Origin of the sequence: Moraxella canis, from assembly GCF_002014965.1 — a bacterium.
Taxonomy (GTDB): domain Bacteria; phylum Pseudomonadota; class Gammaproteobacteria; order Pseudomonadales; family Moraxellaceae; genus Moraxella; species Moraxella canis.
In genome coordinates, this window is sequence record NZ_MUXT01000004.1 from 1 (window position 1) to 115,343 (window position 115,343).

General features: G+C 45.3%; 103 protein-coding genes, 6 tRNA genes and 1 pseudogene (1 of these 110 running past the window's edge). 75 read left to right on the top strand and 35 right to left on the bottom strand.

Annotated features, from left to right (window positions below; all coding sequences use genetic code 11):
• Positions 1–159: 159 nt before the first annotated feature.
• The 3 genes from B0180_RS02375 to B0180_RS02385 all read right to left on the bottom strand — a co-directional run bounded on the left by B0180_RS02375 (position 160) and on the right by B0180_RS02385 (position 3,817).
• Positions 160–405: a DUF2789 domain-containing protein gene (locus B0180_RS02375; protein ID WP_078255518.1), complete on the bottom strand. Its 246-nt coding sequence runs from the start codon at positions 403–405 to the stop codon at positions 160–162.
• A 166-nt stretch (positions 406–571) separates the two neighbouring features.
• On the bottom strand, positions 572–1,558 hold the full coding sequence (locus tag B0180_RS02380; protein ID WP_078255519.1) for a malate dehydrogenase: 987 nt from the start codon (positions 1,556–1,558) through the stop codon (positions 572–574).
• A 249-nt stretch (positions 1,559–1,807) separates the two neighbouring features.
• The gene (locus tag B0180_RS02385) at positions 1,808–3,817 is read right to left on the bottom strand and encodes a lytic transglycosylase domain-containing protein (protein WP_078255520.1); all 2,010 of its coding nucleotides are present in this window, start codon (positions 3,815–3,817) and stop codon (positions 1,808–1,810) included.
• Positions 3,818–4,105: 288 nt separating this feature from the next.
• On the opposite strand from B0180_RS02385, the gene miaB reads away from it, so the two are divergent.
• The 10 genes from miaB (at position 4,106) to gloA (ending at position 14,317) form a co-directional block, all read left to right on the top strand.
• Positions 4,106–5,578, top strand: a complete 1,473-nt coding sequence (miaB, locus tag B0180_RS02390) for a tRNA (N6-isopentenyl adenosine(37)-C2)-methylthiotransferase MiaB (RefSeq protein ID WP_078255521.1) — start codon at positions 4,106–4,108, stop codon at positions 5,576–5,578.
• 33 nt (positions 5,579–5,611) lie between these two features.
• On the top strand, positions 5,612–7,504 hold the full coding sequence (gene pilM, locus B0180_RS02395; RefSeq protein WP_078255742.1) for a pilus assembly protein PilM: 1,893 nt from the start codon (positions 5,612–5,614) through the stop codon (positions 7,502–7,504).
• Positions 7,497–8,135, top strand: coding sequence for a type IV pilus inner membrane component PilO (locus B0180_RS02400; RefSeq protein ID WP_078255522.1), 639 nt, complete (start codon positions 7,497–7,499; stop codon positions 8,133–8,135). The genes pilM and B0180_RS02400 overlap by 8 nt, the downstream gene beginning before the upstream one ends.
• On the top strand, positions 8,125–8,766 hold the full coding sequence (locus tag B0180_RS02405; RefSeq protein ID WP_078255523.1) for a pilus assembly protein PilP: 642 nt from the start codon (positions 8,125–8,127) through the stop codon (positions 8,764–8,766). The genes B0180_RS02400 and B0180_RS02405 overlap by 11 nt, the downstream gene beginning before the upstream one ends.
• A 6-nt stretch (positions 8,767–8,772) precedes the next feature.
• Positions 8,773–10,191 carry a type IV pilus secretin PilQ gene (locus tag B0180_RS02410; RefSeq protein ID WP_078255524.1) on the top strand — a complete coding sequence of 473 codons (1,419 nt, stop codon included), beginning with the start codon at positions 8,773–8,775 and terminating at the stop codon, positions 10,189–10,191.
• 238 nt (positions 10,192–10,429) lie between these two features.
• Complete coding sequence (locus B0180_RS02415) at positions 10,430–11,029, top strand: shikimate kinase (protein ID WP_049237447.1); 600 nt, start codon at positions 10,430–10,432, stop codon at positions 11,027–11,029.
• Positions 11,026–12,141, top strand: coding sequence for a 3-dehydroquinate synthase (gene aroB / locus B0180_RS02420; RefSeq protein ID WP_078255526.1), 1,116 nt, complete (start codon positions 11,026–11,028; stop codon positions 12,139–12,141). Before B0180_RS02415 ends, aroB begins: the two co-directional genes overlap by 4 nt.
• A 12-nt stretch (positions 12,142–12,153) precedes the next feature.
• On the top strand, positions 12,154–13,098 hold the full coding sequence (locus tag B0180_RS02425; protein WP_078255743.1) for a hypothetical protein: 945 nt from the start codon (positions 12,154–12,156) through the stop codon (positions 13,096–13,098).
• Between the two features lie 20 nt (positions 13,099–13,118).
• Positions 13,119–13,745 carry a carbonic anhydrase gene (locus B0180_RS02430; RefSeq protein ID WP_049237416.1) on the top strand — a complete coding sequence of 209 codons (627 nt, stop codon included), beginning with the start codon at positions 13,119–13,121 and terminating at the stop codon, positions 13,743–13,745.
• Positions 13,746–13,780: 35 nt separating this feature from the next.
• Positions 13,781–14,317 (top strand): lactoylglutathione lyase, encoded by a 537-nt coding sequence (gene gloA, locus B0180_RS02435; protein ID WP_049237417.1) that lies wholly within the window; start codon positions 13,781–13,783, stop codon positions 14,315–14,317.
• Between the two features lie 41 nt (positions 14,318–14,358).
• Here the strand turns inward: gloA and B0180_RS02440 are convergent.
• Positions 14,359–14,435: transfer RNA gene (locus tag B0180_RS02440), tRNA-Arg, on the bottom strand.
• Between the two features lie 244 nt (positions 14,436–14,679).
• Between B0180_RS02440 and B0180_RS02445 the strand changes: the two genes are divergently transcribed.
• From B0180_RS02445 to queF, 4 genes are all read left to right on the top strand, one after another.
• Positions 14,680–15,246: a c-type cytochrome gene (locus B0180_RS02445; protein ID WP_078255744.1), complete on the top strand. Its 567-nt coding sequence runs from the start codon at positions 14,680–14,682 to the stop codon at positions 15,244–15,246.
• A gap of 129 nt (positions 15,247–15,375) precedes the next feature.
• Positions 15,376–16,353 carry an ABC transporter ATP-binding protein gene (locus B0180_RS02450; RefSeq protein ID WP_078255527.1) on the top strand — a complete coding sequence of 326 codons (978 nt, stop codon included), beginning with the start codon at positions 15,376–15,378 and terminating at the stop codon, positions 16,351–16,353.
• Between the two features lie 29 nt (positions 16,354–16,382).
• Positions 16,383–17,156, top strand: coding sequence for an ABC transporter permease (locus B0180_RS02455; protein WP_078255528.1), 774 nt, complete (start codon positions 16,383–16,385; stop codon positions 17,154–17,156).
• A gap of 30 nt (positions 17,157–17,186) precedes the next feature.
• Entirely contained in the window at positions 17,187–18,029 is an 843-nt protein-coding gene (gene queF / locus B0180_RS02460) for an NADPH-dependent 7-cyano-7-deazaguanine reductase QueF (protein WP_078255529.1), read from the top strand.
• Positions 18,030–18,106: 77 nt separating this feature from the next.
• Here queF and B0180_RS02465 read toward each other — a convergent pair whose 3' ends face one another.
• A complete protein-coding gene (locus B0180_RS02465; RefSeq protein ID WP_078255530.1) occupies positions 18,107–19,825 on the bottom strand; it encodes a proline--tRNA ligase in 1,719 nt (572 codons plus the stop codon).
• Between the two features lie 191 nt (positions 19,826–20,016).
• Here B0180_RS02465 and B0180_RS02470 point away from each other — a divergent pair, with 191 nt between their 5' ends.
• The 10 genes from B0180_RS02470 to B0180_RS02515 all read left to right on the top strand — a co-directional run bounded on the left by B0180_RS02470 (position 20,017) and on the right by B0180_RS02515 (position 29,684).
• Positions 20,017–20,688: a DUF4230 domain-containing protein gene (locus tag B0180_RS02470; protein ID WP_078255531.1), complete on the top strand. Its 672-nt coding sequence runs from the start codon at positions 20,017–20,019 to the stop codon at positions 20,686–20,688.
• A gap of 45 nt (positions 20,689–20,733) precedes the next feature.
• Positions 20,734–21,366 (top strand): phosphoribosylanthranilate isomerase, encoded by a 633-nt coding sequence (locus B0180_RS02475; protein ID WP_078255745.1) that lies wholly within the window; start codon positions 20,734–20,736, stop codon positions 21,364–21,366.
• Positions 21,367–21,514: 148 nt separating this feature from the next.
• On the top strand, positions 21,515–22,258 hold the full coding sequence (locus B0180_RS02480) for an SDR family NAD(P)-dependent oxidoreductase (protein WP_078255746.1): 744 nt from the start codon (positions 21,515–21,517) through the stop codon (positions 22,256–22,258).
• Between the two features lie 44 nt (positions 22,259–22,302).
• On the top strand, positions 22,303–23,517 hold the full coding sequence (gene trpB / locus B0180_RS02485) for a tryptophan synthase subunit beta (RefSeq protein WP_078255532.1): 1,215 nt from the start codon (positions 22,303–22,305) through the stop codon (positions 23,515–23,517).
• A 43-nt stretch (positions 23,518–23,560) separates the two neighbouring features.
• Entirely contained in the window at positions 23,561–24,391 is an 831-nt protein-coding gene (gene trpA / locus B0180_RS02490; protein ID WP_078255533.1) for a tryptophan synthase subunit alpha, read from the top strand.
• 159 nt (positions 24,392–24,550) lie between these two features.
• Positions 24,551–25,432 (top strand): acetyl-CoA carboxylase, carboxyltransferase subunit beta, encoded by an 882-nt coding sequence (accD, locus tag B0180_RS02495; RefSeq protein WP_078255534.1) that lies wholly within the window; start codon positions 24,551–24,553, stop codon positions 25,430–25,432.
• Positions 25,433–25,575: 143 nt separating this feature from the next.
• Positions 25,576–26,889, top strand: coding sequence for a bifunctional tetrahydrofolate synthase/dihydrofolate synthase (gene folC, locus B0180_RS02500; RefSeq protein ID WP_078255535.1), 1,314 nt, complete (start codon positions 25,576–25,578; stop codon positions 26,887–26,889).
• A 159-nt stretch (positions 26,890–27,048) separates the two neighbouring features.
• Complete coding sequence (locus B0180_RS02505) at positions 27,049–28,158, top strand: SPOR and LysM peptidoglycan-binding domain-containing protein (RefSeq protein ID WP_078255536.1); 1,110 nt, start codon at positions 27,049–27,051, stop codon at positions 28,156–28,158.
• Positions 28,159–28,266: 108 nt separating this feature from the next.
• Positions 28,267–28,773 carry a DUF2726 domain-containing protein gene (locus B0180_RS02510; protein ID WP_233424900.1) on the top strand — a complete coding sequence of 169 codons (507 nt, stop codon included), beginning with the start codon at positions 28,267–28,269 and terminating at the stop codon, positions 28,771–28,773.
• 116 nt (positions 28,774–28,889) lie between these two features.
• Positions 28,890–29,684 (top strand): crotonase/enoyl-CoA hydratase family protein, encoded by a 795-nt coding sequence (locus tag B0180_RS02515; protein ID WP_078255537.1) that lies wholly within the window; start codon positions 28,890–28,892, stop codon positions 29,682–29,684.
• 64 nt (positions 29,685–29,748) lie between these two features.
• On the opposite strand, the gene B0180_RS02520 is transcribed toward B0180_RS02515, so the two are convergent.
• The 3 genes from B0180_RS02520 to ribA form a co-directional block, all read right to left on the bottom strand.
• Positions 29,749–30,204 (bottom strand): c-type cytochrome, encoded by a 456-nt coding sequence (locus B0180_RS02520; protein ID WP_049237436.1) that lies wholly within the window; start codon positions 30,202–30,204, stop codon positions 29,749–29,751.
• 210 nt (positions 30,205–30,414) lie between these two features.
• Entirely contained in the window at positions 30,415–31,365 is a 951-nt protein-coding gene (hemF, locus tag B0180_RS02525; protein WP_078255538.1) for an oxygen-dependent coproporphyrinogen oxidase, read from the bottom strand.
• A 42-nt stretch (positions 31,366–31,407) separates the two neighbouring features.
• Positions 31,408–32,022 carry a GTP cyclohydrolase II gene (gene ribA / locus B0180_RS02530; protein ID WP_167366916.1) on the bottom strand — a complete coding sequence of 205 codons (615 nt, stop codon included), beginning with the start codon at positions 32,020–32,022 and terminating at the stop codon, positions 31,408–31,410.
• Positions 32,023–32,335: 313 nt separating this feature from the next.
• Here ribA and dxs point away from each other — a divergent pair, with 313 nt between their 5' ends.
• The 3 genes from dxs to B0180_RS10130 all read left to right on the top strand — a co-directional run bounded on the left by dxs (position 32,336) and on the right by B0180_RS10130 (position 35,829).
• The gene (gene dxs, locus B0180_RS02535; RefSeq protein WP_078255540.1) at positions 32,336–34,432 is read left to right on the top strand and encodes a 1-deoxy-D-xylulose-5-phosphate synthase; all 2,097 of its coding nucleotides are present in this window, start codon (positions 32,336–32,338) and stop codon (positions 34,430–34,432) included.
• A 152-nt stretch (positions 34,433–34,584) separates the two neighbouring features.
• Positions 34,585–35,418, top strand: coding sequence for an inositol monophosphatase family protein (locus B0180_RS02540; protein WP_078255541.1), 834 nt, complete (start codon positions 34,585–34,587; stop codon positions 35,416–35,418).
• 270 nt (positions 35,419–35,688) lie between these two features.
• Positions 35,689–35,829 carry a hypothetical protein gene (locus B0180_RS10130; RefSeq protein ID WP_167366908.1) on the top strand — a complete coding sequence of 47 codons (141 nt, stop codon included), beginning with the start codon at positions 35,689–35,691 and terminating at the stop codon, positions 35,827–35,829.
• A 235-nt stretch (positions 35,830–36,064) separates the two neighbouring features.
• On the opposite strand, the gene B0180_RS02545 is transcribed toward B0180_RS10130, so the two are convergent.
• The 3 genes from B0180_RS02545 to B0180_RS02555 form a co-directional block, all read right to left on the bottom strand.
• Positions 36,065–36,141 (bottom strand) — tRNA-Ile (locus B0180_RS02545).
• 51 nt (positions 36,142–36,192) lie between these two features.
• Positions 36,193–36,277 (bottom strand) — tRNA-Leu (locus tag B0180_RS02550).
• A gap of 153 nt (positions 36,278–36,430) precedes the next feature.
• Positions 36,431–37,519, bottom strand: a complete 1,089-nt coding sequence (locus B0180_RS02555; protein ID WP_167366909.1) for a DUF4105 domain-containing protein — start codon at positions 37,517–37,519, stop codon at positions 36,431–36,433.
• 86 nt (positions 37,520–37,605) lie between these two features.
• On the opposite strand from B0180_RS02555, the gene B0180_RS02560 reads away from it, so the two are divergent.
• The 6 genes from B0180_RS02560 to B0180_RS02585 all read left to right on the top strand — a co-directional run bounded on the left by B0180_RS02560 (position 37,606) and on the right by B0180_RS02585 (position 40,877).
• Positions 37,606–37,917 carry a rhodanese-like domain-containing protein gene (locus B0180_RS02560; RefSeq protein ID WP_078255543.1) on the top strand — a complete coding sequence of 104 codons (312 nt, stop codon included), beginning with the start codon at positions 37,606–37,608 and terminating at the stop codon, positions 37,915–37,917.
• A 143-nt stretch (positions 37,918–38,060) separates the two neighbouring features.
• Positions 38,061–38,137 (top strand) — tRNA-Pro (locus B0180_RS02565).
• A gap of 55 nt (positions 38,138–38,192) precedes the next feature.
• Positions 38,193–38,269, top strand: a tRNA-Arg gene (locus B0180_RS02570).
• A gap of 18 nt (positions 38,270–38,287) precedes the next feature.
• Positions 38,288–38,363 (top strand) — tRNA-His (locus B0180_RS02575).
• Between the two features lie 180 nt (positions 38,364–38,543).
• Positions 38,544–39,326: a thiazole synthase gene (locus B0180_RS02580; protein ID WP_049237378.1), complete on the top strand. Its 783-nt coding sequence runs from the start codon at positions 38,544–38,546 to the stop codon at positions 39,324–39,326.
• Between the two features lie 144 nt (positions 39,327–39,470).
• Positions 39,471–40,877: a wax ester/triacylglycerol synthase family O-acyltransferase gene (locus B0180_RS02585; protein WP_078255544.1), complete on the top strand. Its 1,407-nt coding sequence runs from the start codon at positions 39,471–39,473 to the stop codon at positions 40,875–40,877.
• 76 nt (positions 40,878–40,953) lie between these two features.
• Here B0180_RS02585 and metG read toward each other — a convergent pair whose 3' ends face one another.
• Positions 40,954–43,008: a methionine--tRNA ligase gene (metG, locus tag B0180_RS02590; protein ID WP_078255748.1), complete on the bottom strand. Its 2,055-nt coding sequence runs from the start codon at positions 43,006–43,008 to the stop codon at positions 40,954–40,956.
• 327 nt (positions 43,009–43,335) lie between these two features.
• Here metG and cysS point away from each other — a divergent pair, with 327 nt between their 5' ends.
• From cysS to B0180_RS02615, 5 genes are all read left to right on the top strand, one after another.
• Positions 43,336–44,778: a cysteine--tRNA ligase gene (gene cysS / locus B0180_RS02595; RefSeq protein ID WP_078255545.1), complete on the top strand. Its 1,443-nt coding sequence runs from the start codon at positions 43,336–43,338 to the stop codon at positions 44,776–44,778.
• 124 nt (positions 44,779–44,902) lie between these two features.
• Positions 44,903–45,196: a c-type cytochrome gene (locus B0180_RS02600; RefSeq protein ID WP_078255546.1), complete on the top strand. Its 294-nt coding sequence runs from the start codon at positions 44,903–44,905 to the stop codon at positions 45,194–45,196.
• Between the two features lie 261 nt (positions 45,197–45,457).
• The gene (locus B0180_RS02605) at positions 45,458–46,147 is read left to right on the top strand and encodes a c-type cytochrome (RefSeq protein ID WP_049237371.1); all 690 of its coding nucleotides are present in this window, start codon (positions 45,458–45,460) and stop codon (positions 46,145–46,147) included.
• A gap of 117 nt (positions 46,148–46,264) precedes the next feature.
• A complete protein-coding gene (locus B0180_RS02610; protein ID WP_078255547.1) occupies positions 46,265–47,347 on the top strand; it encodes a hypothetical protein in 1,083 nt (360 codons plus the stop codon).
• Positions 47,335–47,673 (top strand): RnfH family protein, encoded by a 339-nt coding sequence (locus tag B0180_RS02615; protein WP_078255548.1) that lies wholly within the window; start codon positions 47,335–47,337, stop codon positions 47,671–47,673. Before B0180_RS02610 ends, B0180_RS02615 begins: the two co-directional genes overlap by 13 nt.
• A 131-nt stretch (positions 47,674–47,804) precedes the next feature.
• Here B0180_RS02615 and B0180_RS02620 read toward each other — a convergent pair whose 3' ends face one another.
• Both B0180_RS02620 and nhaA read right to left on the bottom strand, forming a co-directional pair.
• Positions 47,805–48,221 (bottom strand): MliC family protein, encoded by a 417-nt coding sequence (locus tag B0180_RS02620; RefSeq protein WP_078255549.1) that lies wholly within the window; start codon positions 48,219–48,221, stop codon positions 47,805–47,807.
• Positions 48,222–48,441: 220 nt separating this feature from the next.
• Positions 48,442–49,668: a Na+/H+ antiporter NhaA gene (nhaA, locus tag B0180_RS02625; RefSeq protein WP_078255550.1), complete on the bottom strand. Its 1,227-nt coding sequence runs from the start codon at positions 49,666–49,668 to the stop codon at positions 48,442–48,444.
• Positions 49,669–49,910: 242 nt separating this feature from the next.
• On the opposite strand from nhaA, the gene B0180_RS02630 reads away from it, so the two are divergent.
• The 6 genes from B0180_RS02630 to B0180_RS02655 all read left to right on the top strand — a co-directional run bounded on the left by B0180_RS02630 (position 49,911) and on the right by B0180_RS02655 (position 57,131).
• Complete coding sequence (locus B0180_RS02630; protein WP_143821258.1) at positions 49,911–50,660, top strand: TSUP family transporter; 750 nt, start codon at positions 49,911–49,913, stop codon at positions 50,658–50,660.
• Positions 50,661–50,721: 61 nt separating this feature from the next.
• Positions 50,722–51,963: a bifunctional phosphopantothenoylcysteine decarboxylase/phosphopantothenate--cysteine ligase CoaBC gene (coaBC, locus tag B0180_RS02635; protein ID WP_078255552.1), complete on the top strand. Its 1,242-nt coding sequence runs from the start codon at positions 50,722–50,724 to the stop codon at positions 51,961–51,963.
• A gap of 133 nt (positions 51,964–52,096) precedes the next feature.
• Positions 52,097–53,782 carry an AMP-binding protein gene (locus tag B0180_RS02640; RefSeq protein ID WP_078255553.1) on the top strand — a complete coding sequence of 562 codons (1,686 nt, stop codon included), beginning with the start codon at positions 52,097–52,099 and terminating at the stop codon, positions 53,780–53,782.
• Positions 53,783–54,117: 335 nt separating this feature from the next.
• Positions 54,118–55,824 carry an AMP-binding protein gene (locus B0180_RS02645; RefSeq protein WP_078255749.1) on the top strand — a complete coding sequence of 569 codons (1,707 nt, stop codon included), beginning with the start codon at positions 54,118–54,120 and terminating at the stop codon, positions 55,822–55,824.
• Between the two features lie 130 nt (positions 55,825–55,954).
• Positions 55,955–56,671 carry a ribonuclease PH gene (gene rph / locus B0180_RS02650; protein ID WP_049237357.1) on the top strand — a complete coding sequence of 239 codons (717 nt, stop codon included), beginning with the start codon at positions 55,955–55,957 and terminating at the stop codon, positions 56,669–56,671.
• A gap of 1 nt (position 56,672) precedes the next feature.
• Positions 56,673–57,131 (top strand): hypothetical protein, encoded by a 459-nt coding sequence (locus tag B0180_RS02655; protein WP_078255554.1) that lies wholly within the window; start codon positions 56,673–56,675, stop codon positions 57,129–57,131.
• Between the two features lie 20 nt (positions 57,132–57,151).
• Here the strand turns inward: B0180_RS02655 and B0180_RS02660 are convergent, their stop codons facing one another.
• On the bottom strand, positions 57,152–57,823 hold the full coding sequence (locus B0180_RS02660; protein ID WP_078255555.1) for a hypothetical protein: 672 nt from the start codon (positions 57,821–57,823) through the stop codon (positions 57,152–57,154).
• A gap of 347 nt (positions 57,824–58,170) precedes the next feature.
• Here B0180_RS02660 and B0180_RS02665 point away from each other — a divergent pair, with 347 nt between their 5' ends.
• The 10 genes from B0180_RS02665 (at position 58,171) to B0180_RS02710 (ending at position 69,810) form a co-directional block, all read left to right on the top strand.
• Complete coding sequence (locus tag B0180_RS02665; protein ID WP_078255556.1) at positions 58,171–59,991, top strand: TolC family protein; 1,821 nt, start codon at positions 58,171–58,173, stop codon at positions 59,989–59,991.
• A 46-nt stretch (positions 59,992–60,037) separates the two neighbouring features.
• The gene (locus tag B0180_RS02670) at positions 60,038–62,251 is read left to right on the top strand and encodes a type I secretion system permease/ATPase (RefSeq protein WP_078255557.1); all 2,214 of its coding nucleotides are present in this window, start codon (positions 60,038–60,040) and stop codon (positions 62,249–62,251) included.
• A gap of 90 nt (positions 62,252–62,341) precedes the next feature.
• The gene (locus B0180_RS02675) at positions 62,342–63,514 is read left to right on the top strand and encodes an HlyD family type I secretion periplasmic adaptor subunit (RefSeq protein ID WP_078255558.1); all 1,173 of its coding nucleotides are present in this window, start codon (positions 62,342–62,344) and stop codon (positions 63,512–63,514) included.
• Positions 63,511–64,014, top strand: coding sequence for a DUF3465 domain-containing protein (locus B0180_RS02680; RefSeq protein ID WP_233424902.1), 504 nt, complete (start codon positions 63,511–63,513; stop codon positions 64,012–64,014). The genes B0180_RS02675 and B0180_RS02680 overlap by 4 nt, the downstream gene beginning before the upstream one ends.
• 146 nt (positions 64,015–64,160) lie before the next feature.
• Entirely contained in the window at positions 64,161–65,534 is a 1,374-nt protein-coding gene (locus B0180_RS02685) for a phospholipase A (protein WP_078255559.1), read from the top strand.
• A 29-nt stretch (positions 65,535–65,563) separates the two neighbouring features.
• On the top strand, positions 65,564–66,391 hold the full coding sequence (locus tag B0180_RS02690; protein WP_233424903.1) for a ComF family protein: 828 nt from the start codon (positions 65,564–65,566) through the stop codon (positions 66,389–66,391).
• Positions 66,388–66,945, top strand: coding sequence for a prepilin-type N-terminal cleavage/methylation domain-containing protein (locus tag B0180_RS02695; RefSeq protein WP_078255561.1), 558 nt, complete (start codon positions 66,388–66,390; stop codon positions 66,943–66,945). Before B0180_RS02690 ends, B0180_RS02695 begins: the two co-directional genes overlap by 4 nt.
• A complete protein-coding gene (locus B0180_RS02700; protein WP_078255562.1) occupies positions 66,942–67,943 on the top strand; it encodes a PilW family protein in 1,002 nt (333 codons plus the stop codon). The genes B0180_RS02695 and B0180_RS02700 overlap by 4 nt, the downstream gene beginning before the upstream one ends.
• Positions 67,936–68,742 (top strand): hypothetical protein, encoded by an 807-nt coding sequence (locus B0180_RS02705; RefSeq protein WP_078255563.1) that lies wholly within the window; start codon positions 67,936–67,938, stop codon positions 68,740–68,742. Before B0180_RS02700 ends, B0180_RS02705 begins: the two co-directional genes overlap by 8 nt.
• Before the next feature lie 318 nt (positions 68,743–69,060).
• A complete protein-coding gene (locus B0180_RS02710; RefSeq protein WP_078255564.1) occupies positions 69,061–69,810 on the top strand; it encodes a hypothetical protein in 750 nt (249 codons plus the stop codon).
• Between the two features lie 59 nt (positions 69,811–69,869).
• On the opposite strand, the gene B0180_RS02715 is transcribed toward B0180_RS02710, so the two are convergent.
• Both B0180_RS02715 and pal read right to left on the bottom strand, forming a co-directional pair.
• Positions 69,870–70,448: a 4'-phosphopantetheinyl transferase family protein gene (locus tag B0180_RS02715; RefSeq protein ID WP_078255565.1), complete on the bottom strand. Its 579-nt coding sequence runs from the start codon at positions 70,446–70,448 to the stop codon at positions 69,870–69,872.
• A gap of 67 nt (positions 70,449–70,515) precedes the next feature.
• Complete coding sequence (gene pal / locus B0180_RS02720) at positions 70,516–71,031, bottom strand: peptidoglycan-associated lipoprotein Pal (RefSeq protein ID WP_078255566.1); 516 nt, start codon at positions 71,029–71,031, stop codon at positions 70,516–70,518.
• A 276-nt stretch (positions 71,032–71,307) separates the two neighbouring features.
• Here pal and pepN point away from each other — a divergent pair, with 276 nt between their 5' ends.
• The 4 genes from pepN (at position 71,308) to B0180_RS02740 (ending at position 77,258) form a co-directional block, all read left to right on the top strand.
• Positions 71,308–73,890, top strand: a complete 2,583-nt coding sequence (gene pepN / locus B0180_RS02725) for an aminopeptidase N (RefSeq protein WP_078255567.1) — start codon at positions 71,308–71,310, stop codon at positions 73,888–73,890.
• 137 nt (positions 73,891–74,027) lie between these two features.
• Positions 74,028–75,341, top strand: a complete 1,314-nt coding sequence (locus B0180_RS02730; protein WP_078255568.1) for a 3-deoxy-D-manno-octulosonic acid transferase — start codon at positions 74,028–74,030, stop codon at positions 75,339–75,341.
• A 172-nt stretch (positions 75,342–75,513) separates the two neighbouring features.
• Positions 75,514–76,419, top strand: coding sequence for a pirin family protein (locus tag B0180_RS02735; protein WP_078255569.1), 906 nt, complete (start codon positions 75,514–75,516; stop codon positions 76,417–76,419).
• 122 nt (positions 76,420–76,541) lie between these two features.
• The gene (locus B0180_RS02740; RefSeq protein WP_078255570.1) at positions 76,542–77,258 is read left to right on the top strand and encodes a 16S rRNA (uracil(1498)-N(3))-methyltransferase; all 717 of its coding nucleotides are present in this window, start codon (positions 76,542–76,544) and stop codon (positions 77,256–77,258) included.
• A gap of 7 nt (positions 77,259–77,265) precedes the next feature.
• Here B0180_RS02740 and B0180_RS02745 read toward each other — a convergent pair whose 3' ends face one another.
• The 5 genes and pseudogenes from B0180_RS02745 to B0180_RS02765 all read right to left on the bottom strand — a co-directional run bounded on the left by B0180_RS02745 (position 77,266) and on the right by B0180_RS02765 (position 83,072).
• Positions 77,266–78,165 (bottom strand): DMT family transporter, encoded by a 900-nt coding sequence (locus B0180_RS02745; RefSeq protein ID WP_078255571.1) that lies wholly within the window; start codon positions 78,163–78,165, stop codon positions 77,266–77,268.
• Between the two features lie 62 nt (positions 78,166–78,227).
• Positions 78,228–79,439 (bottom strand): GDSL-type esterase/lipase family protein, encoded by a 1,212-nt coding sequence (locus B0180_RS02750; protein WP_078255572.1) that lies wholly within the window; start codon positions 79,437–79,439, stop codon positions 78,228–78,230.
• Between the two features lie 18 nt (positions 79,440–79,457).
• On the bottom strand, positions 79,458–80,552 hold the full coding sequence (locus B0180_RS02755) for an SGNH/GDSL hydrolase family protein (RefSeq protein WP_078255573.1): 1,095 nt from the start codon (positions 80,550–80,552) through the stop codon (positions 79,458–79,460).
• Positions 80,539–82,035, bottom strand: a complete 1,497-nt coding sequence (locus B0180_RS02760; protein ID WP_276526505.1) for an MBOAT family O-acyltransferase — start codon at positions 82,033–82,035, stop codon at positions 80,539–80,541. The genes B0180_RS02755 and B0180_RS02760 overlap by 14 nt, the downstream gene beginning before the upstream one ends.
• Positions 82,036–82,131: 96 nt before the next feature.
• Positions 82,132–83,072: pseudogene (locus tag B0180_RS02765) on the bottom strand (methyltransferase domain-containing protein).
• A 4-nt stretch (positions 83,073–83,076) separates the two neighbouring features.
• On the opposite strand from B0180_RS02765, the gene B0180_RS02770 reads away from it, so the two are divergent.
• The 7 genes from B0180_RS02770 (at position 83,077) to clpB (ending at position 92,380) form a co-directional block, all read left to right on the top strand.
• Positions 83,077–84,051: a single stranded DNA-binding domain-containing protein gene (locus B0180_RS02770; protein ID WP_078255574.1), complete on the top strand. Its 975-nt coding sequence runs from the start codon at positions 83,077–83,079 to the stop codon at positions 84,049–84,051.
• A 177-nt stretch (positions 84,052–84,228) separates the two neighbouring features.
• Complete coding sequence (locus B0180_RS02775; protein ID WP_078255575.1) at positions 84,229–85,290, top strand: ABC transporter substrate-binding protein; 1,062 nt, start codon at positions 84,229–84,231, stop codon at positions 85,288–85,290.
• A 230-nt stretch (positions 85,291–85,520) separates the two neighbouring features.
• Positions 85,521–86,519, top strand: a complete 999-nt coding sequence (locus tag B0180_RS02780; protein ID WP_078255576.1) for an ABC transporter substrate-binding protein — start codon at positions 85,521–85,523, stop codon at positions 86,517–86,519.
• A gap of 197 nt (positions 86,520–86,716) precedes the next feature.
• Positions 86,717–87,610, top strand: a complete 894-nt coding sequence (locus B0180_RS02785) for an ABC transporter permease (RefSeq protein ID WP_049237327.1) — start codon at positions 86,717–86,719, stop codon at positions 87,608–87,610.
• A gap of 10 nt (positions 87,611–87,620) precedes the next feature.
• On the top strand, positions 87,621–88,415 hold the full coding sequence (locus tag B0180_RS02790) for an ABC transporter ATP-binding protein (RefSeq protein WP_078255577.1): 795 nt from the start codon (positions 87,621–87,623) through the stop codon (positions 88,413–88,415).
• 191 nt (positions 88,416–88,606) lie between these two features.
• Positions 88,607–89,488, top strand: a complete 882-nt coding sequence (gene purU / locus B0180_RS02795) for a formyltetrahydrofolate deformylase (RefSeq protein WP_078255578.1) — start codon at positions 88,607–88,609, stop codon at positions 89,486–89,488.
• A 315-nt stretch (positions 89,489–89,803) separates the two neighbouring features.
• Complete coding sequence (gene clpB, locus B0180_RS02800; RefSeq protein ID WP_078255579.1) at positions 89,804–92,380, top strand: ATP-dependent chaperone ClpB; 2,577 nt, start codon at positions 89,804–89,806, stop codon at positions 92,378–92,380.
• Positions 92,381–92,430: 50 nt separating this feature from the next.
• On the opposite strand, the gene B0180_RS02805 is transcribed toward clpB, so the two are convergent.
• From B0180_RS02805 to B0180_RS02845, 9 genes are all read right to left on the bottom strand, one after another.
• Positions 92,431–93,225 (bottom strand): NRDE family protein, encoded by a 795-nt coding sequence (locus B0180_RS02805; RefSeq protein ID WP_078255580.1) that lies wholly within the window; start codon positions 93,223–93,225, stop codon positions 92,431–92,433.
• A 3-nt stretch (positions 93,226–93,228) separates the two neighbouring features.
• Entirely contained in the window at positions 93,229–93,621 is a 393-nt protein-coding gene (locus B0180_RS02810) for a ClpXP protease specificity-enhancing factor (RefSeq protein ID WP_078255581.1), read from the bottom strand.
• 2 nt (positions 93,622–93,623) lie between these two features.
• Entirely contained in the window at positions 93,624–94,247 is a 624-nt protein-coding gene (locus tag B0180_RS02815) for a glutathione S-transferase N-terminal domain-containing protein (protein ID WP_078255582.1), read from the bottom strand.
• 140 nt (positions 94,248–94,387) lie between these two features.
• Complete coding sequence (locus B0180_RS02820; RefSeq protein WP_078255583.1) at positions 94,388–95,113, bottom strand: cytochrome c1; 726 nt, start codon at positions 95,111–95,113, stop codon at positions 94,388–94,390.
• Positions 95,113–96,318: a cytochrome b gene (locus B0180_RS02825; protein ID WP_192831309.1), complete on the bottom strand. Its 1,206-nt coding sequence runs from the start codon at positions 96,316–96,318 to the stop codon at positions 95,113–95,115. Before B0180_RS02825 ends, B0180_RS02820 begins: the two co-directional genes overlap by 1 nt.
• Before the next feature lie 23 nt (positions 96,319–96,341).
• Complete coding sequence (petA, locus tag B0180_RS02830) at positions 96,342–96,926, bottom strand: ubiquinol-cytochrome c reductase iron-sulfur subunit (protein WP_049237314.1); 585 nt, start codon at positions 96,924–96,926, stop codon at positions 96,342–96,344.
• Positions 96,927–97,445: 519 nt separating this feature from the next.
• Positions 97,446–97,832: a 30S ribosomal protein S9 gene (rpsI, locus tag B0180_RS02835; RefSeq protein WP_049237313.1), complete on the bottom strand. Its 387-nt coding sequence runs from the start codon at positions 97,830–97,832 to the stop codon at positions 97,446–97,448.
• A gap of 9 nt (positions 97,833–97,841) precedes the next feature.
• Entirely contained in the window at positions 97,842–98,273 is a 432-nt protein-coding gene (gene rplM, locus B0180_RS02840) for a 50S ribosomal protein L13 (protein ID WP_049237311.1), read from the bottom strand.
• 177 nt (positions 98,274–98,450) lie between these two features.
• Positions 98,451–98,639, bottom strand: a complete 189-nt coding sequence (locus B0180_RS02845; RefSeq protein WP_049237309.1) for an NF038104 family lipoprotein — start codon at positions 98,637–98,639, stop codon at positions 98,451–98,453.
• Between the two features lie 210 nt (positions 98,640–98,849).
• On the opposite strand from B0180_RS02845, the gene mnmG reads away from it, so the two are divergent.
• From mnmG to B0180_RS02860, 3 genes are all read left to right on the top strand, one after another.
• The gene (mnmG, locus tag B0180_RS02850) at positions 98,850–100,742 is read left to right on the top strand and encodes a tRNA uridine-5-carboxymethylaminomethyl(34) synthesis enzyme MnmG (RefSeq protein ID WP_078255584.1); all 1,893 of its coding nucleotides are present in this window, start codon (positions 98,850–98,852) and stop codon (positions 100,740–100,742) included.
• An 83-nt stretch (positions 100,743–100,825) separates the two neighbouring features.
• Positions 100,826–101,797, top strand: a complete 972-nt coding sequence (locus B0180_RS02855; protein WP_338065585.1) for an AEC family transporter — start codon at positions 100,826–100,828, stop codon at positions 101,795–101,797.
• A 213-nt stretch (positions 101,798–102,010) separates the two neighbouring features.
• Positions 102,011–102,469, top strand: coding sequence for a hemerythrin domain-containing protein (locus tag B0180_RS02860; protein ID WP_049237305.1), 459 nt, complete (start codon positions 102,011–102,013; stop codon positions 102,467–102,469).
• 72 nt (positions 102,470–102,541) lie between these two features.
• On the opposite strand, the gene B0180_RS02865 is transcribed toward B0180_RS02860, so the two are convergent.
• The 4 genes from B0180_RS02865 to B0180_RS02880 all read right to left on the bottom strand — a co-directional run bounded on the left by B0180_RS02865 (position 102,542) and on the right by B0180_RS02880 (position 109,054).
• Complete coding sequence (locus tag B0180_RS02865; RefSeq protein WP_078255585.1) at positions 102,542–106,432, bottom strand: AAA family ATPase; 3,891 nt, start codon at positions 106,430–106,432, stop codon at positions 102,542–102,544.
• Positions 106,433–106,451: 19 nt separating this feature from the next.
• Positions 106,452–107,834 carry an exonuclease SbcCD subunit D C-terminal domain-containing protein gene (locus B0180_RS02870; protein WP_233424904.1) on the bottom strand — a complete coding sequence of 461 codons (1,383 nt, stop codon included), beginning with the start codon at positions 107,832–107,834 and terminating at the stop codon, positions 106,452–106,454.
• Positions 107,835–107,881: 47 nt separating this feature from the next.
• The gene (locus tag B0180_RS02875; RefSeq protein ID WP_049237302.1) at positions 107,882–108,187 is read right to left on the bottom strand and encodes a YbeD family protein; all 306 of its coding nucleotides are present in this window, start codon (positions 108,185–108,187) and stop codon (positions 107,882–107,884) included.
• 75 nt (positions 108,188–108,262) lie between these two features.
• Positions 108,263–109,054: a cytochrome C assembly family protein gene (locus B0180_RS02880; protein WP_167366910.1), complete on the bottom strand. Its 792-nt coding sequence runs from the start codon at positions 109,052–109,054 to the stop codon at positions 108,263–108,265.
• A 226-nt stretch (positions 109,055–109,280) separates the two neighbouring features.
• On the opposite strand from B0180_RS02880, the gene ffh reads away from it, so the two are divergent.
• The 7 genes from ffh to B0180_RS02915 all read left to right on the top strand — a co-directional run.
• Complete coding sequence (gene ffh, locus B0180_RS02885; RefSeq protein WP_049237300.1) at positions 109,281–110,825, top strand: signal recognition particle protein; 1,545 nt, start codon at positions 109,281–109,283, stop codon at positions 110,823–110,825.
• Positions 110,826–110,837: 12 nt separating this feature from the next.
• On the top strand, positions 110,838–111,521 hold the full coding sequence (tsaB, locus tag B0180_RS02890) for a tRNA (adenosine(37)-N6)-threonylcarbamoyltransferase complex dimerization subunit type 1 TsaB (protein WP_078255586.1): 684 nt from the start codon (positions 110,838–110,840) through the stop codon (positions 111,519–111,521).
• Positions 111,522–111,675: 154 nt separating this feature from the next.
• The gene (locus B0180_RS02895; protein ID WP_078255587.1) at positions 111,676–112,518 is read left to right on the top strand and encodes an undecaprenyl-diphosphate phosphatase; all 843 of its coding nucleotides are present in this window, start codon (positions 111,676–111,678) and stop codon (positions 112,516–112,518) included.
• 43 nt (positions 112,519–112,561) lie between these two features.
• A complete protein-coding gene (locus B0180_RS02900; protein WP_078255588.1) occupies positions 112,562–113,365 on the top strand; it encodes a class I SAM-dependent methyltransferase in 804 nt (267 codons plus the stop codon).
• 75 nt (positions 113,366–113,440) lie between these two features.
• Complete coding sequence (locus B0180_RS02905; RefSeq protein WP_049237295.1) at positions 113,441–113,704, top strand: hypothetical protein; 264 nt, start codon at positions 113,441–113,443, stop codon at positions 113,702–113,704.
• Positions 113,701–114,615 carry a 4-hydroxybenzoate octaprenyltransferase gene (gene ubiA / locus B0180_RS02910; protein ID WP_078255589.1) on the top strand — a complete coding sequence of 305 codons (915 nt, stop codon included), beginning with the start codon at positions 113,701–113,703 and terminating at the stop codon, positions 114,613–114,615. Before B0180_RS02905 ends, ubiA begins: the two co-directional genes overlap by 4 nt.
• Before the next feature lie 197 nt (positions 114,616–114,812).
• Positions 114,813–115,343, top strand: partial view of an inorganic phosphate transporter gene (locus B0180_RS02915; RefSeq protein ID WP_078255590.1) — the beginning only. 1,059 nt of this gene lie beyond the right edge of the window; only the first 531 of its 1,590 coding nucleotides appear in the window; it begins with the start codon at positions 114,813–114,815; the stop codon falls past the right edge of the window.

Sequence of the window (115,343 nt, forward strand, 5' to 3'; positions counted from 1 at the left end):
CCCTTATTCAATCCCCCCCCTTGCATTGGAAGATGTGAGGGGGGTTTTGTTTGGGGGGGGTTTAAAGCAGAATAAGAATTATATCAATGACCAGTGGGAAACTAAAACACTTGCTGATTGGGCAAGTGTTTTGGTTTTTGGGGGGTAAAATAAATTTAATTATAGTTCCTGGTCTTCATGTAAACGAGCATTAAGCTCATCCAATACCAACGCCCAAACAGCATCTTTTTTCCACTCTTCTTGAATGAATGCTCTTTGTGAATCGCTCCAAAATGGCGCATTTTTTAGGTTGGTTTCTTCGTCTAGCTGGTTTTGTGCGATGAATTGCTCAATGGCTTCGTCGCTGCTCTCAAGACCTAACTGAGCAAACAGCTCATTCATCGTATATTCGATATCACCTAACATGGCTTTCTCCCTTTTGGCTGTGTTTGTCATTGATTTGATTGTAGCAACTTGTTGGTACTTGAGCAATGCAAGTGTGTATAGTTTATGTTTTTTTTGAGTTTTAATTGTCTAAAATAAAAAAATATCCAACCAAACATGGCTGGATATTTTGACTTATTCTCTAAAATTAAGAAAATAAATGATCGATGGCGGCACGCTCTTCTTCAAGTTCGTTCAGTGTGATGTTGATACGCTCTTGGCTGAAGTCATCAATTTCCAAACCTTGAACGATTTGGTATTCGCCATTTTCAGTAGTGACAGGGAAGCCAAACATAACACCTTCAGGGATGCCATACGAGCCATCAGATGGAATGCCCATGGTTACCCATTCGCCATTTGAGCCTAATGCCCAATCACGCATATGATCGATGGCTGCATTGGCGGCTGAAGCAGCTGATGACAGACCGCGTGCTTCGATAATTGCAGCGCCGCGCTTACCAACGGTAGGTAAGAATGTGTTAGCATTCCATTCTTGATCATTGATCATGTCTTTGACCGATGCGCCATCAATGGTAGCAAAACGATAATCAGCATACATGGTTGGGCTGTGGTTACCCCAGACAGTTAGCTTATTAATGTCTTTGACTGGCTTACCAGTTTTTTTGGCGACTTGGGTCAATGCACGGTTGTGGTCAAGACGTAGCATCGCAGTAAAGTTTTTGGCTGGTAAATCAGGCGCTGATTTCATAGCGATATAGGCGTTTGTGTTTGCAGGGTTGCCAACTACCAAAACTTTGACATCACGGCTGGCAACATCATTCAGAGCTTTACCTTGAACAGTAAAGATTTTAGCATTTTCTTGAAGTAAATCAGCACGCTCCATGCCTGGACCACGTGGACGCGCGCCAACCAATAGCGCATAATCAGCATCTTTAAAGGCGACGTTTGGATCATCGGTGCCGATTACATCAACCAAAAGTGGGAAAGCACAGTCATCAAGTTCCATGATAACGCCTTGTAGCGCTTGTTGTGCTTTTTCAACTGGAATTTCAAGCAGCTGTAAAATCACAGGCTGATCCTTGCCCAGCATTTCACCTGATGCAATACGGAATAGTAAGCTATAGCCAATTTGACCAGCGGCGCCAGTCACAGCAACACGTACAGGTTGTTTCATGAATAAAAATCCTTGTTTAAAGTATTAACAAATTTTAAAAATAGGTTGATTATACATTTTTAACAATAGCGTTATTGACAAAAATGTCAAATCGTTGTTAGTGTATCATTTTATAGATTTAAAGACAAACCTTTTTGATGGGCATAAGATGGCAAGTTTTGGATATGAATTCTTAAACATTCAGGCGTGGTAAGCAGGATATGGCTAAAAAGTCCAGTAGAGATACTGGACTTTTGATTTTCAAAATCATTAGCGGGGACTGACTGTGCCCATGCGCTGTGAGATCGGCGTGTACCGACCTAAAATGACACCATAAATTGTGGCATTTTCCATGACATGCTTGACATAGGCGCGCGTCTCAAAATACGGAATGGCTTCCACATACTGATCGGCGCTGATGGCGCTGTGCGTAGGCACCCATCGACGTGCAGCACCAGGACCGGCATTATAACCTGCCGTTGCGACAGCGATTTGTCCATCTGAACGGTTGGCTAAGTCACTTAAAAACCAAGTTCCATAGCGTATATTGGTATCAGGATTGCTCATGCTGCCTGTGGATTCGCCTAAGCTTCGCGCGATCTGAGCGGCGGTGCCGGGTATGATTTGCATCAAACCGCCTGCGCCTGCGCCTGACTGAGCAGATGGCTGAAAGCGGCTTTCTTGGCGCATGATGCCATATGCCCATGCAGGATCAATACCCACACTGCGGCTGTGTCTTAATGTGCTGTCTTGATAAGGGGTGGGATGTGATAGTGCGCCATTACGAACGCTATCGGTCGATTCGATCGCTTGGATGCTGCGGTGATAAAAGCCCAAATCATGCGCCTTTCGGGTGGCAGCAAGTAGCAAGGCGGTATTACCCAAATCTCGTGCTTTTTTGACCGCCCAGTTCCATTCTCGGTTGATGTGCTCAAGATTGGCATTGTTTTGCATGAGTAGTATCGCGCGCGCAAAATATTGATCAGCCATTACGCGGCTTTCATCTTGGGCGGTCAGTGGCGGCAAGGTATTTCCACCGATGTCAGTTAGGCTTAATCTTTGCCCAATACGATCTTTGGCAAGCAGCCCATAATAATCAATCCCTGTGGCAAGATTTTGATAAATTCGGCGCGCTTCTGCTTGCTTGCCTGTTTGTTCATAAGCTCTAGCTAGCCAATACTGCCAAATCCGCTCTTGCTGTTCAACCGCCGTCATCGCACCAATAGCTGTGATAACATCCGACCACTGACTAAAGTAAATCGCAGCTTGGGCATAGTCTTCTGCTTCTTCATAATTGAAAGGCTCGCCAAGACTATTTCTAAACCAATACACCGAATCCATGCTATAGCCATCATCGGTGTTCATATTCATGCGCTTGACGGCGATACTGCGCCATGCATATCGGCGCGCCATATCAGAGATGAGTTTTTGTGATCTGCGTTCATCTTGAGCGATGTCATAGTTGAGCTGCAAGGCGGCTTCAGAATATGAGCGATGCGCAAGCAAGCTGATGGCATACACATATAAATACTGATTGGCACTGCTGTAGTTTTCTTGAGAAAAACGCGTAAAAAATCCATTGGGATTGTTGCGAATCTCGCTAATGGTTTGGTAGCTTACGGGTGTATTAAGCTGCCCAAGCAGTGAGACGATATCGCCTGTTTTGTCCAAAGGCGCTTGGCGACTCGAAAGCTGACGCTTATCAATGCGCAGCATACGCACCAATTGTTCGTGCTTATCAACATTAGTGATGCGTGGATTATACGCCATTTCGGTTGCCAATTTATCACATAAAGATTGGCGGATTTGGGTATTTAGCCACACATTGGGTTTTTGATATAAAGCGCGCACAGAATCGCTGCTTTGATTGAATCCCAAAGCAATGGCGCAGGCTTCAGAATCATCAGGATTTTCGATGCTGTTGGCGACTGCTCGCACCGAAGCATAGTCACCTTGACGCGCCTTGACCTCGGCATAATCTGCGGCAAGCTTTTCGCTCATGACATTGCTTGGATATTGACGCACAAATTGATTGACCGCTTCGGGGGATTGACTGGATAAATTATAATTGAGCCGCCAATAGGTTGGGTACATGCCAAACAGTGTGCCTTGCATACTTTGTTCATATTGGCGCATCGCGTTGGGGCTGCTTTTTTGGCGTTCGGCATCAAAAAATTGATAGATGCTACCATCATTGGCATGACCTTGTGCATAGGCAGCTTGCGCAATACTGATTGCACCAAGTAGTGCTGTGATAGATAATTTATTTGCTTTTTTCATCATTGGATTGATTGAGTTAAATTTTTCTTATTCTACCAATCACTCATAAAAAAGTCCAAAATTATACAGTGTGCTCAACAAATTGGTACGAGTGTGTAGGGTTTTAGAGATGATTTGTTAAATAGTTGGCTTAGATAATCAAAGCTGAATATCCGATGACAACTCATGAAAAAAACCCGTTAAAACTTACGACAAACCCGCATTGAATTCATACTGATAAAATGACACTGACATCTTGGTGTGATATAATGGACAAATTTTTTATTTTGCAGACCCTTGGAGAAAACCATGACCGTTAGCACCTTTAATCCTAAATCCCAAAGTCAAGATAAAGCCTTAAATACGACCGATCGTCTGCACCACATTAGTGAGCCAAGTGCTGATTTGTCCACTTCAAAAAAAGTTTATATCGTCACCCAAGGCTGTCAGATGAATGAGTACGATAGCCAAAAGATGGGTGATGTGCTTGGTAGTAGTCATGGCATGGTGATGACGCAGGACATCAGTGAGGCGGACGTACTGATCATGAATACCTGCTCAATTCGTGAAAAAGCCCAAGAAAAAGTCTTTTCAGAGTTGGGTCGCTGGCGCAAATTAAAAGAAAAAAATCCAAATCTTATCATTGGTGTGGGCGGCTGTGTGGCATCGCAAGAGGGTGATAACATCCAAAAACGTGCGCCCTATGTGGATATGGTGTTCGGTCCACAGACGCTGCATCGCCTGCCTGAGCTGTATGAAAGCACAAAAAATCAAGCCAAAACCGACCTTGGTCAGATGCCCAAAAACCGTATCGGTGTGGTGGATGTGTCTTTTCCAAGTATCGAAAAATTTGACTTTTTGCCTGAGCCAAAAGTTGAAGGCTATACGGCATTTGTCTCTATCATGGAAGGCTGCTCAAAATATTGCTCGTTTTGTGTTGTGCCTTATACGCGCGGCGAAGAGCTGTCACGCCCTTTGGATGATGTTTTGGCAGAGATTGACAGCTTGGCTGAGCAAGGCGTGCGTGAGATTAATCTTTTGGGTCAAAATGTCAATGGCTATCGCGGCGAAAAAGATGATGGCGGTATTTGCCGATTCAGCGAACTTTTGCATTATGTCTCGCACATTGATGGCATCGAGCGTATTCGCTACACCACGAGCCATCCTTTGGAATTTACCGACGATATTATTGAGGCTTATAAGAGTATTGATAAATTGGTATCGCATCTGCATCTGCCCATCCAAAGCGGCTCAAACAATGTACTGGCAGCGATGAAACGCAATCACACTGTTGATGTGTACATCAATCAAATCGCCAAACTGCGCAAAATCCGCCCTGATTTGCATCTGTCTAGCGATTTTATTATTGGCTTTCCAGGCGAAACCGATGATGACTTTATGCAGACACTAAATCTGGCAAAAGATCTGGATTTTGATCATTCTTATAGCTTTATTTATTCTAAACGCCCTGGCACGCCAGCGTCTGATTTGCCTGATGATGTCAGCCTTGACACCAAAAAACAGCGCTTGGCTACTTTCCAAGAAGTCATCAAAGAATCCACTTTTGCCAAGACGCGTGCGATGGTCGGTCAGACATTGAGAGTATTGGTTGAGGAGCGAGCGAACCGCCGCAAGGGATATTTACATGGCACAGCGGATAATACGCGCTCGGTCATTTTTAAGGGTGGTGATGAGCTTTTGGGTAAATTTATCATGGTTCATATCACTCATGCCATCAGCATGCATTTGGTTGAGGGTGAAGTGGTTGAGGTGCTGGGCTAGTCTTGGCTCATGCAGACAGGCACGGAGTTGGATGTGAGAGTGAATAAGCTGCGTGCTTGGTTGGGCGGACAGCCTGATATCCCAATCATTGGCGTGCATTTTGGCGACGCGGCAGTGACAGCGGTCTGGCTGGATGAGCATGAGGGGCGCTATCATTGGCTGGGTTCGGCATGTGTTTTGTGCACCGATGCGGTCGTGTCTGGCGAAATTGTTGATAAATCAAAACTTGCCGAGGCGCTACTCCAAGTGATGCAAATGCTTGGGCTGAGCGAGGCGACTGCCATTACTTGCGTGCCTGATGAAGCAGTCATGCAGACAGTCATTGAGCTGCCAGCCGATTTATCAGATGATGACATCGAAGCGCACATTCTTATTGATGCTGAGCGCTACATCGGAAGAAATATTCAGGATGTTTATTTTGATTTTCAAGTGCTTGAGCGATCACAGACAGCAACTCAAATTATCCTGACAGTAGCGCACCAAAATAGTGTCCATGACCGCTGCGAAGTGCTTGCGATGGCAGGGATAGAGACATCAGCGGTTGATGTCTATACATCATGTTTGGTGCGCATGATGGCTAAAATGACAGATCAGGTCAGCGCTTTGGTGGAGATTACTGACCATGATATCAGCTGCCATATCACGCAAGGTGGTAAATTAGTCTATCAGCAAAATGAGCCGATACACACTTTCGCCAATCTCAGCGATCAGCCATCTCATGAGCGGTCAGAGGCTCATGAATTTTTCCAATTCGCTGATGATCTTAAGATAAGCAAAGATTCGTCCAATCAGTTGCCGTTAAAGGCGGCTTTGGATTTTGAAAATTTGGCAGATCGGTTGCCTGAAGTAAATTTATCAGCCCAAAATCACCTTCTGCAGCTCACTCAAGAAGACTTGCCCCAAAAAAAGACATTGGACACTCCCAAAAACGCTCAAACTGATAATTATCACATCCGTTTTGATGATTGGGTGGATGAAGTGGCGGCTGATAGGGAATCATTTGGCGCAGAGCTACCAAATGAGCCGCCTGCCAAGCCATCTGATCAGCCTGAATTGGCGATTGATCAGTTGACCCAAAAAATTGTCGCTCTCATCGAAGACTATCAAGCACAAACAGCTTTGCCGATTGAGCGGCTATACCTCAGCGGCATGACATTAGCAAAAGCATCCCAGCTGGCGCACGCTTTACAGGCGAAGCTTGATATTTCGTGCTTGCCCATGCATCCTAAATACGCCGTCGATCATCCCATTAAAGATGATGATATGCAGCTAGCTCCGATGCTGACGACGGCATTGGCGCTGGCTTTGACAAGGTCTCAAGGGGTGAATCTGCTGCCATGGCGTGAAGAGCGCCGCAGTCAAGCCGATGCCAAGTTTCGTCAAATGTTTGTGTCAGTGGTGGGGCTTGCTGTCTTAGGGGTGGTGCTGATATTTGGTGCTATTTATTATCAGCTGAATCAACAACAGGCGATCAATGATGAAATTAAATCACGCATCAGCACCCTAGATGATAAAATCCATCAAATGCAGCAGCTTAAAGAGCAGCTGGAGGATGCCCAAAAACACAGTGAGGCGCTCAATGCTCTGTCAGAAGATCGGCAAGTGGTGTATCGCTGGCAGCAACTATCAACCCTGATACCTGAAGGCGTGTATTTGGATGAGATGAAGCAGTCAGCAGATGTGCTTAGTCTGACAGGAAAGGCGGTATCTACTCAGGCGGTGTCTGCACTGGCGCATCGGCTTGAGCTATCTGGGCTATATACCGATGTGCTCGTGGTGTCCTTGCAGCAGTCAGGTCGGGCGATGAGCTTTACGCTCACCGCCACCCAGCTGCCGCTGGATGCCAAAGACATGATACAGCCCGTTGCCGAGATATCTATAAATCAAATCAAAAATGCTGATACGGGCGAGAATGGCTATGAATAATTTGACGCAGCAGCTACAAAGCTTTTGGCATGAGCTTAACCAAGTGAATCGCCATACCATCGCTCAAGCGCCCAAATACATACAACGGACGGTGCTTGGTTTGATTGTGATGATTATTGGCATTTTTGGTTGGTTAGTTGCTATTTTGCCAAGCATTCAAAAGCTTAGCGCAGCCCAAAGCCAAGAAACCGCCTTGATTGATGAATTTGCCACCAAATATCATGAAGCTCAGCAGTTTGATCATCTGAGCCATCAGGTCATGCAAAACAATGCCCAGCTTGAAAATCAGCTCAATGCTCTGCCGCGCACAGCACCGATGAGCGAGATTATCGGGATGATCAACACCAAAGCGCAAGCGGTCAATGTGAAAGTGGTGAGTGCGTCGGTTCAAGCGGGCAGCGAACAGGACTACTATACCGAGCGTCCCATCGCAGTGAGCGCAACGGGGGATTATCATGCTTTGGGTCGGTGGCTGCTTGGGTTGTCAGACTCTGGCTATTTGCTTACGGTGCATGATTATGATTTGCAAGCTGGCTTGGATCGTCAGCTGATGCTAATCGTTCAGATGAAAACTTATCAAGCCAATAAAAAACCAAAACCAGTCGCTCAGCAGGTGTCAGATGGTCAATAAGTATCGGTGGGGCATCTTGGGCGCATGGGCTTGGATCGGTCTTGGATGTGCTGATCATACCAGTCAAATTGTTGATGATAAGCTTGCGCATATTACCCAAGAAGAGCGCGTGGCGGTCAGTGCGCCAGTGCCAGTTTCTTTGCCTACGCCAATGACATATCAAGCAGGCAAAGATCCTTTTATCAACCCTTATCGAAGTTTGGGGGCTGATGATGATAATCCTGCCGATCGGGATAACGATGAGCCAAAGATGGAAGCCGCCAAACCGCCTATGATGGATGATGTACTGCTGCAGCCGCAGGATACTCATCAGCCGTCTGATACTTACACCAAACTCCCCAAAGGCGATCCGATAGCCATTGATACCAACCGCGTTCGAGAGCCCTTAGAAAGTTATGAGTTGTCAAGCCTGCGATATCATGGCAGCATCTCTGATGATGCTAGGCTTGTGGCGCTGATCATGAGTCCTGACGGCATGATTCATCGTGTGAGCGTTGGGCAATATCTTGGTAAACATCACGGAAAAGTCACCCACATTGACAGGCGCACGATACATCTGATCGAAGCGGTCGCTGACGCACAAGGTGGTCATTATCGCCGCGATGCCAGCATTCATTTTATTCATAAGTAACGACACATGTACACAAATTTTTTAAAACATGGCTTGATAGCCGCCTTGATATTTGGTGTAACTGACACAAAAGTGCTTGCTAACACTCAGGCTGATCACGATCATTTTACCCAAATGACAGAGCTGCATTATACAGGCAAGCCCATCAGCCTTGAGTTTGCTGACATTCCTGTGCGAGCGGTGTTTGATATTTTGGCAGGCTTTACTGGCATTAATATCATCACGGATGACAGCGTGACAGGCAGCATGACCATTCGCTTGACAAATATCCCTTGGGATCAAGCATTTGATGTGATTTTACAAACTCGCAATTTATCAGTGCTAAAGCATGGCAATGTGTGGCTCATCAGCTCAAAATCGATCCAATCCAATCAGCCTACGACAACCGAATATATCCGCCTACACTACGCGCTTGCCGATGACGTGGCGACGCTCATTATGGGCGAAAAAACCCAGCGCGGTAATGTCAATCGTACCAATCAACGTGAAGTCATTTATCCTGAAGTGCCGTTATCGCGTGTCTATGACACCCAAACAGATGACATCATTACCACCATTGAGCGTGGTACGCTGCTGTCTGAGCGTGGTACGGTGACGGTGGATAAGCGTACCAATACTTTGATCATCCAAGATGTGCCTGCAAGCGTCGCTAATATCAAGGCGCTGATTGAGCGCATTGATATCCCTGTTGAGCAGGTGATGATCGAAGCTAGGATTGTCTCTGCGAATGAAAATTTTGGCAAACAGCTTGGCGTCAGCTTTGGTGCGCGTGGTCAAATTGGCAAAGTGCATTATGGCGGCTCGCAGGCAAGCTTATGGACAATGCGCCAAGAAGGTGTGGCAGCAGGTTATCAAAAAAACCATTTGAATGTGGATTTGGGTGTGGATAACGCCATGGGGCGCATTGCTTTTGGGCTTTTAAATTTGCCTGATGTGATTTTGGACTTAGAATTATCTGCCATGCAAGCAGAAAATCAAGGTGAAGTCATCTCGACGCCAAAGGTCTTGACAGCCGATAAGCAAACCGCGCGTATCTCATCAGGACTACAAATTCCTTATCAAGAAACCACGCATTCAGGCGCAAGCACAACAAGATTCAAAGAAGCGTCTTTGATTTTGGAAGCCACGCCAAACATCACACCCGATGGTAAAATCGGTCTTAAGCTGAATATCAAAAATGGCAATCCAGTGGCAACACTTGGCAATATCGCCATCCAAGAAGACGCCATCGAAACCAATGTCATCGTCGAAGATGGGCAAACCGTCGTGCTCGGTGGCATCTATCGCACCAGCCAAAACGAAGGCGCAAATAAAGTCCCTGGACTGGGCGATGCGCCTGTGCTTGGGCGATTATTTCGACATGATTCTAAAGCACGCGAAAAGTCAGAGCTTTTGATTTTTATTACACCCAAACTGGTCAGATAGTTGGCATCATAATGACCACTCAGATGTATGACAGTTTTACCAAAGCAAGTAGCACCTGAGTGGTCAATACACAAAAATACTGGTAACAAATTGCCAAACATTGTATTATAAGATAATTTTCATTCATGTTATTGAGTCTTGTTGGCGCGTAAGCATCCATCATGGCGACGATGGCGATATTAATATTAATTGGAAAATCACAATGCTTGATGACGATTCGGCTTTCATTGAAGGGGTGATGGTCGAAAAAGCAGGTAACGCCTTATCCAAACAGCTGCCTGCGATTTTTTTGGTGGGACCTATGGGTGCAGGCAAGACAACGATAGGAAAGCTGCTTGCCAAACATTTGGGGCGTAATTTTATTGATTGCGATTGGTATATCGTTGATCAGACGGGTGCTGATATCCCATGGATTTTTGAAAAAGAAGGTGAAGAAGGCTTTCGGGATCGTGAAACGCGCGCGCTACAAGAGCTGACGGTATTGCCTAATATTGTCATGGCAACAGGTGGCGGAGCGGTTGGGCGCAGCGAAAATCGAGAATTGCTCAAAAAAGGCTTGGTGATTTATTTGGACGCCAGCGTCGATACGCAGCTGGCTCGCACCAAAAAAGACAAAAACCGACCACTGCTACAAGCACAAAATCCCCGAGCGGTGCTTGAATCTTTGTACCAAAAACGCCATCCGCTGTATCGTGAAGTGGCAGATATCGTCATGCCAACGGGTCGCGCATACCCTAAGCAAATGATCGGTGAGATTTTGGCAGTGCTTGAAAATTATGCTTTGGCTAATGCTTCTAACGAATTAAAGCTTGATCAACATACCAAGGAAAACCCATGACCCAAGAGCCGCTCATTGTCAAAACTCAAAGCCATGATTACCCCATTTTTATCCGAGCCAGTGATGATCAGATTGACTTGGTAAGCCAGATCATTCCATTTATCACCGCCAAGCAAGTACTCATTGTGACCAATGATGTGGTTGCACCTTTGTATTTATCACAGCTGCAAGAAAGTTTATTGTCTGCTGGATTTCATGTGGAAGTGTGCGTGCTGCCAGATGGTGAAGCGCACAAAACCCAAGACAGTATCAATGCAATCTATGATGCACTTCTTGGAGCGCATTTTGCGCGTGATTGCACCTTAATTGCGCTGGGCGGCGGTGTGATTGGTGATATGACGGGATTTGCAGCGGCAAGTTTTATGCGCGGTGTGAATTTTATCCAAGTGCCTACCACACTGCTTGCCCAAGTGGATTCAAGTGTCGGCGGCAAAACTGGCATCAATCATCCGCGTGGCAAAAATATGATCGGCGCATTTTGGCAGCCTAGCTGCGTTTTGGCGGATATGGCGACATTCCAAACCCTGCCTGAGCGAGAATTTGCAGCAGGTATGGCAGAGGTCATCAAATACGCACTGATCATGGATGCTGATTTTTTGACTTGGCTAGAAGACAATGCCGATCAAATCAATGCCAAAGACGGACAGCTGCTCGGTGAGATGGTCTATCGCTGCTGCGATTTTAAGGCTCAAATTGTCGCTGCTGATGAGCGCGAATCTGGTAAGCGCGCGCTGTTGAATTTTGGCCATACTTTTGGTCATGTCATCGAGGCGCACCAAGGCTATGGTTCATGGCTGCATGGAGAAGCAGTAGCAGCAGGTATGGTACAGGCTGCCCAAATGTCACACAAATTGGGTCTGATCAGTGCTGATGATGTGAAACGCATTGAAACTATAATTGAAAAATATCATCTGCCGACCAAGCCCCCAAAGATAGGCGTAGAACAGGCACTGGATCTGATGGGGCATGACAAAAAAGTCCAACAAGGTAAAATCCGCTTGGTGCTGCTGCGTAGCATTGGCGATGCGTTCGTGACAGCGGATTTTGAGCTGGCAGACTTAGAAGCGGTGCTGGCAGGACAGATGACCGCAAGTCCTTTAATTGATGAGTGAATGGGTAAGATTATGTCACAAACTCCCATGATGAGTGAAAAATATTTTCGTCGTCAGGCGCTTTATTGGCTGATTATGGCGGCTGTGATCGCGGTTTTGTGGTTGATTGTGTGGCTGACCAGCTCTGCACCAGCGATCATCAGAAAACAACAAGCCGATCAAACGGTATCTTCTGCTGATGCATTGCCGACCACAATCACAGCGCTCAATGAGCTGGATGCTGTGGTTAAGCCCATGGATAATTCGGTGCTTGTACGAGATTTGCGCAGCTATCCCCCTGAATTTAAAGATAAAATTTATTTTAATGGCATCAGTGGGCGCTACGCCATTCAGCTGATGGATGTCGCCGAAAATGAAGTCATTGTGGACTATCTCAACAGCCGAGAAGATCGTGAAGATTTCGCCTATTTTCGCTATACCGATGCTAATGATAGACAGCGCTATGTGCTCACTTATGGTAAATTTACCAGTCCGGCTGAGGCTGAAGCTGCCTTGCAAAGTGTGAACTTTCGATTGCCAGAATCCGTGGTGCCAAAGACTGCTAAAATTTCTGATTTTATTGCAGTGATGGATAGCTATGAATTGGGTCAGGATGTGGTGGATTTGGCAAGCTCTCAGCCTCGCCGAGTTCGCTTGCAAGCGACGCGTACTGAAATTCCAGTAAAGCCAGCCACGCCAGCGGATGAAGAATTGGCACGCCAAAGCCGTGAGCGCGCATTACAAACACAAATCTCTCAGCAGGTCGAACCGGTCAGACAGCCCACCGACTTGGATATCCAAAACGATATTAACCGCCTGTCTAATCAAAGATCGCAAGCAAACTCTGGTGATTTGCCGATGGCGCCTACCGCGCGACCACAGCCACCACAGCCGTCAGCCGATACAGCGCCTAAAAATGAGTCGCCCAGAGATGCTGCGCCAGCCCAAAGCCCTGTGGCAAATACAGAATCGCAATAACAGACAAACAAGGATGGCTTATGTCAAATGAATACGCAAAGCAGATTTTAAACGAACTTAAGGCGGGTAATGATCGCTACGTGGCAAATTTATCCAGCACCGAAAAAATTCCATTGCCGCCGCCGACTTTGGTCAAGGAACATAAGCCCAATGCGATTATTTTGGGATGTTCGGATGCGCGCGTACCTGTTGAGCTTGTCTTTGACCAAGGCCTTGGGGATTTGTTCGTGATTCGAGTGGCGGGCAATGTGGTTGCGCCAAGTCAAATTGGGTCGATTGAATTTGCTGCCGAAAAGTTTGGCACACGCCTAGTGGTCGTGCTTGGGCATTCTCACTGCGGCGCGGTGACCGCCTGTGTGGAGGCGCTGACTAATCCTGAACAATATTATTCACCAAATCTTCAATCGATCGTCGATCGCATTCGTCCAAGTGTGCTTAATTTACACGAAATTGCCACCGCATCGGGCGATGATGTGGATATGGATGAATTGATTGAGCGCTCTGTTCGCGCCAATGTCGGTATGTCAGTCAGTCAGCTTAAACATGGCTCACGCATTTTAGAAGACATGGTCAGACAGGGTGATTTGTTAATTGTCGGTGCTGAGTACGATGTCGCCACCGGTAAAGTACATTTTTTAGAAGATTGATTTAGCACAGTGATTTATCAACGAAGGGGAAAACGATGAGCATCCAACAACCAAAAAACGCACTGACTGCCCAAGGCGTCAAAGACATTCCAGTGCAGTCAGAAGGCTATATTTTTAATCATACCATGCTGCGTGTCAAAGACCCAGTTAAATCTTTGGAGTTTTATACAGGGGTGCTTGGTATGACGCTGCTTAAGCATCGCAGCTTTCCAGACAGTGAGTTTGATTTGTATTTTTTGGCACGCTTAACCGAAGATGAGCGCAATCATTTGCCGTCAGGTGATGAGCTAAAAGATTTTGTCTCACGCCAGCGCAGTATTTTGGAGCTGACGCATAATTATGGCACCGAGAATCAAGCTGATTTTAGCTATCATGATGGCAACAGTGAGCCGCGCGGGTTTGGGCACATTTGCTTTAGCGTACCAAGCTTGAGTGAAGCGGTGGCATGGTTTGATGCCAATGGCGTGGAATTTAAAAAGCGTCCCGAAGAAGGCACGATGAAAGACATCGCCTTTATCAAGGATCCAGACGGATATTGGATTGAGATTATCGAAATTAACAATAATCGATAATCAGACGAAAAAACGCTGGATTGTCCAGCGTTTTGAAAAGATGGTGTGCTTGGCGGGAATCGAACCCGCGACCTTCAGCTTCGGAGGCTGACACTCTATCCAACTGAGCTACAAGCACTGATGATTTAGGTGGCAAATTGTAGCAAGTTTTTGGGAAAAATGCCACTTAAGCCAGTAAAATAATGACAAATTTATGCAATTCTTGCTAAATTTTAACAGATTTTATAAAAAACATGGCATTTTACCTTGCTTTTCCCTTATAATAGTAGGGGTAAATTTTTATTGTAGGGATGGTGGCTTTGCACAATGACTTGCACCGCTGTTCGACACCCCCAGAGCGATTGCTCAAGGCTAAAAACGAGATGATGACAATGAAAAAAGCTGTTATGTTTTCCTTTGCTGCATTGTTAGCAGTGTCAACAATAGCAACTCAAGCGCAAGAAGCTGCCGCACCTGCAGAAACTGCGACTGCTGATGCAGCTGAAGTGGCTACAGCTGAAGCGACGGCTGAAGCACCTGCTCAAGCGGCAGCACCCGCAGAAGAAGCCCCAAAAGAAAGCCCACAAGTCCAAAAGCTCGTGGCGATGTATCCTAATTTGATCGCTCGTATCGCGCCTTATGGTAAAGTTTGCTTTGAGGGCGAAGAATGCGATATCAATATCACAGTGCTTGCGCCAGCGGTTGAAGGTCAAGCGCGTGATGGTGAAAGCTTGTATAAGGCGCTTTGTTCTACTTGTCATGATGCTGGCTTGATCGGCGCACCTAGAATCGGTACCAGCGACTGGGCACCTCGAATTGGTAAAGGCACAGCAACGCTTTATAATCATGCCATCAATGGCTTTAATGCGATGCCTGCGCGTGGCGGTTCTGATATTTCTGATGAAGAAGTTCAAAACGCGGTTGATTATATTATCCAGCAATCAAGCTGATCGCCTGATCCAAGATCCATCCCAAATCATTCAGAGAGTGATTTGGGATTTTTGCATTTAAGCTTTTAACCTTGAAAATTTTATATTGATCTACATTAATAGGGCAATGATAAAGTTTAGAGTATTTTTATGACCACTGACAGTACCCAGCGCATTGATGAGAATATACCAGCACTACAGATCAAAGGATTGAGCAAAACTTATAATAACGGCTTTACCGCACTCAAAGGCATTGATTTGACCGTCCCTCAAGGCGGATTTTTTGCTTTACTGGGTCCAAATGGGGCGGGTAAATCCACCACGATTGGCATTGTCAGTTCATTGTTTCCGCCATCATCAGGAACGGTGGAGATTTTTGGGGTGGATTTGTTCAAAGAACCCTCAAAAGCCAAACAGTTTTTGGGTGTGGTTCCCCAAGAATTTAACTTTATGCAATTTGAAAATGTGCAAGATATTTTGGTGAATCAAGCAGGATATTTTGGCATCACTGCCAAAGAAGCCAAGCCGCGCGCAGAAAAGCTGCTTAAGGCATTGGGTCTTTGGGATAAAAAAGACACCAAAGCGCGAATGCTCTCTGGTGGGATGAAGCGCCGTTTGATGATCGCGCGTGCGCTCATGCACAAACCTAAGCTACTGATCTTGGATGAGCCGACAGCAGGCGTGGACATTGAGCTGCGTCGCTCGATGTGGGAGTTTATGGAGTATATCAATCGAGAAGAAAACACCACGATCATCTTGACCACGCACTATCTTGAAGAAGCCGAACAATTATGTAAATACATCGCCATTTTGGATAAAGGCGAGATCCGCATTAACACCGACATGAAAAGCTTATTGGCAAGCTTGGATATTGAAAGCTTTATTTTGGATTTTGCTGAGCCGTTTGAGTCGCACATTAACCTAACTCAAGTGGTGCGCTATCAAAAAATAGATGACCTTAGCCTTGAAGTGACCTTAAAAAAGGGCGAAAGCCTGAATGATGTTTTTGCACATTTATCTGAACAAGGCGTTCAAATTGCCAGTATGCGCAATAAGTCAAACCGCCTAGAAGAGCTGTTTATGAATTTGGTTGAAAATAATTTGACTGAAAAACTTACCAATGATTAATCACATATAAAAAAGCGAACGAGCAGACGATGAATTTTAGCAAGCAATGGGTGGCATTTTTAACCATTTTAAAAAAAGAAATCAAACGAATACTGCGGATTTGGCCACAAACCTTATTACCGCCTGTCATCACCATGACCTTGTATTTTGTGATTTTTGGGCAGATGATCGGTAGCCGCGTCGGTGAGATGGGCGGCGTGTCTTATATGCAGTTTATTGTGCCGGGCTTGATCATGATGTCGGTCATTACCAACAGCTATTCAAATGTGGTGTCGAGTTTTTTTAGTATGAAATTTCAAGGCAGTATCGAGGAGCTTTTGGTTTCCCCCATTTCCAAGCATACGATTTTACTTGGTTATGTCAGTGGCGGGGTATTTCGTGGTCTTGCCATTGCTTTGATTGTGACGATCGTGGCGCTGTTTTTTACAGAGCTAAGCGTGGTGCATTTTGGCGTGATGCTGACGACCATCATCGGGACTTCGGTGCTATTTTCGCTTGGCGGTCTGATAAATGCGGTGTTTGCTCGTTCATTTGATGACATTTCTATCATTCCAAGTTTTGTGCTGACGCCACTGACATATCTTGGCGGCGTGTTCTATTCGTTGGATAATTTATCGCCATTTTGGCAAAATTTATCACTGCTCAATCCCATCGTTTATATGGTCAATGCGTTTCGTTTTGGTATCTTGGGATACAGTGATGTCAATGTGTGGTGGTCATTGGTGGCGATTTTGGCATTTTGTGCTCTATTGTATACTACAGCGTATCGCTTATTAATTGATGGCTCAAAGCTTAGACTATAAACCATCATTGAGATGATAAAGGAATCGGATATGAGTATTCATGGCGTCTTAGGTGAGACCACAAGTTATCCAAAAAGTTATGACCCAAGTGTATTGTTTGCCATCTCGCGTGATTTGGGGCGCGATGAGATTGTAAAGCTAACTGGTGTGCAAGCCGATCAGCTGACAGATGGCGTGGATGTTTGGCAAGCGTTTGAGCTATCTTGGCTGAATGATCAAGGTATCTCAAAGGTGGCGATTGCTCGTATTAGCATTCCTGCTCATTCACCGAATATCGTGGAATCCAAATCGCTCAAGCTGTATCTTAATAGCTTGAATTTTACCTCATTTAGCGATGCATCAGAGGTTCAAGCGCTCATACAAAAAGATCTGTCAGCGTGTGTGGGCGCTGATGTGAGCGCTGAGATTATCCCGCTGAGTGGCAGCGGCTTTGAGGTGCATGAACCGCTTGGGGTGTGCATTGATGAGGTGCTCGATGGCGGCAGCGGGGTGATTATTGGTGATGATATTGATGCTTCTGTACTAAGGCACCCGCCCGTGCATCAGATGGCAACTTATCAATTTCACACCAATTTGCTGCGCTCAAACTGCCCTGTGACCAATCAGCCGGACTGGGGGACGCTGTCAGTCTCAATCACGACTGATAAGGCGCTCGATTATCAAAAAATCTTAAACTATGTGCTGACTTTTCGTAAGCACAATGGCTTTCATGAGCAGTGCGTAGAGCGTATTTTTGCTGATTTATTGGTGAATTTTGAACCGTCATCTTTGATGGTGCAAGCCAACTATACTCGCCGAGGGGGCATAGACATTAATCCTGTCCGTGTGCTAAATCATGATTTGCCAGCCGTGACCAGACAAGTGCGTCAATGAATGGCGGATTGATTTATTAGAATAATTAAAAAACCTTGTCTTGATGACAAGGTTTTTTAATTATCAGCTACTTAGAGTTAAAATAACGCCAGCAGCTCATCTAGGCTTAGCATCTGCTTATCGCCTGTGGCACGGTTGACATATTCGTATTTATTTTCAGCAAGATTTCTTTCTGAAACCACGACACGATGCGGAATACCGATCAGCTCAAGGTCAGCAAATTTCACGCCTGGGCGTTCATCACGGTCATCAAGTAGAACATTAATACCGCGAGATTTTAGGGTTTGGTACAGCTCTTCAGCCTTGGCTTCAGCATTACCATCTTTTGATTTCATTGGTACGATGGCAACATAAAATGGGGCAATGCTGTCCGCCTTATCTTGAGCTTCTGCCCAGATGATGCCATTATCGTCATGATTTTGCTCAATGGCAGCAGCGATGATGCGGCTGACACCAATGCCATAGCAGCCCATCATCAAGGTCACAGGTTTGCCTTCTTTACCGAGTACTGAGCATTTTAAAGCTTTTGAGTATTTATCCCCCAGCTGGAAAATATGACCGACCTCGATACCGCGTTTGATGCTAATCACGCCCTGACCATCTGGAGATGGATCGCCGTCAACCACATTGCGAATATCGACGATTTGGGTGATTTTGGCATCACGATCCCAGTTCATGCCAGTGGTATGCTTGTGCTCGATATTGGCACCTGATACGAAGTCAGACAGCGCCGCTGCGGCACGATCGACATAGGTCGGCATGTCCAAATCTACGCTGATGTAGCCTTTGATCAGTCCAATGTCCTTTAGCTCATCTTCAGTCGCCATGGTCAAAGGAATATGAGCATCGGCAAGTTTTTCTGCTTTGATTTCATTTAATGTGTGGTCACCGCGCAAAACTAAGGCAATGAATTTGGGCGCCTCAGGATTATCTTGGCTGTGACTGCCTTTGACGATCAGCGTTTTGACGGTTTGGCTCAGTGGTATGTTTAGGTGCTTGGCGACCGCCTCACAAGTGGGCATGTCTGGTGTATCGACATCAGTGCGTGCTTGGGTGGGTGCCAAACGCTCGTCATGACAGACGGCTTCCGCAAGCTCCACATTGGCGGCAAAATCTGATTCGGTTGAGAATGCGATGTCATCTTCACCGCTGTCCGCCAGCACATGAAACTCATGCGATGCAAAACCACCAATCGAGCCTGTGTCTGCTTGCACGGCACGGAAATTGAGCCCCAAGCGCGTAAAAATACGGCTGTAGGCGTCATACATATCTTGATAAGTCATTGCCAGTGACTCTTTGTCAATGTGAAAAGAATACGCGTCTTTCATGGTAAATTCGCGAGCGCGCATCACCCCAAAGCGTGGACGGATCTCGTCGCGGAATTTGGTTTGGATCTGATAAAATGTGATCGGTAGCTGCTTGTAGCTTTTAAGTTCATTGCGCGCGATGTCGGTGATGACTTCTTCGTGGGTCGGACCTAGCACAAAATCTCGGCTGTGACGGTCTTTGAATCTCAAAAGCTCAGCGCCATAATCTTCCCAGCGCCCAGACTCATGCCAAAGCTCGCCTGGTTGCGTCACCGGCATCAAAAGCTCTTGGCTATGAATGCCCTCCATCTCCTCACGCACGATGCGCTCGACGCGCTTAAGCACACGCAGACCCATCGGCATCCATACATACAGACCTGATGCAAGCTTACGAATCAGACCTGCACGAACCATCAGCTGGCTTGAGACGATGTCGGCATCATTGGGCGTTTCTTTTAAGGTGGCAAATATAAATTGGCTGGCTTTCATGATATGACCTTTAAAATTAAGCAAAGCTAAACTTTATTTTTTGAAATAAATATTTTATGAAACAAAACTCATAAACAGCTTATATTACGGCAAACTTTAAAGAATGTACAACAAATTTTTGGGGATTTTACACAAATTTCTTGGCTTTTATGGTATTTTAAACAACACGATCTCAATCAACGGATTTTAAAATGATTCGACAAGATTTGACCAATCATTGCCGCCAACAAGGCAAGGCGGCATATATTGTGATGGCGCTTTTGGGTATGTTGGCGCTGATTGCCGTATTTATGCTAGTCAAAAAGCCGGATGCTCAAGCCGAAGTGATCACGCGAGAGGGCGTCATCACAGAGATTCAGTCGCTGTCTCGCCTACAAACGGCGGCATTTGGGGTTGAGACCATTGTGATTGCCAATAAAGATGGCACATGGCAGGCGCTTTGGCAAGACAAGCAACGAGGGCTATTTGTTATCAAAGGTCGAGTGCTTGCAGGCATTGATTTGAGTGCCATCGGATCTGAGATGGTGCATATCAGCGAATCGCAGAATGCAGCAGGCGAGCCCATCCAAAGCGTACATATCACTTTGCCGCCGTCTGAGATCTTTGAGGTATTTTTGGATAATATTGAAGTATATGATTGGCAAACTGGTTTATTTGGGGCGGTAGCTGGCGATCCGGCATTATTTGCCAAAGCTCAAGCCGATGCCAAAGCACAGGTACTTTCTAAAGCATGTCAAGGTGATGTGCTGACCTTGGCGATGACCAACGCTGCCGAGCAAGTCAAAAATCTATTCATGCTCACAGGTGCGCAGGTGGAAGTCTCAACCCAAGGTACGGGCGCTTGTCAATTGCCAAGCTCATAGGTATTTTAGATGACTTACTCTTTGAAAGATGCGCCACAGTCAGTCATGCGCATCAAGTTTTGTGGCTTTAGGCGCGCCCAAGATGTTCAAGCGGCAGTAGCGGCGGGCGCCGATGCCATTGGACTTGTGTTTTATCCGCCCAGCCCGCGATCTGTCGATGCCGCGCTTGCCCAAACCCTTGTGGCACATATTCCAGCTTTTGTGACTATTGTGGCGCTGGTGGTGAACATCAGTGATGATGAGCTGATTCATATCGCTAACACTGTGCCTTTTGATGTGATACAATTTCATGGTGATGAATCTGCAAGTGAATGCCAAAGACAAGCGGCGCTCGTAGGCAAGCGCTGGATCAAGGCGCTTCGCATTGATGCATCTCGACACGATGCCCAAGCGATCACTCAGATGATCAATGAGTATCATGCTAAAGGAGCGGTGTCGATTTTGCTTGATGCTTATCATGCGGACAAGTTTGGCGGCACGGGCGAGCGGTTTGATTGGTCAATTATCCCTAAACATGCCAGTTTGCCGATCATTTTGGCAGGTGGTCTGACCCCTGAAAATGCTGCGCTCACCAAGCAGCTGCCGATCCATGCTGTGGATGTCAGCGGCGGCATTGAATCAGCCAAAGGCGTCAAGGACATTGACAAAATGCAAGCTTTTATTACAGCTGTCAGATAGATTTTGTTTGGCGTTAGACGGCTGATTGGCTTTATATTTTAAATACAAAATAAAAGCCAACAATCAAATGATGCCAAATTCTGACGATTTTGATATAGTGGCTTTTTTAGCCATCAGTGAGTCAATCATGGATAAAATAGGACACCATATGCATATTATTGTCACAGGCGCAACAGCAGGACTGGGAGAGCAAATTGCGCGAGATTTTGCAGCCCTAGGGCACACCGTCTATGGTACAGGCAGGCGACTGGATAAATTAAATGCACTTAAGGCAGAGCTTGGCGAGCACTTCATACCGCTTCATTTCGATGTTTGTGATACTAAGGCGATGTCAGAAGTGCTTGGCGGCATTGATCTGACCAAGATTGATGTGCTGATTAATAATGCGGGGCTTGCGCTTGGGCTTGAGCCGGCACACCTTGCCGACATTCAAGACTGGCAGACCATGATAGATGTGAATATCAAAGGACTGGTGGGTGTGACGCATCTGGTTTTGCCGTATATGGTGGCAAATAATCATGGATTGATCATTAACATCGGTTCAACAGCGGGCAATCATCCATATTTTGGCGCAAATGTGTATGGCGCTTCTAAGGCTTTTGTTAAGCAATTTAGCAATAATCTTAGAGCTGATCTGATCAATACACGAGTGCGTGTGACAAATATTGAGCCTGGTATGTGCGGCGGTACGCAGTTTAGTCAGGTACGTTTTAAAGGCGATGACACCAAGGCAGCCGCAGTCTATGAAGGTGTGGAGTATCTGACCGCTAGCGATATTAGCAATACAGTGCAGTGGGTCGCCTCACAGCCTTGGCATGTGAATATCAATGCCATCGAGCTGATGCCAACTGCCCAAACTTATGCAGGGCTTGCGGTTGCGCGCGATATTTAAATTTTTTAGAAGTGGTTTAAAAGGTTAATAAAATAAGGTAATTTATGACAACGAATCTTGATTTTGGACAATTCCCTGACGCCAGCGGACATTTTGGCGTACACGGTGGTCGTTTTGTTTCAGAGACTTTGATGAAGGCGCTTGAAGAGCTTGAGCAGATCTATAAAACTGCCAAAGCCGATCCTGAGTTTTGGAATGAATTCATGGCGGACTTGACGGATTATGTCGGACGCCCAACGCCACTATATTTTGCTGAGCGCTTGAGTCGTGAGATTGGCGGTGCCAAAATCTTTTTTAAGCGTGAGGATTTGAACCATACAGGCGCTCATAAAGTTAATAATACCATCGGTCAGGCGCTGCTCGCTAAGATGGTTGGCAAAAAGCGCATCATTGCGGAGACGGGAGCAGGTCAGCATGGCGTCGCTACCGCCACGATTGCGGCGCGTCTTGGTCTTGAGTGTGTGGTTTATATGGGTGCAGATGATGTCGAGCGCCAAAAAATGAACGTCTATCGGATGCGCCTGCTTGGGGCGACCGTCGTGCCTGTCACTTCAGGTTCACGCACCCTAAAAGATGCCATGAATGAAGCCATGCGTGATTGGGTGGCAAATGTCGATACCACTTATTATATCATCGGCACAGTGGCAGGTCCGCATCCTTATCCGATGCTCGTACGCGATTTTCAGGCGATCATTGGTCGTGAAGCAAGGATTCAACATCTTGAAAAAACAGGTCGCCTGCCTGACGCATTGGTGGCGTGTGTTGGCGGCGGGTCGAATGCCATTGGACTGTTTTATGATTTTTTGAATGACGGTGAAGTGGCGATGTATGGCGTGGAAGCCAATGGTCTAGGTCTTGATACGCCTGATCATGCAGCACCCCTGCAGGCAGGACGCGTGGGCGTTTTGCATGGTAATCGTACTTATCTGATGGCAGACGATGAAGGTCAAATCTTGGGCACGCATTCGATCTCAGCAGGGCTTGACTATCCAGGTGTGGGACCTGAGCACAGCTTTTTAAAAGATGTTGAGCGTGTTCACTATGTCGGCGCGACAGATGATGAGGCTTTACATGCCTTTAAAGAAGTCACTCGCAAAGAAGGCATCATCCCAGCGCTTGAAAGCGCCCATGCAGTGGCTTATGGTCTAAAATTAGCAGCAACCATGCGCCCAGATCAGTCAATTATCGTGAATATGTCAGGTCGTGGCGATAAGGACTTGCATACAGTCATGGCAAAAGATGGTATTGAAGCTGACTAAGCCACCACCAATTACCGACAGTAAATGATTTGATGAGAACATAATGAAAACAAGAATTGAACTGACTTTTGAGGCGCTGCGCCAAGCTGGCAAAAAAGCGTTAATCCCTTATATTATGGCTGGCGATCCACGTCCTGATGTGACGGTGGATTTGATGCATAAGCTTGTTGAGCATGGGGCGGACATCATCGAGGTGGGGCTGCCATTTAGTGATCCGATGGCGGACGGACCTGTGATTGCCCATGCAGCCGAAAGGGCGCTGGCGGCAGGCGTGAGTACGCGAGATGCGCTGAATATGGTTGCCAAATTTCGTGAGCTTAACCAAACGACGCCTGTATTAGTGATGGGTTACCTAAATCCAGTTGAAATCATTGGTTATGATAACTTTGCCAAGATGTGCGCTGACGCTGGCGTCGATGCGATCTTAATGGTGGATCTGCCACCAAGCGAGGCAGGGAGTTATCCCAAAGCGCTCACTGAACGGACCGATCACCCCATCAATCAAATTTTCTTGCTTTCACCGACCACCGAGCCTGACCGCCGCGCCAAAGTGATCGAAAACTGTAGCGGATTCATCTATTATGTATCGCTCAAAGGCGTGACAGGCTCGGGCGCGCTGGATGTGGACGAAGTGCGCAAGCAAGTTGCGCAAGTCAAGAGCGAAACCGATATCCCTGTATGCGTGGGCTTTGGTATTCGTGATGGTGCTTCCGCCAAGGCGCTGGGTGCGGTGGCAGACGGCGTGATCGTCGGCTCAGAACTGGTCAAAAACTTTGCCGTCTGTGACAATGATGATCAAAAGATCGCCCAAGCCAAAGCTAAGCTGCTTGCCAAGATGGATGAATTAAGACAAGCGCTTGATGAGATTCATTGATTTTTGCTGAATCAAAAGTCTTAAGTGGGCGGGCATGGTCGCTTGTGATGGCATGACTTGATGGGCTGTGGGCTAAATTTTGTTTGCCAAAATCAATTTACAAGTGTAAACTATATGCCATATTGGGTGGATGCCCAAACATAGTAAAAAGGATAAATTATGAGTCAAACTCAACTGACCGAACCCACCAGTTGGCTAAAGCGTGAAGTGCCTGGCGTTAAGCGAACCACTGTGCCGACCTTGACCGCTGTCGAGACTGAGCCGTCGACCGAGTGCCCAAATTGCCATGCGCTGATTACCAATACGGCGCTGAATTTGAACCAGTATGTGTGCCCTGAATGCGATCATCATTTGACTATGACGGCGCGTCAGCGTTTGGAGTGGTTCTTGAATTGCATTGATTCAGAGCTTGGTCAAGAGTTCACGACAGGCAATCCTTTGCATTTTGTGGATTCTAAGCCTTATCCTGAACGTATGAAAGAAGCCCAAAATAAGACCGGCGAATCTGAAGGCTTGGTGGTGATGACAGGTAAGCTTAAAAACTTAGATGTCATTGCTTGTGCTTTTGATTTTCGCTTTATGGGCGGATCTATGGGGTCTGTGGTGGGCGACCGCTTTGTCCAAGCTGCCGAAACAGCCTTGGCACAGCGAAAGCCCTTGGTATGCTTTGCTGCGTCAGGCGGCGCGCGTATGCAAGAAGGGCTGTTATCGCTCATGCAGATGGCACGCACATCCGCTGCCATCGAAAGATTGAGACTGGCAGGCGTGCCTTATGTGGTAGTGCTGACCAACCCTGTGTATGGCGGTGTGACTGCATCTTTGGCGATGCTTGGTGATGTACATATCGCCGAACCCAAGGCGATGATTGGCTTTGCAGGTAAGCGCGTCATTGAGCAGACAGTGCGTGAGGTGCTTAATGAGCCTTTTCAGCGAGCTGAGTTTTTGCTTGAAAAAGGCGCGGTGGATATGGTGGTGCATCGCCATGAACTCATCGATACGACGCATCGCATTTTAGCAAAACTCTCAAAAGCTGCCGTTTAGCTTACACTTAAATTTGATGCATTAAAGACGCTTTGTAGGCGTCTTTTTTGTTGGCAAATAAAATCCTCCAACCCTGAGTGATTTTTGTTTTAAAAGCCCACCAAACCAAGTACAATAGCCTAAAGTATTTGGGAATCATAATTATGACAAGAACTTTAAGCCAGTGGCTAGAATATATCGGTGGCATTCATGTCTCCGCCATTGATATGGGGCTTGAGCGCGTGTTGCCTGTTGCCAAGCGCTTGGGCATTCTAAAAGATAGTAGGGTATCTGATAAAAAACCAACAGTTTTTATGGTGGCAGGCACCAATGGTAAAGGCTCAACCACGGCAACCATCGCCGCAATTTGTCAAGCAGCTGGTCTAAAAACTGCACTGTATCAGTCGCCGCATTTGGTATCTTTTACTGAGCGTATTCGCATTGATGGCGAGCAGATCACCGAAAGTGATTTGGTGGCAGCCTTTGAGGTAGTGGAAGCGGCGCGCCTTGCTGAGAATTTGACCTTGTCATTTTTTGAGATGACGACTTTGGCGGCATTTTGGTATTTTGAGCAGTCAAACTGTGATGTGTGGGTGCTTGAAATTGGGCTTGGCGGACGCTTGGATGTCGTTAACATCATTGATCCTGATGTTGCTGTCATTACTAATATTGGCATTGATCATGTGGACTGGTTGGGTGATGATATTGAGGGTATCGGTCAAGAAAAAGCAGGCATTATCCGAGCGGATATTCCTGTGATCTTGGGCGCACGCCAGATGCCAAACAGTGTGCATGCAGTGGCAAACAGTTTGACGAGTCGTGTATATCAGTTGGGCGTGGACTATGACTATGTCGATCAAGGTGAAGCATGGATTTTTACAAATGATGCCTTGACCATGCGACTGCCTAAGCCAAAATTATCCTTACAAAATGCTGTCAACGCCGTCGAAGCAGTATTACAAAGTGGTTTACAGATTCATACCGATGCCATCACGCATGGACTTGATAAGGTTAGACTCTCTGGGCGATTTGACCAGCGTACGATCGAAAATAGGCACTGGATCTTTGATGTGGCACACAATGCTCATGGCATCGAGTTTTTCTTAAGACAGTGGATTTTGGCGTGGCATCAGCATCTCAAAGACTATCCTGATGCATCGCTTAAAGTCCTGTTTTCGATGTTGGGTGATAAAGATGTCGGTGCAGTATTGAGCGCTGTGGCATCTGCCAAGGATGAGATCGCCATTGATCAGTGGCATGTGGCTGCTATTGATCACCCAAGAGCAATGCCGCTAGAGACGCTTTTAAACCAAGTATATGCATACATCGATCCGTCTCAAGTCATATCCTATCAAAGCCTACCGTCAGCCACCCGCGGTATTTTGGCGGACAGTCAGCCTAAGGATATGATTGTGGTGTTTGGCTCATTTCATACGATCAGCGAAAGCTTGATTGAGTTATTTGGTAAGCCATATTAAATTGTAAAAACATTTACCCATATCACACAAATTTTATATATGATTGTCTTGACAATTTGATAAAAAAACGATATTTTTATTAGTTTATGATAAAATTAGCCTTATGGCGACATATGCAAATTCTATCTATAAAGTCAATAACAGGTTGGTGGTTTGGTTATGATTTCTAAACAAATTATATTGGGCGTTACGCTGATCGTCGGTGGCAGCGTGGCTTTTTTTGCACTGGCAAAAAATGACGCTCAAACCGCCAAATCGGCACAAGTCGCCCAGCAGACATCAACCGATACCAAGGTGGCAAAACCTGTGGTTCAGCCCCTGACGGCAGATGTGGCGACCGAAGAAAAGCTGTTGGCTGAAAAGCAGCGCGCACGTGAGGCGCATACGCTGCAAATGCAAAAGCAAGCGGCAGCTTTGCTTGAAGAGCAAAACAACGCGCGCAAACAAGCCCTCGAAAAAGCCAATGCCGAAGCCAATGGACGCACTGTGACCAATACTCAGGCAGTATCGGCAGACAGCGCGGCCAAAAGTGAGCTGATCGCAGCGCCGACGGTTCAGACACGCCCTGAAGCGATAGAAGCTGCTCGTAAAGCCGAAGAAGCCAAAAAGGCCGCTGAAGAAGCCAAAAAATCTGAGCAAAAAGCTAAGGATGAAAAAGCCAAATCAGCCGATAAGCCCACCGAAAATAAAGCTGAAAACAAAAAAGAAGATAAAAACGCCCAAACCAAAGCACCTGCCAAGGCGGGTACTTATGATGTCCAGCCTGGCGAAACTTGGCAGGGTATCGCTAATCGTCACGGTATCTCGGTGGCGGCATTGGTTGAGGCCAATGGCATGACGCGTCATGATATTTTGAGAGCAGGGCGTAGTATCAAGATACCTTCTGCATCTCAAGTGGCTCGGTTGGAGCGTGATAATAAAGCCAGAGAAGCCAAATCCAAAGAAGAAACTAAAAAATCTGATAACCAGTCTCAATCAAAGACAGAGCCTAAGAGCGATAAAAAAACCGACTCAAAATCTCAAGGCACTCAAGCGTCTGGACGATACACCGTTCAAGTGGCGATTTCTCCAGACAAAGACAAGGTCGATGAAGTGGTTAAAAAGTATCGTGACGCTGGCTATAAAGTCACAACCAGTAGCACCAGCCGTGGTTTGCGCGTATTGGTCGGTAGCGAAAAAACAGAAGAAGGCGCAAAAGCCCTGCGCTCCAAGATCGCGGCAGACTCTCGTGTTCCTTCATCAGGCGCTTTTGTGCATAAGACTCAATAATCGGCGCGATGTTAGCGCTGCATTGACCGATCGATAAACTATCGAATTTAAAAGCATGGATCAAAAGCCGTGCTTTTTTATATGGCTTGCCATAATAAGGATAACATATTGGATAATCATTTGATGATCTATGGACTGCTCGCTGGTGTGGCGATCTTGGTGTTTTTATTGCGTCCTAAGTCCAAAAAAATCAAAGGCGATGATATGCCTGTGTGGCCATTTGAACCCATGCCTTTGATGACTGACAGTGAAGTGTTGTTTTTTAAGAAGCTCAAAATGGCACTGCCAGAGTATCATATTTTTGGACAAGTTCAATTATCTAGAATCATTGAACCGACCGAAGATGTGGCGAATGAAAGACAGTTTTGGTTTAATCGAGTTTGTCGGCAGAGCGTTGATTTTGTTTTGGTGGCTGATGATTTGCAAACTGTGCTTGCTGCCATCGAGCTTGATGACTGGACGCACAGCAGTAAGACGCGCCAAAAGCAAGATGCTAAAAAAGATAAAGCGCTTGCCAGCTCTGGCATTCCCATTATTCGATTTCATGCCGAAAAAATGCCGACGGCACAGATGATGCGCCATGATATTTTAGAAGTGCTGCGCCATTATCGCTGATTTTTATTTTTAGGGACTTACTACCAAACTCATGATCGTGACCGATCGGTTATTCATTTTTATTTTAGTGTGTATTAAGTATGATACCATGTGCTAAACCGCCAAAAAGGATAATTATGGAAAATTTAAAGACGCTCACTGTACAAATCGAACATCAGATCGCCACCATCACGCTCAATCGACCGGATAAAAAAAATGCCATCAGCTTTCAGATGATGGATGAGCTGATCAAGGTCGCTCATAAGCTTAAGTGCAATCGTGAAATTCGAGCGGTGATTTTGATGGGCGCTGATGGGAATTTTAGCTCAGGTTTGGATTTGGCGGATTTAAATAACCCTAAGAGCTTGGGTTTTGCTTTGTATGAGCTTGCCAAACCGACACCCAGTAAGTTTCAAAAGGTTTGCTTGATTTGGCAGAGTTTGCCTGTGCCGGTCATTGCTGTTGTAGAGGGCGTGTGCGTGGGCGGCGGTCTTCAGCTTGCACTTGGGGCGGATATTCGTATCGCGGCAGCGGATGCCCGCTTATCGGTGCTTGAGGCTAAGTGGGGCTTAGTTGCTGACATGGGCATTACGCGCACCGCTCGCGATATACGCCGAGATGTGATGAAGCAGATTGCTATGACTGCCGAGATGATGGACGCGCCGACCGCCAAAGACTATGGGCTACTCACGCATATCAGTGATGACCCTGTTCAGATGGCGTTATCGCTGACAGATGCCATCAAGGCGCGTTCGCCGGATGCGGTGCTTGCAGCAAAGCGTGTGATGAATGTTGCACAGCGTCAAGATTATTTGGCGCTATATCAAGAAAAACTTTGGCAGATTAAGCTCATGCTTGGTGCCAATCGAAAGCTGTCTATCAAAAAAGCAAAAGACGATACTGTGCAATTTATCAAGCGCCAATTTAGATGATTTCGCAAAAAATAAAAAATGCCTTACACTGAGTAAAGGCATTTTTTATTTTAAATGAGTTTAATTACTTTTTATAGGCTTTATGGCATGAGCCGCAATTGCTCGCCATTTGACCATACTGGGCTTCGACATCAGCAGCTGTAGTGGCAGTGGCAGCTGCCGCCGATAGCGCATTGATTGATGCGGTAAATTCCTCAGTCTTAGCTCTAAAGCCTTCGGCATCTGTCCACACCTCGTCTTTGGCATCACCACCTTTGGCGGCGTCACCCTCAAAATGAGTCCACATGGCAGCGTTACTGTCAGCAATAAAATCAGCTCGCTCTTTAAAAGTTGCGGCATCAAAAGTATCTGGGTTTTCCATCATGGCTTTCATGCCTTCGTTGGCTTGTCGCCAGTCCTTCATAAGCTTGCTGCGCTCTTCAAGCTGAGGATTATTAGCAGCAGAGGTGCCTGAATTATTACAACCTACCAAAATCATGGTGGCGGACAATGCGGCGGTTAAGGCAATTTTATTAAACATGGCGTCGGCTCCGTTTTGTTAAAAATACAACTTCCATTTGGAAAGACTTATCATCAAAAGATAAGATTTTTTGGGTATTTTAACCAAGTTTTGCTTAGAAATCTGTATATTTACAGAAAAATACACAAAATTTAACAATTGATTAAAATAAAATCTAAAAAATCCCCTCAATAGCGAGGCGATAAGGGGGTAAAAGTGCTTAAGAAAAGCTTATAAGTTCAACCAATCTTGAGGCTTTAAATAAAAATCGGTGAGCTCAAACTCAGGCGTACCTTCTTCAGGCTCGTAGCGATATTCCCAAGCTGCCAAAGGTGGCATGGAAACCAAAATGGACTCCGTGCGTCCATTAGATTGTAGACCGAACAGCGTACCGCGGTCGAACACCAAATTATACTCCACATAGCGACCGCGGCGATACAGCTGAAAATGCCGTTCACGCTCGGTATAGCTTTGATGTTTATTGCGCTCAAAAATTGGCACGATACCCTCAATATAGCCTTGTCCGATAGCTTGCATAAACTGAAAGCAAGTTTCAAAATCCCACCCTGTGGAGGCGGTATTAACATCATCATAAAACAGCCCTCCAACGCCGCGGCGCTCATGACGATGCTTTAAATAAAAATAATCATCACACCAAGTTTTGTATTTGATGTAAACGTCATCACCAAAAGGGCGGCATAAATCATGCGCGACTTGATGCCAGTGTTTGACATCATTAAGGTTGGGATAAAAAGGCGTGAGATCAAATCCGCCACCAAACCACCAAATTGGCGCGCTGCCATCAGTGGGCGTGGCAACAAATAATCGCACATTGGCATGACTGGTCGGAACATACGGGTTTTTAGGATGTACTACCAAGGACACGCCCAAAGCCTCGGCTTGAGCGCCTGCCAGCTCAGGATGGCGAATGGTGGCGGAAACAGGCATTTGCTTGATATGGATGTGGCTGAACATCACGCCTGCTTTTTCAATGACTTGCCCGCCAGATAAAACACACGATCGACCGCCACCGCCTTCGGGGCGCTCCCAAATGTCTGTGATGAATTTGGTCTCTGTGCGACCATCGACACCTCCCAAGCTTTCTTGCTCTTCGAGTGCTTGGATGATACTTTCTTGCAGGTTTAATAAAAACGCTCTGACTGTTTGGATTTGCGTTTGCATGGATTGTCCTAAGTGGCTATGCTAAGTAATGATCCTGAGTGATTAGGGAAGTTCGTTCAAATCATCTGTCTTGATATAGTGATTCATCTGCTCACCTTTGACCATCAGATAAGAAGCGTTGTATTTATTAACGCCAACGATCAAAGGAATGCGTTTAACCACTTCGACCCCCAGCTCATTAAGCTCATTGATTTTGTTAGGATTATTTGTCATCAAAGCCACTTGACTTACGCCGAGATGCGAGAGCATCTGCTGACACATCTCATAAGTGCGCGCATCGGCTGGCAGACCTAATAATAAATTGGCTTCCAGTGTGTCATGACCTTGATCTTGCAGGGCATAAGCACGAATCTTATTGGTCAGACCAATCCCACGCCCCTCTTGACGCAAGTACAAAATCGCCCCCACGCCATGCGCTTGAATGGCACTCATCGCGGCATTGAGCTGTGGTCCGCAGTCACATTTTAGTGAGCCAAACGCATCGCCCGTCAAACATTCAGAATGGATACGCACGATGGGCAGTTTATCTGACTCATTTGGCAATCCTGTGCTTAATAAAATGTGCTCTTGACCGTCCTCATTTTCAAAAATATGAATGTCAAATTCGCCATGAATCGTCGGCAGTTTAGCCTTGGTAATAAATTTATACAAGGGAATATACCTTAAAAATTTCTTTCAAAATCAGTCTATTATAATAAATTATTTACCCAAATCTGTGGGTAAAGCTGACTGTTTGAATCACGCCTAACACGCATTTAAAACATTAAATAAAAATCAAGCTTTCAATGGGGTTTTTCTAGCAAAAATAAAGCCTATCTTGTAAAATAGTCTTTTAACGCCATTGTGATAAAATGATGACACTGCCATGATTTTATGAAAAGATTGGCGGCATCTCGTCAAAAGTGCTATTATGCCATACTCTTTTTGATGATGAAATGTGAATTTATTGATAATCGGAAGCCAAGCAATCATGACGGATTCAGCCACCCATCGCCAATCGTATCGTGCCAAAGTCTTTGATGAGATTTTGACGACGCGTCCTGACACGCCGATCTTGGACCGTGTCGCCAGTCCTGATGACCTAAAGACGATGACGCACGCCGAACTGATCCAGCTTGCCGATGAGCTACGCGCGTATTTGCTGTACTCTACAGGCGTCAGCGGCGGGCATTTTGGCGCCAATCTTGGAGTGATTGAGCTGACCATTGCGCTACATACGGTGCTGAACACGCCCTATGACAAATTGGTGTGGGATGTGGGTCATCAAGCCTACGCTCATAAAGTGCTGACAGGTCGCCGTGAGCGCTTGCCAAGCATCCGCTCAAAAGATGGCTTGACTGCTTTTCCTGAGCGAGAAGAAAGCGAGTATGATACTTTTGGCGTGGGGCATTCTTCTACGTCAATCTCAGCTGCTCTTGGCATGAGTCTGGCGGCGCGTCTGCATGGTGAGGATCGTAAAGTGGCGGCGGTCATCGGCGATGGCGCAATGACAGGCGGCATGGCGTTTGAGGCGATGAATGATGCAGTACAACAAAATGCCGATTTGATGGTCGTCCTTAATGATAATGACATGTCCATTTCAGCAGCGATTGGTGGTTTTTCGCGTCATTTGGCGAAGCTTTGGCAGCGCGGTCTGGCTATGGATATTGATAAGCATGGCAATATTTTGATGGTTAAGCGTGCCATCTCTTCTGATGACCGCCGCATCCGCCATTATCTACAGATGGCAAATGGCGCGATTGAAGATGTCTCAAGCCGCCTACCAAGTAAAATCAGCGAAAAAATCAGTGAGCTGATCCATGGTGTGCCATCGTCACCATTGCCTGATAAAATTGCCGAAAAAATTGGCGACAGATTGTTTGCAGATAATTTATTCAAAGCGATTGGCTTTACTTATCTTGGTCCTTATGATGGTCATGATTTGCCTAAGTTGATTCAAGTGCTAGAGCGTGCCAAACAATTAAAAGGCGCTGTACTTATCCATGTGCATACGGTCAAAGGCAAAGGATTTTTACCTGCCGAAGCTGATCCAATCGGCTATCACGCCATTGGAAAATTGCCCAAAGCAGGCGAAAATAACCCCCTAATATCCAAACCCGCCCCCAAAAAATATTCACAAATATTCGGTGATTGGCTACTTCATCAAGCCTGTCGTGATGATAAACTGGTCGCCATCACGCCAGCCATGGCAGAAGGCTCAGGCATGGTTGAGTATGCTGCCAAATATCCTGAGCGGTTTTTTGATGTGGCGATCGCTGAGCAGCACGCAGTGACACTGGCAGCTGGCATGGCGACTTCTGATCGTGTTAAGCCCGTTGTGGCGATTTATTCGACTTTTTTGCAGCGGGGCTATGATCAGCTCATTCATGATGTCGCCCTACAAAATCTGGATGTGACTTTTGCCATTGACCGTGCTGGCTTGGTGGGTGAGGATGGTGCAACGCACGCAGGCGTTTTTGATTTGGCATACTTAAGATGTGTGCCAAATGTGATCATCGCCGCGCCAAGTGATGAGCACGAATGTCATCAGCTTTTGAACACATGCTATCAGTACCAAGGTGTAGCAGCAGTGCGCTATCCGCGCGGTGCAGGCGTAGGGCGCAAGGTCGATATGACCGACGAACATTACCCAATCGGGCGCGCCAATGTGGTTTGGCAATCACCAGACTTCGATACACAAACTACCAAAAAATTGGCGGTATTGTCATTCGGTACTCGCCTAAAAGATGCTCTGACAGCTGCTCAAAGACTGTCCGATAGCCAAGCAATCGCTTGTATCGTGGTCGATATGCGCTGGGTTAAGCCCATTGATAGCCAGCTGATTGTACAGCTGCTTGAAGCAGGCGTTGATCACATTGCAACTGTTGAAGAGCATCAAATCGCAGGCGGCGCAGGCAGTGCGGTCAATGAATTTGTGATTACCACTCAATCGCCAGTTAAGCTTTTAAATATCGGCATCAAAGATGCGTTCATTCATCATGCCAGTCACGAAGAGCAGCTGTCGTATTGTGGACTGGATACTGATGGGATTTATCAGTCTTTGAGTGAGTTAATGAGTAAGCATTAACTCCTTGCCAGATTAATTCTGTGTTGTCTATTTGCCGCCATTGCCATAATTTTCATTGGTTTTTGGCGGTTTTTCACGTATAATAAAAATCTTTTGCGTGATGAGCGCAAATTGACTCTTTAAGTAGTTTAATTCAATGAAGCAGGTGTAGTATGGAACCGATGGTTGTCATGGCGGCAAACGCAGCCAAAAAAGTGGGTCACGAAATTTTGCGAGCGCATCAAAATCGCCATCGCCTTGATTTGGCGGTAGAATCTAAGGGGCTTGATGGCTTGGTTACCCAAATTGATCGCTATGCAGAAGAGCTGACGATTGCTACGCTCAAAGAAAGCTATCCCAATCATTCTTATTTGGGTGAAGAGTTTGGCTTACAAGAGGGCAAAGGTCATGATGCTGATTGGTGTTGGGTAATTGATCCACTAGATGGCACCCAAAATTTTGTCCATGGCGTACCGCATTTTTGTGTTTCTATCGCTGTCCAAAAAAATGGCGTCACTGAGCATGGCGTGATTTATGATCCTGTTCGTGATGAGATGTTTTCGGCAAGCCGCGGTCGTGGGGCAGTGATGAATCAGCGCCGATTACAGGTCAGTGAGCGCAAGACCATTGAAGGCGGACTGTTTACCACAGGTCATCCTTATGAGCGCATGATGGGCGAAGAGCGCGTCAGCTTTGCGCGTCAGCATTTCGCCAGTTTGCAAGCCATCTGTGAAAATGGTGGTCAAGTGCGCCGCTTTGGTTCTGCTGCCTTGGATTTGTGCTATGTTGCGGCAGGTCGCTATGATGGCTATTTTGAGATGTCGTTGAAGCCTTGGGATGTGGCTGCAGGTGAGCTGATCGTGACCGAAGCGCGTGGCGTGGTGGTTGATCATAAAGGCGCGCCAAATGCGATGACGACTGGTTCTGTGTTTGCTTGTAATGTCAAATTATTAAAGCCACTGATGCAATTGGTCGTACCACGCTGGGAAAATGCTTTGGTGGGTTAATGCTTTTGCAATTTTTGATGATAACGCTCAATTTGAGCGTTATTTTTATGGACAATCCATAAAAAGCTTTGTTTTTCAACATATTTATCCAAAGCCATCAAATATGACAAGATATGTCAAAAATGAAACAAGTGTTTACACTTTATCGGGGTAAATTGGCAATAATTGGTTGTGTACATTTGTAAACCTAGGTTATACTGATCTCAACCAATAAATCAAACACCAAAGCAAATTCATAACAGCCACTGGTGAAAAACATAGGGTATTACAATGAATCAGCCAAAACGCCAAAACATTGAAATGAATATTTTATCTAAAGGGACAGAAAAGCCGATCACCGCCGAGATGATCACCGCCGTCCTAAAAAAACTTGCAAAGAGTCGCCGCGAATCATTGGCACTGACTGCTTAAATGCCTAGGCAAACCGTTTAATCGTTTCTCCAAAACTTGTTGGTTTTCAAGCAAACTTACCGCCTTCGTTGGCGGTTTGTTTGTTTTGGCTCAAAGCTCGCTTAATTTAATATGATTAAAAATCCTAGCCATGACTGATTTATCAGGACTAATAGGATGTGAGTGATAATGGTTATAGAGTCTTAAATAAAAAAGGGCTTGCACACTGGCAAACCTTTGATTATTAAGGTAAAAATGGTAGGCCCAGCAGGACTTGAACCTGCGACCAAAGGATTATGAGTCCTCTGCTCTAACCAACTGAGCTATAGGCCCAAATTTAGATAATAAAAAAACCAATGATGACTGTCACTGGCTTTTTAAATTTGGTGGGGACGGAGAGACTCGAACTCTCACACCTCGCGGCGCTGGAACCTAAATCCAGTGCGTCTACCAATTCCGCCACGTCCCCAAGTTGTTTTTCAAGCAATCTACGCATGACTGCGCGTTCTTGATGTTGGGTATTATATAGACTTTTAAAATTTTGGCAAGCTTTTTTTTGATAAAATGATGACAATCTCATAAAAATTTTATAAACTTTTGATTTTATTGATGATTTATGGACTCATTTCACCTGTTTGTCAAATTCTATGGTGGGATCTGGAAGATTTTCACGGATTTTTTGGGAAAATTCTGCTGACGATATGGGATTTTGATGGGTGTATTGGTCAACTTTTGGATTGATAAGCGCCCGAGTTTTTAATTCATTGAAACTTAACTCTGTGTCAATCATTCCAATTTCGTATAGATACTCAGGCAAGCGACCTGATAATAAGATGCGATAGTCATTGGGTATGGCGCGTATTGGATCCATCAAATCAAATATCGCTGTTGTGCAGTTATCTAATAGTGTATTGTACCAAGAAGGGTGCGCGGCAAGAGTTTCAGCCGCGCGCAAATAAGCTAAAAACAGCTCGCGGATTTCGCTGCTCGGCAATGACAGCGGATAAAGATAAACGCGCTCACCGCGGGCATTGCTGCGAGTGTAGATGATGTCTTTTTCATCAGCGGCGATGATGGTCATCTCATATTGACGAAAAAACCCGCCAATGGATGAAAAACTTTCGCCAATTTCTTTGCGTATTTCAAAAGAAACGGCTATCCGCTGACCATCATCAAAGCCGAATGAAAGCAAAGTATGTCCAATATTGTCGTTATCCCAAATTGAGACGATCAAATCCAACGACTTAATTTGGGATAAATCATAACTGCGCACTTCCCATCTGGGCACATATTCAGTTTTGCTGATCCATTCAAAATTTCTGACATTTTCGACAGTGACTTGATCGCCGATTTGATGAAATCGGATTTGTTCTTCAACTTCATCCTGCCAAGGTCGATCATTGCTTGGCTTTTGAGTATATAGCCAAAAGCTTACAATGCTAAGTGCAGCTGTTAATAGCAGCGTCTGAGTAGCCGCTGAGCGCCGAAGGGTGCATAAATAAGTGATGGGTAGCGCCACCATGGCAGGATAGGTTGCCAGACCAAATGGCCTGTGTACATATAAAGCCAATACGCCCCATGCCGTCCAAAGCGCAAACGCTGAGTGCAGCGAAAACGATGCCAAATAAGCTGAATATACCGAGCTGGGCTTTGTGAATGGATTTAGGCGCTGTAATTTGTGTCGAAACTGATCGGACTTAAGTGGTATCATGGTCATTGATCAAATAATTTTTAATCATCATAGCATATATGATAAACTTATTGATAAGAATTATTTGGAGACTAAAGGAATCAACAATGATCACTGAACTTAAAATCACTGAATTTACACCGACTAAAAATCAAGTAATCTGGGATGTGCGAGACGCCCAAAAGTATCAAGAAGGGCATATCGAATATGCGGTCAATCATCCGCTTGATACGATTAATAAAGCGCTTTTGGATGCCACAAAGGGTGATATTTATGTGCTGTGTGGCGGCGGTACTAAGGCACAAAAAGCAGCAGCATTAATCAATGAGTTAGATCATGAGCGCCGTGTTATTCATTTAACTGGTGGTACGCGCGGTGCGATCGCCAGCGGCATGGTGATTATTACAGAGTCAGATTGAGTTTGATAAATTTCTTATTAAAATCAATCACTTGTAAAATTTATGACAAATTATAGAAATTAGTGGTTGACAGCTTGGGGTCTTAGTTGTATTATACGCACCACAACGACGAGCTGATAACAAAAAGCTTGAAGTGATGAAATCGGAGTGTAGCGCAGCTTGGTAGCGCATCTGCTTTGGGAGCAGAGGGTCGGGGGTTCGAATCCCTCCACTCCGACCATTTAAAGCCGAACAGGCTTTTTTTGTTGGCATTGTCAACATACTAAGCCACTCGAGCGCCTGTAGCTCAGTTGGATAGAGCATCTGCCTTCTAAGCAGGTGGTCGCAGGTTCGAATCCTGCCAGGCGCGCCATATGCCTGCATTACTATGGCGGCTATAGCTCAGTTGGTAGAGCCCCGGGTTGTGATCTCGGTTGTCGTGGGTTCGAGTCCCATTAGTCGCCCCATATTCAAAAATCCTATCAATAGGTTATTGATGGGATTTTTTTGTTGCCTTATTTGAAATTATTGGGTGAATCATTGTCATAAAAAGGTCTTTACTGTACAATATTTCGGCGTATTTAATGATTATTAATCAATCAAAGCATGATTAATGCTGAATTCTTAGACGTTATAAGGGGTTTGATATGTCGGATAAATTGATTATTGGTAGCAGAACTTTTGAGTCGCGCTTGCTGGTTGGTACAGGTAAATATAAAGATCTTAATGAAACCAAAGATGCCATTGAAGCCAGCGGCGCTCAAATTGTCACCGTCGCGATTCGCCGAACCAACATCGGTCAAAATAAAGATGAGCCGAATCTTTTGGATGTGATTTCCCCAAATAAATATACCATTTTGCCTAATACGGCAGGCTGCTTTGATGCCGATAGCGCCATTCGTACCTGTATGCTGGCGCGAGAGCTGCTTGATGGCCATAATCTGGTGAAGCTTGAAGTGCTTGGTGATGAGAAGAATTTATATCCAAATGTCATCGAGACCGTCAAAGCGGCACAAGTACTGATTGAGGATGGATTTGAGGTGATGGTTTATACATCAGATGATCCCATCGTCGCCAAAGAGCTTGAGAGCATGGGCTGTGTGGCAATCATGCCACTTGGCAGTTTGATTGGTTCGGGGCTTGGGTTGTTAAATCGTCATACATTAAGTTTGATTATTGAGCAGACCCAAGTACCTGTACTGGTCGATGCAGGCGTGGGTACGGCATCAGATGCAGCGATCGCCATGGAGCTTGGATGTGATGGGGTCTTGATGAACACTGCCATCGCTCACGCCAAAAATCCAGTGTTGATGGCTTCAGCGATGAACCATGCGGTGGTAGCAGGTCGAGAAGCTTTCTTGGCGGGGCGTATGCCAGCACGCTATATGGCACAAGCAAGCTCACCGCAGACAGGATATTTTTTCAAATAATCCGACGATGCCTTAAACTGGGCAGTCTTAGCCTGATTTGACCTTAAAATACTTAGCAGCGACAAAAATAAAAATTTGAGGACTTATCATTAACCCAAAATTTTGTTATCATAGAACACTTTTTGGGTTAAGGGGTCTTGGATTATGCGTGCGCTAAGCATTGTTGATTCACTATTTTTATTACTAGAAAATGCCAAACAGCCAATGCATGTGGCTGGCATTTGTGTTTTTGAGCTGCCCGAAGATCAAGATGAAGCCAGCTTTATCAATGAGCTTGCCAATCGAATCGACCCTGATGCCATCCCTAATTTCCCATTTAATCAAGTGCTTTATCATAGGGTTGCTTGGAAAACCATTCGCAAATTTCATATCGACCGCCATTGTTATCAGCACAGTCTACAAACTGGCAAGATGTCGGAGGCGCTCGCTCAAATCTCAAGACTGCATGAGCGTCAATTAGATCGCACCAGACCGCTATGGGAGCTGCATTTATTTGATAATCTTGAGCCAGAAACACAAGGCGGATCTAAGCGGTTTTTGTTGTACCTAAAAGTTCATCATGCAATGATGGATGGCGTCGCCGCGATGAGATTGTTTCAGCGTTCGCTGTCACATTCGCCTGATGAAAAGCTGTCCAAGCCAATTTGGTTGAGAGACATTCGCCGTAAAGGGTCAAGCTTTGCGATGGATAAAAAGTCGATTTTAGGGCATTTTAAAGATCAAATTGTGGGTCTAAAGCCAGTCTATCAAGAGCTTAAGTCTGATTATCAGCTGAGCCAAACCGCCTCATCTCAGACACCAAAAACACAGTTTATCAGTAGCTTACAGGCACCGTCATCCATACTCAATCAGCGGATTGGTACCAGTCGCCACATTTCTGTCACGACACTAAAAAAAGCACGTTTTGTGCAGATCGCCAAACAGCTCAATGTCAGCACCAATGACATGATCTTGGCGGTGTGCTCATCAGCCGTCAGGGCTTATCTGATTTCACAAAACGCCTTGCCTGATGCGCCATTGATTGCTTTTGTGCCGACATCATTGCGTAAAAATGACACCGCAATTGGTAATCAAATCTCATTCATTCCTACCAATTTGGGCACAGATAATCCCGATCCTATCATGCGACTGATGGTGATTCATGACAGTATGCAGGCGGGCAAAGGGCGTATTGGGCGCATGACTCAACCTGAGTTTATTAACTATACCGCAGCGCACTATGCTTGGGCGGGGGTGAATTTGGCGACACGAGCATTTCCAACCAAGCAAGCATTTAATCTGATCATCTCAAATATCCCTGGTGATGACACACCGTTGTATTTAAGTGGTGCGCGTCTGACAGCGATGTATCCTGTCTCGGTGCTGCTTGATGGGCAGGCACTGAATATCAGCTTTACCAATTATCAAGATTGTATTGATTTTGGGATCACCGCTTGCCAAGCAGCGCTGCCAAACATCCAATCTTTGCCATCGCTGCTTGCAAAAGCGCTTGATGAGTATGAAAGTCTCTGTGATGACAAGAACAGCCAACATCCAGTTGCTGAGAGCTGATGTCTATTAAACTCATTGATCTTTTGAAAAAAATCCGCTGAATGCCTAACATTCGGCGGATTTTATAATTGTGCGGTTATGCCAAAGTGGCGCCAATCGGCATTTGATCAGGCAGGGTGATCACGGTTAATTGTCCGTCTTTTTCGGCGGATAAAATCATCCCCTCTGAGATACCAAACTTCATCTTGCGGGGTGCCAAATTGGTCACACAAACCACCTTTTTACCGGTCAGCTCCTCAGGCTGATAAAATTTGGCGATACCGCTAAATACATTGCGAGTAGTTTGTTCACCGATATCTAAGGTGAATTGTAATAGCTTATCTGCACCCTCAACGCGTTGGCAGTCAACCACATGTGCCACTTGCATTGTCACTTTGGCAAAATCATCAATGCTGATATGATCGCCAGTTTGTACGGCTGATTTTTTGTTAGATTGTTGCTGATTGGTATTTTTGGTAGGCTTTGACTCAGTCAAGCTTTCTTTTGAATCATTGACCATGGCACTGATTTTATCCTTTTCGATACGCTGCATGAGCGGTGAAAAGGCATTGATGGTGTGCGCTGTTAGGTGCTGATGGCGAGACTCAAAATCCAAACTATCGACATTTAAAAATGCTTTGGCTTGCTCTGATAATTTAGGCAAAATGGGCGCAAGATAAATGACAAGCTTATGGAAAATATTGAGTGCGACCGTACAAACCGCCTGAACCTCCTCGATTTTGCCTTCTTTATTGAGCGCCCAAGGCTTATGAGTGTCGATATATTCATTGGCTTTGTCGGCGCACGCCATGATTAGGCGGGTAGCTTTAGAAAATTCGCGTGCTTCATAAGCGGCGGCAATCTCATCGCCCGCTGCAATGATATCTTCCAAAAGCTTGGGTTCAGATAAGCTGTCGGCAAGTTTGCCTGCATTATTTTTATGGATAAATCCTGCCGAACGCGACGCGATATTGACCACTTTACCAACCAAATCTGAATTGACTTTTTGCATAAAATCATCCAGATCAAGGTTAATGTCTTCAACGTTTGCTGATAGTTTGCTAGCAAAATAATAGCGCAAATATTCAGGATTTAGATGAGACAGATAAGTTTCTGCTTTGATAAAGGTGCCACGCGACTTGCTCATTTTTTCGCCATTGACGGTCAAAAAACCATGCGCATTGATGGCTGTCGGCGTACGGTAGCCAGCGCCTTCAAGCATGGCTGGCCAAAACAGCGCATGAAAATACACGATGTCTTTTCCGATAAAATGATACAGCTCGGTTTGACTGTCCTTATTAAAATATTCGTCAAAATCTATGCCATTACGCTCACACAGATTTTTAAAGCTTGCCATGTAGCCCACAGGCGCATCAAGCCAAACATAAAAATATTTGTCTGGTTCGCCGGCGGGGGTATTGGGAATTTTAAAGCCAAAATATGGCGCATCACGGCTGATGTCCCAAGGCGCAAGACCGGCTTCAAACCACTCAGACAACTTGTTATAAATGGCGGGCTGAAGGCGTCCGTCCGCTTTTGTCCATGTCTTTAAAAAGTCATCAAACTGCGGTAAATCAAAAAAATAGTGTTTTGATGACTTGATGACAGGCACTGAGTTAGAAAGCGTGGAATACGGGTTTTTTAGTTCAGTGGCATTATAGGTGCTTGAGCAGACTTCGCAGTTATCGCCGTATTGGTCGGGTGCGCCGCATTCAGGGCAGTCGCCCTTGACGAAGCGATCCGCCAAAAATAGCCCCTTTTCAGTATCAAACAGCTGCTCAACATCTTTAGTGAAGATGTAGCCATTTTCTTGTAATTTGGTATAAATTTCTTGGGAAAAGTGCTCATTTTCAGGGCTGTGTGTTGAGTAATAATTATCAAAATCAACGAAAAATCCTGCAAAGTCCTTCTCATGGCTTGCCTTGACCGTGGCGATCTGCTCTTCGGGTGTGACGCCATTGGCTTCGGCTTTGAGCATGATGGCGGTGCCGTGTGCGTCATCGGCGCACACATAAGTCACGGTATGGCCCATGGCTTTCATGGCACGCACCCAAATGTCGGTTTGGATATACTCAACCAGATGCCCCAAATGAATTGGACCATTGGCATAAGGCAAAGCGCTAGTAACTAAAATTTTGCGGTTCGTTGTCATAAAAATCCCATTAATTGTAAAATCGCTATAAAATGGCGTTATTATAGCCCATATCAGTGGTAAAATCATCCAAAACCCAGTCACATCACCCAAACTGATGATGACACATCCATCAAAACTGCCGTCGCCAAATGAATCGATGCTCAAACAGCACCATCATCAAATCTTTTGCAAATTTACTGAAATCTAAAGAAAAATTTGCTATTATGAGTGGTTAATCGTCATATTTTAAGCCCACATCAAACATAACCAATTTGCCTATCCTTAGGGCAGCTTGATCGGTGGCTTAAGTGATCATCACTATTTTATTGTTTGGAAAATAAGATCATGAGCGCATTACGCCAAACCCAAAAAGACCTACAGCTTTATGATACCCTAAGCGCAACCAAGCGCACATTTAAGCCGATTGAAGCGGGTAAAATAGGCATCTATGTCTGCGGCATGACGGTCTATGACTACTGCCACATGGGTCATGCCCGCGTGATGGTGGGGTTTGATGTGATTGTGCGTTGGCTAAGAGCGATTGGCTTTGATGTCAATTATGTGCGCAATATCACCGATATTGACGACAAAATCATTCACCGGGCCAATGAAAATGGCGAAACCATCACTGATCTGACCGACCGGTTTATCGCTGCGATGTGGCAAGACGAAAAATCGCTCGGCTGCCAATCGCCCAACATGGAGCCGCGCGCTACCGAGCATATCGAAAATATGCAAGATCTTATTCATGGTTTGATGAATAAAGACTTGGCGTACCAAGGCAATGGCGGTGATGTGTATTATGCTGTCGATAAATTTCCCGACTATGGCAAATTATCAAAGCGTAAACTCGATGACATGCAAGCCGGCGCATCAGAGCGCGTCAGTGCAGCAGACGATAAGCAAAACCCATTTGATTTCGTGCTGTGGAAAGCAGCCAAACCCTCTGAGCCACATTGGCAATCACCGTGGGGACTGGGTCGCCCAGGTTGGCACATTGAGTGTAGTGCGATGAGTACATGCTGCTTGGGTGAGACATTTGATATTCATGGCGGGGGGCATGATTTGCAATTTCCGCATCATGAAAACGAAATCGCCCAATCTGAAGGCGTCAGCGGAAAAACCTATGCCAATCATTGGATGCATATGGGCTTTATTAATATTGATGGCGAAAAAATGAGCAAATCTTTGGGCAATTTTTTCACCATTCGCGAAGTGGTGGATAAATTTCATCCTGAAACGGTGCGCTTTTTCTTATTATCTAGCCACTATCGCAGCCCAGTGAATTTTTCTGATACCGCACTCAAAGAAAGCCATACGGCGCTGTCACGCATTTATCAATCGCTAAAATCTGCTGAAAACTTCGGCTCAATCTCAATCTCACCAAGCGCTTGGGAGAGTCAGGCAGGTCAAGAATTCGCCAAAGCGATGAATGATGACTTTAATACCCCAAAAGCGGTGAGCGTACTTTTTGGTATCGTGGCGGAGATCAATCGAGCAATAAAAGCAGGTGAGCACCAAAAAGCAGTCCAAGAAGCTACCATTCTAAAGACGCTGTCTTCGGTGCTGAATATCGCCCAATCATCGCCTAATGAGTTTTTGCAAGCCCATATCGGCAGCACCCGCGACGGCTTGAGCGATGCTGCCATCGCTGCCAAGATCGTGGAGCGCCAAAAAGCCAAAGCCGATAAAGACTTTGTCAAGGCAGACGCCATCCGTGATGAGCTAAAATCGCAAGGTATTGAGCTTGAAGACAGCCGAGCTGGCACGACTTGGCGACGCATATAACACATAAGGGGTTTTAAGTTTGATCTGTGTGACAGGACTTGAGCGACCGTTTACCAAAATGCTCTTGTAATTATGCTAAAAACACCCATAATAAAGACTCATTTCATTACATGAGAGTGTTCTTATGAAAACTATGATCTCGCTGTTAATGGTCCTGGGTTTGACTGCGGTCTCAACTGCGCACGCTGATGTGAGCCAAACTTATACCAAAAGCTGTGCAGCTTGTCATGATAGTGGTACTTTTAATGCGCCCAAAAAAGGCGATGTCGCCACATGGAATCGCCTAAATCAGCAAAAAGGTAAAGAAGCATTGATCAAATCCACTCGCCAAGGGATGCCGCAGATGCCTGCCATGGGGCTGTGCCAAAATTGTACAGACAAAGACTTTGCTGAACTGATTGAATACATGAGTAAATAGAGCAAAGGGCGATAATCAATCTGCTTGGCTGCCTCTAAATGTTCATCCATCTGCTGATTTTGTCAATAAAATCACGATTATTTGAAAAAAATGTTACTAAAACCACAATTTTTGTAGGAAAATTTACCCAACTCTTGCTATAATAGCGAAAGTTACTTAGATGAATTGTCATCAGTGGTTTTTTGAATTATAAATGATGGGCTAAATTCAGATTTAGCCATAGTATCACCCAAGACTTAGCCAAGTTAGTAGGAAATTATTATGAAACCTGCCAAAAAAGCAACTTTAGCCAAACTCGCTCTAGCCTCAGGAATTGGTCTTGCCAGTTTTTCAGCTTATGCTGTGACTGTGCCTGCATACGACATTGAAGCAGGTAGAGCCATTGTTGAAGCCAACTGTGCTGCATGTCATGGTCTTGATGGTGTGAGCCCTGTACCTGCTCAGCCGAACCTTGGCGGTCAAAATATCAAGTATCTTTATAAGCAGATGGTTGATTTTAAAACCAAAGCGCGTCGTAATGGCATTATGGAAGCTCAATTGGCTGGATTGAATCAGCAGGATTTGGCAAACTTGGCAGGGTATTATGCCAGCCAAACGCCATGGACGCCAGGCTATGGTAATAAAGCCACTGTTGCAGAAGCCACCAAATTGTATTTGGGCGGCGATAAGACGCGTGGCGTGATTCCTTGTGCAGGTTGTCATGATCCAAAGGGTGCAGGTAATGCCTATGCAGCATTCCCTCGTTTGGGTGGTCAGCACGCTGCTTATCTTGCCACTCAGCTAAAACTGTTCCGCGCCGCTGGTCGTGAAGATGATGTGGCATCAGATATGGAAGTACGTACCAATGATGCCGCCAAAGCAGGCGATAAGGGCATGATGCAGATGGTGGCGGCGCGACTGTCTGATCGTGATATCAAAATCTTGTCTGAATATTTAGCAGCTGTTCACTGATTGTATACTTAAAACCAAAGCCCCCACTATGGGGGTTTTTTTGTTGATGGTTGATGAGATTTAGGCTTTGCTGGTTTTTATGTTAAAATATCCCAAATCTTTATCATGGTGTTAATTATGTTACATCGATATACGGTATTTTTTGTGGCGTGTGCCTTGCCTTTGATATTTATCGGTCAAGTAGCGCCCAATATGGCGCGCGAGCTGGACTTTTGGCTGATTTGGGTTTTGGCAATGGTCTTGGTTGGTCTGCCTGTTTTGTTTGCTGAGTTTGCGTTGTCGGCGCGTTCGGGCGATACACCGTGGCAAGGCATGCAAAAATTGACTCGTGAGGCAGATGCTGGCTTGGTTTGGCGTGGGTTTGCGCTGCTTTCTGTGCTGATCGCCATATTGATCGCTGCCAGTATTTCGGGGCGTATAGCTTTGGGAGCGTATGCACATTTTGGCTCAACCTTGCAGCACTCCGATATACCAGCTTTTGGTATTGCAGCGGGTTTGACGGTCATTGCGCTGATCTTAAGCCTACTTAAAAGCCGCTTGCTGATCGTTGGGGTCTTGCTGATTTTGATGGGTTCATTATTATCTTTGGCTGATAGCGCGGTGAGTGTGCCTGTCATGACCGAGGTCAGTTTGGCAGAGTGGTCTCGCGCGGTGGTGCTTGCGCTGTTGTGTGTTGGCGTTGGGACGGGTTTGTATTGGTTTGGGGGTATGGCGACGACGCCAAGCCTTATGCAAGCCAAAAAATCTTTGGCAGGATACATCTTGCCGATTTGGCTGACACAGCTGATCTTTGGTTCACTGGCCATTTTAGCAGGCTCGGCTTTGGTGACCATTCCGTCTTTTGTTGTGACCAGTCTTGGAATGCTATTGATTGCTGCATTTTTATTATACTATGCTGCCATACAGCTTACCGCACGTTTTGGATTTTTGGTGGCGGCAGCGGCAACGCTTTTACTTGCGATTTTATTTAGTGTCATTCCTGCCAATATTTTATTAATTATTATTATTTGCCTAAGCTTGGTGGCAGTGCTGATGCTGTCGATCTTTTCAGGCTTTGTCATGAAAATTAGCCATTTGCGCAAAACATTTAATATGAACAGCGAGCTTCGTTATAATATTTGGCGAGTGTTTGTGCGTATCATTGTTCCAATTGCGATCATTGCCTCGCTCGTGGGTTTGGTGCTTGAATGGATTGCGTAGAGCCTAATATTACCGTTGCCATAAGCCATGTTTCACTTTTGGGCAGGCAGTATTATAGCGAGATCAGCTTGCCAGTGGATGCGACAATTTATGAAGCATTAAAGGCGACGCCTTGGGCATGCGGTGAAGAGTTTAACGAGTTTTGGGCTTGGGTGCACCATAACATGGCTAACGATCCCAATCATAAAGCGTGGTATGTGGGTGTTTTTAGCCAAAAAAGACGCCTTGATACAACGCTTCGCTCAGGCGATCGCGTGGAAATTTATCGAGACTTGACGATCGATCCGATGGGTAAGCGAAAAGCATTATCCAAAAAACGGTCATAAGCTCACAATTCTCCCAATAACATTCATCCAATCAAGCAGTCAATCATACTATAAATAATCAACTATAAAACCCCAACCAAAGCGAATTTGGTTGGGGTTTTGGATATAAAAAGTATTAACTTTTTAAAGACTTACATCGATTTGGCGGTCGCTTCGCAGCTTAGCATATGCTCTTTACCTGCGATTGTGACTGATAAAATACCGTCACGACCTTTGGCATGCCAAGCGTATAGACTGTTTGGGTTAGTATCGTTAATAAAACGCATACCCGAGCCGCTCACTGCTGGACGCATGGTGATTTCTTGGTTGTTTAGCTGCCAAGTCGGTGCGTTGATGGTTAAGACCGCGCGATCTTCGTTTGGCTGATATTTTGCCATAACCTTAGCGTTTTGATCACATTGGTAAGTAGCGACAAGCGTTTGCTGATGCGCTGTATTAGCAGGCATGGTCATCTTGGTTTGTGAAGCTGGCGTGCTGACTGTCGTTGAAGTGGCACAGCCAGTGATTGCCATGGTAACGATTGCAGAGCTTAGAAGTAATTTTTTCATCATATTGTTCCTTTTGTAAACACACAGATGCCATAATTGGTTTTATTATTATAGGTCAAATGACGATTTTTTGAATGATGTTTGATGAGTAAACTGTAATATTGATGTGAACAATGTTACTTAAGTTTTGCGTCTTTAAGCTTTAGATACCTAATGCAAAAACTTAAAAATTAAGCCAACATATGCGTTGGCTTAAGATTTCAAATATTTATTGATCAGCTTATTTTAAGCCATTGGCTGTTGGAATAAAGCCTTCGCCTGAGTCTTTGGCAAGCACAGGGTGATCAGCGTTTGGAATGTTACCGCGTAAGATGACATAGCCAATAACGCCTGAGATGATCGAACCTAGGATGATGCCTAGACGTGGATCAAAGCCATCGGGGATTCCGCCAAATGCCAAACCTGAGATGAACAAACTCATCGTAAAGCCGATGCCGCACAGCATGGATACGCCATACAGCTGTTTGACGGTTGTGCCTTTTGGCAAGCCTGCCAGTCCAAGCTTTAAGCAGAAGAATACAGCTGCCATGACGCCAATTTGTTTACCGATAAATAAGCCTGCAGCGATGCCAAGCGGCACAGGGTGAAGTAAAGTATCAATGCTTGTGCCCGCTAGGCTAATGCCTGCATTGGCAAAGGCGAACAAAGGCAGCACACCAAAAGCTACGGTATTGTGCAAATCATGCTCAAGCTCTTCTAATGGGGAATGCTCAGGGTCGTTCTTATTTCGTAATGGGATAAAAAACGCAAGCAAAACCCCTGCCAAAGTCGCGTGCACACCTGATTTTAGCAAAGCAGCCCACATTACCAAACCAATAAGTAAGTAAGGCGTGAGTCTGACAACATTCATTCTATTTAAAACAAATAAAAACGGAAAACACACTGTAGCCACTGCCAATGAAAATAGCGATAAATCACTGGTATAAAACAAAGCAATGATCACAATCGCGCCAAGGTCATCAAAGATGGCGATGGATACCAAAAAGACTTTCAGTGCATTTGGCACTCGGTTACCAAGCAAACTTAGCACACCCAAAGCAAAGGCGATGTCTGTAGCGGCAGGGATCGCCCAACCTGCCAACTGTTCGGGATTGCCATAGTTAAAGGCGGCATAAATCAACGCCGGTACAATCATACCCCCTATAGCCGCCAAGGCAGGCATCATAATCTGCTTAATGTCAGACAGCTCGCCCACCAAAGCTTCACGCTTTAGCTCAAGTCCCACCAAAAAGAAAAATATCGCCATCAAGCCATCATTGATCCAATGATGGGCATCTTTGGCAATCTCAAATGCGCCCACTTGCACTACCACAGGCGCATGAATAAAGGCATCATAGAAGCTTTTTAAGGGTGAATTGGCGACAATCATGGCAAGAAGGGCGGCGGCGGCAAGCACGATGCCACCTGCCGCTTCAAGCTCTAAAAATCGTTTGATTCGTGCAAACATAAGAATCCTACATTGGGTGCTTTGTATCATCAAATGGGCATTATCCGATATCAGGCACTGAATTTGATAAAATGATGCCTAACTTTAGCATAAAAATAAGGTTATGATAAAGGCTTGATTACAAAACTTTAGCGAATTTATCTCAAAAATACCAAATTCACTCAGGCAAAATAATTCTGAAAGATCAAATGCGTCATGTATAATAGCTTAGCTGTCAACATGGGCGGATATTAAGGGTGGGTATGGATTTAGGCTTTGAGATTTTGGCGCTGTTATTTGCGGTGGCACTTGTGGCAGGCTTTGTGGATGCGATGGCGGGCGGTGGTGGGCTGTTGACGATTCCTGCGCTTTTGTTGGCAGGTGTACCGCCTGTGGCAACGCTTGCGACAAATAAACTTCAAGCGTCGGCAGGGTCTTTTTCTGCTTCTTTAACCATGATAAAAAAGGGCATCATCCATCCTGCGCAGATCAAAGGCGCGATATTGATGGCATTCATTGGCTCTGCGCTTGGGACGCTTTTGGTGCAGCTATCACCGCCTGAGATGCTCAAAGTCGTCATTCCTTTTTTGGTGGCAGGTGTTGGGATTTATACTTTATTTGCGCCAAATTTGGGAGAAATTGAGCAAGCACCCAAAATCAGTCATCACACTTGGCAAAAAACTGCCGTTCCGCTTGTTGGGTTTTATGATGGCTACTTAGGACCAGGCACAGGCACATTTTTTGCATTATCCAATGTCGCTTTGCGCGGCATGAATTTGATCAAAGCCACAGCAGTTGCCAAGCTTTTAAACTTTTCGACCAATATTGCCAGCTTGTTATTTTTTATGCTGGGCGGTCATGTGTTGTGGAAAGTGGGATTTGTGATGATGGCAGGGCAGATCATCGGTGCGATTGCAGGCAGTCAAATGGTGGTGAAAGGCGGCGCAAAATTTATCAGACCCGTCATTGTGCTGATGTGCTTTGCCATGGTGTGTCGATATTTGTTTTGGTAGCATCTTGGATTGTGGGTGATGATAAGGGCGTTATGGTGTATAATGCCAATTTATTTGTCAGATGAAAATTATGAGCAAATTACCAAATATTTTATTGGCTGTGACAGGGGGTATTGCCGCCTATAAGTCTGCCGTACTGGCCCGATTGCTGATCAAGGCAGGGTGCTCTGTCAAAGTCATGATGACGGCAGGGGCGTGTGAATTTATCACGCCTTTGACATTTCAAGCCTTGACAGGGCAGGCGGTGCACACTGAACTGCTAGATGAGACCGCCGAGCTTGGCATGGGGCATATTGAGCTTGCAAAATGGGCGGATTTGGTGGTGGTTGCGCCCGCTTCTGCCAATACGATCGCCAAGCTTGCCGGTGGTTTTGCGGATAATCTAGTGACGACAGTTTGTGTGGCAACAAGCGCGCCAATCATGATCGCGCCTGCCATGAATCAGCAGATGTGGGCGAATGCGATCGTCCAAGATAATCTTAAAAAACTACGCCAATTTGGTCATCATGTGATCAGTCCTGACAGCGGCGAGCAGGCATGTGGTGATGTTGGCGCAGGTCGCTTGCCTGAGCCTGAAGATCTGTGTGAGCGGATTTTGGCTTTTTATGCGCGTCGCCAAATTCCCCAGTCGCTTCTTGGTAAGACGGTCGTAATCACCGCCGGCTCCACGATTGAGCCGATAGATCCGGTGCGCTTTTTATCCAATCACTCTACCGGCAAGATGGGCTATGCTTTGGCGAGTGCTTGCCGGGACGCTGGGGCGGATGTTATTTTGGTGTCGGGCAAGCGCGTCGTTTTACAGACACCCTACGGTGTCAAAAAAATGACCGTAGGCACTGCAGATGAGATGCTGCAGACGTGCTTAAGTGTGTGTCAAAGAGCGGATGTTTTCATCGCGACGGCGGCGGTGGCTGATTTTAAGATGGCATCTGTCGCCACGCATAAAATTAAAAAAACCCAAGGTCAAGAAAGCATGACGCTTGAACTGGTGAAAAATCCAGATGTTCTGGCAACCATTTGCAGCGCCTATCCCAATCTTTTGGCTGTTGGCTTTGCTGCTGAGACTCAAGACACCGAAAATTACGCCAAAGCCAAGCTTGCCGCCAAGCGTTTGGATATGATTGCGGTGAATGATGTGTCGGATCAATCGATTGGGTTTGGTAGTGATGATAATGCCATGACGGTATTTTTTGCTGAGCGATATGTTGAGTCATCAGTCGATTTGCCCAAAGCTAGCAAAGCTAACATTGCCGAGCAGTTGGTCAGGTGTATCGCAAAGATCATTGATAAAAAATCTCTTTAAGATAATTTGAGATATTTGTCAATCAAAAAATGTGAAAAACAGTTCATAAAAAAAGATTGTCAATCGGTGTTTGGCTTTGTACTGTACTGCTTTGCTGTATTCAAAATTCAAAATCATAAATAGGGGGTTATCTATGACTAATTATTCGGGGTTTGTGACGCCAGCGGATCGTGCTTGGCAGGCAACCTATCAAAAAAACAATTTGGACATTCAATTAAAGATGCCAGAAGGCGTCAATTCTTTGCTAGATTTTTTTGATGTGAATTTTCAAGCCAATCGTGGACAGCGCGCAATTACTTTTATGGGTGTGCACATCGGCTATGATGAGCTTGATCAAGTAAGTCAAAATATCGCTGGATATCTACAATCTTTGGGCTTGGAGCAAGGCGATAAAGTGGCAGTTATGATGCCAAATACACCGCAGTATTTGGCAGTGATGATGGGCATTGTTCGTGCAGGATATGTGCTTGTCAATGTCAATCCTTTGTACACCGCGCATGAGCTTGAGCATCAGCTGAAGGATTCTGAAGCCAAAGTGCTATTTATTGTTGAGAATTTTGCGCATACTTTTGAAAAGGTTCAAGACAAAGGTCAAATTCGCCAAGTGATCACCACGGGCATTGGTGATATGATGCGTCTAAAAGGCATAGTGATCAATACTGTCGTGCGCCACATCAAAAAAATGGTGCCAAATTATTGCATCCCAAATAAAGTCAGCTTTAAGGATATTTTAAAAGGTAATTACTCATATACCAAGCCGATGGTTGATTTGGATGATGTGGTTATTTTGCAGTACACAGGTGGTACGACAGGCGTGGCAAAGGGCGCCATGCTCACGCACGGTAATTTGATCGCCAACGTAGAGCAGTGCATGACCTATGTCAAATCAGGCTTTGAAAAGTCGCACCAACACGGCGAGTACATGGCGGTTGCTTTGCCTTTGTATCACATTTTTTCGTTCATGGTGACCATGCTTGGCATGAAAATGGGCTTTGCGCTTTTATTAATTCCGAACGCGCGTGATTTTGATGATTTAACCAAGCAATTTGGCAAATATCGCCCCCAGTTCTTCCCTGCGGTGAATACTTTGTTTAATGCTCTTTGTAATCATAAAGGCTTTAAATCATTGGATCACAGCAATTTGGTCGTGTCATTGGGCGGTGGTATGGCGGTATTACCAAGCACTGCCGAAGCTTGGGAAAAAATCACCGGCAATTATATCATCGAAGGTTACGGCTTGTCTGAGACATCACCGGTGCTGACCTTTAATCCTTTGGGCAGCTATACCGGCAAAATTGGTATTCCTTTTCCTTCAACCGACATCATTTTGCTTGATGATGATGGCAATAAAGTTGCGCAAGGCGAAGCAGGCGAGATTGCTGCCAAGGGTCCCCAAGTCATGAAAGGCTATTGGAAACAGCCTGAAGAAACTGCCAAAGCGATGACAGAAGATGGCTATTTTAGAACCGGTGATATTGGTGTGATGGACGAAAACGGCTACTTTAAAATCGTCGATCGTAAAAAAGATATGATTTTGGTATCAGGGTTTAATGTGTATCCAAATGAAGTTGAGCAGGTCATTTCAAGTCATCCAGGCGTATTAGAGTGTGGCGTCATCGGTGTGCCCGATGAGCACAGCGGTGAAGTGGTGAAAGTCTTTATCGTCAAAAAAGATCCTGAATTGAGCGAAAAAGACATTAGAATGTGGGCAAAGAAAAATCTAACAGGCTATAAGCGCCCCAAAAAAATTGCTTTTGTGGATGAGCTGCCTAAGTCTAATGTGGGTAAGATTTTAAGAAAAGAGCTAAGAAATTTATAAATGAATACTTGGCAACATGACAGAGCATAAAGCGAGGAGTCTCCTCGCTTTTTTATTTTAACGCCGCTTTGCCCATTTTTATGGCTGACCATCATTTGATCAATATACCATGATCACACCCTCAAAAACTTTATAAAAATCTCCATTATTTGATTGAAATTTTTATAGTATTTTTGCATAAAATGATATCGCAAAGTAAATTGTAACTTTTTGGTCACAGTTCTTGTCTAATTGGGTAACTTATGCTAGATTTACAACCATAGCGCACCATGCGCTATGCATCGCGCCCCTTTTGGCTTTTGATGGATTTGTTTAATATAAGGAAATAAATGAACATGACTAATACAACCGATTTCACCATCTCAACTGATTCGCCTTGGTATCAAACCTATCAAGAACATAATCTAGATTTTAACTTCAGTTTGCCTGACAATGTCAATTCGCTCATGGATATTTTTGATGAGGCATTTGCGCGTTTTGGTGATCGAGTTGCGTTTACTTGTATGGATAAATCGCTGACTTATCGCGAAATTGATAACTATAGCCGTCAAATGGCCGCGTATCTTCAGTCGCTCGGCTTGGTCAAAGGCGATAAAGTTGCGGTGATGATGCCAAATATTTTGCAATATCCGATTGCGATGATTGCCATTGTGCGTGCAGGATTGACACTGGTGAATGTCAATCCTTTGTACACCTCGCATGAGCTTGAGCATCAGCTGAACGATTCAGAGGCTAAAGCACTATTTATTGTTGAGAATTTTGCGCATACATTTGAAAAAGTGGTGAATAAAGGTCAAGTGCGCCATGTAATCGTCGCATCTTTGGGTGATATGCTTGGCTTAAAGGGATTTTTGGTGAATGCCGTCGTCCGTCACGTCAAAAAAATGGTGCCTGAGTGGAATATTCCTGGTCATGTTTCTTTTAAAGAGGCGCTCAATAAAGTCCCGGCAGGTAGCTATAATCGCCCTGAGTTGAGCTTGGATGACATTGCTGTATTGCAATACACGGGCGGCACGACAGGTGTGGCAAAAGGCGCCATGTTGACACATCGTAACCTTGCTGCGAATGTTGAGCAGTGTATCCCATTTTTCAATAAAGTCTTCCCTGAGCAGGATCTATCAAATCGATATGTCGCGGTTGCCTTGCCGCTTTATCACATTTTTTCGTTCACAGCGTGTGGTCTGTTGGGCATGAAAATGGGCTTTAGTATGCTGCTGATCACCAACCCAAGAGATTTTCCAGCGCTATGTAAAGATTATGCCAAATATAAGCCTGCGTTCTTCCCAGCGGTTAATACCTTGTTTAATGGTTTGGTGCATCATGAAGGATTTAAGCAGCTTGACCACAGCAATTTAAAATTGTCATTGGGCGGCGGGATGTCGGTATTATCTGACACTGCTAAGGCTTGGGAGCGCCTGACGGGTAACTACATTATCGAAGGCTACGGCTTGTCTGAGACATCACCGGTACTGACCTTGAATCCGCCAGGCGGCTATACAGGTAAAATCGGTATCCCCATGCCAGCAACCGACATCAAAATTTTGGATGATGATGGTAATGAAGTGGCAATGGGTGAGCCAGGTGAGATCTGTGCCAAAGGTCCTCAGGTGATGGTCGGCTATTGGAAGCGCCCTGATGAGACCCAAAAAGTCACCACTGAGGATGGTTATTTCCGCACGGGGGACATCGGCTTCATGGACGAAAAAGGTTTTGTGAAAATTGTCGATCGCAAAAAAGACATGATTTTGGTGTCTGGCTTTAATGTCTATCCAAATGAGGTCGAAGATGTCATCACCGCCCATCCAAAAGTCATTGAGTGCGGTGTGATCGGCGTGCCTGATGATCACAGCGGTGAAGTGGTCAAGGTCTTTGTGGTTAAAAAGGATCCCTCACTGACCACAGAAGAAGTGCGCGCGTGGGCAAAAGAAAACCTGACAGGCTATAAGCGCCCTAAATACATAGAGTTCATCAGTGAATTACCCAAATCTAACGTCGGTAAGATTCTGCGTAAAGAGCTCAGAAAACTTGAAGAAAGCAAATAATGCGTGACCAAAACCTGCCAAAGTTATGGCAGGTTTTTTGGTTTTTGAAATTTAATTTGATGATACTTTGTAATATCAAGCATATCTTGGTAAAATGACATCCAACAAAATTAAATCATTGAGAGCCGTCATGCGCATCGATAATCGTCAAGAAAATCAACTTCGCCCCATCAGTTTTTCCCGTCAATACACCAAACACGCCGAAGGCTCGGTGCTTGTCTGCTTTGGAGAGACTAAGGTTTTATGTACTGCTAGTATCGAAGCTGGCGTGCCACGCTGGCTAAAAGGTCAAGGTAAGGGCTGGCTGACTGCTGAATATGGCATGTTGCCACGCGCCACAGGTACCCGTACGCAGCGCGAAGCGGCGCGAGGAAAGCAATCAGGGCGTACCCAAGAGATTCAACGTCTGATCGGGCGTTCATTGCGTGCCATGTTGGATCTGTCAAAGCTTGGCGAAAACACCATTTACATTGATTGCGATGTGATTCAGGCTGATGGCGGTACACGCACAGCCAGTATTAGTGGCGCAGCTGTGGCTTTGATTGATGCTTTAGAACATCTTCAGCGTGATAAGAAACTCACCCAAGACCCGCTTTTGGGATTGGTGGCGGCAGTTTCTGTGGGCATCAAGGATGGTCAGGCGCTGCTTGATCTGAATTATGCCGAAGATTCAACTTGTGATACTGACCTGAATGTGGTGATGACGCAAGCAGGAGGGTTTATTGAGATTCAGGGCACCGCAGAAGAAAAGCCGTTCACTCGTGATGAAGCTGATGCGATGCTAGGATTGGCAGAGTCAGGCATCAAGCAAATCATCGAAGCACAGAAGCAAGCGCTGGGCTGGTAATATGCTCACAGTTGACGGCGATGGCGTTATCATCACATTAAATGGACAAGCAAAAGATCCGCTATTTTGGTGGTCAATTATCTTATTGGTATGCGGTTTGATTGTGGCGGTCATTTGCTTTACTGCCCCTGTATCGATTGCGATAGCCGCACTGTTTTTGTTTGCAGTGCAAATTTTCGCTTTTAATATTCAAAGACAAAAAGCAAAATCTCGCCATATGTTTTCACAAGGTCAGCTCAGATTGACACCCAAGCGCTTTGAAATCAATAATAAAGCCCTAACCTTATCGCCATCAGCTACAGTCACCGCTAAAGATGGCGAAATTACAGTCATCGACCGTGATATTGAGTATCGTTTTACGGGTTTTGGTGATGTTCGTGAAGTAAAAGTGGCTGAGCAGTTGCTACTGGGTAAGTCCGTCCAAGCCAATCAAGTGACGATCAAATTGGCAGAAACATAGTCACTTTCTTTATGATCAAGTCATTCAGATGGATTGTCACCAGTCTCTTGAGGGGTTTGTTTGGGCGCTGATATTTCAGTGCGTTCTGCAATCACCGCCGCCAATTTTTGCTCATTGAGTTTGCGAACTTGATTGATTGCAATTGAAATCTCTGCATCGATGAGATCTGCTTGCTGAGCTGCCTCAGTATTAATATATTCTTGATCGACGATTGGTGCAGCAGCAGGCACTTGTCGCGACGGCAAATGCAGCTCTGGGGGTGGAATTTGAGGTTGTGGGGCTTGATTATTAGCGCTTGATTGAGGTGTAGCCGATGATTGTTTGGGTTCGTTATCAGGTTCACTGTCAGCTTCTCTGGTTTGAACAGTGGGCTGTGATGGCTCTTCAGCGGACTCTTCTTTAGCTTCTGACTCATCAGCCTCTGTCAGTGCTTCTGACTCTAATAGCTCAGCTTCAGTTAAAGCTTGCAAAACTGCCTTTTCTTCCTCGGATAAAGGTGTAATACTCAAATCAGATACAGCTTCAGAGTCCTGGGCGGGCGGCGTGGGTTCATAATGAGAGGTTAAATAAATGACGCTGACAACCAATAACCCAGCCATTGCTATCACTGCAAGCAAGATAATTAAAAAAGAGTGCCGAAAGTTTGACTGATTGGCTTTTGGCTTAACAGGTGGCGACTTTGGGGTATTCATGGATTGATAATAGACTAAAAAAAGAGTAAATGTAGTATAGCATATTAATGATTTAAGAAAGATAATGAGATCGGTTAGATTTATGTTATTAATAAGATAGCAAAAACGATCTAGTAACCATAATCCTGTCAATTGGATGGTAAATGAGGACGCTTATTAAATCAAGTAATAAAAATTTGATAGCTTTGATGAATAATTTGCTATAATAATTAGCTGTGGTCTATCAGCAGGCATTGGCATATTTATTGACTATCTTTGTAATTATCAAAAGATTGCTAAGTTAATGCAGTTTTAACGATAGCCAAAGCACAAGCAGTTTTATTGCTGCCTGTTATGAGTATGAATACATGATTAATTCTTTACACAAACGCTCAATCCGTTTTTTACCAAAAAAATTGCCTTTGAACAAATTGGCGGTAGCGGTCGTTGGACTGTCTATGTTGCCTGCATTTGCTAATGTTAATCCATTGCAGGTGAATCAGCTTATCAGCATGGCTGTACAGACACATCCTCTGGTGGGGGCAGCTGTCGCAGATCGGCAAGCCACCTTAGAGGGTGTAACCGCTGCCAAGCTCGGCTATCTGCCGACCCCAAGCTTGTCGTCTCAGTATGATAGCAATGATGGCAATATAACCAGTTTTGCTGTCAGTCAGCCTTTATGGACAGGGGGGAAGCTTACCGCTGATGTCAATCGAGCTATCAATGACGATAGAGCAGCAAATGCAAAAATCCTTGAGCAGCAAAATGAAGTTGCAAAAAATACCATTGATGTATGGCAAAGTTATATTTATGCGTTGTCGCTACAAGAGCTTTATATTAATAATCTAAAACAGCTAGAAGAATTTGAGGCGATGATGCAGCGCCGAGTCTCTCAAGGCGTCTCTGCAAAAATTGAGTTAGACCTTGTCACCAATCGCATCTTACAAGATCAAAACTCACTACAAGGTGCCATCGAACAGCAGCGAATCGCTGAGGCGCGACTTGAGCAGATGATCGGGGTTTCTGTGGGTGCGCCGAGTGGCATGAATGTGGCAGAAATGGCAAAGCAAGCCAAAGAGCAGTCCCAAAATTATGGCGATTTGGCATTTGCTCAGATTAGTGAAAATCATCCAAGTGTGATCCGCCAGCGTTTTGAGATTGACTCAGCGCGTTATGAAGTCAAGTCACAGCGTGCCAGTCAAATGCCCACGGTGTATGTACAATACAAAAACGATTATCATCATCGCAATAATCGCTTTGAAGATAATGTGACAGTTGGTGTGAGCTATAATCCTGGCGCAGGTTTTTCAAATATTGCCCTGGCGCGCGCTTCAGAGGCTCGTGTCCAAAGCTTGATTCAGTCTCAAGAAGCCGCCAGACGCACAGTGATGGAAAATATCCAGACACAATATCAGCAATTCGTCAGTGCACGCGATCAAGAGCTGTCTTTAACAGCGGCAGTGGCAGGTGCACAGATTGTATTAAATTCATATCGCCGTCAGTTCATTGCGGGACGTAAAAGCTGGCTTGAGGTTCTAAATTCATTGCGTGATCAAGCACAATATGAGCAACAGCTACGCCAAGTCCAAGCACAAATGGTCGCCAATTTTTATAAACTGCAAGTGGATTTTGCTTTGATGCCATGGCAGCAAGAAGGGGTGAGATTCATTCAGCAGCCGGCGGGCGAGTTTCGTCCTTTTGTCTATGCCAAAGACGAGTTAGGCGAGTATCTGGCAGCCAGACAAGGATCTGAGCAGCCCACCAGTCTATCAACGATTGAATACCCTGCTTCTCTACCTTCGACGACAGAGCCTATGATTCGCGATGTATCTGATGTTACCGATGACTGGGAATATCATGATGGCAGCGATGGCTTGCTAGAAAATCCCACTCAAGATGAGATAGAGTCGGTCTTACAAGATTTTGCACGAACAAACAGCGATCACTTGACCATAGCGCCACCAGTGATGGTTGGTAATATTACTATTGATTCTGATATTAATCGCTTGATTGCTCAAGATTTGCTGAATCATGCATATGCATCGGATGAAGAGTTAGCTCATCTTTTGGCTGCTTCGCCCTTATTACATGATCATATTAATGAATCGCTGATTTTGGATGCTTATTATCCAACATCTAATCAAAATATCGCAGCACAGCAGTACTATACCGCCTCTGTAAACGAATAATTTAGTCTCAGTTAAAACTGATATCGCCGATCAAGGAAAATTAGTCATGTCTTTGCCCACGCAAGATATTCAAGTCCACCAAAATATCAATCCTCAAGAGCTTGCGCATGCTGTCAGCATCATATTAAAGGAGCAAGGCTACCCTGTTGATAAAAATCGCATGCAGTCAAGTCTGGCGTTGGCAACAAAGACAACGACGCCACGCGCAAGTCTTGAAACGATGCTACAGTCATTGGGCGTAAATGACGGCATACAGATCTTAGCAGCGCCAGATGCTGCTTTTATGCCGCTTTTGGGCTATCATAAAACTTTGGGGTTTGGGCGTATTGTTCAATTAGAGCAAGATATTTGGGTGTTTGTTCAACAAGATCAAACACACCGCTGCCGTGCCGAAGATTTTGAATTGACAGCGAAAATTGACATTAAAGGTGTCGCACAGCAGCAACAAAAGATCACTTTTGCTAAGCTTTTGCGTGAAAATATCTTGGAGCATAAGTCAGTTGTTATTGAAGCGGTGATTGCTTCATTCATCATCAGCTTATTAGCGCTGGCAGTTTCGCTATTTTCGATGCAAGTTTATGACCGCGTTATCCCCACCAGAAGCGAATACACTCTTATTATTTTGAGCTCGGGCGTGGCTTTGGTGATTTTCTTCGAAGCATTTATGAAGTTTGCGCGTTCGCGCGTGATGGATCGAATGGTGGTTGGGATGGACCAAAATTTATCGCGTTCTGTGTTTGAGCGACTGCTCAAAGTACGCGTGGATCAGATGCCAAATTCGGTCGGTTCTTTGGCAGCGCAGTTAAGGGGCTATGAGCAAGTACGCAGCTTTTTTACTGCATCGACTTTGTTTACCTTGGTTGATTTGCCAATGAGCATCTTGTACCTTGCTATCATTGCTGTAATTGGCTCTCCGATTATTGCGCTTGTACCCTTGATTGCTGCTATTATTGGTTTATTGCTTGGTCTGCACAGTAAAAATAAAATCAATCAAATCGCCCAAGAAGGCGCTCAAGCTTCCTATCAAAAAACGGGTATCTTGGTTGAAGCTGTTGAAGGCATTGAGACCATCAAAGCAGGTTCGGGTAATTGGAAATTTTTATCCAAATGGCTCAATGTCATGAATGTCACCACTCAAAACGACCTAAAAATGCGCCACGCTAATGACAATTTAAACTATATTGTGCAGATGCTACAGCAGGTGAGCTATGTGGGGATTGTGATTACGGGTGCTTATATTGTCATGAATGGCGATATGACCATCGGTGGCTTGATTGCTTCGACCATTTTGGGCGGTCGTATTTTGTCGCCGATCATGAATGTGCCAAATATGCTTGTGCAATATTCCCATGCCAAAGCTGCTCAAATGAACATTGAAAATCTGTATAACCTTCAGCAAGATAACCAAGGCGTCAATTATCCTTTATCGCCTTCAAAAATTTATGGTAATTACCAGTGCAGCCAATTACAGTTTAATTATGTGGATAATGATCGCCCAGCGCTTCAGGTGCCTAATTTAACGATTCGTGCTGGCGAGCGCGTGGCTATCTTAGGGGCGATCGGTTCGGGTAAGTCAACTTTACTTAAGCTGCTTTCGGGGTTGTATGCGCCTACATCGGGGCATATTTTGCTAGATGGTTTGGATATGTCGCAAATTAGCCGAGAAAGCTTAAGCGATCAAGTGGGGTATCTGCAGCAGGATCACCGTCTGTTCCAGGGCACACTTCGAGATAACTTGCTGATCGGTATGCCGACGCCGAATGACGATGTATTGAGCCGAGCTTTGCATAGAACAGGTTTGATCAAGTTGGTTTCAGGGCATTCTAGCGGTTTGGATCTGATGATCAGTGAAGGCGGTAAGGGGCTGTCAGGAGGTCAAAAGCAGCTCGTGGCATTCACGCGCTTAGTGCTGACTCAGCCATCTGTATGGCTGCTGGATGAGCCGACCGCCTCCATGGATAATAACCAAGAGCATCAGTGTATCCAAGTGTTGGCTCAGGAGCTGCAAGACCCACAAAAGACCTTGATTTTGTCAACTCACAAATCTGCGCTATTGGCATTGGTAGATCGTATTATTATCATGAATGATAGTAAGATTGTGATGGATGGTCCAAAGCAGGCAGTTTTGGATCAGCTGCGAAAAAATGAAGAAGCTGCTCGGGCTCAGCGCCAAACCAAAGTGGTACAAGCTCAAGCTGCTTCAAAGCCTGAGGCTCGCATCACAGATGGTCAAGCGCCTACGACGCCAGCTCAGTCATAATATAGTGTGATATGATCATCGATGATGATTGGTGTAGTATTAGCTTAGTATTTTATAAAATAAATCCATTGTTTGTGGAAAATTTAAATAATGTCAAATTCATATCGCTATCAGCCGCATAAACCCAATTCAAATAGGGCGCGAATTATCATTTGGACGGCTTTAGTTACAGTGTTGGTTCTGCTAACTTGGGCATACTTTGCTAAGATTGACCAGGTGACACGCGCGACAGCCACAGTGATCGCAAGCTCACGAACCCAAGAAATCCAAGCGTCAGAAGGCGGGGTGTTGTCGTCAATCTTGGTAAAAGAAGGTGAGGATGTCACGCGAGGTCAGCTGCTTTTGGTGCTAGAAGAAGAGCGTGCTCAGGCTGCACTTGATAATTCAGCAACCAAAGTAGCGGCACTGCAAGCCAAAGTTGCACGACTAGAAGCTGAGATTTTAAATCGTCCATTGACATTTCCAGAGGGTGTTAATCGCTACCCTGAATATGTCCAAAACCAAACAGAGCTTTATAATCGTCGTCGCCAAGCCATTTCTCAAGAGATTGCTTCGCTTGAGCAGATGTTGTCTTTGGCAAGTCAAGAGCTATCATTAAATGAGCCTTTATTAGAATATGGCGACGTAAGCCAAGCTGATGTGATTCGCCTGCGCCGTCAAGTGGCAGATATTAAAGCCCAGATCACCAATAAGCGCAATAAATACTTTGAAGATGCGCAAGCAGAAATGACACGTGCTCAAGAAGAGCTGCAATCTGAGCAAGAGCAGCTGCGTGATCGCAGCCAAGTCCTTCAGGAAAAACGCTTATTTGCACCGACAGAAGGTAAAGTGAATAATATTCGTGTTACAACCATCGGCGGTGTGGTCAGACCAGGTGAAGTGATTATGGAAATTTTACCGACAGACAGTGATTTGGTGGTAGAAGCTAAGGTTCGTCCTGCGGATATTGCTTATGTTAAAGAAGGTCAAACTGCCAGCGTCAAATTAGATGCGTACGACTACTCTATTTTTGGTGCTATGAATGGTGAGGTGGTTTATATCAGTCCAGATACGCTTATGGAACAAAGCCCTCAAGGCGAGCAGCCTTATTACCGTGTGCAGATTCGCATCTCTGGAGCTGAATTTGATGGCAGAGCTGATGATATTGTGATTCGCCCAGGTATGACAGCCAGTGTAGACATCAAGGCGATGGAGCGAAGCGTCCTATCTTACTTGACCAAGCCAATTACCAAAACATTATCAGAAGGTTTGGGCGAGCGTTGATTTTCAATTTACATAAAAAACTTATCAAGCAAGTCTTAATCTGCAGCGGCATTATCGCCGCTGCTACCATGTTCATTGGGTGTCAGCCTCCCGACAGGGTCGCCCATGAACAAGATCGTGACATCGCTCACGGGCAGCTTGAACACCCAAAAGCCTTGCCGTGCCATAATGAGCTGATTTCCCAAAGTTTTGAAAAAAGACGCTCTGATGTACAAGTCAAAGGCTGTGGTAGGGTGCGGGCAATATTAAAAGATGATCTCAAAGGCAGTCGTCATCAAAAATTCATTGTCGATCTGCAAGGATACTCTCACACTGTATTAATCGCTCATAATATCGATTTGGCACCACGCGTTGATAACCTTAATCAAGGGGATTGGGTGGATTTCTATGGTGAATATGAATATACCGAGCAAGGCGGCGTCGTGCATTGGACACACCATGATCCTGCCGGTCGTCACCAAGATGGATATATCATCCACCACGCTCAAAAGTATCATTAGCTTGCGCACTAATGAGTCATATTTGCGCTTGACTGAAATTTTTTATCTTTGTTTGGATTTTAGACTGTGCTATGATAGCCGAGTTTAAAACCTATCACCAAAATCACTCATTTTGATCGGTAAGATGAGTTATTTAGAGTAAGTTCATGAAAATTTCACTTTCTACCCTATCTGCATCTGTCTTGGCTTGTTTGAGCGTGATGTGCACTCAAAATGCCCATGCAGTACCTAATCCTGTTGCCTTTGTTGAAGAGATACAAGATGACGCTGTGACAACAGATACTCAAGCTAACAATAGTAGCCCCATAGCGCTTGAGCCACAATCGGCACCTGGGGTGACAACCATCATCACGAAAGCCAAGCCTGCTTTTGATGCGCCGCAGTCAGCGCCATCTGCTGCCGATGAGCAAAGATTTTATAGAGCAGCTTTAGACGACAGAACCATGCTGAGGAACTGCGCGGAGCTGACTCAAGATGCCATGCGTTTGGCATGCTATGATACATTGGCGCGCGGTGAAAATCCCACGGTAATCGAGACAAAGCGCCCTATTAAGCTGGGTGAAACCCTGTGGCAAACCCTTAAGGGCAACCCTCAGGTTATTTATACCGAAACCTCTGATCCTGTGATATTGACAGGCGATGAGCAGGGCTTATTGACCGAAGAAGACACCAAGCAGCTTGAGCGCGTGGCAAAGCAGTTCACGCCTTTAAGTTTGGCATTTGACCTAGATCGTAACAACACACCACTTTGGTCATCACGTCCACACAACCCCATGTATGTGCTGCCTTTATTCATGAATGGCAAGCCCAATCGCAGCCCAAGCACGCCAAATTTTGAGCCAAGACATTATACCCCCAACGAGTTTCGTGCGCCTGAATTAAAATTCCAAGTCTCTGTCAAGGTGAAGGCAGCCGAAGATTTACTAGGCACGGATGCCGACTTGTGGTTTGGTTACACTCAGCAGTCGCATTGGCAGATTTATAATGAAGATAATTCTCGACCATTTCGCGTGCACGATTATCAGCCAGAGATCTTCTTGACCCAGCCTGTATATTCAGACTTGCCATGGGGTGGTAAACTGCGCATGATCGGTGCTGGCGCTGTCCATCATTCAAATGGTGAGAGCGAAAATCTTTCTCGGTCGTGGAATCGCGCCTATCTGATGGCAGGCATGGAGTGGGGTAATCTGACCATTATGCCACGCTTATGGGGTCGTATCTTAAAAGAAGGTAATCATCTCCAGCCAGATGATAACCCTGATATTTTGGATTATTATGGTTATGGCGATGTGCGCTTTTTATATCAATTAGAAAATAAAAGCAACATCTCAGGAACAGCGCGCTATAATCCAAAAACTGGCAAAGGCGCGCTACAGTTAGATTATGTACATCCTTTGGGTAAAGGGATTAGCGGCTATTTTCAAATCTTCCAAGGCTATGGTCAGTCTTTGATTGATTATAATCATGAAACGACCAGCTTTGGTATTGGACTGATGCTCAATGACTGGATGGGCTTATAAATCAGTCCCAAACTGATGCGGAACATGGCTTGATAAACTCATCCCCAAATCATCAGCTTGAGCAGGCGTTCGATCATGGCGTCCTGCCTAAGCCTGTGTTTCATCAGCCGCTTTGGGTGCATCATCAGGCGGCGATTTGGCTATTTTGGGCACATCGCCGCTGCTGTTTGTGTGGGCTTGTGTGCTGTGACTACAAAAGAGTGGAAATGAATTTTATGTGTGAGCATTGCCAAAGTGGCATCCCTCGCCAAATTCCTGCGATCAAAATACCACTCAATCACGCCAATGTCGCACATCAAAACCTGAATAGTATCAAGACACCTGACAGTCAGCAGCGATTTTTGCGCACATATCCTGCGAATTATTATCAATATCCAGTGAATCTTTTGATGAATCATTTTAAGGATAAAGAAGATGCCCGCTCACTGCTGGGTTTGTATTCTTTACTGGCTAGACTACCCAAGCCTGAGCGTTGCCACGCTGGTAACACAGTGATTTTGCCCATTCCGACGACTTTTGATCGCATACGCCATCGCGGCTTTAATCCAGTGCTGATGTTGGCAAAATTTTTGGCTTGGCGTTGGCAGCTGCCAATTTGGCAAGGGGTTGCTCGTCATGATGGCAGGCGTCATCAGCGCGGCTTAAGCCGAGATGAGCGCCTGACTAATATCCAGACCGATTTTTATTTATGTCAACAAGTCCCCAATCGTCAAATCATCTTATTTGATGATGTGGTCACTACAGGATCCACTATGGCAGCCGTTGCAAAGCTATTGATGACTCAGCGTAAAACCTTGCGTATGATTGGGATTTGTGTGGCGCACGGATCGGTTGACTTTGGTCTTGATCGCGCATGAATGGTAAAAAACGCGCCCCCTTAATGACTACTTATGAAAGCGGTTTTGGGCTAATAGAAGTATTGGTTTCGCTTTTATTGTTATCGGTGGTGGCGCTTGGATTAATGACGGTACAAGGGCGGCTACTTATTCAGACTAAGGATGCCGATCTTCGCTTGCAGGCAGTGCAGCTGATGGTAAATGACTACCACGCACTTCGATCATTGACGCCTGACCAAAAGCAGGCTTATATTCAAACACTCCAAAGGATCGCTCAAACAGCACAAAGCCAATCAGAATCAGCCATTGCCAACTATCATATGGCAGCTCACGCCATCTCAACTGGCTGTGATATGGGATGCGATTTGGATGAGCAGGCTCAAGCTTTGGCGATACAGTCAGCACAGGCTGCTGCACGAGCACATATCATACTATCGGTCACCGAGTGTCAATCGGGTCATTGCTGGGTTGCAGGATGGGGCGCTCAAGCTTTTGAGCAAATCAAAACTTGCCCCACTGATGGATTTGGCTTAAAGACAAGTTCATCAAGTTGCGCCATCATGGATGGTTTATGAGAGTGATATTGACCAAAAATCAGCAAGGCATGACGGTGATGGAGCTGGTGGTTGCCTTGGGTTTGGGTTCACTCATTATCTTGATGGCGGTGAGTCTTTATGCGTCATCAGCAAAAAATAGCGCCCAGACATACAGTATTGCACAGTTTATAGATCGTGAAACTTTGGGCATCGCGGCGATGACCGAGCAGCTTAGACTGACAGGCATTGGCATGATGGATGCACCAGCGGTGCTTGTAAACAGGGATGAGCTGACAGGTATCACCACCAGTCAAAGCATCAATCTTAATCGCCAGCTTTCCCAAACGGGCGGTTTGCCAAGTCATTATGCCAAATCCTCCGATCAGCTTACCATACGCTATATTGCGCCTGCTGATATGTGGGACTGTGAAGGGGATGTGGTTCTTGGTCCACGACGAGCGCGCCTAAAAAACGGCAACATGTCTATGGTAGATGGTCAGGTTGTCATCGAAAGATATTTTGTTGAAACAGAAGCGGATGGCTCGCTGTCTCTTCGCTGTGATGCAGGGCGCTACATTACTGACGATATCGTGCGCGACAGTACCCGAGATCGGCGGGGTATCAGTGCGCCCTATATTACTGCTATCATTGATACTCAAGTCAGCAAACGATTTGGCACGGATAAGCCCCATCACATTCGCGGACTTGGTAAGGGAGATGTGATACTTTCGGATATCGAAGGGTTTTGGGTGCAGCTGATCGTGGATGATGGGACGCTTAGACGCAGCATGACGATCGAAGACTATCAAGCGCGCTGGTATGGTTATCCGATTGTCGGTGTTCAGCTTGCCATACTCAGTCGCAGCTCGCCTGCACCGAATACAATTAAGACCCAAGACTTTTTAATTTTTGATGACGTAATCTCACCACCTGATGATGGCTTGCCAAGAAGACTGCACATGATGACTGTAAATTTTGTCAATGTTTTTCAAAATCATCTAAAGACAAGTCAAAGCAGCAGAATCATCCATGAATAACTCTGTCAATCAGCTTAGCACTCTAAAAGCGCTTCCGATAAGCACGCATGGCAAGCGTCAATCAGGCTTTATATTATTAGCTGTTTTGGTGATATTGCTGTTGATCAGTGGGCTGACAGCACTCATGATGAGCCAAAATTCTGTAGATGTACGAAGTGTGCTTTATCATCAAAATCAATCCAAGCTTTTGATAACAGCTGATCAAGCGACCATGAACCTGTGGCAATTACCGCCTGAGCGTCTTGTGCAGATGGCTCAGGCTGAGACATGGCTTGCCTCACTATTATCTACCAATAATGATTTCACCAAAATTTATACAGCCCAAAGCTGCGATAACTGGCAGACGTTCACCATCGGCACACTTGATGATCCGCCGCTACAGTGTCATCACACCGCACCATTGCTACTTTGGCAAGCGGCTTATATAGAGCCTATCGGCAAAGATCATTATTTGCATAGACTGTCCCAAAATACTCCGCCACAGCAATCAACTTCCGATCTTCAAGATTCTGATCACGAATCGACAGATCAAAAGGCAGCCGATCATGAAATTTTGCATTTGCGGCTATATGCCATTGCTGCCCAAAATTCAGAAGGTATCGCTCAATGTGAAGAGCTGCTATATCAAGCGCATATTGCAGCTTGCCTAAGTGAGCATGGAGTCATTCATAAAATCAGCGTTGCTGAATGGCTGATTGAGCGTCAAACTACTTCAAAGACTGACCCAGCTTCTGAAACGGTTACTACTTTTACGATCACGCCTTTGCGAATCTATGATATCCGCTCTATGCGTGAATAAATTACACAGATTAAAACGAACTGATGGTTCACAAAAAATTATCGCTGTCGCTGAAATTTTTATTCAGCTGTGATAAAATAGCCGAGATTTTTTGTGGATTGGTTAGTGATGTTATAATTGTAAAATATTGTAACAATGCTAACGCATTTCTATCAGGTAATAGATAGGTAATACATTTCTTACTTGTTTATTTACATAAAGGCATAGAAATACCATAAAAATAGGGGTGACATTCAACGAATAATCGTATTAAAATGTAACCATCAATAACGAGATATGCCTTTTGAGAGATTGGTGTATCGATTTTAGGAGAAAGCTATGAAAGCTGTTAAATTATCTGTGGTTTCTGCTGCAGTTCTACTATCAACTTCTGCAATGGCAAATGTTGTAACCAATACTGGCGCTACAGTTGTTGATGGTACGCGCACTATTTTTAGTACTTTGGTACGCCCTGCGGCAGTGAGTGCTGAAGTGGGTACTCTAGGTTACGGTGCTAACATTGCATGGGCTGTTAACGACAGAGTTGAACTACAAGCTGGTTGGGCTGGCGGTGATATTGCTGAAGCTATCAACGACAACTTTGATGCTAATGGCGTAAACTATCAAGTTGAGACTGATTTTTCTAACCCATATCTAGGCGTACAAATGCGCCCTGCAGCCAACTGGTTTACAGTAGGCGCTGGTGTCATCGTTCCTGATAACGATATTGATGTACGTGCTAATCCTGCTGGTAGTGAGAATGGTGGTTACTACCGTATCGGTGGTGAGAATGTTTCAATTAAAGCTCTTGGAACAATGGAAGGTAAGCTTGAGCATCGTAACAAACTTGCTCCATACTTGACTGTTGGCTTCCGTCCAAATCTTCATAACAATTGGGGTGTGTTTGGCGAACTTGGCGCAGCTTACTTAGGTAAAGTAGACGCCCAGATCCGTACCGTGAATGGTGATGGTACCATGAGTCAAGTGGAACAAAGAAAATATGCTGCACAAGCTGAGCGTGATATCGAAGATAAAGATTACGCTAACTGGTTCCCAATCGCTAAAGTTGGTGTAACTTACCGCTTCTAATTTAAGCTTAGGCTTAATTCAAAAAGGCAGTGCTTAGGCATTGCCTTTTTATTTACCAATTAAAATAATGCCGTTAGTTTTAGGTCAGGATGATTGTATAAATAGTGAGCATTGGTTTTGTTTAGACTGATTGAATTAAGCTGAATGCCAATAACATAAGGCGTCATATCTGCACCCATCCCAGTATATAGCTGATCTTGAAGCAGCTTAATTCGGCACTCTTTTAATCGCCATAAAAAATTGATGAGCTTCTGCTTGTCAGTGCAGCTTAAGTTAGAAAGCATCTCAATTTCATTAGGATGGAAATATCGCTCAGCGATATTGTGCTTAATGTCCTTGGTTTCTATGTCAATGGCGCAAGGCGATAAGCTGATAATTAACGCAACTTGGTTCTTTGAATGACTAAAGCTAACAAAGTAACGCCTATCGCTTGATTGGATGTGATAAGGATATGCGTGGTCATAAAATTCGCCTACGATGTCAAAGCGCTGCATGGCTATTTGTAACAGTAAGCGCACGCAGGCAGACTGAGCGTTTTTTTGCTGAGCTCGATTACTGCTTTGTTGCGCCATTTGTGCAGATGCAATAATCACTTGCGGCGCAGGCTGTAAAAATATGACGGAGTGAAGCTTGGGCATGGCAATCAGAAAAATAAAAAGCTCAAAACAGGCTTAGGCTGATTTGAGCTTATTGGATTAGCTGAGATTAATAAGACAGCTCGGCGCGGCGATTTTGAGACCAGGCTTCTTCGTTAGAACCTGTCGCCATAGGGCGCTCTTCACCAAAACTCACAATCTCTACATTGGCTTGGCTGACACCCCTAGCAAGTAAATAACTACGTACCGCAGCAGCACGGCGCTCACCGAGTGACATATTATACTCACGGCTGCCACGCTCATCAGTGTGACCTGCCACCAAGACGCGTGCGGCTTGGTTGGCGCTTAAGAATTTGACCTGCTCATCCAAGATAGCGGCAGCTTGTGGCTTAATTTCATCTGAATCAAAATCAAAATGCACGAGACTTGGCATGTTTGCCGCTGCAGCCTTGATCGCTTCTGAATTATCGACCAAAGGGGCTGCTGTCGTATAGACAGGACCTGTATAGCCTGTTGGTGCATTGGGAGCGACTACGACATTGCCAGTTGATTTACTGGCGCAGCCTGTGGTGATGGCAAGAGCAGATAGTGCAGCGGCGATAAATGATACTTTAAGATGTGGCATAAGGACACCTTGTAATTTATTATAACTGTTATAATTAAATAAGGTCAAATGAGTGATTATCAAGTAATAATCTTTCACAGATGTGAATATAATGACAAATTTATCACGCTTTTACAAGAGATTTTTAATAAAAATCCTTGAAAAATCGCTAGGCTCACTCTCCAGAATGAATCGCAGATGAATCACTGGCAAAAATTGCCGAATGCGCAAAATTTTGTTAACATGGCGGAATTTTCGATAGAATTTTTAATTGTTAAAATACCAAAGTGAATTGATATGACAAACAAAACCCAAACTCCTCAAAAAATTTATCTTAAAGATTACACACCGCCAAGCTATGCCGTGGACAAAGTGGACTTGGATATTCGCCTGTATGACGATCATGCCATCGTTGGGGCGCATCTTCATATGACAAGGGCGCACGCAGGCAGGCTTGAGCTGTTTGGGCGGGATTTGACGCTTAAAAGCATCTGCTTAAATGGGCGTGAACTATCAGCAGAAGATTATCAAATGGATGAGGAGGGCTTGATGATTTTGGAGGCGCCCGATTCTGCCTTGATAGAGACTTGGGTTCAAATCTCGCCGCAAACCAATACAACGCTTGAAGGTCTGTATCAAGCAGGCACAGGCGATGAGCTAATGTTTGTGACACAATGTGAGCCAGAAGGGTTTCGCAAAATCACCTTTTTTCCAGATCGTCCCGATGTGCTGACAGAATACACAACCCGTCTGGAGGCGCCGAAGCGTTTTGGGACGCTGCTTGCCAATGGTAATTTGATCGAATCAGGTGAGGTGGATGAAGATCGCCATTATACCATTTGGCACGATCCCACTAAAAAGCCCAGTTATCTTTTTGCCGCGGTGATCGCAAACCTAGAAGTGATGCAAGATAGCTACACGACGATGGAGGGTCGTGAGGTTTTGCTTGAGATTTATGCCGATGCCCAAGACATTGATAAATGCCATGTGGGCATGCAAGCGCTCAAAGATGCGATGAAATGGGATGAAGACAATTATGGGCGTGCTTATGACTTAGATCGCTATATGATCGTGGCGACAGGTCAGTTTAATATGGGCGCAATGGAAAATAAAGGCTTGAACATTTTTAATACCAGCTGTGTGTTATCAAGCCCTGAGACTACTACCGATGAGCGCAGTTTTCATGTCAAATCGGTGATTGCACACGAATATTTTCATAATTGGACGGGCAATCGCATCACTTGTCGTGACTGGTTTCAGCTGTGTCTCAAAGAGGGCTTTACGGTATTTCGCGATCAAAGCTTTTCAGGAGATTTTCGCTCAAAAGCCGTTCAGCGTATCGAAGATGTCTCGCTACTTCGCTCGGCACAGTTTGCCGAAGATGCAGGCTCGCTGGCGCATCCTGTTCGCCCCGAGAGCTTTGTTGAGATTAATAACTTTTATACGATGACCATCTATGAAAAAGGCGCAGAAATTGTGCGTATGATTGCCAATTTCTTAGGTAAAGATAAATTTCGTCAAGGCTCGGATGAATATTTTGCGCGCTATGATGGGCAAGCAGTGACAGTTGAAGATTTTTTATCGGCTTTATCGGTGGCAGATGCACGCGTCATGGATTTTTTGCCTTGGTATCGTCAGCCAGGCACGCCAGTGGTATCAGGCAGTTATCATGTTCAAGGCGATAAGGTGAGTGTAAAGTTAGCTCAAAAAACTCGTCATGTGCCTAATTATGATGCGCCGATTGCACTACCCATTCCCGTGGATACAGCGATTTTTGATAGCGCGACAGGTGAGATGTTGGCAAGTCAAATGCTGCTATTGACCAAAGACAGTGATGTATTTGAGTTTGATGGGATTGAGCTGTCTGACGGCGCGCATCCTGTGGTATCGATATTGCGTAATTTTTCGGCACCTGTTAAGAGTGATTTTGATTATACGGATGAAGATTTGGCGCGCTTGGTGGCGTTTGAGACCGAAGGATTTAATCGCTGGCAAGCACTTCAGACACTGGTGAACCGCTGGCTATTTGGCACATCCAAAGAGGCTGATTTGATCGTCGATGTGATCCAAAAAGCGGTTGATGCACTGATTGATAGCGATCCAATGTTGGCAGCGCGTCTATTTGATTTGCCAAGCCAAAAAGAGCTTGCCATGGCGTATGATGAAAATTATGATCCTGCCTTTGTCAAGGCTCGTCGGGATGAGCTGTATCAGCTTATCGCTGATGGATTGTCGTCAGATACTAAGCGCTGGTATCACAGGCTGCCAATGCAGGCTTATGAAGATACGCCAGATGCGTGCGGACGCCGCCTGCTACGCAATGTTTTATTGGATTTGCGCCTGACGGCAAATGATAATGATGCCAAAGATGATGCTTATCAGCAATATGAGCAAGCGTCTTGTATGAGTGAGCGATTGGGTGCTTTGACGGCGATGATCAATCATAATTTAGATCAAAAAGACAATTATGTTCATGATTTTTATGAGAAATTTAGCCATGAAGATTTGGTGATTGATGCTTGGTTTAGTGCACAAGCCATGTCAGATCATACCAGTGTCGAACACATCGCCGCTCTGATGCAGCGTAAAGACTATGACTGGAATACGCCAAATCGTGTACGGACCACGCTGGGGGCTTTGGCTGCCAAGCCTGTGCAGCTGTGGACGGCTGAAGGGCTGGACTTGTACTTATCGGCGGTTGAGCGCTTAGATAGCGCCAATCCATTGCTGGCAGCCCGTCTGTTGTCCGCACTGGCGCGTTGGTACACGCTGACACCTGATCATAAAGCCATGGCAAAACAAAAGCTGACCGAGCTGTCCGCTAAGGCAGCTTCCAAAAATGTGCTTGAGTTTTTAGAAAATATGCAAACCGTGTCTTAAGTGCCATGACTGTGAATTCGGGCAGGCGATGGCTTGCCCGTTTTTATTATTTTTATCATGACTGAGTGGGATAAATCTTCTATCAAACCGACCAAAAATGTTACAATCTTGTTTTATTCATAAAACCGCTTATCACCATGTCTAATGCCCCCGCTGTTCGACCGCCGTTATATTATCGCCTGACCACTGCCATACTTGCGCCCATTTATCGGCAAATGGTCATCAAAAAATCCAAAGACAAGCCAACGCTTGAGCGAGAGCTCAATGAGCGTTTTGCCAAGCAGTATCAGCCGCCACCGTCTGGGGCGCTCGGTGTGATATGGTGTCATGCTGTTTCATTGGGTGAGCTTAATACCGTTTACCCTTTACTAAGCAGGCTATTGGATCAAGGCTATGGACTGTGGGTGACGAGCACCACACAGACGGGGTTTGAGCGCGCCGCCAGATTATTTGACGGGCAAATCCGATCAGGACGCGTGGCGCACAGTTTTGTGCCTATGGATAGACCTCAGGTGATTGATGCATTTTTGGATCATGTCAAGCCGATCGCAGTGATGTTCATTGAGACTGAGCTTTGGGCAAATACTTTATATGCTTGCCGCAAACGGGGCATCAAGACCATGATGGTCAATGCTCGCCTGACCCAAAAATCCTATCAAGGATATGCCAAAATCGCCAAAGTCAGCCAAACCATGATGGCAAATCTTGATGGCATCATCGCTCAAGATGCCGAGTCGGTGCAGCGATTTAAGCAGCTTGGTAAAACTGACATCGTCCAAAGCGATTCGCTCAAATGGGCAAGTATCAGTGCGCTCAGTGAAGCACAGCTCACCGCCGCTCAAGCCCTAACGGCTCAGATTCACGAAGCGCACAAAAAACAAGTTTGGGTGATGGCAAGCACGCATGATGGTGAAGAGAGCATTGCACTAAGTGCCCATAAAAAGTTTTTACAAAAATCGCCCGATGCACTACTCATACTTGTACCAAGGCATCCCGAGCGATTTGAAGCTGTCCATCAAATGTGCTTACAAGGCGGCTTTGTGACTGCGCGGCGCTCAATGGATGAGTCCATCACGCCAAAGACCCAAATTTATCTTGCTGACACCATGGGCGAGCTGCTTGCTTGGTATCAAGTCGCTCAGATTGCGGCGGTTGGTGGCTCATTTGTGCCGATCGGTGGACATAACCCCATTGAGCCTGCCAGTCTTGCGACACCTGTCATCATGGGCGCGCATGATGATAACTGTAAAGATCTTGTCAAAGCACTCAAAAAAGTCGGCGCGCTAGCGCAGCTGCCTGATGAGCCGAATGTGGCGGATCAGTTATTTGAAGGGCTGATGCAGGGCTATTTATATCATTGGACGGCTGAGCAAGGCGCGTTATTGGTGAAACAAAAACAGCGCGTTTTGGAAGATCAGCTGAACTTTGTGCTAAGTATCATCCACGCCTAAAGCAGGATTGTGAACAAAAACTGCTCTTAGTGTTTTATGTGGGAGCTGTGTTACCACCACGGATGAATGGCGTTTGTTAACATTTTAGCAAGTCATTTTTGCATTTTTGGGTATGATAATTTAAACATTTTATCTTATAATAATCAAAGACAAAATCAAACTGGAGAAGATGATGAGTGCTAAAAAACTGACTGCCAGAACTGCGGAAGTGGGCGGTATTCCTATCGCGCGTCTTTTGCCTAATAGAGGCAAGCAGCCAATTGGCGCATGGTGTTTTTTGGATCATATCGGTCCTGCAGAAATTGAGGCAGGCGAGCCAGGTATGCAGGTGGGACGCCATCCGCACACCAATTTACAGACCTTCACATGGATGTTGCATGGCGAGATCAGACACCGTGACAGCTTGGGCTATGACCAAATTATCCGCAAAGGGCAAGTCAATTTGATGACCGCAGGGACAGGTTCTGAGACGGGCATCAGCCACACTGAGCAAAGTGTGGTGGATGAAGACAATCGCTTTCATGCAGTGCAGCTTTGGATTGCGCTGCCGATGGATAAACAGATTCAGCCAAGTTTTCATCACTATCCTGACTTGCCGACTTGGCAATCGCAAGGCATTCGTTATGCCTTAACCACAGGCAGCTATACCGATGGCGAGACTTACACAGCACCGACCTTACAGTACTCTAAGCTTGTGGGCTTGGATGTGATCTTTGATGAAGATGGCACTGCCAATCTGTCTTTTGAGGCAGGCATGGAATATGGCATTTTGATCATCAGCGGTGAAGTGACCCATGAGGGTGAGACTTTTGTGCAAGATGAGCTGATGCGCTTTGAGACAAGTCAAGATGCCCAGCGCGTACAAATCACTGCCAAAGCTGGCACACATGTGATGTTGTTGGGTGGTGAACCATTGCCGCATAAGACTTTGCTTTGGTGGAACTTTGTGGATAAAAGCAAAGCGGGCATCGAAAAGTCTATTGAAGATTGGAATAATGGGCATGAGCGCTTTGGTGATGTCGCAGGTGGGATGCATCGTTTGCCATCACCACCTTTACCAGACAGCTTCAAAGAATAATTGAACGACTATCAAACCCAGCAAAATTTGCTGGGTTTTTGATGGAATGTGATTAATCAAATGCTGAGCGATACCCATCTTTGATATAATATTGATCAATTTTAGGGTATTTTTCGCTGAGTATGAATATTATCTTATTAGATGACGCAAATTTTATCACCGATCGTATGGCAGTGATTGAGGATCAAGCAGTCATTCGCCATCTGCAATCGGTGCTTAAAGCACAAACAGGCGATGTGCTAAAACTGGGAAAGCTTGGCAATCGCATCGGTCAGGGTAAAGTGATTGAGCTTAGTCACCGTCATGCCGTCTTGTCCGATATCACGCTCACCGCGTCGCCGCCAAATAAGCTGAATCTGACGCTGATTTTGGCACTGCCGCGCCCAAAAGTACTCAGGCGGCTCATCATGGATATGACAGCGATGGGTGTGGATCACATTGTGCTCATCAATAGCTACCGCACGGACAAATCCTACTGGAGCTCGCCGCTGCTATCTCGCCTTGATGAGTTTGTGCTCGAAGGGCTGCAGCAGGGCGTAGATACCATGCCGCCTAAGATCACCCTTGCCAAACGATTTAAGCCGTTTGTGCAAGATGATTTGCCAAGCCTTATCGGTGATGGTGGTGCAATCGTGGCGCATCCGTATGCCAAAGATCGCTTTGGTCAATTGATCGAGCAGCGCTTACCACAGGTTTTGGTGGTGGGCGCTGAAGGTGGATTTATTCCTTATGAAATTGAACTTTTGGGCAGTGTGGGTGTGCAGCCAGCCAGCTTGGGCGATCGAATTTTGCGCACAGAGGCGGCGGTCAATGCTTTATTGGGTAGATGGCTGCCTTAATCCTTTCCTAGCGCTTGATCAGTGCATTGGCTGCGGTGGCGGTCACGATGAGTAACGTACCGATCATTTGTATGATGGTTAAAGGCTGGTGTAACAAAAATACCGCAAGTGCAATGGCTGTTAAAGGCTCAACGATCGTGAAAACTGATGCTGTACTGGCAGGCAGCTTTTGTAACGCACTCATGTACAAAAAAAACGGAACAATCGTACCAATCAATCCTAAGCCCAGCGCAAAAGCCCAAGCCTGCACTGGTAATTCAAAAAGCGCGCCATAAGTTTGGTATGTCGTCGGTAAGATCAGCAGCGTGGCGGCACTGATTGTAACCGAGCTAAAAAACACCAAATATGACGAGTGGTTTTTAGACATTGCCTTTTTACCAAGTATGCCATACAAAGCATAGCACACACCCGACAACAGACCAATGAGTACGCCACTGTTAAAGCTAAAAGAATCCGCCCCTGCCATCAAACACCCCACGCCGATGACCGCGACGACCGCCAGCAGGGCAGAAGTCGCTGAGATACGCTCACCCAAAATCACCCGTGCCAATATCAAGCTAAACACAGGTGCGGTATATAGTAGCGCCACTGCCATGCTCACACCCACGTGGTTGACGGCATAAAAATAGCACAAAGTCATCCCAAGCACGCCAATGAGCGACTGCATGATCAGCCCAAAGGATGCTTTGAAGGTTAAGCCTCTAAGCTCAGGCAGAAGTTTGGGTATGAGTAAAAGTACGATCACGCCTGCGGTAACGATGCGTAAAATGGTAATCGAAAAGCTGTCAAAGCCCAAATCAGCCAATTTTGAGGCAATGATGCCCAAAGTGCCCCAGCAGATGCCTGCAAGGATGACTTGTAAAGCGCCAATCAGCTGATCGGTGCGGGTGGAGTGGGTGTGATTCATAGAGTCTTATGATAAATAAATAGCAAGAGATCAGCGCCCCTTGCTATGATAAATGAGAAAAATTATTGTTGATAAACACTGCGTGTCGTCGAAACCGATGGCGTGCTCACAGGCTGCGTCAGGGGCGTATTGATTTGGCTTGGCTTCAAGGTCGTCAATGCCAATGAGATAATATCTTCTGCCATCAAAGTGCCTAGCTGCCCATAGCCTGAATGCGTAAAATGGACGCCGTCTTTGGCAGCAAGACCGCGATTCATCCATTGTTTCATTGAGCAGCTGCCGCCCATGGCTGCTTGCCAATCCCAAAACAGCGTGTGTTTAGATTGAGCGGTTTGGCGCTGAACTTCTTGGATGGCACTTAGCTCGGCAGGGCGAGTGCCGCAGCTGCCAGAGGTGCTTCTGAGTGCTTCAGGCGATGAGACAACCATGATGGCTGACTTTGGCGATGCATGGCGGATCTGATCGATGCGCTCACTTAAGACGCTGCGGACGCGCTCGGGATTGACGCTGTTATACGCTTCATTGGTGCCATAGGCAAGTACGATCAGCTCAGGTGCGATCGTGCCCAATTCTTTTTGCCAGGCATAGCCATTCCAGCGGCTCCAGTGTGATAGCTCGGCGCCATTGATGCCAAGTGATGAGACGATCGCGCCAGAGGTGTGTTTTGATCGACCCCACCATCCGCCGATGGCAGTGTCAGACATCGCACCTTCGGCTGTGAGGGTAAATGGCAGCTTGGCATCAAAAGTCATTGTCTGCCAAGTCCCATCTTTAATGGGGGCTTCAAGAATGAAGCGGTGACCATCGGCATCGATACCGCTTAGCACGCCATCTGCTGCGCTTTGACGAATGCTGACCGTCATGGCTTGCAAAGGTTCATTGCCTTTTGCTTTGATGGTGAGCGTACTGCCCGAAAAATTAGGCTTAGCGATCAAGCCGCCCAGGGTATAATTTTCATTTTGATTTCGGCGACTGGAGATGGGCGTCCATTGATAATTATCATAACCATATCGTGCCATACGCTGACCGCTAAAATACATTGGCATAGCCCAGCCCATGCCACCGTTGCCGTAGCGACTTTGTAGCTGACTGCGCAGCGCGTCCGTCATGCTGTCGCCTGCGGTATGCGAGTCGCCCAGCTGTACGATATGAATGCGGCTGTTATTGAGCGCTTGAATCAGCTGATCGGTGTTTGGATCTTGATAATTGGTCAAATAATTTGCTGATGCGCTCATAGACATGACCAAAGCGGACAACACAAAAAACAGTTTCATAAATTCACCTAATGAGTATTACGGTATGATGGTGATCTGATCTTGTAAGGCTTGGGCGATTAGTTTTTGTCCCTTGATGCTAAAATGAATGCCATCAGATGTACGCATTTTAATGGTTTCGCCATCTTTTACAAGATAATCATTGTAAACATCATTACTTGTGCCTAACAGCTCACGTGCATCGATGGTCAGAACATCATGCTGCTTTAGCTCATCTTGCATGACTTGATTAAGATAAATCATTTGCTCATTGAGCGTTTGTTTTTTCATGTTAGGCGGGGTGATCCAGATGACTTTGACGCCATGGTTTTTGGCACTATCCAAAATGCTGACCATGCGCTGACGGTAGCCTGCTTCCCATTCTGGCGTTTGGAATTTTAATTGACCACCATTGACCAAATCAGGCATATCCCAAGGATCATTGGGACCCAAAAACACCACCAAAATCTTGATATTGGCATTATTAGTGAGCGTCTCATCAATGGTCTTTGGCCAGTTAAACAAGCTTGGATAAGCCAAGCCTGTGCTTTGTTTGGCGAGATTGACAGAGCTGATGTTGTGGTTTTTTTGAAGGTATTGCTGAACATGGGGCGCCACGCCTTGCATCATCGAGTCGCCAGCAAAGAAAATCTGATCGCCTGGGCGCAGTACATACGCAGAATGAGAGTGGACTTGTGGTGCATCTGCATGATCGATTGGCGCAGCAGGCATTTCGGCGCTTTTGGTCATCATCGCCTGATATTCAGAAGTATAAGCCAAATTATCATTAAAATAATCCACGACCTGCTGATTTTTTTGACCAATGCGATCGGTCAAGTGATCATGCCAAGCATACAGCGTATCGCCAATGTCGCCACCCATTTTCCAAGCGTCATAGCGATCAAGTAAGCTCAGAGGGCTACTTTTATGATAAGTTTGTAGATAATAGGCATTGATCGAGTGCTGCATGATCCATGCGCCAAGCAGGGCAAATGGGCACAGCACCATCAGCAGATAGCCATAGCTTTTGCCATGAAAATAAGGCTTGGAGCGCGGCTTTAGCTGAATGTGCTTAGGCTCAGGGTATTGCTTGGTTTGGGCGATCGTGTGAGTTGGCTGATTAGAAGTTTGCATAAATAAATCCTGGAATGCCAGCAGGGGCAAAAATAACAACAATCATTAAGCAGACAAATAATAAACTCACCACCATCAGCTTGGGCAGGCGCGCACCGATACGCACCAAAGCGTGGGTTTTTTGGGTATAAATGGGATAGATGACCCAAGCGAGCATAAATAGCAACAGCATGAATAAAGGATTGCCGCTCCAGCCGATATTCGTGTGATTGTACGCCAAAGCTTCAAAAATCCCCATCGCTTCGCTCCAGCTGGTCGCACGAAAAAACACAAAACAAAATGCCACAAAATTTACCGTCACAAAAATCCCTATTACCTTGCCAAGCCAACTATGGCGATACAGAGCATTGCGCGAAGTCTTGGTATCGACGCCACTGATGCGCTGATACAGCTTGTCGGTGCAGTTTAGCCAAATGATGGCAAGCCCATGCAAGACACCCCAAAGCAAAAAATTCACACTAGAGCCATGCCAAATGCCTGATAAAGCCATGGCGATTAATAAGTTGACTTGAGTTCTAAAAAACCCTTGGCGGCTGCCGCCCAGCGGAATATAAATATAATCACGAATCCATGTCGATAAGCTGATGTGCCATCTGTCCCAAAATGCACGAATGTTATGCGCGATGAGCGGCGCCTTAAAATTCACAGGCAACCGAAATCCAAGCAATAACCCAAACGCCACCATCATCTCACTATAGCCTGAAAAATCCAAAAACAGCTGTAGCGTGTAGCCATAGATCGCCACCAAAACTTCCAAGCTATGATACTGCATGGGATTAGCAAAGATGGGATTGACCCAGTGATCAGCCAGCCATCCTGCCAGCCACCATTTTTTGATGAGCGCCAATAAAATCAAGCAAAGCGCAATCGTGGGAAGTAAGATGCGCCGCGGCTCACTGCTGATGATCTGCTCACTCATGCCGCATGGCTGACCTTCGATGTCGGTCAATCCTGATGCAGACTTAGTGCGTGCGATCGGTCCTGCACTGATCGTCCCAAAAAATGACAAGTACTGTAGCAGTCCCCCAAAGCCAAAAGGCGGCACTTCAGGCTCGTTATGGTAGCGGCTCACCATGTAACTGATGGCTTGGAAAGAATAATAAGAAATACCAAGTGGAAAAATAATATTCGCCATCACGCCTGATGAGTCCAGCTGCATGGCATCAAGGCTGTATTTGATCCCTTCTCGAAAAAAATCATAATATTTAAACACACTGAGCTGAATCAGTGTGATGACGATCCCTAAGATCAGCCAAAATTTCTTGGCTTTAGAGTTTTGCATCGCTTTTGTGATCAAAAACACAAACATCGTATAACCAAATAAAATCCCTGTCGCAAGTGCGCCTGCCATCAGGTAGATGATCACATAACTGAATAAAACGATGAGCAAATTTTGGAATTTTGGCGCTTGGCGAAACAGCCAATAAATCGCCAAAAAACCAATGAACATCAAGGCAAATTCTAAAGACAAAAAAGAAAACATGGCCCAATTCTACCAAACCAAGAAAACCACTTATTTTAACATATTATGATTTAATGATTAATAGATTTAAATATTGTTCTTATAGAATTTGGTTGATTAGACGGAGTTTTTGAAGGCGATGGTGTGCAGATATCGCCCCATGGCTCGAAAAGGCAGCTGGCGTGAGTATTCAAGCTCCATTGCTACCACATCATCAGGGTTATTTAGACCACCACGCTTCAGGGGTGCGTAATCTGAAAATACCCGAATGCCTGAGCGAATACATATCTCATAATGATGAGTCCCAAGCCACGCTTCGACGGTGTCGGGTGCGACAGGGTGATTGGGCGTTAGGCTTTTATCATCAGCAGGGCGGGGCGTGTTCAGCTGATAAAAATTTCCCATGATTAAATTTCGATAAATCTTACTGGCAGGATTATAAAAACACAAAGACAGCATCCCGCCATCCGCCAAATACTCATCAAAAAAAGCCATGATCTTTTCAGGCTCACCCAGCCACTCAAGTAGCGCATGACATAAGATGATGTCAAACTGCTCGCCTGCCAAATGATCTGGCAGCGCTTGATAAGGGCAGGTGATGAACCGCACTTTGTCATCCACGCCAAGCGATTTGGCGTGATCTTTTGCCATGGCAAGCATATTGGCTGAGATGTCATTGACCGTCACATGATGATCTTTTGCCAAAGACAGGCTGATCTGAGCCAGTCCTGCACCCACATCTAAGATGCGCAAAGGGCGATCAAGCGCAAGCTGATCCATCGCTTCGCTCAAATCTTGGTGAAGCACCGCTAGGCGTATGCGCCCTTTAAGACCACCATAGACTTTTTTGGCAAAGTGTTCACTGATGGCATCAAAATTTCTATCGTTGGTTATGGTCATGGTAAGCTTGATTAAAATTAACAATAAAGCACCCAAACTCAAAGGTCGGTGTGCATGATTTGCTGATGAAGTGTGATATAATGGGGATATTTTCGCCGATCAAGTATTATAGCACAGCGTGCTTTACTTTTATAAATCGGCTTTTGAGTGATGAGCATCTTTATGAAAAAAACTACCATCCAATATTTGACCCTGCCAACCGTCGCACTTTTGGCGTTGGTTGGTTGTAGTAATGACAACCGCCGCGATGATGAAATGACGGTGGCTGAGCCTGTGGTTCAGCAGATCGATGACATTTGCCAAGCGCCAGCGATGCAGGCATATCTTCAAAACAGCATCAAGCAGTCTATTTTGAATGCAGCGATGAGCCAAATGGTGGGTGCAGATCCCAACCAAAGCCTAGCTATGCAAAACACGCTTGGTCAGCAGCTGAATACTTTACAAATCACCACCCAAAATGCCACGAATTTTGCTGACAGCTGTATGGTAGATGTGCATGTGACGGTCAGCCCTCAAGATTTGGTAAATGCAGAATTTGCTTTTGCTCGTTCAGGGGCGACTTTAATGCAGCGCGCCAGCCAAGATCAAGTTGAGCTTTATAATGGCACGATTGTCGCCAAGCAAATCACTTATCAAATGGTCAATGGGAATGTGGTGATGTATGGTAATAATCATCATGCCATTCGTCTGATTGCTGATATTTTGGTGGCTTCGGCAGGCAGTTTGCCACAAGTATCTACGCAGCCTAATACCACCGCACGTCCGCAAGCGATTGAGCGGCTGCCAGAGACGCCAAGATCTGAGCCATCAAGCACTCAAGATACCCCTAGCGTGACAACGCGTATTGAGCGTCAGCCGGCACCTAGCGCGCAGCCGCCATCTCGTCCGCGCACTGAGACATCGACAGACAACACAGCTCAAAGAAATACGCAAAGTTCAGCGGCACAATCTTCTACATCCAGCAGCACGCCGCGCGTCACTCGTGATAATCAAACCACCCAAACGAGCACCGAGCGCGCCACAGAGCGTGCTACAAGCGAGCCAACCCAAGCACCAGCACGCTCACAGGCGCCAGCGAACACCAGTAGCGATGGTGAAACCAGCATCAGTATCGTTGAGTCAAACGAAACTTACTGATCGCTTTTTATCTTAAATCAAAAAAACCCTTTTGGTCACTCAAAAAGGGTTTTTTTGATGGCTGTAGCGGCTTAGACGGGCTACCAAAATGGATACTCAATCTATGAAATTTATGTTACAATCGATCAGATTTTTAAGTTTTTGTTTTATCACGATCAAAATATATTGGAGAGATTCATGACTTTAGCTCGCAATAAGTTCGCCCAAGTAATGCCAAAGTTTGCCGCCGCTGCCATCGCTGCTGCGGTGGTCGGATGTAGCCAGCCTGCCCAAACTACCCAATCACCTGCCGACACTTCAGAGACACCCACCGAAAAAACAGCCAAAACCGTTGCGATTACCGCTATTGTTGAGCATCCATCATTGGATGATATCCGCTTAGGCGTGGTCGATGGCTTGGCAAGTTTGGGTTATAAAGAAGGTGAAAATTTGACAGTTAATTTCCAATCTGCCCAAGGCAACATGGCGACTGTCGGTCAGATCGCGAAGCAGTTTGTGGCGGATACGCCTGATGCCATCGTAGGTATCACGACACCGAGCGCCCAAAGTCTGGCGGCGGCAACCACGAGTATTCCGCTGATTTATACGGCTGTCTCTGATCCTGTGGCTGCCAAATTATTAAATGAAAATCATCAAGCTTCGCAGCCTAATATTACTGGTTTGTCCAGTCAGCTGCCTATCGAGCCACAAGTTGAACTATTCCAAAAAATCAAGCCTGATGCCAAGCGCATCGGATTTGTGTTTAGCCCTGGAGAAGCCAATTCGGTCGCTGTCAAAAATGAGCTGATCGAAATTTTGCCAAAATATGGCATGACTTTGGTGGAAGTGCCCGCCAATCGATCCAGTGATGTGGGCGATGCGACGCGTTCATTAGCAGGCAAGGTAGATCTTCTTTATACTTCACTGGATAACGGCGTGGCATCGGCGATGGAAGCGATGGTTCAAGCCGCTAACGAGCTACAAGTGCCTGTGATTACCTCAGATGAATTTTCGGTGCGCCGCGGTGCAACAGCTGCGTTGGGCGTGAATGATTATGACTTTGGATTGACAACCGCCAAATTGGTCGCTCAAGTATTAGATGGTAAAGCTCCAAATGACATCAAGCCTGAAGTGATGAATACTTTAACCTTATTTATCAGTCCAAAACACGCAGCCAATCAAGGCGTGACAGTGGATTTGACAACACTGGGCGAGAGCATCAATGTCGATACCACGCCAGCGCGCCAGCCGAATAACTAAGATCATTTTGACCGAAACTCAGTGAGAGCGAGTGTCAGCCAGTTTGATAGGTGTAGTTTGCAAGTTTTTCAATCATCAACGGCTGACATCGTTTCTTGGAATTTTGTTAATGTTATGTGAATAAATCTTACTAAATATCTTGGCAAGATAATCTGCAGTATGATAAACTGCACAAAAGTTTTAATTCAAATCAGTTTAACGAGATTACCTTGGCATTACAGGAGTTTGCTATGAACAAATTTTTAAAAACAACGCTGTGGGCAAGTTTGGCAGCGCTTACCTTGACGGCGTGTGGCGGTGATAAGCCCGCCGCTCAAGCCGATTCAGCGGCTACTGAAGCCAAAACAGTGGCAATTACCGCCATTGTTGAACATCCGGCTTTGGATGCCGCTCGTCAAGGTGCCCTAGATCAATTGGCTGAAGAAGGCTTTAAAGAAGGTGAGAATCTGACGGTGAATTTCCAATCTGCTCAAGGCAATATGGGAACAGCAGGTCAAATCGCCAGACAGTTTACCTCAGATAATCCTGATCTTATTTATGCCATTGCCACACCTTCAGCGCAGGCTATTGCAGCGGCGACCCAAGACATCCCTGTGGTATTCTCAGCGGTGACTGATCCTGTTGAAGCCAAGCTGGTTGGAAGTCTAGAAAGCTCAGGTAATAACATCACTGGCGCTTCAGATGCGCTGCCTTATGAGCCTCAAATTGCCCTGATCCAAGAGCTTGTGCCAAATGTTAAAAATGTTGGCTTTGTGTACAATCCAGGCGAAGTAAACTCGACTGTGGTGCTTAGAACGCTCAAAGAAAAATTAGCACCGCTAGGTATCAATATTGTTGAAGCGCCAGCCTCTAAATCTACAGATATCACTCAAGCAGCAAATTCACTGGTTGGCAAAGTAGATGTGTTTTATACTTCAACTGATAACATGGTTGCTAATGCTTATGAGGCAATTTATCAGGTTGCTAAAGATGCTAAGATACCACTCATCGCTTCTAATACCGACGCTGTCGAACGCGGCGCTGTCGCTGCATTGGGCGTCAATTACACCGATCTTGGTAAAGAGTCTGGTAAAATTATTGCACGCATCTTAAAAGGTGAAAAACCTGCTGATATCCCTGTTTATATCTCTGAAAATCTAGACTTATATGTCAGTAAAAAACATGCTGCTGAGCAGGGTGTGACATTGCCGCAAGCGGTGCTTGATCGTGCTGCTAAAGTGGTTGAATAAGGCTTTATTAGACAGGCATCTTTTGTCAAAAAGATGCCAAAAGATGCCTGATGTCATGAGTCAAAGCTAACCGCCGTTTAAACCCAAGCTGATCAGTGCGCTGTAACGCTTGGGTTTGTTTTGTGGTGAATTTTAATCCTATGATGGCTTGGATTTTGTTATAATACGTGTTTTAACTTTTTAGGCGAGTATGGCCGATGAATTTGATTGCTTTTTTTGGAGCGCTGGAGAGCGGTCTGATTTATGCCTTGATGGCACTGGGCGTGCTGATCTCCTTTCGTATTTTGGATTTTCCTGATCTGACCGCTGATGGTAGCTTTCCATTGGGCGGTGCGGTTGCAGGGATTTGCATTGTGGCAGGATTTAATCCTTGGCTGGCTTGTGTTTTTGGCATGGCAGCAGGCATGGCAGCAGGCGTGATGACGGCTTGGCTGCATGTGAAGCTCGGCATTTTACATCTACTCGCTGGTATTTTGATGATGACCGCCTTATATTCGATCAATCTACGGATTATGAATGCCCCAAACTTACCACTACTTGGACAGCCGACCGTGTTCACGCCATTTATTGATGGGGGTAATGGATTTTGGGTGCGTGTGGCAGTGGTTGCAGGCGTTGTGTTGGTGGTAAAATTGGTTTTGGATTGGTTCTTTACCACCGAAACGGGTCTGTCGATGCGTGCCACAGGTTCAAATCTGCGCATGGCGCAAGCTCAGGGCATCAATACACCCTGGATCATCATTCTTGGCATGGCGATTTCAAATGGTTTGATTGCGCTATCGGGCGCTTTGTTTGTACAGACCCAAGGATTTGCTGATGTGTCGATGGGTATCGGTACGATCGTGATTGGATTGGCTGCGGTGATTATTGGTGAAGCGGTTTTGTCGGCTAAGCGGATTTTTTGGATGACTTTGGCGGTGGTGATTGGTGCCATTTTGTACCGTTTATTTGTACAAATTGCGCTATCTAGTGAGCTGCTGCGCGGAATTGGCTTTAAATCCCAAGATTTAAATTTGGTCACAGCGCTTCTTGTGGTCATCGTTTTGATGTTGCCAAAAATTAAAGCCAAGCTTTCACTGAAAAAACACTAAGGAGTGCACCATGTTACAAGCTACTGATCTGCGCCTAACCTTTAATCCAGGCACTCCCATCGAAAACCCTGCGCTGCGCGGACTGTCGTTATCCATTGCTGATGGTGAGTTTGTGACGGTAATTGGCACCAATGGCGCTGGCAAATCCACTTTCTTAAATGCCATCAGTGGTGCGGTGCGTGTCGATAGTGGCAGCATCAAAATCAATGGTCAAGATGTCACCCGCTTAGAGACGCATAAGCGCGCCAAACAAGTGGCACGCGTTTTTCAGGACCCAATGGCAGGTACCTGTGAGGCGCTCACCATTGAGGAGAATATGGCACTGGCTTATAAGCGTGGCGGTGTGCGCGGCTTGGCAGGTGCATTAAACAACAAAAATCGTGAGCTGTTCCGTGAAAAGCTATCTATCTTAAAACTTGGATTAGAAAACCGCTTAACCGACCGTATGGGGCTTTTGTCAGGCGGTCAGCGTCAGGCGGTCAGTCTGTTGATGGCAAGCCTACAGCCCTCAAAAATTCTGCTGCTAGATGAGCATACAGCAGCACTTGACCCAAAAACTGCCGCCTTTGTTTTGGATTTGACTGATAAAATCGTCGGTGAAGGGCGTCTGACCACGATGATGGTCACGCACTCAATGCAGCAAGCGCTCACGCATGGCACGCGCACCGTCATGCTGCATCAAGGTCAGGTAGTGCTTGATGTGTCAGGAGATGAAAGACAGGGTATGAGCGTTCAAGACTTATTAAATATGTTTGAAAGAACTCGCCGTGAAAAGGTAGAAGATGACAGCTTGATCTTGGGCTGATGGCGAATTTGGCAGATTGGCACATCTATTGGCGCTATCTTGACTTAGCCCAGTGATCAACAATAAAGCTCAGCTTTGTCTGAGCTTTCGTTATTTAAGAAACAAGATGGCTGCAAAAGCCAGTAAACAATGATAAAATTGGCGCATCTTAGCGCTTACTAAGCGTATCAATGAATAAATCAAATGAGTGAATGACTATGGCTAATTGTTTGCGCTGTGAAAATGAAATCGGGCGATTGTTGGTGACTTGCGAAGATCAGTCAGGCATCGTGCAGGCGGTCTCAGGGTTTTTGTATCGTCATGGCGCCAATATCATCTCGCTGGATCAACACACGACCGAAGCGTATGGTGGTCGTTACTTTATGCGTGTGGAGTTTCATCTTAGAGGCTTGGTCGCCCAAAAAAATCAGCTTGAGGAGGCTTTCGCCCAAGAAGTGGCAGAGCAGTACCGTATGAATTGGCAAATGACCAGTACCCAAGCACTCAAAAAAGTCGGTATTTTAGTTTCAAAAGAAGATCATGCGCTACTTGAGCTATTGTGGCGCTACCGCCGCGGTACGCTGCCTTGTCATATCACGCAAGTGGTCTCAAACCACGAAAGCCTGCGCGCATCCGTTGAATCATTTGGCATTGAGTTTATTCATATTCCTGTGGATAAAGATAATAAACAAGCAGCCTATGATGAGATTGACCGTGTGATGGCGGATAATGATCTGTTGGTGTTGGCGCGTTATATGCAGATTTTGACCCCATCATTTGTGGATAAGTGGCAGGGTAAGATCATTAATATCCATCATTCTTTTTTGCCAGCTTTTGTGGGCGCCAATCCGTACAAGCAAGCCTTTGACAAAGGGGTAAAACTGATCGGCGCCACCGCGCACTATGTGACCAGTGAGCTTGACCAAGGACCGATCATTGAGCAAGGCGTGGCACGTGTCAGCCACGCATTTAATGTCAGTGATCTACGAGAGCTTGGGCGTGATATTGAGCGCGATGTGCTCGCTCGCGCAGTCAGATGGCATCTGGAGGATCGCGTCATCATCGATGGCGCAAAAACGATCGTGTTTGATTAAGCGGCGCATACCATCATCTTAACAGGGCAATTTATTGACCCTGTTTTTTTATTATTAAGAAAATGTATTTTGGTTAATTTAATGAATGTCATGCGATGGTATTTTCGTAAGTGAAGCTAGTAGTTTAAAAAATTATTATTACAATAAAATCAGTAACTTATAAAAATAGTTGTGGATAACTTTAATCCACTATTGAAAAATTTAAGACTGCCTACCATATAACAGCTAACAATGCAATGTATATTTATTGAGATTTGATCGTTAATAAATCTTAATGAATATATCATGTGAATGATCGTATTCAAGGATAATAATATGAATTTTGAAAAATATACTCGAACGCTGCAGGAGATCATACGTGGGGCGCAGCAAAGCAGTCTTGGGCATAACCATACCGCGATTGCCCCTGTGCATCTGCTGAGTGCTGTGGCTGATAATAACACTGCAGCGTCTATCATTGAGGCAAGTGGTGCAAATTTAGCTCGGCTAACAGATGAAATTGAGGTTCTGCTTTCCCATCAAGCGGTGATCAATCAGCCCACAGGTCAAGTGAATTTATCACCTGATACTGCTAAAGTCTTACAGGCGACAGAAAATTATGCCGCCAAAGCAGGTGATGAATTTGTGCCGATTGAGTGGCTGATTTTGGCACTTTTTGAAGATAAATCACTCAATAAAGCCTTTGTGTCGGCAGGCATTACTGCCCAAAATTTACAAACGATAATTACAAATATTCGAGGAGATGAGACTGTGACTGATCAAAATAGCGAACAAAACCGCCAAGCATTAGATAAATATACCATCAATCTCACCGAGCGCGCGCTGGCAGGGAAGCTTGATCCTGTGATTGGGCGTGATGACGAAATCCGCCGTACCGTACAGGTGCTGTCTCGCCGCACCAAAAATAACCCAGTGCTCATCGGTGAGGCAGGTGTCGGTAAAACTGCCATCGTCGAAGGGCTTGCACAGCGTATCGTCAATGGTGAGGTGCCTGAGAGTCTAAGAAATAAAAGCGTGCTATCGCTAGATATGGGGTCTTTGATTGCTGGGGCTAAATATCATGGTGAGTTTGAGGAGCGCCTAAAAGCAGTACTAAACGAGCTTGCCAAACAAGACGGCAATGTCATTTTGTTCATTGATGAGCTACACACCATGGTGGGCGCTGGCAAGACCAGTGGTGCGATGGATGCTGGTAATATGCTCAAGCCTGCGCTTGCTCGCGGTGAGCTGCGCTGCGTGGGGGCAACGACTTTGGATGAGTATCGTCAATATATCGAAAAAGACCCAGCGCTTGAGCGCCGCTTCCAAAAAGTCTTGGTGGATGAGCCAAGTGTTGAGGACACCATTGCCATTTTACGCGGTCTAAAAGAGCGTTATGAGCTACATCATGGCGTCAAAATCATGGATTCAGCCATCATCGCTGCTGCCAAGATGAGCCATCGCTACATCACCGATCGTCAGCTGCCGGATAAGGCGATTGACTTGATTGACGAAGCTGCCAGCCGTATCAAAATGGAGCTTGATAGCAAGCCTGAAAGTCTAGATAAGCTAGATCGCCGCATCATTCAGCTAAAAATGCAGCTAGAAGCTGTGAAAAATGAAGAAGATGCTGGTGCAAAATCGCAAGTCAAATCACTTGAGCAGCAAATTGACGAAGCGCAAAAGCAATACAGTGAGCTTGAAGAGGTTTGGAAAGCTGAAAAAGCAGGTGTTGAAAAAAGTAAGCAGCTTCAAGCTAAGCTAGACACCGCGCGCGTGACATTAGAAAAGGCGTTGCGTGAAGGGGATTATGCCCGCGCTTCACAGCTACAATATGGTGAGATCATTGAGCTTGAAAAGCAATTGGCAGAAGAGCAGCTGGACGAAACAGAGCACGCGCCTAAGCTGCTTCGCAATAAAGTCACTGATAACGAAATCGCCGAGGTGGTCTCTGCAGCAACTGGCATTCCTGTTGCCAAAATGCTTCAAGGTGAACGCAATAAACTGCTGGCGATGGAAGAGGTGCTACATGAACGCGTCATCGGTCAGAATGAGGCAGTGACAGCGGTATCAAATGCGGTGCGACGCAGCCGTTCGGGCTTGTCGGATCCTAATAAGCCAAGCGGTTCTTTCTTATTCTTGGGACCGACAGGCGTGGGTAAGACCGAGCTGACCAAGGCACTGGCAAATTTCTTGTTCGACTCTGAAGATGCAATGGTTCGCATTGACATGAGTGAGTATATGGAAAAGCACAGCGTCTCACGCTTGGTGGGTGCACCTCCAGGCTATGTAGGTTATGAAGAAGGGGGTGTACTGACCGAAGCGGTACGCCGCAAGCCGTACAGTGTTGTACTCTTTGATGAGATTGAAAAAGCACATCCAGATGTCTTTAATATCCTGCTGCAGGTGCTTGACGATGGTCGCTTAACCGACAGTCAAGGTCGCGTGGTGAACTTTAAAAATACGGTTATTATCATGACCAGTAACTTGGGCAGTCATGCGATTCATGAGATGGCAGATGCGCCTTATGAAGACATTAAGGCTGCTGTGATGACTTCGGTAACAGGTCACTTTAGGCCAGAATTTATTAACCGTATTGATGAGATCGTCGTATTCCATGGCTTGGGTGCGGATCAAATGACGGGCATTGCCGAGATTCAGCTTGATCGTCTGCGCGCGCGCCTTAAAGAGCGTGAGCTTGGCCTCAGTGTGAGTGATGAAGCGATGAGTCATTTGGTGGCAGTGGGTTATGATCCTGTCTTTGGTGCTCGCCCATTGAAGCGCGCGATTCAGCAAGAGATTGAAAATCCGTTGGCGCAGCTTTTACTCTCTGGCGAGTTCGTCGCAGGGGATACCATCTCTGTTGAGTGGCTAAATGATCAGTTTGCTTTTAATAAGCTGCGTTATAGCTGATTTTCATCCGATCTTATCATCAAAAACCATCGGCAAACTGTCGATGGTTTTTATTTGTGCTTTAAATGACCAAACCATGAAAAGATTTGACCCATCTGCTCACCCTGCTGCTGTTTTTCTTGCCAAGCCAGATGATGGTTTTGAAGACAGAGTAAATTTGAAACCCGTGTACCGTAATTTGAACTTTGAATAAAAATACTGGACAATAGCCGCTCCAAGGGTAGATCTACGCCTGTATTGGGCAGTTGGTCATCTTCAGCTTTTTGTGTATCTTCAAGCACTTGCCACACAGCTTGGCTCAGCTCTGGCGTGATGATCAGATTATCAAAGCCAAGCTTTTCATTAAACAAAGGTAGAATTTCTTGACAAAAGCGCATCCTTAAACGCGCGCACTTGAACCATTCATCACTGATCAGACCATTTGATAAAGTGTACACGCCAGCTGCCAGTACGATCGGCGCTACACCTTTGTTGCTCATATAGGCAGCTTGAGTGCGGTCGCCGACGATGAGATTAAACCCTGCAAAGTCTGTTTGCGATGACTTTAAGTCTTCCAAAAATCGTAATGGCGGCATCTGTGATTCAAGATAGGTTTGAACCAATGTGCCACGCGAGGTCGCATACTGTCTTTTGTCTTGCCCATCACGAAAATTGGTCAAAATCGCCCAGCGACCTGATAGGGTTACACCCATCCAAGTACCACCTGCCTGCTTATCGCGTCCGGCAATGATGCCATCACAGGCGTGTAGTGGCAAGGTCGGACGCTCATAAAATTCATCTCGATTTGAGATTAATAACAGCGGCGTATCAGGCAGCGTCTGCCAAGCCAAAGCAGCAATGCACATTAATTAGTCCAATACTCTTAGAGTTGAGCCTTTTGAGGTGGGCTGAGTTTCGGTGTCGGTTTTAGGCGATTGTTGGTCGGCATATTCAGCAGGATCAAAAAATGCGCCATGTTCAGGGTCTTCTTTGGCATATATTGCCATCAAAGCTGCCATAGGGATCCAGACATCTTGAGATATGCCACCAAATCTGGCAGCAAAACTGATGGCGTCATTATGAATTTGCAGGTTATGCGTGGCTTGATAAGACGCAGCCAGTACCAAGCGACCGTCTTGGGCGTACTCAAGTGGTGCGACAACATCTTCATGTGTCGCATCAATCATGAGATAAGGGGTGAAATCGTTATCTTCCATCCATTCATGAAAAGCGCGTACGATATAAGGGCGTTTTGGTGTCATAATCATTCCTTAAAAGAAATACTATTAATAAAGCTTGGTCTGGCAAATTGGCGCTCTTGATATTCTATCAGTGGGCGTATTAGATGCGCGGGAAGCTCAATGCCCATCTTAGGCAGCCGCCAAAGTAGCGGCAATAATAACACATCACACCATCCAAAAGTATCCGACATAAAATAAGGCTTATGCCCAAATAGTGGCGCAATCGTTACCAGTGAATCACTCAATGACTTTCTGGCGGCTGTGGCAGCTTGAACATCAAAACTGTCAGGATGGGTCAGTAGGGTATAGCCATGCTTTAACCAGTCTTTTTGGAGTCGCCATGCCAATTGGCGCACTTTGGCGCGTTCGCTTGGTGCATCAGGCATGAGGCGTGGGACTTGATGACGCTCCTCAAGATATTCAAAGATGACATTATGCTCATACAATGAAATGTCTCGATTGACCAAGATGGGGAGGGTATGATAAGGGTTTAGCTCAATCAGCTCTTCAGGGCGGTCCTCATCAATGAGCACAGTTTCATAATTCAAGCGTTTTTCTTCAAGCAGTAGCCGTACGATATGGCTGTTAATTCCATGATCAGCATAAAGAACAAACTGTGTTAAAGAAAGATGAGGTAAATTTGCCATGCGTAGCGATGATATAAATGAGCCTCTTAGTGTATCAAAATTTTTGCTTGAAGTGTGAAATTATGTGCTCAGACATAAAATCATCAATCAATAAAAAATAAAAAAAGACCGAAACGATTCGGTCTTTTTTTTGGAGGATTTTATTTGACGTCTTTCCAGAATTCTTTATTAAGCAGATAAACTGGAATCAATAAAATCAATAAGAACAAAATCACAAAGGCGCCATACACTTTACGATCATGGCGGACAGGTTCAGCCATCCATGCCATAAAGTTAACCAAATCGCCAACGCGCGCTTCATATTCTTCTTTACCCAGCTCTTCTTGCAGGTTATGAAGAACGTGAGGCATTGCAGCGTTTGCAAGTACTAGGTTGTTTGCACCCCAAGGGCGGCTTGGATCTTCGTAAAATGACAATAGATAGGTATAAACCCAGTCATCACCACGCAGACGAGTTTCTAGCGATAAATCAGGTGGTGCAGCACCAAACCATTGACCTTGTAATTCTGGATCGATACCAGCGTTGATGTGATCACCAATGGCATCGCTGCTGACAAGCAAATATTTCTCAACCAATTCAGGTGGAATCTCAAGATCTTGAGCGATTCTAGAGTGGCGGACATATTGAGCTGAGTGGCAGCCGACGCAGTAGTTCATAAACATGGCAGCGCCACGCTGCAAAGAACCTTTATTCGTAAGATCGATCGGTGCTGTGCTACATTCTAATGTTACCACAGTGCCATCGGCTTCAGTATATTCACCACAACCTTGTGCACCGGCAGCCATTGCGTTGGTGCTTGCAAAAGCACCAACTGTTGCTAACACAGCGCCTGCACCAAATTTTACAAGTGAATTAAGCGCTTTCATTAATGACCTCCGGTAACACGTTCAGGTGGTTGTTTGCATTTCTCAATTGATGTATAAAATGGCATCAATAAGAAGTACAAGAAGTATAGGACTGTACAGATACGACCCACGATGGTAGCTGTTGGTGTTGAAGCTGTACCGCCCAAGTAGCCTAGAATGATGAAGCTTACAACAAAGATCGCCAATGCAATTTTTGACAAAATGCCTTTATAACGAATTGAGCGTACTGGCGAACGATCTAACCATGGCAGCACGAACAATACGGCAATTGCAGCACCCATAGCGATGACACCACCTAGCTTATGCGGTACCGCGCGCAAGATCGCATAGAATGGCATATAATACCATACAGGCGCAATGTGTGGCGGCGTTTTCAGGGCGTTTGCAGCTTCAAAGTTTGGTTTTTCTAGGAAGTAGCCACCACCTTCAGGTACAAAGAACACAACCGCAAAGAAGAAGATGAAGAACACAACAATACCAACCATATCGTGTACAGTGTAGTATGGATGGAATGGAACGCCATCTAACGGCACGCCGTTTTTATCTTTTAGCTTTTTAATATCAATGCCGTCTGGGTTGTTCGAACCGACATGGTGTAGTGCAACCAAGTGCATGAATACTAAGCCAACCAAAACCAATGGAATGGCGACAACGTGAAGGGCAAAGAAACGGTTTAGCGTAATACCAGAGATCAGATAGTCACCACGAACCCACTCAGCCAGGGCATCGCCAATGAATGGAATGGCAGCTGGTAGGTTCAAGATCACCTGAGCACCCCAATATGACATATTACCCCATGGTAGTAGGTAACCAAAGAAGCCTTCAGCCATCAAGCATAGGTAGATACCCATACCGATCAGCCAAACAAGCTCGCGTGGTTTTTTATATGAGCCGTACAATAAACCACGGAACATATGTAAATAAACAACGATAAAGAATGCCGATGCACCTGTGGAGTGCATATAACGAATGAGCCAACCGCCTTTTACATCACGCATGATATATTCAAGCGATGCAAATGCGCCTTCAGCGCTTGGGTTGAACATCATGGTTAGCCAAATACCTGTTACCAACTGATTGACCAAAACAATCATTGATAAAACACCAAAAAAATACCAAAAGTTGAAATTTTTTGGTGCATAATACTTGGACATATGGTATTCATAAGTTTCTGTGGCAGGATAGCGTGCGTCTACCCAGCTCATAAACTTCTTAGCAATACTCATGATTAAACCTCCCCAACGGTCAAGATGGTGCCATCGACGCTATAAATTGGCACGGGTAAGTTCGTAGGGGCGGGTACGCCACTATAAACGCGTCCTGCTAGGTCGTATAGCGATCCATGACAAGGACAGAAGAAACCACCAAACCAATCAGCACCACCCAAATCTGCCGCGCCGACTTCAGGACGGTAAGTCGGTGCGCAGCCAAGATGCGTACACACACCTTCCACTACCAAAAGTTCTGGCTGCAGGGAGCGCGTTTCGTTTTTGCACTCTTCAGGCTGGATTGAAGCCTCAGAATTTGGATCGCTTAATTTTGGGGTTACTTTGCTTAGGTTTGCCACCATTTCTTCAGTACGTCTAACAACAAAGATGGGCTTACCGCGATATTTAACGGTGATCATTTGACCGTTTTCAATGCCTGAAATGTCTTGAACGACAGCGGCACCTGCAGCTTCCGCTTTGGCGCTTGGATACCAAGAGCGCACAAATGGGGTGGCAATCGCACCAACACCAACCGCTCCAATGGCAGCTGTGGTTGCGATTAGGACTCTACGGCGTTTAACATTCACGCCTTCGGCATGGCTCATTAAAACTTCCTCCAGAAAAAGAATGGGAATATTCCCATACTGGGTGTGTGGCTATAATAAAACACTTTTATTAAATTTGCCACATTTGCTGTGCCTATTTTTGCTAAATATGACTATTTTAAGCTATTTTTGTAATAAAATAAATTATTCTCTTACAAAGTTGGCAAAAAATTCGCAAAAAAATTGAGTGATTTAACGAAAATGTGTTTTTATAAAATACTAGCTTATAAAAGGTGTTTGAAAAGCTAATATGTTTAAAATTTTCGTAAAAAAATTATCTCTATAATGTTACCATATTTTAAAAATTTTTTCTGCACTAAAGCTGATAAAACACTCAAAAATTTGCAAATGTTTCAACTCATCGTTCGTAAATTTAGCACGCATGAAGCTTAATAGGGGTACTGATATAGAGTTGCAATTATTTGACCTGCCACTCTGACTGACTCGATCAGCTGATAAAAAATAACCATAAAAAAACTCTCGATAAATCGAGAGTTTTTTCGAAACGATAAGTGTGAATTAACGTTTTGAGAATTGTGGACGGCGACGTGCTTTGCGCAGACCCAATTTTTTACGTTCAACTTCACGAGCATCACGAGTCACGAAGCCAGCTGCTTTAAGTGCAGGCTTGTGGCTTTCGTCAGACTCAATCAATGCACGAGTAATACCGTGACGGATTGCACCTGCTTGACCATTGATACCGCCGCCAACAACAGTGATATAAAGATCAACGCTGTCAGTCAGTTCAAGTAGCTCTAGAGGCTGACGAACAACCATGCGGGAAGTTTCACGACCAAAATATTCGTCCAATGATTTGCCATTAACAACGATATTACCTGTGCCTTTTGACAAGAAGACACGAGCGGTAGAAGTTTTGCGGCGACCAGTGCCGTAATTGCGTTCCATAATGTCTCCTTAGATGTCTAATGCTTTTGGTTGCTGAGCTGCATGTGGATGTTCAGTACCTGCATACAGTTTTAGCTTTTTGATCATTGCATAGCCCAAAGGACCCTTTGGAAGCATGCCTTTAACAGCTTTAAACAACACATCTTCAGGCTTGTGTGCAAGAAGTTTGGTGAAGTTAGTTTCTTTAATACCGCCTGGATAACCAGTATGACGATAATATTTTTTATCCTGAGCTTTTTTGCCAGTGACAGCAATCTTGTCAGCATTGATGACAACGATATAATCGCCTGTATCAACGTGTGGAGTGTACGATGGCTTATGCTTGCCACGAAGACGAGAAGCAATCTCAGAAGCTAGGCGACCTAGAGTTTTGCCTTCAGCGTCCACGACATACCAGTCATGTACAACTTCAGCGGGTTTGGCACTGATAGTAGTAGTCATATAAAACCTATTTAGTTGAGTTTGAGAGTAATACAAATAAAAATGTCAAGCCTAAGCTTGATTTTACTTGTTTTTAGAGTTGGGGAAACGAAGGGCTCTCAAAAAACAGCCGCCATTATACCAAATTACCATGGCGATATGCAAGCGTTATTTGAGAGTTTTTAGCCGATTCGATGGTTATTTTTTCTTATCTTTTTTATCGTCGCTATCACCTGGGATGATTGCTTTACCGACGGCGACAGTGCCTTTCACAACACCTTTGGTTGTCTTATAGGCAATTTTGGTGGGTACAGTCACAACTTTATGAACGCAGGCGCTCAGTAAGGTGCAAGTCATGAGCATGGCTAATATAGGAAAAAATTTCATAGAATGATCGGCTTACATGAATCGCTTAATATATTAAATGTTTCGAGCGTATTTAGCAAGAGATGTTTGGCTAATTTAAGTAAATCTTGAAATTTAAGCGGCTTGGCATCATTGATTTTGTGAAATTATCGCCTAAATTGTGTTAAAATAGCAAGTTTTTATCAAATCACTGATTTTGCCTATTAAAGCAAGTCTATCGGAAAAAAGCCCATGAATGCAACCACTTATAATTATCCCAAAACTTATGATGTCATCGTCATTGGCGGTGGTCATGCAGGCACTGAAGCTGCATTGGCGGCAGCTCGAACTGGCGCACAGACTTTGCTTGTGACGCATAATATTGAGACTTTGGGGCAGATGAGCTGCAATCCTGCCATTGGTGGGATCGGTAAGTCGCATTTGGTGCGTGAAGTTGATGCCTTGGGCGGTGCAATGGCACTGGCGACAGATAAGGCAGGCATTCAATTTCGGGTGCTCAATAGTCGAAAAGGGGCGGCGGTCAGAGCCACGCGCGCGCAAGCGGATCGTATCTTATATAAGGCTGCCATTCGGCATACGCTTGAAAATCAGCCTAATCTTGATCTATTTCAGCAGCCTGTGGACGATATTATTATTGAAAATGGTAAAGCAGTGGCGGTGGTGACGGCATCGGGTGTGCGGATCGGTGCGCGTGCCGTGGTGCTGACATCAGGGACATTTTTGGGTGGTGTGATTCATGTTGGCTTAGACAGCCAAAGTGGGGGTAGAGCGGGGGATATGCCGTCGATTCGCTTGGCGGATCGCTTGCGTGAGCTCAAGCTGCCGGTGGGACGCCTAAAAACTGGTACGCCGGCGCGCATTGATGCAAGAACGGTGGATTTTAGCGTGATGACGCCGCAGCCAGGTGATACGCCGCTGCCTGTCATGAGCTATATGGGTGATGTATCAATGCATCCGACCCAAATTAACTGCTATATCACTCATACCAATAAACGCACGCATGATATTATCCGTGCCAATCTTGATCGCAGCCCCATGTTCAGCGGTAAAATTGAAGGTGTTGGACCTCGTTATTGTCCAAGTATCGAAGATAAGATTCACCGTTTTGCTGATAAAGACAGCCATCAAATTTTTATTGAGCCAGAGGGGCTTACGACGCATGAATTATACCCAAATGGCATCTCGACCAGTTTGCCATTTGATGTTCAGGTTGATTTTATTCATAGTATGAAAGGGCTTGAAAATGCGCACATCACGCGTCCAGGCTATGCCATTGAATATGATTATTTTGATCCACAAAATCTAAAACCGACTTTGGAGACCAAGTCGATTGATGCTTTGTATTTTGCAGGTCAAATCAATGGTACCACGGGCTATGAAGAAGCTGCCGCTCAAGGGTTGCTGGCTGGACTAAATGCCGCGCGTCAAGCAACCAATCAAGAAGAATGGATCCCGCAGCGTCATGAGGCTTATTTGGGCGTGCTGGTGGATGATTTGATTACTCATGGCACCAAAGAACCTTATCGGATGTTCACCAGCCGTGCTGAGCATCGCCTGCTTTTGCGCGAAGACAACGCTGATGAGCGCCTAACTGCCATCGGGCGCAAGCTTGGTCTTGTTGATGATGAGCGCTGGGATAAATTTAATCAAAAAATGGACGCCATCGCCACAGAAACTGCGCGCCTAAAAGACATTTGGGCAGCACCAAACAATGCCATCGGTAAAGAGTTTATGGCTAATACAGGCGAAGTTTTGACCAAAGAAAATTCATTGCTGGATTTGCTTAAGCGTCCTACTATTAATTTTTCTGACATTGCTTTGGTATCTGACAGTCAAGTGAGCGCCGAAGTGGGTGAGCAGATTGAAATTGGCGTCAAATATGCAGGCTATATTGATCGTCAAAATGAAGAAATTGAGCAGATGAAACGCCTTGAAAACACAGCGCTGCCCCTTGATTTTGATTATGTGGGCGTGTCGGGTTTGTCTAATGAGATTGTCCAAAAACTCTCACAGGTGCGACCAGCGACATTGGGTCAAGCAAGCCGTATCAGCGGCGTTACGCCTGCCGCGATCAATTTGCTTGCCATGACCCTTAAAAAACAAAAAGCTGCGATGAAGCGCTAACAGGTCTTTGATCAAATGAATGGTTGTATTTTGTTAGCCATTCATTTAAATTAATATACAAAACAACGCGTGAGGCTAACACTGTGAGTGCTCAAGAGTTATTTGCTGCCATTGGTTTTGCATTTGTCATTGTCTTTCCAAACCTTGCTTTGATGACTTTGGGGTACGGTATGCAGCGGCGCGACGTGGTGAATGCAAATTTCATCGAAGTGGCATCGAACATGGTGTTTAATTATTGCTTGCCTTGCTTGTTATTCTTTAGTGTCCTAAAAAGCGATGTGCAGATTTTGGCGCAGTCTAAGCTGTTGTTAGCAGGATTTATCACGACTTTTACACTGTTTTTTTTGGCGGAAATTTACGCCAAATTTTTTATCAGCGATCCCAAAGACAAAGGCGTCTTCGTTCAAGGCGTTTTTCGCTCAAATATGGCAATCATCAGCCTTGCAACCGTTTCTAACGCTTATGGCAGCGAAGGCTTGGGCGTGGGTGCAGTCTATATGGGCGTTATCACCATTTTATATAATATCTTGGCGGTCATCACGCTGTCACGCACCACTCAAAACACGGGCGGATTGTTCACGCAAGCCAAAAGTATTTTAATCAAAATCATCAAAAATCCACTGATCATTGCTTTGGTGTCTGCTTTTTTATATAAAGCGCTTGATTTGCCTATGCTGCCAGAATTTATCAATAAAACAGGGGCGCTACTTGGCGCGGTCGCCTTGCCGCTTGCGCTGATTTGTGCTGGCGCCACGCTGGATGTCAAATCGATGATGAGCTTATCTGGATTATCAATGCAGGCAAGCATTGGGCGAATTATTGTGGCGCCTATTTTAACTGTTTTAGTGGGTGTGCTGATGAAACTGCCGCCTTTGCATTTTGGGGTATTATTTTTAATGGTGGCAAGTCCAGTAGCCGCTGCAAGTTATGTGATGGCAAAGGCGATGGGCGGTAATGATGTTTTGGCGGCAAATATTTTGGGATTTACGACAGTCTTTGGGATGATTGGCATGGCGATCGGCATGGCGTTTTTAAGGGCGCTTGGTTGGGTTTAGATGTATCATTTTACCTGTGCATACAAACTGTAGCATAATCACTACAAATCAGGGTTAATAATTTTAGGCGAACTTGTTATTATAAAGCCAAGTAATGATGAGATGCTAAAACGATGGCTATCGTCATGTATTAAACTCTGTAATGTAATCTATTAAACACACCCAAGCTGATGCCTTTTGAGCATTGAGCCAAATAACTATAAGGATGTTATGATGAGCCAAAATGATATTTTCCAAGCCCTAATCGTATCACACGATGTACAGCGTAAACTGTGTGATAATATTGAATCGCTGCTAGATTCCGATCTTGATGCCGCCAAAAAGGCATATCCTGAACTTGAAATTGAGCTACAAGCTCACGCCGCTGCCGAAGAGCGTCATCTTTATGCCCCTGTCATGCAATATGATGAAGGGCTCGATTTGTCTCGTCATGCGATCTCTGAGCATCATGAGATGGATGAGATGATGCATAAGCTAAATGATGGTCGCATCAGTGATGATACTTGGAAAGAAACGTGCCATGACTTGATTCATGAAGTTAGACATCATTTAAAAGAAGAAGAAGGCGAGTTTTTTATTCAAGCCAGAAAGCTATTGGATGAAGAGCAGCAAGAGCGATTGGGCGCATTGTATGAAGTCGAACACAGTCATTTTGAGCGCAATAATGACTGATGATCACACTTAACATAGCAGATATTAAAAAGCCCTTACGATAGTAGTAAGGGCTTTATTTTTAAGATGAATTTATGAAATATTTTTGACGCCAGCGCCATGTAGCGTGCTGTAACCGCCAGCGTGTTTTTCAACGACAATTTGAGTATCAATTCTTTCTTTTAAGCTGGCAACATGGCTAATAATACCAATGCTTTTACCGCTTTGCTGTAGCTCAAATAGCGTATTTAGTGCCAAATCCAAAGCTGTTTCGTCCAGTGTGCCAAAGCCTTCATCCAAAAAGAGTGATTCTATCTGCACATTTTGACTGTTAATTTGTGATAACCCTAGCGCTAATGCCAATGAAATAATAAAACTTTCGCCGCCGGATAAATTTTTACTGCTGCGTACAGCATCGCCTTGATGAAGATCTGTCACTAAGATTTCAAGCGCCTTAGAGCTATCGCCATCAAAGGTCAGCAAATAGCGGTCGTTCATTTTTGCTAAGATTTGATTGGCGTGATAAAGCACCAAATCCAGCGTCAAACCCTGTACAAAGTTTCGATATTTTTTGCCATCTGCTGAGCCGATCAGCATATCTAGTTTTGCCCATACCGCATTTCCTTGTTCTTGGCGTTTGATGTCTTCGAGAAGCTGAGAATGTCGCTCACGATTTTTAAGCTCACCACTTTTGATGGCATTCAGCTCGCCAATAGATTGGTTGATGCCTTCTAGTTGCCGCTGTAGATCTGTTAGCTTTGTTTGTAAGTCGTCAGTATTTAATTGCTTGGCATTGGGATGAGCCATGGTAAGCTTGTCAAGTTTTTCTTGGCAGTTATTGAGCGATACTTTGGTTTGATTGAGCTTATCAATGATGGCGTCATGAGCGGTTTTGAGCTCGATCATCTCATCTTCTGAGATCATTGCTGCTAGGAATTCATCTTGAGTGCTAAACTCCGATGCCATCAGTGCGTCATCAAACGCTGCTTTGCTTTGATCAAGCTTATTAGTCAATTCTGTGATGCTAAGATCTAAGCTTTCGATGGTCGCTTTTTGGGCATGTAAGGCGGTCTGATCATCATGCAAAGCTTTGGTGCTACTATCAAGATCTGCTCTGGCTTTGGTGAGTTGATCTTGATACTGTTTGTCGATTTGGTCAGGATCTTGATCACCGAGCAGGGCGGTGCGCTCAGCGGTTTGGGTTTTGATTTCAAGAGTTTTGTCATCCAAAGTGCGGTTTAGCTCATCAATTAAAGGCGTAAGTTCTTGAATTTTTTCGGTGTGTGCGTTGATCTGCGCATCTAAGTGGATGAGTTTGGTTTGTTTCTCCAAAAGATCATCATTCAGCGCCATCGCTTGATTGGCTTGAGATTCAAGTGAATGCTGAGCATTGGATAAAGTGTGCCAAACTTGGTCAAATTCTTCTTCATTAAGCTTGAATACACTCAGACTAAAGTCTTCAGCATTCGGTAGGATATTGCCTTGGGTGTGATGTGCGATGGTATCATACCAAGTGCTGATTTCGGATAGATGCTGTTTGATGGCGCTAAACTCATCTGTCGTGCTAATGGCGCTTTGTGCTTGGATCAGCTGATTAAATGCAGCTAATAGCTGATCGCAAAAATGCGATTTGGCATCAAAGATTTCGCGCATCAGCATCTCTGTATTATCACGAAGCATTAGACCGTTAGCCTTTAGATTTTCTTTTTCAATCGTTTGTTTGTCTTTATGAGCGATCAGCTGATTGAGTTCATGTAAAAGCCCACTGCTTAGCCGATAAGTCTCTTCAAGATGTTGAATGTTATCTTGACTATTTTTAATCAATTTATCAATTTCACTTTTGCTTGGCAGGGCAGTTGGATTGTCTGAGTTTATCTCACCAGCGATCGCCTGCCATGCGGCATTAAGATCGTGATACAGATGCTTGCTTTTATTTTGTGCAAGACTCAAACGCTCTTGATGAGCATCCAAAGTCACCTGCAGCTTGTGTAATGTGGTCGTGTGCTGATTGGCGGTCTCATTGAGTTCATTGAGCTTGGTTTCGCACAATAATAATTTTTCTTTAGCCAGTTCGGCGTTTTTACCGTCCAAGTGATTGGGCTGCGACTTAAAAGGATGCTCGGTACTCCCACAAAGCGGGCAAGGATCGCCATCTTTGAGCTGATCAAAGTGCGCTTTCATATGCAAAATTTGCTTATGTAGCTCATAATTTTCCAAGACCGTTTTATGAGTCTCGCTCGCTTGTTCGATCTTTTGAGAGAGTGTCTCTAAAGCAGTTTGGATGTTGGCTTTTTCTGTTTGTAGATCACTCATCTTGCGACAGGTGTCACTGATTTCAGATTGAATGAGTGTGTTTTGCTCATAATTTTCACAGATGCGATCTAGCGTATGCAGAATGTGTGTTTGCTGCTTGATTTTTGCGTATTGATTTTCTATGGTTTTTTGTAGGATATCTACATTAATAATATCTTGTTTATTTAAGTTTAATTTATCAATAATTTTATCATTTGTGGCGATAATTTGGCTATCCATAGAGCTTAGAGTGTTACCGATAGCTTTAAAAGTCTTTCGCTTATCCTCAAGCTCGCCAAGACGATTGTTGAATGTCTCAATGCGCTGAAGCTGCTGCTGATGAGCGTGTGTTATCGCGCGCCGCAGCGTATCATATTGTGAGATATGATTATTGCATAGGTGTAATTTTTTATTTATGTTATCACTGTCAATGCGATTAATTTTTTGTTGGATACTATCAATCTCTTGCACCAAAGCTGATTGATTGGCTTGGGTTTCTTTGAGTAGCTCTTGCGCAGATGAATGCGTTTGTTTTGTTTTTTCAAGGGTTTGGATGAGGCTTTGCTGCTCTTTATACAAAGCACTGATATGCTGATCAAGCCTGCGAGCTGCTTGAAGTTTCGGCTTTAAGATGTCATAATCATGAGTTAATTTGTTAATATTTTCTTGAAATTGATCATGCGCTTGACTGTGCTTTTGATGGCTTAAATGTATTTCGTTCAGACGAGTATTAAGTGTGATGAGCTGCTCTTTTTTATTGAGCTGCTCAAGATGCTGCTCATGAAACACTGTGTAAAGTGGCTGCAAATTTTTGGCATTATGAGCGCGATTCAAACGCTGTATATTTGGTTCAAAATTGGTTAAGTCTTCTTGATGCTCGATCAGCTTTGCTTGATAATGCGTGATTTCCTGATTCAAAGTTTGATAGTCATCGGCAGTTTTTTGGTGATCACTGACAAGCTTAATCTGAGACTCAAGCGAGCTTTTTTGTTCTGTGATTGCGCTGATTTGCTCAATTAATTGGTCATATTCTTCTGAATTTAATAAACGAACTTCGCCCAATTTGATTTGTAGATTTTTTAATAAATTAAGCTGTTCTTTGTGCTTTTCAAAGGCTGCTTGCCCGATTTTGGCATAGATGTGCGTGCCTGTAATTTGTTCAAGAATTTGACCGCGCTCGGCGGCGTCCGATTGTAGAAATGCCGCAAATTCGCCTTGTACAAGCATGACCGATCGAGTGAATTGGACTTTATTCATGCCCAAGATACGCTCAACTTCCTTATTGACCAAACTTGCTTTTTCTTCAAGGATTTTTCCATGCGTATCATCGGCGTGCTCAAGTAAGCTGATCTCTCGGCTGACGGCTTGAAGATTACCATCGACTTTTTGCTTGGCTCTGCGCTGCGACCAACTGACTTGATATATTTTATCATTAGCGCGAAAAACGACGGTACTGGCAGCCATGGCGGTGCCAATACTCATCAGCTCATTATGCGTGGCAGAAACATTCAGACGAGGCGTCTCACCATATAAAGCCAAGCAGATGGCATCCAAAATCGTCGTTTTGCCGGCGCCTGTAGGACCTGTGATGGCAAATAAAGCGTGGCTATTAAAAGCAGGATCTTCAAAATCTATCTGCCATTTGCCTTTTAGGGAGTTAATATTTTCAAAGGTAAGTTTTAAGATTTTCATTTTAAGCTAACCTTTAAAATCAGACGGCTTTATGATCGGTTTCTTGGATTTCTTTGATCAAATCTTGGTAAGCGCCGATAAGATCGTTTTTTTCGTCTTGATTGAGATCTTCTTTATCAAGCCGCTTATAAAATACATCCATTTCATCAAGTTCTTCTAAATTTAGGGTAGGCGTGTTTGATTTTAGGCTGCCTTGATAGGTGGCTTTATTTTTGATGCTGATCGCAGCAATGCTTGAGCCTTCAAGCAGATCAACAATTTGCTGCTTTAAATTGGTGATGAGGGTATCGCCAACATATTCAATCTCAAGCCAAATGGGCTCATCATATGCCTTTAGGGTGTCGATGGCGCTAGCGATGAACGCCATATCGCCGCAGATTCTAGCAAGGCTATGAAAAATCGGAACAGGCAGGTTGTGCACACAGATGGCATCGTTATCTTGATTGGCGCTATGAAATAAATCATCCTTAGGGGGCGTTGATGTTTGCGTGCTTTTATTTAGCGGTAAATCAACAATCAGCACTTGTTTGTGGCGTCCAATCTCTCCAAATCCCATCGCGATTGGCGAGCCACTGTAGCGGATATGATTTTTTTGACCGACTTTTTGGGCGGCATGAATATGACCGAGCGCCACATAATCAATGGCATCATCAAAAATCTGACTGCTGATCTGACCAAGCGTTCCAATCTGAATATCGCGCATGCCATCATCGGTGGATGAGACAGCGGCACCAGCGGCATAGAGATGTCCTGTGGCGATGATGGGAATGGTTTTTTGGTGGGTGTGATAAACGGCTTGCTGCTTATCCTTGGCAAGATTGGCTAAAGATTGGTAATAGTCAGCCACACCTTCAAGTAAAAGCTGATTTTTTTGGTGAATTGAGCTGGCATCAATACCACTTCTGACATCACGATCACGGATATAAGGTACTGCCATCACGATGGCGCTTGGGATGCCTGCATCATCTGTCAGCATGATCAGCTCATCGGATTTATCTTGGCTGACACTGCCGATCACATGAGTATTTAACACGCCTAGCACTTCTTTGGTTTTTTGGAGGCTGGTGGGCGAGTCATGATTACCTGCAACCACGACGATGTGCTGAATATGATTTTTAAAGGCGGTGGCAAGAAAGTGATGGTAGAGATGTTCTGCACGGTTGCTTGGCGTCATGGTGTCAAAGATGTCGCCTGCAACAATCAAAACATCCACTTGATACAATGTCAAAGTCTCAATCAGCCAATCCAAAAATTTGGCAAATTCCTCATAGCGCGACTGATTATATAAAAGCTTACCCAAATGCCAATCAGATGTATGCAGTATGCGCAGCGAGTCATTGGGCTTTGGTAGGACGGGCGGAATGGGGCTTTGATGGGTTAGATGCGTTTTAAATGTATTCATGACAGTCACCAAATATCAAAAAAAGACCGCAAAAAAGCGGTCTTTGGTCAAACGACGGTGCGCACGGTTTCGGCTTTATCCAAGGCGGTGTATAGGCGATTGACCTGATCGGCATCGGTTAAATACAAATTCACGCGCACAGAATGAAAGCGACCTGTACGAGACGGGCGAACCTGCATGGTCGCTGCGTCAAACTCAGGGAAAATCTCTGCCAAAATCAGCTTGACTTCATTGATCAGTGCTTCGTGATGTCCTTCGTGCCCGATGATGCTCATGGGATAATCCATTGGAAAATTCCAAAGCTCAGGCGTCTGAATCTCGGTGCGTGTTGGGGTTTTTGGAGTGTCAGTCATGAGTGATCCTAAATGATGTTATTGTGGGTATTAAATGGGGTGTTTTTGTCAAATTTAAAGTGCTGTCATTAAAAGCTAATTGACCAAAAACTCCATCACTGCCTTTGAGCCCACAAAACCGATCGCCAGCAATAAAAATCCATAGACTGCAAAATTTGCCGCACGCTTACCACGCCAGCCGTAGCGATAGTGACCAGCAATCAAAAGCCCGTATAATAGCCAGCTCAGCAAGCTAAACACCATCTTATGTGCCAGATGCTGATCTAAGATATCATAAGTTGCGACCAGACCAAGCCCAAGCGCGATACTCAAAATCACAAATCCAGTCAGCACCATATCAAACAAAAGACTCTCCATGCTCTGTAAAGACGGCAGGCGACTGACCCAAAATCGATGGATGGTTTTGTGTTTAAGCTCACGAATTTGTAAGCGCAGCAGCACACCTTGAACGGCTGCCATCAGTAGCGCACAGTAAGCAGCAAACGATAGTAAAATGTGGATTTGCAGGGTGTTTGACAAATCGGTGAGCGGCTCATAAGCCACTTGACCAAAATACCCTAAACTCACCCCAAGCGCCGCCATCGGCACCGCCAAGATCCCCAAGCTTAAAATTGGTCGATACAGCCCAAAGAGCACATAAAACAGCACAAAAAATAAGCTCGTTAAGCTCAATGTGTTAAATAAATTAAAGTTCAGTCCGTAAAGGGTGATGATTTGAGGTGTTAGCACCCAGCCATGCAGGATCATGGCAGCGACCAGTATGCTGAGAACTGAACGATGGATCGGCGCATCCTTAACCAGCGCATACGCCAAATAAAAGCTTGTCCCTACATACAGTGTCAGACAAAGTAAAAAAATCACCAGCACGGCTACCCCTTTGTTTATGCCCAGTCTTATATTTTTGGGTGAGTTTATCCACAAAAATCACGCTAAAATGTGAAGATTTGGCATGAATCGTGCAATTAAATTGGAATATTTGCCTAATTTAGCATAAAATAGCAGGTATTTGTAGCAATACTTTTATGGGCATTCAAATGATCATAAGCAAATCTTGAGCGATGCCCACACTTTGAAATAACGCATTGGAAAAATTATGTTTGATACTTTAACCGAACGACTTTCTGGCAGTTTGCGCAATATCGCAGGCACAGGACAGCTGACCGAAGACAACATCAAAGACACCCTAAGAGAAGTGCGCATGGCACTGCTTGAGGCGGATGTTGCGCTGCCGGTTGCGCGTGACTTTGTGGCGCGCGTCAAGGAGCAGGCGCTCGGTCAAGAAGTGCTCAAAGAGCTTGCCCCTGGTCAGGCGTTTGTTAAAATTGTTTATGATGAGCTCACCGAGATGATGGGCAGTGCCAATCAGGCGCTTGAGATGACGGGTAAGCCGCCCGTGGTGTATCTGCTGGCAGGCTTGCAGGGTGCAGGTAAGACGACCACTGCAGGTAAGCTTGCTAAATTTTTGCAAGACAAACAAAACAAAAAGGTCATGCTGGTGTCAGCCGACGTGTATCGTCCAGCGGCTATCAAGCAGCTTGAGCAGGTAGCAGCTCAAGTGGGCGCAAGCTTTGTGCCTTCGACAACTGATGAAAATCCGATCGACATCGCGCGCCGAGCCATCGAACAAGCCAAGCTTCAGTACCAAGATATTTTGATCATTGATACCGCAGGTCGTCTGCATATTGATGATGAGATGATGAGCGAAATCAAGGAATTAACCAAGGCGGTCAATCCTGTAGAGACGCTGTTTGTTGTGGATTCGATGACAGGTCAGGATGCGGCAAATACTGCCAAAGCATTTAATGACGCCCTGCCTTTGACAGGCGTGATTTTGACCAAGACCGATGGTGATGCGCGCGGCGGTGCGGCGCTTTCGGTGCGTGCGATCACAGGTAAGCCGATCAAGTTTTTGGGTCGCGGTGAGAAATTAGAAGCGCTTGAGCTGTTCCACCCTGAGCGTATCGCTCAGCGTATCCTTGGCATGGGCGATGTGCTGTCTTTGGTCGAAGAAGTTGAACAAAAAATCGACCGCGAAAAAGCCGAAAAAATGGCGAAAAAAATCCAAAAAGGTGGCGAGTTTGATTTAGAAGACTTACTTACCCAATTTCAGCAGATGAAAAATTTGGGTGGTATGGCAGGATTTTTGGATAAGATGCCAGGCTTGGGCGGTGCTGATATCCAAAAAGCGATGGAAGAAGCCAAACCTGAAGAAAAAGTCAAGGAAATGGAAGCGCTTATTCATTCGATGACGCCTTTTGAGCGCCAAAATCCAGATAAAATCACCCCAAGCCGCAAGCGCCGTATCGCAGCAGGCTCAGGCAGACAGATTCAAGATGTCAATCGCCTGCTCAAGCAGCACAAACAAATGGCAAAAATGATGAAAATGATCAGCCGACCTGATGGCATTGGCAAAATGATGAAAGCGGTGCAAGGTTTGACTCGCGGTATGTCAGGCGGCGGACCTTTATTTGGTAATAAAGGCGCTAATCAGGCAGGCGCGCCAACGATGCAAGAAATGCAAAAATCCATGCAGGATCTGGGTCTAAAGCCAGAAGATATGCCAAGCATGGAAGAGATGCAAAAAAAGATGCAAGAAATGCAAAACCAGCTTCCACCGAACTTTAAAAAGCGTTTTTGATGGGCGGCTGATATGTCAAAGTTAATGGCATTTGATACGGTCTTTGAGCAATGTTCGATTGCGCTCATGGCAGATGGCTTGGTGATTTATGAGCAGACCGTGCCAGGCAGCCGTGGGCAAACTGAGATTATTTTATCTTTGGTGGATGAAGCGCTGTCTAAGACCAATTTTAAGTTATCAAACATAGACTGTTTGGCGTTTAATCGTGGTCCTGGTGCGTTTAGCGGCATTCGTATTAATACGGCGGTGGTACAAGCCTTGTCGGTGGCGCACGAGACGTTGTGCGTGGGTGTGTCAAGTTTGGCTGCGCTAGCGGACACAGCGCATCAGCTGCACCGATTTGAAGGAGCATCACACATTACAGCAGTGATGGATGCGCGTCAAGATCAAGTGTATGCCGGCAATTTCATCATTAAAGATGGCAGTATTGAGCCAGTGATCGATGCTTACAATCCCTATGGCAACGAATTTTTGGCAGAGTATGGCAGCGCAGTAGCTGCTGATGTCATCGTTGGCGACGGCGCATCTTTGATTGAGACAAATGCAAAACTTGTGCAGGCTCAGCCCACGGCAGGTGATATCGCTCGACTGGCTTTGAGTGAATATCACCAAGGTCGCGCGGTGCCTGCTGAACACGCTTTACCTGTTTATCTAAGAGATAATGCTTGGAAGACTTTGGCTGAGCAAGGTAAATGACCGTATCAATCCCTATTTATCCTTGAGTGTATCTTGATAAATGGCGATGTTTATATAGTTATAAAAGCCAATACAGTCACCGCTGAGCTGCTGGCTATCATTTAAGGCGGCTGAAGCAAAGGCGTTGCCTACTTTTTTATTTTTGAGATGATTGATGGATATTTTGCTGATTATCAAAGCGATCATAATGGGCGTGGTAGAAGGCATTGCCGAATTTTTGCCCATTTCAAGCACAGGATATCTGATTTTGTCTGCAGATATCATGAATTTTTTAAGTGGTGAATTTCGCAATTTATTCATTGTGTTTATTCAGCTGGGTGCGATCTCGGCGGTCATTTATGATTACTGGGGCAGGCTTTGGGATGCATTCATGGGATTGATGACAGGGCAATCATCCAGTCTTGCCAATCCAAGACGGCTTGGGTTTTCTTTGATTATCGCAAGCTTACCTGTGATGGTGGTTGGTTTTACGATGGCGGATTTCATCACTGGTGCACTGTTTCATCCTTTGGTGGTGGCGACCATGCTCATCTTAGGTGCGCTGATTATTATTTATGCTGAAAAAAATCCTCGCCAAATTCATGCGCTAGAAGCTGAGCATATCGGCTTTAAGACAGCGCTTGGCATCGGTCTGTGTCAGTGTTTGGCATTGATTCCAGGTACCAGTCGTTCAGGCTCAACGATTATTGGGGCGCTACTATTAGGGACATCTCGCAAGGCGGCGACGGAGTTTTCTTTTTTCTTGGGCATTCCTGTGATCATTGGTGCTGCACTTCTTGACTTGGTCAAACATTTTGATGCAATACAAACCTTGAGTGACTGGCTAATCCTGCTGATTGGGACAGGAGTGTCTTTTGTTGTCGCACTTTTGTGTATTCGACTGATGGTGGCTTGGGTGAGCCAAAAAGACTTTATGATTTTTGCTTGGCTAAGAATCGCGACAGGGGTTTTGGTGTTGATTGCGTTTTTTGGGTTTAATTATCAAATTCAAGCTTGAGCCATCAACCCAAGCGATCATGATGATATGTTAGAGAGCTGCTGTGCGATTATCACTTCTTTATGACAAGCCAAATACAGTGATTGACGAGCTTTTGTCCATTTGTCAAGCGCATGAGCTGCCACTTGATTTGGATGTGCATCAGCAAGACAAGCTAAACGATAAGCAAATTTTACGGTTTAAACAAACTGGCGACGCACCCATCATTGCTATCTTAAAAAACACACCGACGCTAATCAAAGCTGAAGATAAAACCGTCATCAAATCTGCGCTGAACTGGGCAGCGCTTCAGCATCGTATTGTCACAGCAGGGCGTAAGTCAGAGCTGATTTTGCAGGCGTGTAAACTGCAAGCAGGCATGACGGCGCTAGACGGTACTGCAGGGTTTGGTCATGATGCGCTGATTTTGGCGAGCAGTGGAGCGCAGGTAACTTTGTGTGAGAGCAACCCTGTGATGGCGCTGCTGCTATATTATGAATATCACACCATGGCTCAAGTGGCGAATTGGCAGGGGCTTTTGGGTCGGATGGACATCATCTACAACAATACCAGTGAGATGACAGGGGAGTTTGATTGTGTGTATTTGGATCCAATGTTCCCTAAAGACAGCTATAAAGCCAAAGTGAATAAACAAATGCAAGCCTTGCATGATTTGGCAGCGCCGCCGACGCAGTCAGAAGCACATCAGCTTTTTTGTCAGTCGATGGACATGCTTAAACCAAGCGGCAAGCTGATCATCAAAAGACCGATCGGTGCGCCGTATTTTGATCAACAATCACCAGATCATAGCATTCAAAATGAAGCACTAAGATTTGATCGCTATGATAAAAATAGGCACTCAGCCTGAGATTTGGGGCGATGATAATTTGTCAAAGCTCATCATAACAGCAGCATAATGGCATAGTTATTTGGGAGAATTTAAGTGGATGGCTGGATAATATGGGCATATCTTGCCCTAAATGTGCTGATATTAATACAAAATTTCACGCAAAAAACCCGTATCCGAAAACTGGAAGATGCGTTATTCGTCTATAAACAACAAGAGTGGCTTGAGTACGCAAAATCGCAATCACACTTACCGCAAGTCAAAGCCATCAAAGCCATTCGTACCAAATTCCCAGAGATCAGCCTAAGACAAGCGGTGCAGCTATATGTGATGATAAGTTCGCCAAAAAATAACTCATGAAAAATCTTAAAACCCACGCACCCATGACTTTGAGCGATAAGTTCATCGCATGGCTGCAGCTGACACGCTTTGATAAACCTGTTGGCACTGAGCTGTTATTACATCCGACGCTTTGGGCATTGTTTTTGGCATACGCAGGTCAAAAATCACTGCCAAGCATTCAGCACATTGTGATTTTTGCTTTGGGAGCCATTTTGATGCGTGCGGCTGGCTGTGCGATCAATGACTTTGCCGACCGAAAAGTAGATGGGCAAGTCAAGCGCACCAATACAAGACCGCTAGCAGATGGCAGGCTGTCGCCAAAAACAGCGGTGCTCACCTTCGTTGGCTTATCTTTATTGGCGGCGTGTTTGCTGTTTTTTTTACCCAAAGCGGTTTTTTATTGGTCTTTGGGTGCGGTGTCATTGGCATTTATTTATCCGTTTATGAAGCGCTTTACCAACATGCCGCAATTGGTGTTGGCAGCGGCATTTGGTTGGGCGATTCCCATGGCATTTGTCGCAGTGCAAGGCGCGCCTGATGTGTGGACTTGGGTGCTGTTTTTTGCCTATATGTGTTGGACGGTGGCTTATGACACCGAGTATGCCATGTGTGATCGGGATGATGATCTTAAAATTGGTGTCAAATCAACTGCCATACTCTTTGGCAGATACGATGTAACAATCACCATGGCTTTGAATATTATCTTTACGGTACTGATGATTGCCTCGTTTTGGCACTATTTTAAAGTGATGCCCAAATGGCTGTGCGTGCTGACATTTGTTCCTGTGCTGATGATGTTTTTTCGACAATATCAGCTCATCGCTGACCGTGAGCGCTTAGCGTGCTTTACCGCTTTTAGAGAAAATGTTTGGGTAGGACGGTATGTTTTAACGATGACGGTAGTTTTATGTGTGATTTATTTTAGATAATCTTAAAATTATATTAATTTACAAAAATTAACCGTCTATCATTTTAAAGAAACTTTTTGTAACTTTGCTAAATTGTCATCAAGCTGTCATAAACCAAATTTATAATTTGTACAGCTTAAGTAACTAAGCCACTGCACAAAAACCTTAGAAACTTAGGTTCTTTGAAGTGGCTTTTTTCATTTCTCTTTGGTGGATTTATGGTAAATTCTACAAAACAAGTCACACCTATGGCAGCCAACATATTCTTTGGCTTGCTGTTGGCTGGGATGAGCATCTATTTTATCCAATGGGGCTTGGTCTACACAATGCATCAGCAGGTGCTGTTGTTTATGATCGCAAGTTTCTTTGGTATTTTTATGGCATTCAACATCGGCGGTAACGATGTTGCAAACTCATTTGGTACATCGGTAGGGGCGGGCACGCTGTCAGTCACTCAGGCGTTGGCGGTTGCGGCGATTTTTGAGGTATCGGGCGCAGTTTTGGCAGGCGCGGCGGTGACAGATACGATTCGTAGCGGCATTGTCGATATCAGTGAATTGGGCGTCTCTCCAAATCAGTTTATTTATTTGATGCTTTCAGCGCTCGTTGCGGCGGCATTTTGGTTGTTATTTGCGACCAAGCGCGGTTTGCCAGTTTCTACAACGCACGCAATCATTGGCGGTATCGTCGGTAGCTCGATCGTTCTTGGTATCAGCATTGGCGGTACGGATTTGGCATTTTCGACAGTA

Excerpts from the sequence above, each read along its gene's own strand:
- B0180_RS02665 (WP_078255556.1), top strand. The coding sequence starts at position 58,171 with ATGATTAATTCTTTACACAAACGCTCAATCCGTTTTTTACCAAAAAAA.
- purU (WP_078255578.1), top strand. The coding sequence starts at position 88,607 with ATGACTATGGCTAATTGTTTGCGCTGTGAAAATGAAATCGGGCGATTG.
- gloA (WP_049237417.1), top strand. The coding sequence starts at position 13,781 with ATGAGCATCCAACAACCAAAAAACGCACTGACTGCCCAAGGCGTCAAA.
- B0180_RS02520 (WP_049237436.1), bottom strand. The coding sequence starts at position 30,204 with ATGTTTAATAAAATTGCCTTAACCGCCGCATTGTCCGCCACCATGATT.
- B0180_RS02655 (WP_078255554.1), top strand. The coding sequence starts at position 56,673 with ATGCTCACAGTTGACGGCGATGGCGTTATCATCACATTAAATGGACAA.
- B0180_RS02410 (WP_078255524.1), top strand. The coding sequence starts at position 8,773 with ATGTACACAAATTTTTTAAAACATGGCTTGATAGCCGCCTTGATATTT.
- B0180_RS02785 (WP_049237327.1), top strand. The coding sequence starts at position 86,717 with ATGAATTTGATTGCTTTTTTTGGAGCGCTGGAGAGCGGTCTGATTTAT.
- B0180_RS02610 (WP_078255547.1), top strand. The coding sequence starts at position 46,265 with ATGTTACATCGATATACGGTATTTTTTGTGGCGTGTGCCTTGCCTTTG.
- ubiA (WP_078255589.1), top strand. The coding sequence starts at position 113,701 with ATGAAAAATCTTAAAACCCACGCACCCATGACTTTGAGCGATAAGTTC.
- B0180_RS02375 (WP_078255518.1), bottom strand. The coding sequence starts at position 405 with ATGTTAGGTGATATCGAATATACGATGAATGAGCTGTTTGCTCAGTTA.
- B0180_RS02845 (WP_049237309.1), bottom strand. The coding sequence starts at position 98,639 with ATGAAATTTTTTCCTATATTAGCCATGCTCATGACTTGCACCTTACTG.
- coaBC (WP_078255552.1), top strand. The coding sequence starts at position 50,722 with ATGAAAATTATGAGCAAATTACCAAATATTTTATTGGCTGTGACAGGG.
- B0180_RS02450 (WP_078255527.1), top strand. The coding sequence starts at position 15,376 with ATGACCACTGACAGTACCCAGCGCATTGATGAGAATATACCAGCACTA.
- B0180_RS02705 (WP_078255563.1), top strand. The coding sequence starts at position 67,936 with ATGAATAACTCTGTCAATCAGCTTAGCACTCTAAAAGCGCTTCCGATA.
- B0180_RS02870 (WP_233424904.1), bottom strand. The coding sequence starts at position 107,834 with ATGAATACATTTAAAACGCATCTAACCCATCAAAGCCCCATTCCGCCC.
- metG (WP_078255748.1), bottom strand. The coding sequence starts at position 43,008 with ATGACAACGAACCGCAAAATTTTAGTTACTAGCGCTTTGCCTTATGCC.
- B0180_RS02735 (WP_078255569.1), top strand. The coding sequence starts at position 75,514 with ATGAGTGCTAAAAAACTGACTGCCAGAACTGCGGAAGTGGGCGGTATT.
- B0180_RS02865 (WP_078255585.1), bottom strand. The coding sequence starts at position 106,432 with ATGAAAATCTTAAAACTTACCTTTGAAAATATTAACTCCCTAAAAGGC.
- B0180_RS02640 (WP_078255553.1), top strand. The coding sequence starts at position 52,097 with ATGACTAATTATTCGGGGTTTGTGACGCCAGCGGATCGTGCTTGGCAG.
- pal (WP_078255566.1), bottom strand. The coding sequence starts at position 71,031 with ATGCCACATCTTAAAGTATCATTTATCGCCGCTGCACTATCTGCTCTT.
- B0180_RS02895 (WP_078255587.1), top strand. The coding sequence starts at position 111,676 with ATGGATATTTTGCTGATTATCAAAGCGATCATAATGGGCGTGGTAGAA.
- B0180_RS02380 (WP_078255519.1), bottom strand. The coding sequence starts at position 1,558 with ATGAAACAACCTGTACGTGTTGCTGTGACTGGCGCCGCTGGTCAAATT.
- mnmG (WP_078255584.1), top strand. The coding sequence starts at position 98,850 with ATGAATGCAACCACTTATAATTATCCCAAAACTTATGATGTCATCGTC.
- B0180_RS02600 (WP_078255546.1), top strand. The coding sequence starts at position 44,903 with ATGAAAACTATGATCTCGCTGTTAATGGTCCTGGGTTTGACTGCGGTC.
- B0180_RS02740 (WP_078255570.1), top strand. The coding sequence starts at position 76,542 with ATGAATATTATCTTATTAGATGACGCAAATTTTATCACCGATCGTATG.
- B0180_RS10130 (WP_167366908.1), top strand. The coding sequence starts at position 35,689 with ATGAATCAGCCAAAACGCCAAAACATTGAAATGAATATTTTATCTAAA.
- B0180_RS02815 (WP_078255582.1), bottom strand. The coding sequence starts at position 94,247 with ATGGCAAATTTACCTCATCTTTCTTTAACACAGTTTGTTCTTTATGCT.
- folC (WP_078255535.1), top strand. The coding sequence starts at position 25,576 with ATGACAAGAACTTTAAGCCAGTGGCTAGAATATATCGGTGGCATTCAT.
- B0180_RS02540 (WP_078255541.1), top strand. The coding sequence starts at position 34,585 with ATGGAACCGATGGTTGTCATGGCGGCAAACGCAGCCAAAAAAGTGGGT.
- B0180_RS02400 (WP_078255522.1), top strand. The coding sequence starts at position 7,497 with ATGAATAATTTGACGCAGCAGCTACAAAGCTTTTGGCATGAGCTTAAC.
- B0180_RS02385 (WP_078255520.1), bottom strand. The coding sequence starts at position 3,817 with ATGAAAAAAGCAAATAAATTATCTATCACAGCACTACTTGGTGCAATC.
- B0180_RS02710 (WP_078255564.1), top strand. The coding sequence starts at position 69,061 with ATGAAAGCTGTTAAATTATCTGTGGTTTCTGCTGCAGTTCTACTATCA.
- B0180_RS02480 (WP_078255746.1), top strand. The coding sequence starts at position 21,515 with ATGCATATTATTGTCACAGGCGCAACAGCAGGACTGGGAGAGCAAATT.
- B0180_RS02465 (WP_078255530.1), bottom strand. The coding sequence starts at position 19,825 with ATGAAAGCCAGCCAATTTATATTTGCCACCTTAAAAGAAACGCCCAAT.
- B0180_RS02805 (WP_078255580.1), bottom strand. The coding sequence starts at position 93,225 with ATGTGCATTGCTGCTTTGGCTTGGCAGACGCTGCCTGATACGCCGCTG.
- B0180_RS02770 (WP_078255574.1), top strand. The coding sequence starts at position 83,077 with ATGAAAAAAACTACCATCCAATATTTGACCCTGCCAACCGTCGCACTT.
- B0180_RS02580 (WP_049237378.1), top strand. The coding sequence starts at position 38,544 with ATGTCGGATAAATTGATTATTGGTAGCAGAACTTTTGAGTCGCGCTTG.
- ffh (WP_049237300.1), top strand. The coding sequence starts at position 109,281 with ATGTTTGATACTTTAACCGAACGACTTTCTGGCAGTTTGCGCAATATC.
- tsaB (WP_078255586.1), top strand. The coding sequence starts at position 110,838 with ATGTCAAAGTTAATGGCATTTGATACGGTCTTTGAGCAATGTTCGATT.
- B0180_RS02515 (WP_078255537.1), top strand. The coding sequence starts at position 28,890 with ATGGAAAATTTAAAGACGCTCACTGTACAAATCGAACATCAGATCGCC.
- clpB (WP_078255579.1), top strand. The coding sequence starts at position 89,804 with ATGAATTTTGAAAAATATACTCGAACGCTGCAGGAGATCATACGTGGG.
- B0180_RS02825 (WP_192831309.1), bottom strand. The coding sequence starts at position 96,318 with ATGAGCTGGGTAGACGCACGCTATCCTGCCACAGAAACTTATGAATAC.
- B0180_RS02405 (WP_078255523.1), top strand. The coding sequence starts at position 8,125 with ATGGTCAATAAGTATCGGTGGGGCATCTTGGGCGCATGGGCTTGGATC.
- B0180_RS02750 (WP_078255572.1), bottom strand. The coding sequence starts at position 79,439 with ATGAAACTGTTTTTTGTGTTGTCCGCTTTGGTCATGTCTATGAGCGCA.
- B0180_RS02455 (WP_078255528.1), top strand. The coding sequence starts at position 16,383 with ATGAATTTTAGCAAGCAATGGGTGGCATTTTTAACCATTTTAAAAAAA.
- B0180_RS02505 (WP_078255536.1), top strand. The coding sequence starts at position 27,049 with ATGATTTCTAAACAAATTATATTGGGCGTTACGCTGATCGTCGGTGGC.
- accD (WP_078255534.1), top strand. The coding sequence starts at position 24,551 with ATGAGTCAAACTCAACTGACCGAACCCACCAGTTGGCTAAAGCGTGAA.
- B0180_RS02670 (WP_078255557.1), top strand. The coding sequence starts at position 60,038 with ATGTCTTTGCCCACGCAAGATATTCAAGTCCACCAAAATATCAATCCT.
- trpB (WP_078255532.1), top strand. The coding sequence starts at position 22,303 with ATGACAACGAATCTTGATTTTGGACAATTCCCTGACGCCAGCGGACAT.
- hemF (WP_078255538.1), bottom strand. The coding sequence starts at position 31,365 with ATGCAAACGCAAATCCAAACAGTCAGAGCGTTTTTATTAAACCTGCAA.
- B0180_RS02645 (WP_078255749.1), top strand. The coding sequence starts at position 54,118 with ATGACTAATACAACCGATTTCACCATCTCAACTGATTCGCCTTGGTAT.
- B0180_RS02685 (WP_078255559.1), top strand. The coding sequence starts at position 64,161 with ATGAAAATTTCACTTTCTACCCTATCTGCATCTGTCTTGGCTTGTTTG.
- miaB (WP_078255521.1), top strand. The coding sequence starts at position 4,106 with ATGACCGTTAGCACCTTTAATCCTAAATCCCAAAGTCAAGATAAAGCC.
- B0180_RS02755 (WP_078255573.1), bottom strand. The coding sequence starts at position 80,552 with ATGCAAACTTCTAATCAGCCAACTCACACGATCGCCCAAACCAAGCAA.
- B0180_RS02775 (WP_078255575.1), top strand. The coding sequence starts at position 84,229 with ATGACTTTAGCTCGCAATAAGTTCGCCCAAGTAATGCCAAAGTTTGCC.
- B0180_RS02875 (WP_049237302.1), bottom strand. The coding sequence starts at position 108,187 with ATGACTGACACTCCAAAAACCCCAACACGCACCGAGATTCAGACGCCT.
- petA (WP_049237314.1), bottom strand. The coding sequence starts at position 96,926 with ATGAGCCATGCCGAAGGCGTGAATGTTAAACGCCGTAGAGTCCTAATC.
- B0180_RS02700 (WP_078255562.1), top strand. The coding sequence starts at position 66,942 with ATGAGAGTGATATTGACCAAAAATCAGCAAGGCATGACGGTGATGGAG.
- B0180_RS02695 (WP_078255561.1), top strand. The coding sequence starts at position 66,388 with ATGAATGGTAAAAAACGCGCCCCCTTAATGACTACTTATGAAAGCGGT.
- B0180_RS02615 (WP_078255548.1), top strand. The coding sequence starts at position 47,335 with ATGGATTGCGTAGAGCCTAATATTACCGTTGCCATAAGCCATGTTTCA.
- B0180_RS02790 (WP_078255577.1), top strand. The coding sequence starts at position 87,621 with ATGTTACAAGCTACTGATCTGCGCCTAACCTTTAATCCAGGCACTCCC.
- B0180_RS02470 (WP_078255531.1), top strand. The coding sequence starts at position 20,017 with ATGATTCGACAAGATTTGACCAATCATTGCCGCCAACAAGGCAAGGCG.
- queF (WP_078255529.1), top strand. The coding sequence starts at position 17,187 with ATGAGTATTCATGGCGTCTTAGGTGAGACCACAAGTTATCCAAAAAGT.
- B0180_RS02425 (WP_078255743.1), top strand. The coding sequence starts at position 12,154 with ATGTCACAAACTCCCATGATGAGTGAAAAATATTTTCGTCGTCAGGCG.
- B0180_RS02555 (WP_167366909.1), bottom strand. The coding sequence starts at position 37,519 with ATGATACCACTTAAGTCCGATCAGTTTCGACACAAATTACAGCGCCTA.
- B0180_RS02605 (WP_049237371.1), top strand. The coding sequence starts at position 45,458 with ATGAAACCTGCCAAAAAAGCAACTTTAGCCAAACTCGCTCTAGCCTCA.
- B0180_RS02760 (WP_276526505.1), bottom strand. The coding sequence starts at position 82,035 with ATGTTTTCTTTTTTGTCTTTAGAATTTGCCTTGATGTTCATTGGTTTT.
- B0180_RS02660 (WP_078255555.1), bottom strand. The coding sequence starts at position 57,823 with ATGAATACCCCAAAGTCGCCACCTGTTAAGCCAAAAGCCAATCAGTCA.
- B0180_RS02715 (WP_078255565.1), bottom strand. The coding sequence starts at position 70,448 with ATGCCCAAGCTTCACTCCGTCATATTTTTACAGCCTGCGCCGCAAGTG.
- B0180_RS02810 (WP_078255581.1), bottom strand. The coding sequence starts at position 93,621 with ATGACACCAAAACGCCCTTATATCGTACGCGCTTTTCATGAATGGATG.
- B0180_RS02415 (WP_049237447.1), top strand. The coding sequence starts at position 10,430 with ATGGTCGAAAAAGCAGGTAACGCCTTATCCAAACAGCTGCCTGCGATT.
- B0180_RS02860 (WP_049237305.1), top strand. The coding sequence starts at position 102,011 with ATGAGCCAAAATGATATTTTCCAAGCCCTAATCGTATCACACGATGTA.
- B0180_RS02745 (WP_078255571.1), bottom strand. The coding sequence starts at position 78,165 with ATGAATCACACCCACTCCACCCGCACCGATCAGCTGATTGGCGCTTTA.
- B0180_RS02730 (WP_078255568.1), top strand. The coding sequence starts at position 74,028 with ATGTCTAATGCCCCCGCTGTTCGACCGCCGTTATATTATCGCCTGACC.
- B0180_RS02475 (WP_078255745.1), top strand. The coding sequence starts at position 20,734 with ATGCGCATCAAGTTTTGTGGCTTTAGGCGCGCCCAAGATGTTCAAGCG.
- B0180_RS02560 (WP_078255543.1), top strand. The coding sequence starts at position 37,606 with ATGATCACTGAACTTAAAATCACTGAATTTACACCGACTAAAAATCAA.
- B0180_RS02445 (WP_078255744.1), top strand. The coding sequence starts at position 14,680 with ATGATGACAATGAAAAAAGCTGTTATGTTTTCCTTTGCTGCATTGTTA.
- aroB (WP_078255526.1), top strand. The coding sequence starts at position 11,026 with ATGACCCAAGAGCCGCTCATTGTCAAAACTCAAAGCCATGATTACCCC.
- cysS (WP_078255545.1), top strand. The coding sequence starts at position 43,336 with ATGAGCGCATTACGCCAAACCCAAAAAGACCTACAGCTTTATGATACC.
- dxs (WP_078255540.1), top strand. The coding sequence starts at position 32,336 with ATGACGGATTCAGCCACCCATCGCCAATCGTATCGTGCCAAAGTCTTT.
- trpA (WP_078255533.1), top strand. The coding sequence starts at position 23,561 with ATGAAAACAAGAATTGAACTGACTTTTGAGGCGCTGCGCCAAGCTGGC.
- B0180_RS02675 (WP_078255558.1), top strand. The coding sequence starts at position 62,342 with ATGTCAAATTCATATCGCTATCAGCCGCATAAACCCAATTCAAATAGG.
- B0180_RS02430 (WP_049237416.1), top strand. The coding sequence starts at position 13,119 with ATGTCAAATGAATACGCAAAGCAGATTTTAAACGAACTTAAGGCGGGT.
- rpsI (WP_049237313.1), bottom strand. The coding sequence starts at position 97,832 with ATGGAACGCAATTACGGCACTGGTCGCCGCAAAACTTCTACCGCTCGT.
- rph (WP_049237357.1), top strand. The coding sequence starts at position 55,955 with ATGCGCATCGATAATCGTCAAGAAAATCAACTTCGCCCCATCAGTTTT.
- B0180_RS02630 (WP_143821258.1), top strand. The coding sequence starts at position 49,911 with ATGGATTTAGGCTTTGAGATTTTGGCGCTGTTATTTGCGGTGGCACTT.
- B0180_RS02820 (WP_078255583.1), bottom strand. The coding sequence starts at position 95,113 with ATGAAAGCGCTTAATTCACTTGTAAAATTTGGTGCAGGCGCTGTGTTA.
- B0180_RS02780 (WP_078255576.1), top strand. The coding sequence starts at position 85,521 with ATGAACAAATTTTTAAAAACAACGCTGTGGGCAAGTTTGGCAGCGCTT.
- pepN (WP_078255567.1), top strand. The coding sequence starts at position 71,308 with ATGACAAACAAAACCCAAACTCCTCAAAAAATTTATCTTAAAGATTAC.
- B0180_RS02620 (WP_078255549.1), bottom strand. The coding sequence starts at position 48,221 with ATGAAAAAATTACTTCTAAGCTCTGCAATCGTTACCATGGCAATCACT.
- rplM (WP_049237311.1), bottom strand. The coding sequence starts at position 98,273 with ATGACTACTACTATCAGTGCCAAACCCGCTGAAGTTGTACATGACTGG.
- nhaA (WP_078255550.1), bottom strand. The coding sequence starts at position 49,668 with ATGTTTGCACGAATCAAACGATTTTTAGAGCTTGAAGCGGCAGGTGGC.
- B0180_RS02585 (WP_078255544.1), top strand. The coding sequence starts at position 39,471 with ATGCGTGCGCTAAGCATTGTTGATTCACTATTTTTATTACTAGAAAAT.